Below are 115,066 nucleotides of genomic sequence, written 5' to 3'. Positions count from 1 at the left end.
AGATAGATGATAGGTGTCTTACATCTCCAGCAATGGCCATAACGATGTGAGATGGTATCATCGGCAAGTAGGAGGCCTTTTGCATCAAGGTCTTCCATCACAACGTTGTTGGCATCCCGGATATTCATACCTTCATATTTGCCGGCCTCTTTGGTGTAGTGGCCGTTTGAACCAACAGGGCAGAAAGCAGGAATATCATTTGCCTTTCCTACATCAAAGTCGTCCACACCATGCCCGGGTGCAATGTGGACACAACCTGTATTTTCAGCAGTTACAAAATCGGCAAGATAAACCCGATGATCGAATTTGGATTGTTCCGGTATGTTTTCCACAAGTGGATGCTCATAGTCCATGCCAGCAACACCTTCACCTGGCATTGTTTCAAGGATTTCATAATCTGTGTACCTTCCTTTTTTAAGTACACTTTCCACAAGATCGGAGGCCATTATCAATATTTCTTCCTTATCCTCTTTCACGGCCCTGACCTTTGCATATTCAAAATCAGGATTTACAGCCACAGCCATATTTGCAGGGATGGTCCAGGGTGTGGTAGTCCATATGACAATATATGTGTCATTTTCATCTTTTACTGCAAATTTGATGAAAATGGAAGGGTCGGTACGATCCTCATATTCAACTTCAGAATCTGCAATTGCTGTTTCACAGCGGGGACACCAGTTCACTACCCTTTTACCCACTTCAAGCAGATCTTTTTCGTAAGCCTGTTTGAGGGTCCACCAGGCAGCTTCTATGTATTCATCCTTGAGAGTCATGTAAGGGTCTTCCCAGTCCAGCCATGTCCCAAGGGTGCGGAACTGGTCTGTCATGGCATCCTTTTGTTTCAGGGCAAATTCCTTACATTTATCAACGAATTTTTCGACACCATAACTTTCAATGTCTTTCTTTGATTCAAAACCCAGGACTCCTTCAACTTTTACTTCTATGGGGAGGCCGTGCATGTCCCAACCGGCCCGGTCTACAATATCATGCCCATTCATGGATTTGTAACGAAGTATGGAGTCTTTGATAATTTTGTTCCAGGCGGTACCCAGATGTATATGTCCGGTAGTATATGGTGGGCCGTCCACAAAGAAAAATCGCTTTTCTCCACGGCGATGTTCTCTTACTTTCATGTAGGCATGGTTATCCTCCCAGAAATTGTGGACTTTTTCCTCGATTTTTTGTGCATTATATTGATCGGTAACTTCCTTGATCATAATAAGTAATCTCCATGAACAGCTGATATTCTGGTTATCCTAATACTACAATGGGTTTAAATAATTTAGCTTTAAATAATTCGTGAATCTTTTATGCTGAATGCCAAAATGGTTGCTGGAATCCAACTTTTAAGAAACATAATACACGTGCCTCAATGCAGATTTGAATCTTCGTTTAATATTCTTAACATTTCAATTATGGAATATGCTGCACGAGTGACTCCCATACTGCGGCTATCGGTATCTGTACCCGCCACATAAAGATTCCTTACGGGTGTTCTTATCCCTGCAAAATGGCCATTTATGGTAACTGCAGCTTTTTCAGGAATGGTTACCTGGTCATGTTGCATTTCCACATGATCCTGGATATCAGGAACAACTTTGTATATTGTCTCATGGGCTTTTTTTATTTCTTTCTTTTCAGGAGATGAGTCATCTATTGCAAAAGCAAAACCTACAAGCTGTTTCCCCGGCGGGGCAAGGGTTGGATCATAGTTACTTATTGGCATTGCCCAATAGGCATTATCCTTAAACCAGATTTCAGAACCCCGGTAGTTGAATTCCTTCCTGGTCTCATCAAGACCCAGCCATACAGTCAGGCTCTTACTATTAACAATTCCGTCCAACTCCTCGATATAATTGTGGGGTAAATCTTGCACTAATTCGGGTAAATGCTTTACAAAACCGGTGTGTATGACTATGTCTGCAAGATAGATTTCATCGCTTTCCACTCCTGTAACCTGATTGTTTTCAACAAGTATCTTTTTAGCCTTACTCTCAGTCTTTATATCAACTGAGTCGGGTAAAGAATACAGTATTGCATTGAGCAGTGCTTTGAGACCTTTTCTTGGATATCCCTGCGAATCGTTTGCCCTGTTTGTTGCAAGTCTTCCAAGGGATGAAAACTGGCTTGATACACTGTTAAACCGAAGTTGTAATTGATTATGGTAATTTGCAGGGATGATGGATTGGAGAATAGACTCAACCGGTGGTCTGTCAGGCTTTGATACAATACTGGCAAATTGTGCCTGTGTAATACTGTCCCTGACAAAACTGCTCCCTGTTAATATTCTGTGTACCGAGGTTTCCTTCATTGACTTGCCGGAGAGAAAATGGGAGATAGCATCAACAAAATTGTATGAATCGGTGGATAGTGTCTTTGGCAGTGCATCATATACAGATTTTTTTGAAAGGTCTACCCCGAAGGTAGAAAGTGTCAATTCTTTGGTGAAGGTCTGTGCGATAAGTAATCTGTCTTTGCGGGGCAGTGCATCGAATACGGCAAATTCCTTGAGATTAGAAGGTACTTTTAGAAAATTGCGTTCAGTTCTGACAAAATAATTTCCGTAATCTTCGAAAACAGGAAGATAGTCAAAGTAATTTTCCATCAATCTTTTCAAAGGACCTGCTTTCAGGTGGGTTATCGCATGGGGTCCAGTATCGACCTGGAAACCATCAACATCATAACTGTTACAGTTCCCTCCAACCTGGTTATTTTTTTCAAGTACCAGTACTTTCTTTCCGTGTTTTGAAAGTGTAAGTGCGGCAAGCAGGCCTGTTGCTCCTGCACCAATTACAATGGCATCATATTTATTCATAATATTCTCCTTTAAAGACCCTGAAATTCAGATTATTCTGTAGGTTCATATGTGTAATAGATAATCAAGATTGTCAGATGTATTTTTCACTAAATACGACAATGGGTTATAAATAATTTAGGCAAAGTGAACAAACCGGTTTAGGCATAAAGGTTTAAATCCTTATGGCAACTTTTATTCTAATACGATCAGATCTATCCGTCCGGGTGATATTTTGAAGGTTAAATCAAGGGTACAATTGAGAAAATCCGATAGGAAGAAACTTTTTGAAGGAATGGAAGAAAAGTTTGGCAAAATTAGCCGTCTTGAAGATAGCAAAATAGAAAGTGCCCGGGCAGATGACATGGAAGTCCTCATCGTAGAGGGTAAAATCTTATTCTTCAAATATGAGGAAGACTGGCACCCTACAGTTAGGGGTGTGCTTGAATATGGTATAAATGAATACGTGGTAGTTGTGGACCAGGGCGCCGTTAAATTTGTAATTAATGGCGCGGATATAATGAGTCCGGGTATTGTTTCGGCAGACCCTGTTATAAAGGAAGGGGATATTGTCGTTATAAAAGAGGAAACTCATAAAAAACCACTGGCTATCGGAAAGGCCCTTGTGCCTGGACCTCAGATGGTTGCGGATTCAGGCAAAGCAGTAGAATCCCTGCATTATGTGGGTGATGAATTCTGGAATCTGGAACTTTAAGACAAAGATATCTTTAAAATATAATGAACGTTATAAGGACATTATCGTTCTTTAATTCAAAATAAAAGGTGCGGACTATGGCATTCATGGACAAATTGTTCGGAAGTGGAACTAAAACTACGTCTTCTGCAGAGGAGTACACTGAACTTGATCTTGGTAAATATGAAGAGGTAATGGATGAGGAACCTGCTGAAACTTACGTAAGGGTTGCTGAACTTACCAATCTCAATGAATTACCATCCCTTAAAAAAGAAATATATGACGGTAATATCCTCATGATTGATATTTCCAATATTAAGGCTGATAAACTGATGTTGGACCGTGCTTTGAAAGATCTCAAGGAAGTTATAATCGATGTCCACGGTGATATTGCGGGGATTAAAGAAGATCAGGTATTGGTAACACCAACCGGCGTAAAAATAGACAGGTCCAAGGTAATTGGTGGGAGATATTGAACCCAGAAAGCGAAAGGAAAGAGGGATTTGATACCCAAACCACCTGTCCTCTTTGCCACAATGAAATGATCATGCACTGGCAGAGTGACGATATACCTTTTTTTGGTGAAGTTATGTATGTAACGAGTCGTTGTGGCTGTGGTTTTCGTTTTACAGACACTATGATCCTGGCTCAGAAAGAGCCGATACGTTGTGAATTGAAAATAGAAAAGGAAGAAGACCTTAACTGCAGGGTTATCCGGTCAATATCTGGAACTGTAAGGATTCCTGAACTTGGTATTGTTATCGAACCAGGTAATGTTTCTGATTCCTATGTAACAAATATTGAAGGATTGCTCTACAGAGTCAGGGATGTAGTGAAAACTGCAATAAAATGGTCGCAAGATGATCCGGAAAAAGAGGCTGCAGGGAAAAATATTCTGAAAAGGTTAAATGATACACTTTCCAGCAAGGCTAATCTTACCGTCATAATGGAAGATCCACTGGGTAACAGCACTATTATATCTGAGAGGGCATCATGCAGCAATCTTACTCCGGAGGAGGCATCAGCACTTAAAACAGGGATGGTAATTCTGGATGCTGATTCCGCTAATCTCAAGGTTGACTCTTCTGAAAATATCCAACCTCTTGGAAATGACTAAAAATAATGGGTTTATTTATCTTCGCAGGATTTTAAAAACAATTTCTGGTGACTTTATGGGCGAACAGGAAAAAGAAGCATCATTGCCATCAAAAGACAATTTCAGTGAATGGTATAATGAATTACTCCAAATTGCAAAGATAATGGATGTACGTTACCCTGTAAAGGGTCTCTATGTATGGCATCCCTTCGGTTTTACTATCAGAAAAAAAACATATTCTATTATGAGGGAACTTCTTGACAGGGACCATGAAGAAACAATGTTTCCTCTGCTTGTCCCTGAATCCGAGTTTATGAAAGAGGCACAGCACATAAAGGGATTTGAGGATGAGGTCTACTGGGTGACCCATGGGGGGACATCTCCTCTTGAAGTAAAGCTTGCATTGCGTCCCACAAGTGAAACAGCCATATATCCGATGTATAAGCTCTGGGTGCGCTCTCATGCAGACCTCCCCTTGCGCCTGTATCAGATTGTCAACACATTCCGTTATGAGACAAAACACACGCGTCCCCTTATCCGCCTCAGGGAGATCACTTCTTTCAAGGAAGCGCATACGGTTCATGCTACATGGGATGAAGCAGCCGGCCAGGTAGATGAGGCAATAAGGATATATACTGAATTCTACCACAGGCTTGCGATACCGATACTGTCTTCCAGAAGACCCGACTGGGATAAGTTTCCGGGTGCGGATTATACGATTGCTGTTGATTCACTGATGCCTGACGGGAGAACGCTTCAGGTGGGTACTGCCCATCATTTGGGCGATAATTTTGCAAAGACTTTTGAAATAACCTATGAAGATTCTGAAGGGGAGCAGGTATATGCTCACCAGGCCTGTTATGGTGTTTCTGAACGCTGTCTTGCAGCACTAATTTCTACTCATGGTGATGACAAGGGACTTGTACTTCCACCTGAGGTCGCCCCTGTGCAGGTTGTTATTATTCCCATCATATTCAAAAATCCCGAAGAAGTTCTTGCAGCCTGTGAAAAGGTCTCAGAAGAGCTCAAGGATGCCGGTATTAAGGTCAAGACTGATGATAGCGATAAGCGCCCGGGTGCCAAATACTACAAATGGGAGATGCAGGGTGTACCGATCAGGCTGGAAATTGGTCCCCGTGACCTGAAAAATAAGGCAGCAATGATGGCAAGAAGGGACACCGGTGAAAAAGAACAGATTCCACTTGAAGATATAGCTTCAACCATAAAGGACACCTTCGCAGATATACATGAAAACCTGTATTCACAGGCTGAGGCCCAATTACGGGAACATATTTTCCTTTGTGAAGGTCTGGAAGGGATCAAAGATAAACTGGTTCATGGAATTGTTCAGACTTACTGGTGTGGAAAGAAAGATTGCGGTAAAGAGATGGAAGATGTCATTGGAGCCGGAATACTTGGAATACCGAATGAACAACCTGGCTGTAAGGGTAAAAAATGCCCTCTGTGTGGTGAAGAGGCAGTCAATTCCATTTATATTTCAAGAACCTATTGAATTTAATAAAATAAAACAGTGGTTATCATGGATTCATTCCTACCTGGACATAAAGATGTACCCGAAAAGCCTCTTTTCGTATGTGTGCTTTCCAACACCGAAACTGCATATATAGAGGGTCTTTCAGCCGCAGGAAAGAGTGCCAAACTGACAGATTATACTCCTGCAGGAGATGCTGAAGTGCTGGAAACGGGAAATATCATAAGTGTTCCCGTACTGCCTATGACTCCTCCTTTTAACACTCCTACGCCAGGGATTACTACCCGGGCCGTTCTGGTTACTACGGGAGTGCCTCATGTGTTTGTGCGTGCGGGTATGAAACTCACTCCTAAAGTACCTATGATAGACCTTGAAGTCCCTGCAGGGGCGGATATACGTAATAAAATCGCAGTAGAAGATCCGCACACCGTTTTCAAACGTGCAGAAGAAACAGGTAAAAACCTTAAAGATAAATCAGATTTTATAGTTATCGGAGAGAGTATTCCGGGCGGAACGACAACTGCTCAGGCGGTTCTAAACGCTCTGGGATATGATGGAAAAGTGAGCAGTAGTGCTTCAGCAAATCCTATAGGACTGAAAGCACAGGTTGTAAAGCAAGCTCTTGAATCTTCAGATATCACTCACGGAAAACTCAGGCAGGATCCTCTTGAAGCTGTACGTTGTGTGGGTGATCCCATGATGCCTGCAGTTGCCGGACTTGTTTCCGGTATAGGTAATGGTACACGTGTAATTCTTGCAGGTGGAACACAGATGGCTGCCGTATTCAGCATTATAAAACATATGGGAATGGATACGAGTAATCTTTCCATTGTTACTACTAGCTATGTGGCAAATGATGAAACTGCAAATTTCCGTGATTTGGCAAAACAAATTGGAGTAGAAATGTTTGCTGAAGATCTCGGATTTGGCAAATCAAAATTTTTGGGCCTCCAGCAATATGAGAAGGGCTATGTGAAAGAAGGAGTCGGTGCAGGAGGGGCTTTTTATATAGGACGTTTGTTGGGACACTCCCGTCAGGAAATGACGGCACAGGTGGAGAAGATTTGCATTGAGCTGGCAGATCTGCTGGAAGATTATGAGTAAATTCATTACATATTTGCCGGGTTATCCGCCTCTGCACCGGTAAATATATTATATATGAGGTGTATTGGGTGGATGCTTACACGTTTCATGCAACGTGTTTTGCGGGGCTGTGGCCTAGCCAGGAATGGCGACGGGCTCCAGCGGATAAATGATGAACAACGGGTCTACTGAGGCTTGCCCGACGGGGTTTGCCAGTGAGGAACCGTTGGAGCACTGATATGTGTTCATAAGAACAGTCAAAGCTGCTAAGTGCAGTTGTTCGGAGAGACCCGTCGATCGTGAGTTCGAATCTCACCAGCCCCACGTTTTCCTTTTCTTTTGTAACACAAACCTTTAAATCATATTGCCGTCGTATTAGCGGCGTGTTTCATCTACGGGAAAAAATCCCGTTGGAGTGTGGCCTTTATGGCTGAACCGTCAATGAATGAAACAAGGTGAAATAATGTCAAAATCATTTTACAGTTATGTAAGAGACGCATGGAAAAGACCTGATGATTCTTATGTAAAGGATCTCAGATGGGAAAGACTTCAGGAATGGAGACGTGAAGGCTCAGTAACCCGTGTAAAAAGGCCTACCCGTATAGACCGCGCACGTTCCCTTGGATATAAGGCAAAACAGGGAATCACAGTCGTACGTGTAAAGGTGCACCGTGGGAGCAGGCGTAATTCCCGTTATATGCGTGGAAGAAGGACCCAGCATATGGGTAAAAACAAGATCACAGGAGAAAAGAGTCTCCAGAGAATTGCCGAGGAAAGGGCTTCGCGCCGCCATCCTAACATGGAAGTACTCAACTCTTACTGGATAGGAGAAGATGGAAAGAATAAATGGTTTGAAGCAATTCTTGTGGATCCATTCCATCCTGCCATTGTTAAAGACAAGGACCTTAAATGGATATGTGACAGTTCCAGCCGGGGACGTACTTTCCGTGGAAAAACAAGCGCAGGAAGAAAGAGTAGAGGTATGCGCCGTAAAGGAACCGGTACGGAGAAAACCAGGCCGAGTGTCCGGTCCAACAATAACCAGGGCAAGTGATTCACTATATAACATTGCGCGTAACTGCGCATGCAACCGAAGACAGGGACAGAGTAATCTCTGCCCTGAAATTTCTTTTACCGGATGTTATCCGCAACTCTTCGGATATCGATGAGCAGATAAATTCTATGGTTGTGGAGGGACATTACGGTAACCTGATGGCTTTGTATAGTCTGGATTTTAAGCGCAAGGCTGAAACTTCTGCGTTAATGAACCGTCTGGTTTCGGAATTGTCCAAATCCCAAAGAGATGAACTTTTTCGCCAACTTGATGAGCGTCTTGATGATCAGCTGATGCTACATCTACGATTTAGCAAGCAGGAAGCATATTCTGGAAAACTTGTTACGGAATCATCTTCTGATGCGATTGCTGTCAAAATAAAAATCGCCACTTATCCTAAAGATAGGAATAAAGCCCTTGAAATGCTGGAGGATTTTTTTGAGCAGATTTGATTATTATGACTTGAATGTCCATGTGCTTCCGGATGGTTCAGGTTCTGTAAACCAGATGCTTTCAATTGCAAACCATCTTGGATATTCAGGAATTGGTATAACGAATCATATTGATAGGGAACCACCATCTGATGGTTCGCATGAAGGTATAGAACTGATTCATGGAGTGGAGATAGAAGTCCGTAATTCTTCAAGACTTCATGGTTTTGTTGGGAAGTTTCGTAAGAAAGTAGATGTTCTTGTGGTTCATGGGGGCAGTGAATCCATAAATCGCAGTGCAGTAGAAAATCCCAATGTAGATGTCCTGACTAATCTTCCCACCGGCAGAGACAATGGTTTTAATCATGTCCTTGCAAAATCAGCCCACGATAATGAAGTGGCAATCGCATTCAACCTTGATGTCATAATCAAACAGAGGGGTGGAAGGCGGGTACATGCTCTGGGACATTTCAGGAAAAATTTACAGCTTGCAAGAAAATACAATGTTCCCACAATACTTACGAGCAATGCAATGTCCTGCTATGACATGCGGGCTCCCAGGGAAATGATTGCGCTTGCCGGGTTGTTCGGTATGGAAGAGGATGAAGCAAATGCAGCTTTGAGTACTATTCCGGAAGGAATCATCAAACGCAACAGAAGAAATACCTCAACTCCGCAAGGTGTTCGCATTATTCAATACAATAGTCAGGAGTTTTGTTAATGAAAGTACTCCCTCCTACTCTTCGGGACCCGAAAAGGTATCTTGCACTGGAATTAATATGCGAGATACGGGTTTCACGGGAGGATTTCCTCAATGAGATATTTTCCAATTCCGCTGCATTAATTGGCGATTTTGGTTCAAGTCAGGCCGGTATCAGGCTGCTTGATTTTAATGATAATATGGGTATACTTCGCTGCAAGCGAGGTTCAGGAGACCTGACCCGGGCTATACTTGCTACAATTACAAGAGTAGGTGGTTATCCTGCAATTGTAAATGTGCTTGGAATTGCAGGTACTGTGCGATCGGCAACCGAAAAGTACATTGAAAAAAGGGATTCATATAACGTCCCTGACGACAAACACATATAAATGGATAGAAACTATATTATACGTTGTTATCGATACCACGTGCATAAGAATTAATAGGAGATAGATACGAAATGCAGATGGCACCACAAATGGGTTATGATAGAGCGATCACGGTTTTTAGTCCTGATGGCAGGTTATTTCAGGTAGAATACGCCCGTGAGGCAGTAAAGAGAGGAACCACAGCTGCTGGAATCAAAGCCCGGGACGGTGTAGTCCTCCTGGTGGACAAAAGAATTACCAGTCATTTGATTGAAGCTGAATCCATTGAAAAAATATTCCAGATTGATGAACATATCGGGGTAGCTACTTCAGGACTTGTAGCTGATGCACGTGCTCTTGTAGATCGTGCCAGAGTAGAAGCACAGGTTAATGTTGTCTCCTATGATGAGCCTATAAGTGTTGATGTGCTCTCAAAGAAGATTTGTGATCACAAGCAGACCTACACTCAGTACGGAGGCGTACGTCCTTATGGAACAGCTCTTTTAATAGCAGGTGTTGATGGCTCCACACCAAAACTCTTTGAAACAGATCCAAGCGGAGCACTACTTGAATATAAGGCAACAGCAATCGGTGCAGGTAGAAACGCCTTCATGGAAGTTTTCGAAGAAAAATACAAGGACGGAATGGATCTGGATGAAGCTATTATGCTTGGTATGGAAGCCCTTTACAATGCTTCAGACATGAAACTGGATGCATCCACTCTGGAAGTCGGTGTGGTGAAAGTGGAAGATAAGATGTTCTCCAAATATTCCAGTCAGCAGGTTGAATCCTATGTGGAGCGGATACTTGAAAACCACAAAGATGAAACCGAAGAAGCAGAAGATGAAGAAGCAGAACAGTAAATCCAGTACAGGTGTGAAAAATTATGGTATCTCTTGATGAAGCTTTAATTGCCCGTCTTAAGAAAGGTAGTAACCATTTTGAAGTGTTGGTTGACCCGGATGGTGCTCTTGAGTACAGGCAAGGAAATGATGTAAAGCTGGAGACAATTCTTGCTGTTGAAGATATTTTCTCCGATGCAAAGAAAGGAGATCATGCAGCAGAATCCGATATCATTAACAGTTTTGGTACGGATGATGTTTATGAAGTTGCAGGCAACATCATAATGCATGGGGAACTACAGCTTACCCAGGAGCAGAGAAAGCATTTCCTTGAAGAAAAGACAAAGCAGGTTGTAAGCATTATTGCTCATAATGCGCTTAATCCGCAAACGCGTGCACCTCATCCACCAGCCCGTATTAAAACTGCAATGGAAGAAGCAAAAGTACATATTGATCCTCTTAAAAGTGTTGATGAGCAGGTAAAAATTGTGATGAAAGCAATTCGTCCAATAATCCCTATCAGGTTTGAAGAGGTCGATATTAAGGTACAGGTTCCTCCTTCATATGCAGCTAAATCTTACGGTGAAATAGCAAATTTCGGAACCCTTGTAAAAGATAAATGGGAAAATGATGGTTCCTGGACAGCTGTAGTCAGGATGCCCGCAGGATTGCAGAATGATTTTTATGGTCTTATTAACAGGCTCACAAAAGGTGATGCTGAGACTGAGCTCTTATAAGGGGATTTCAGGATGAAACGCAAAATCGTTTATCCCGGTCTGATGCTTTCCGAAAATGAAAAGCAAGCTGGAACAGGTACGTATGTGCAGGACGGCAAAGTATATTCACTGTTCTACGGGGTAGCCAATGATAAGAATCGTGTAACAGTTGTTCCTTTTTCAGGTAAGTACATACCGTCCCCCAGGGATTATGTGATTGGGTATGTAATAGAAGTAACTTCATCAAACTGGATATTTGATATCGGCTCCCCGTATGACGGACTTCTTCATGTATCTGAATATCCCAAAAGGGTGGATAGTTCAATGATGCGAAAAGAAATAGGCATCGGGGACTGTGCGATTTTGCGTATAAAAGATGTTAATACTTCCATGAAAGTAGAACTTTCAATGAAGGATCGAGGTCTTCGCCGTCTGGATGAAGGCAGGATTATAGATGTATCCACTACGAAGGTTCCACGTATCATCGGGCATAATGGATCCATGGTTTCAATGCTCAAAAAGGAATCCAATTGTGACATTTTCATAGGGCAAAACGGAAGGATATGGTTAAAGGGTAAAGATGAAGATATAAACAGGCTGACACAGGCCATAGAGATTATCGAAAATAAATCCCACACATCAGGATTGACCAACCATATTAGTGCTTTCCTGCGTTATGAAGAATCCGATGAAATCGAGGAAAAGGAAAAACCTGTACCATTTACCAGTAGTAAAAAGGACTACACAGAAGACGCTTGCCGAAAAGTAGATATGCTGCTTAGTGATGAAGATGAAAGTTGAGCAGCCCTTTTAATATTTAATATACTGAGCAGGATTTTGGAGAACTTGTAATGAGTGATAAACCGGAACGTTTTATTGATGATGAGGGTCTTCGCCTTGATGGAAGGCGTGTTGATGAGATCCGACCCATGAAAGTAGAGATGGGTGTGCTTTCAAGAGCCGATGGCTCATGTTACCTTGAATGGGGAAATAATAAGGTGCTTGCAGCAGTTTATGGCCCCCGGGAACTGCACCCGAGAAGGATGCAGAAACCCAATGAAGTACTTGTGCGCTACAAGTATAATATGGCCTCTTTTTCTGTGGAAGATAGGATAAGACCGGGCCCAAGCAGAAGAAGTACTGAGATATCCAAAGTCAGTGGAGAAGCTTTTGAACCTGTTGTGATGACACAATATTATCCCGGTGCTGTAATAGATGTATTCGCAGAAGTATTACAGGCCGATGCAGGGACCAGGACCGCTGCTATCAATGCAGCAACACTTGCTCTTGCAGATGCTGGCATACCCATGAAAGGGCTTGTTTCGGCCTGTGCAGTAGGCAAAGTTGATGGGCAGCTTGTTCTTGATCTCAACAAACCAGAAGATAATTATGGTCAGGCTGATCTTCCTGTCGCAATGACCCAGGATGGGGAAATAACTCTTCTCCAGATGGATGGTCACCTTACTCCTGAAGAACTTGAAGAAGGCCTGGAGATGGTTAAAAAAGGCTGCCAGCAAATTCTTGAAATTCAGCGTGAAGCCCTTGTTTCCAGATATGGGAATGAGGATGAAGAAGGCGAAGAAGCTGAAGAGGAAAGTCCAGAAGAAGTCCCTGAACCAGAAGAAGAGGAAGACGAAGAAAGGGATAACTCATTCGACAATGAAGAATCTGAAGCAGAAAACTCGGATGAAAATGATGTAACCGAAGAGGATGAGGGTGAAGAAGATGAGCGGCAGTGAGGTTATTTCCAGACTGAAACGGGATTATATTTACAACCTTATGCTCAAGGGTGAACGTGAAGACGGTCGCCAATTCAATGAGTTAAGGGATATTGCTCTTGAAACAGGTATTATTGATAAGGCAGAAGGCTCTGCAATGGTGCAGTATGGGGATACCCAGGTAATGGTGGGTGTCAAAATGCAGGTTGGTACTCCTTTCCCCGATAGTCCTACAGAAGGAGTTATCATTACCAATATGGAACTTAATCCAATTGCTTCACCTGACTTTGAAGCAGGTCCTCCAAGAGAGAAAGCTATCGAGATGGCCAGGATTGTAGATAGAGGCATAAGGGAATCTGGCGCAATAGATATAAACAAGCTCTGTATTACGGAAGGCGAAGAGGTATGGATGGTTTTCATTGATGTCCATGTTCTGAATAATTCCGGAAATATACTTGATGCCGCATCCCTGGGTGCAATCGCTGCCCTTATGACCACAACAGTACCTTCTGAAAGAGAAGGAAAAGGTGAAGATTACCCCATGCCTGTGCGTGAAATGCCTGTGGGTATATCACTGGTCAAGATTGGTGATGAAATGGTGTTAGATCCCACTTATGGTGAAGAATCAGTATGTGAAACAAGAATTACCATATCCTCTAATCAGGACGGTTCCATTTGTTCAATGCAAAAAAGTGGTTCAGGTAGTTTGACACCGGCACAAGTTGTTAAGGCAAGTAAGATCGCGAAGGAAAAAGGCGAGATTATACGAGAAAAGTATTTATTGGAAATATGAGTAACAGGGTTTTTAGATCATACCATCCAAGGAGACAATTATCATGGCAAAAAAGTATTCAAAAAAGGGAAGGGTTTCCCGTTCAGCAGGAAGGTACGGTACCAGGTACGGTCGTAAGGATCGTAAACTTGTTGGAGATATCGAAGAACGGACACATATGCCACATACCTGTGTGAAATGTGACAGACCTACTGTAAAAAGGGTCGGTACAGGTATCTGGGAATGCAGGAAATGTGGCCACACCTTTGCAGGTGGTACATACACCCCATCCACTTCTGTGGGCAAAACGATATCCAGAACCGTTAAGAAAGCAGTCGAACAGGTTGAGTAATAGATATGGATTATAAATGTACCCGGTGTAAAAGAGCAGTTGAAATTGACTACCAGTACACTGGAATACGCTGTCCTTATTGTGGGAATCGTATTCTTGTAAAAGGAAGACCTACCACTATAAAGACATTGAAAGCAGAGTGAGAGGATGTTAATTTCCTCATCACGCTCTCCTTCACCTCCAACCCGTACCCTTTGTAAATATCTTGCATCTTTTTTTAACTGCGAGTATGTCACACGGGGTAAAAGTGGTTTGGAGGATATACTGTATGGTATGGATGCTGAAACCCTGCTTATTGTAGGGCAATATCATGGCAATCCTGCCAGTATGACATTTTTGGATAGTGAAGGGCAACAGCAATTATCCATATGGATGAATGTTGTATTTTATGACAAGCCCAAAAAATCCTCTTCAAAGGACAGTATGCCGTCCATTAAAGGCAGTGGTAAACTGGCAGGATTCCTCGCTGATTTATTACCTGAGGGTAATAATAACTCCAGGTGTTCTATTCAGGTAGCTGATGACCTAATGAGCTTTTATTGTAATGGCAATAATCTATTCAATCTAAAGATAAAGGGGTTCAAGACAACGGATGATTAAGTATGGATTCATCTTCAGAAACAATCATTGAAACTCCGGATGCCCTTAAATTGTACCTGTCTGTAAAACCAGAATTGGATAGATTGGTTACAGATCGTTCATCAATAGAAATAGATGTCAAAGACTATCAGTTGATAATGAAAGTTACATCAGATGACCTAATATCGATGAGGTCCACATTGAATACCTGGTATAGGCTTATCAAAGTAGCATCTGAAATGGTCACTCTGACATCACTAAATTAATTTCCACCCTGTTTTATGCATACTTTTAATATCCATATCCAGTGAAAAACTTTAAATCTAGTCTTGTTCAAATTTAATCTGGAGGTATTTTATGGCTCTTAAAACATGTAAGAAAAACAGTGAGAGACCTCTTTGTTTATGGGTTCGTGCCTGCAAAAAATTCAATAAAATAGCAAAGCAGCAGGATTATTACGAGGGAAGTCGCCTATCAAATGAAGAAGACAAAGTTTAATTTAGATTGGCCCATGCGTTTAAAGGTAATGAAATTCGAATTTCATTCATATTTATCTCTGGCCTTTGTTTGGGCTTTTCTTATAATTTCCCTGACCGGAATTCCGCTAATTTTTGAGACTTCTTTACAATCATCATATTCTGCTGAGATATGTAATATGCCACTGTCTGGTGTAATCAAGTATTGATTCGAGAGTCTCTTTTACTTTGTTTCCATCGGCGCCGAGTGAAATCAATGAACCTATAATCATATCTCCGGCAGCACCGGAGAACGGATCGAACAGTAGAATTTTCATGATGATCGGCCTTGTTAATTCTCAATAACTACTGAATCAGTCTGTTCTCGTGCATCAGCAACCGTATTTGCGATCCTGCCTGCGAATGAGCCGGCAACAAAACCTGCATCGATGTTAACAACAGACAGAACCGAGCATGACTGTAGCATTGAATACAGGGCAGCTTCACCCTGCCCCTCTTCCATATCCGGTGGATACAGGCAGGCCTATTACAGGTACATCAAAAAGGCTCTATACCACGGTTGGTAATGTTACCCTCCCGGCCGGCGGCAACTCCCACATCATTTATCTTCACAGTCTCACATCCCATCTCCGCTGCCGTCATCCGTGCTTCTTCTGCAACATTGATATCAGCAGTACCGGCTGAAATTATAGCCACAACACCTCCGGTCTTTATGATGGGTGTCCCGTCATGCACAGCTGCAGTCCTGTGATGGATTCCCCAATCTATCCGTTCACTGCCAAATTCATTATTCATGCATGAGGTTTGATCTTCATTAAGGCGGGTTATAAGGACACGACCTGTAGCCTTAATCTGGGCTTTTGCAATTTCCAGAATATCTTCCGGTGTTTTTCCTTCTGCAAGTACTGCTTCCATGATGCCTGTCCTGTGTTTCCTGAAGGTATCGATGTTGGCGACATTACATACAGGAACATAACCCAGGGACCGGATACAGGCCTGGGTGTCATCAATTCCGACTTCACCGTTTTTGTATTTTTGAAGAAGATTTTTGAGATTCATTGCTGACCTCTCTATCCTGTAATGAATTATATATTACAATATAATTCATATATTTGGCTATCTATTATAGTTGTAATTATCCCTTATAGGGACAACAGGAGAAATAATCATGGAAAACCCGGCGGGAGACAAACCACAAATCGATGATACTGCCTGGATTGCTGACAGTGCCGTTGTAATGGGAAATGTGAGGATAGAAGCAGATGTCCTTGTAGCACCAAATGCTGTAATACGGGCAGATGAACCGGGTGCATCTATTGTTATCGGAAAAGGATGTAATATTCAGGACAATGTGGTTCTTCATGGCGTTGAAGGGTCTAAAGTTTTTATCGATGAAGATACCTCACTGGCTCATGGGTGTATCGTACATGGACCATGCCAGTTGGGCAAAAGATGTTTCATAGGTTTTGGTGCGGTAGTATTTGACAGTGTCCTTGAAGATGATGTGGTGGTACTCCATAATGCTACGGTACAGGGTGTCCATCTACCGGCATCCAAAAGTGTGCCTGTAGGTCGCACTGTGCTGAGCGAGAAAGATGTCACAGAATTGCCATTGGTCGATCAGGGTCTAATGGATTTTAAACACAAAGTTTCCAGTGTGAACCTGGAGCTTGTTGAAGGTTATCGTAAGATGGATAGTGACTGAGCAAAAAATATGGAAGGTTAATTCCCTTCTATAAAGTAATTTGGACTTTAAGAATTGATTTTTTCAAGGACTTCATTAACCTGTTCCTGTTTGAGATCCAGATCCTTGTTCTTCTTGATGCCAAGTTCGGTTATGATTACGTGTTCATTTACATCGATCCCGGCATTTTTCAGGGTTTTCTTCGCACAGTTTAGCGGGCATCCATCAATAGCCACGATCTCATCAACTCCTTCTGCTGATTTCATAAGGCCTGCAATACGGCCACCGATGCCTACTGTACACATCATGTTTCCCTTGCCATTTTTGGTCATTTCTATTGCTGCCTGATTTGCCAGCTGGCCTACGTTGGAACCTCCCGAACAGGGGAATATTCCTACTACTGAAGAACAACAACAGTTATTATCGGTCATATTTTCCCTCTGGTTATTGTATCCATTCCTTTACATCATCGACTGAAGGAATCTTGCCTGCAATCTTTACATCACCATCTACAACGACTGCGGGTGTTACCATTACACCATAATCCATAATACTGTTTATATCTTCAACTTTTGTGATCTCGGCTTCAATCCCAGCTTCACTTACTGCCTTTTCGACAACTTCAAAGGTCTTCTTGCACTTTGCACATCCGGTTCCAAGAATTTCTATTTTCATTTGATTTTCTCCTGTCATTTTCCTATCAGTTAGTTTTCTTATTTGTTTACGCCTGCATTTTCCAGTATTGCTATAAGTTCATCACAGTGGGGCATTCTTTCTCTTATTTTGTCCGTTACACTTTCCATATCGTATTCCAGCCTGTATACTTTGAAATCCATCGAATCGGTATCCAATACCGCACAGGATGCCCGGGGTATGCCATCCCGTGGTTGTCCTGCTGATCCGGGATTTACAATGGTAATATTTCCAACATTCCTTGTCATTGGAATGTGGGAATGGCCGACCACCAGCATATCCGCTTCAACTCCTTTCAGCATTTCCTGTACTTCTGCATCAGGTGTTTGTGGTTTTATATACTCATAAAAGGATCTGGGACTTCCATGTGTAAATAATACACTGCCTCCTCTGTATTCTTTTTTAATTTTCGCAGGAAGATTCTTCAGGAAATCCAGCTGGCTATCATCCAGCTGATCTTTTGTGTAATCCCTGGTGGCAATTGAAAGATGCTTGATTTCATAACTGCAGCCACAATCAATTCCTGTTGCAACTGCACTATCGTGGTTTCCCTTTATAACGGGAATATTGTTTTCCATCATGAAATCGATTACCTCTCTGGGTGATGGGCCATAATCAACCAGGTCCCCCAGACAGATAACCTCGTCATGGGGAATTTCCATTGCAGCTTCCAGGGCTTTCATATTCCCATGTATATCCGAAATCACAAGGAGTCTCATATTTTACCTCTTTATACAAAATAAAGGCCGAATATAAAGCCGGCGATTGATGCAACTGCTACTATCAAAGCTATGTAAAGGGAAGTTTTTTTTGCTCCCATTATCCTGCTGATTACGATCATATTCGGAAGACTCAGTGCCGGGCCTGCAAGCAACATTGCCAGGGCCGGCCCTCTTCCCATTCCAAGTTCTGTAAGGGCGCTGATTATAGGCACTTCTGTCAGGGTGGAGAAATACATCAATGCTGCGGCAACCGATGCTATGAAACTTGCACCGAATGATGCTCCTCCAACCACTGCAGCCACATATTCTGCCGGGAGCAGTTCCACCATAATACCTGCAAAGAAAACACCAAGCAAAAGGAGAGGTGCTATTTGTTTAACCAGGAACCATGTCTCTGCCATCCAGTCTTTCAATTCCTCTTTACGGAACCAGTTGAATGACAGGAATACTGTTATAATAACAAGCACAGTTTCCACGGCTAGCAGCAAAATCCATTCTGTAAGTATCTCCGGAACAATGAGGATTGCCAGAAGGAGGAGGAAAAGATATGCACTGTGAGCATGCCTTTCTTCACCAAAATTTTTTATTCCTTCCTTTTTTTCCCTGTGGCGCTCGAATACTGCCGCCATTGTAAGTCCAATAGCGATTGACAGAATGATTGCAATTACAGCTCTTGCCACTCCCAGGTCATATCCCAGGATTTTTGCGGTGTAGACAATTGCCAGGATATTTATTGCCGGTGCCGAGAACAGGAAGGTAGTTGCAGGCCCGATTCCTGCACCTCTGCGATAGATTCCTGCAAAAAGCGGAAGTACAGTACAGCTGCATACTGCAAGTAGGCAGCCTGAAACTGCAGCAACGGGGTAGGAAATGTATTTTGGGGTCTCATTGCCAAAGAATCTCAGTACAGATTCTTTGGAAAAAAGGGATGCTATAGCTCCGGCCAGGAAAAAGGCCGGCACCAGACATAGCAGTACATGTAGTGCCAGATACTCCTGTACAGATCCCAGTCCTACGATAGCAAGGTGATAAATTAATGATTGGTCAGGCATTGTGCAACCTCTATTTCAATATTAATTGAAACTATGGTATATATACCTGTCCATTTCAATTTGTGTTGAAACACTTCATATGCCTGTGTAATAGAGTCCTCTGGAATATACCTTTGAGTCCGGAATGTTTTTTTTACCTTTTCCATCCAGAATCTTCTTAAACTCAGAAACGACAATTGCTACTTTCCGATGACTTTCCTGTGGAAATTCTAAATGAAGAACATCTATACCGGTATTCTTCATGTCATCTATATTATTCAACATATTGATGACATGGGAATCATAGATCACAGTTCTATTTCTCCACCTTTTAACGGGGTACCTGTCTGTCTTTTTGTGCTGCAGGAAAGCATTGCTATCTTCATCATAGAAGCCTTTATCCACAATAGGTTTGAGCAGGTCATGTTCGGTAACAAGTAATTGTTGCCTGCCGTATGCTATAGCCTCAAATTGGATAGTATTATCTGACGCCTGCACAATATTCTGCATTTCTTCAAGGGTAAGTTCCGGGGAAAGGATTACACGGGATGCGCCATTTGCCTGTAACACATTTGTAGTTAGGGAATTAAAAATAGTGAAATTTTTCAGTGCAACACATTTAATTTTCATTTGGTGTACCAAACGGAGTGTTCCCGGCTCACCACAGCCGATAGTATATCCTCTTGTTTTTATTTTTCCAAGGATGCCTGTCCATTCTTCGAGTTCATTCTCATGAATAATAGCAGGCAAAGTGAATACTATTTCAATATTATTCATTTTAATTTTTTGAGCAAGGTCTTTGTTACTCTCGACTTTGTCGAATAGATCCGCAGGGATATATATGATGTCTGCTCCGCTGTAAGCAGCAGTTTTTGCTCCCTCTATATCTGCTACTTCTACAGATAGGAGTAATTTACGTGGAATTTTGTTTTCGGGTTTGTGTCTGGATGCTGGTAATTCTGGGTTTTTGGGCTGGCGGTGGAATTTTTCCAGTTGTTTCTCCTGAAGTTTCTCCACCACGCTGCGACGGGCCCGGGTAAGTTCCCCGAGGGGGATAAAGATATCTTCCTGGCCTTTCAACTCAATTTCATCTGCGATATAGGGAGTGTCTCCCAGTCTTTTTATTATGTCAGTAATCTGTTCTACAGAAGTAGGGGCGTTTTTTGGCTTCTGTACTAGATAATCGGACACATGAAGCACCTCCATATCTCCTGCAGAAGCAGTAATTTCCAGTTGCCTGTCGATATTTGCACGTATCTGGAAATTCACAGGTACCTTTTTAACATCCCTTTCACTCATTTCTTCCAGAAGGGAAACGTCTGTATTCAGGTAAACATCGTCTCCGGTTTTTACAGATTTTACCGTTTTAGGACTGATATGTATGTAGGGAATACTCCCCTTTTCTGCTATCTCAACGTCCCCGCCGTCAACTGTGAGTTTCTCAACCTTTGACCCAAGCATCCGTTGTCTGGTATGGATACTGATCCCATCATTGACTTCAAGTGTCTGGTTTAATTTCACTTTAATGGATGCAGCGTTTTTACTTCTCTTTACCCGGCGTATATTACCCAAAAATGCCCCATAACTGGAGCTGTATTCGGGGTGGGTCACGTTCCTGTCACCCAGTACAAAACCACGGGTAAAACCTCTGTAAAATAGCTTTGCCAGGTCATTCTCCCTTTCCTGCAACCAGCTGGAATCGGGTCTTTTATCCTGGCAGATTATCTCTGCAGCTTCTTTGTATATTTCAGAACTGGCGGTCACATATTCAGCTCTTTTCATACGTCCTTCAATCTTGAGACTTTTAATACCTGTGTTGATAAGTTCATCCAAACCTGGCAGAGTGCAGAGTTCAGCACAACTTATAGGGGATACACCGCCAATATGATGGTTCATGTTCCTGCCATTGATGAACAGCTCGAATTCCCATCTGCAAGGCTGGGCACATGCACCCCGGTTTGCACTCCGGTTGGCAGCAAAGCTGCTAAAGAGACACTGTCCGGAGTAAGAATAACAAAGAGCACCATGTGCAAAAATTTCGATATCCATATCGGTGCTATCAATGATGTGTTTCAATTCTGCAGTGTCAAGTTCCCTTGCTACGATTATTCTTGATAGGCCAAGTTTTTCCAGAAATTTGACAGTTTCAGTGTTATTGGTATTGAGCTGGGTGCTCCCATGTATGGGTAGGTCAGGATAGTTATTCCTGATCAGGTCTATAAATCCGAAATCCCTCATAATAACCGCGTCAATTCCAGCTGCATAGGCGCGGTCTATGACATCAATCGCATCCTGGAGTTCCGTTTCTTTCACCGGCACATTGAATGCCAGATATACTGAAATTCCATGCAGATGTGCAAGGTCGATGGCATTTTCCATCTCTTCGGGTGTAAAGTTGGATGCACCCTGGCGGGCATTGAATTCTCCAACCCCCAGATATATAGCATCAGCTCCTCCCTTGATAGCACCCAGCAGTGCATCATAATTTCCGACAGGCGATAGTATTTCCGGAGGATTAATTTTTTCAGGATATTTGGCCATAGTTTTAGAGTTTCCGTTGCAGTTTGTCTTTTTATGCAACAGAACAGTACAAGTTATATGAATGCTTCGAGCGATTTACTTTCTTTTTTGAGCCATCCACCCGACAACAGGAGGCAGCCAGCAGAGATTTGCTACAATTGTTTCAAAGGCGGTGAAAGTCTGTGTTGTCGGGCTGAATCCGAGGATACGGGCTGAAAGCAATCCCAATGGTACCAGCAGGATTACAGCAATACTGGTAAGCATCACAGGATGGTGTATGTATCGATATATTCCTGCAGACCATGAACCTTCGATTCGTTTGAGATACACCAGTCCGGAAATATTGGCACCGATCTGATCACTAAGAGCATAAAAATAAGGAATGTAGAATCCCTGTATTCCATATACATCAACTCCTGCCATTCGGCTTGCAGCATCTATTATCCAGGGGATTGTGATACCAAAAAATTTACCCCAACCGTATGCCTGAGCCATTGATCCAGCTGCACCTTCCAGATGTTGCCTGATGGAATACAAACCTTCGAGTATTGATTCTCCCTCGCCTGCAAGAGTCCTTACAATCCACTGGCCAAAGGGATTGGTCTGGTAGCCCTGAATATCAAGAAATATACCGGCAATCAAACCTAAAATATAACCAGGAAAAGTATAACGAAGTAATTCATCGAAACCTTCACCCTCAAGTTCTTCCTCTTTCTTTTCCATACTTTATCTTCCTCGGGCGATTACAAATGTAATACATCGAAGGCATTTATATTAAATAGTTGTAATGCAATACAGAAGGGCTGTTATTCCTCTAATAAATGTTACAATTATCTGAAGGCAATAAGGTGATTCGGTCAATACTTGATAATGATATGTACAAGCTGACCATGCAGATGGCAGTACTTGAGCTTTTTCCTGAAGCACAGGCAGAATATCGCTTCATAAACCGTGGAGACCAACGTTTCAACCCCCGGTTCAAGGAAGAACTTGAATATATAGTCCGAGAAGAAATTCCCAAATTACGCCTTCTGGATGAAGAAAGGTACTGGCTGGGAAAGAATTGTCCTTTTTTCAAGCATACCTATCTTGACCACCTACAAAATTACCGCTTTAATCCCGATGAGGTTGAAATATTCCTGACGGATGACAATAATCTTGATATAAGTATCAAAGGCCCCTGGCATAGTACCATTCTCTGGGAAATCGTGCTCATGGCTACGGTTTCCGAACTTTATTTTGAGACAATTGAAAATAACTGGGCTGATGACTTTCTTTCAAAGGCTGATCTCCTGGACAAATATGGAGATATGATAAAAGAAGTATCCGACAAACTTGATAATGCCGGATGTGTACTCAGTGAATTCGGAACTCGCCGTCGTCGCAGTTTTGAACTTCATGATAGGGTCGTGGAAACCTTAAGTCGATCCCGCAGTTTTGCAGGTACAAGTAATGTATATCTTGCAATGAAACATGGAACCCGGCCGATAGGTACTATAGGCCATGAATGGATTATGGGTAATTCTGCCCTTGTGGGTTTGCGCAATGCAAACAAATTTGCCTTCGAGAACTGGGTCAAAGTTTATGATGGCAGGCTCGGCATTGCCCTTGCGGATACCTATGGGTATGACGCTTTCTTCAACAACTTTGATGGTCGCCTGTCACGTCTTTATGATGGTATCAGGCATGATAGTGGTGACCCCTATACTTTCATTGACCAGGCAGTTCAACATTACAAAGCTCTTGGGATTGATCCGTCCCAGAAGATGGTGGTATTCAGTAATTCCCTTCAGGCCGAAGATGCAATCAGGATACAGGAATATTGTAAGGATAAAATCAAATGCAGTTTCGGCATAGGTACAAGCCTGACCAATAATTCAGGGTTTTTCCGGGAGAATCCTCCCTTGAATATTGTGATCAAGTTGCATAAAATCAATGGTATTCCTGTTGTCAAACTCAGCGATTCAGAGGAAAAAGTAACAGGCGACAGGGATGCTGTAAGGGTGGCCAACTATATATTCGGCACTAAAGGACTTGATGAGGAATAAAGATCAATTCTTTTTTGTGATTGTCTCGGTCTCAAAAATGTTTTTAAGGTCCTTAACGTCCAATTCTATATCAAATTCCTTTAACTTAAAGAATTTCTTGGCACGCATATCATCTTCTTCCAGACGAAGATCGCTTTCAACAATATCGGCCTTCTCAAGGCGTTTCAGGTGAAGATACAGTACCTGTCTGGAAACATCGAGTTCTTTGGCAAGCTCATATACATACCATTCCCTGTCTGCAAGCATACATATAAGTTTCAGTCGCAGAGGATGCGATAGAGCTTCGCCAAGGCTGACAATCCCCTGGAGTTTTTTTTGCATGGGTTGTACCCTTTATACTAATGTTTTAAACAAATTAGATTTCGTCAAGTTTGTCCTTGATTTCTTCAACTATCTTTTTTGTGTCCCTTACTTCATTTTCCAGCCTGTTCAAACGTTCTATGTCTGCTGTTTTCTGGCTTTCACAATTTATGGCACCACTGCGTGTTAAAAGCACGACAACAGCACCAACTACAAGCAGGATAAGAAGTAAGTTTAGTATCATTCCCCATACCGAAAACCCTGTGCCATACATCATATTTCCATACATCATGTTATCATGTCACCCATGTAAAAGATTCATTTGTCCAATTTTTGTAATGCTTATATGCTTATTAAATAAGGACTGAAGGTAAATAAATATGAGCTTTTAATCCCAAAGGACTGCGGTAGGGATTGTATTCTTTATACTCTTTTGATGAATAAGGTCAGACTTCATCAAATTTATCTTTTAATCCTTCAATCATCCTTTTTGTATCTTTGACTTCGGTTTCCAGCCTGTTTAAACGCTCCTTGTCTGCTTTATTCTGGTTCTCAGAATTTATATTTTCATTGCGTGGCATATTATGGCTACCACAACACATTGTGCCACCTCGGTTCAAGAGTGAAACAACGAAGCCTATGACTAGTAAGATCAGGAGGAAATTTAGTATCATTCCCCATATGGAAAAACCTGTGCCATACATCATATTACTGTGTCACCTCTGTAAAAAAGGAGGATTAACGGTAGCCCATGCAGCCACCGGCTCCTCTCTGGTACCTGTAGTTGTCCCGATATTCATAGGATTCCTGCGGTGCATAGGCCGAAAAATCCTCGATTACATCTTCTGTTATTGAATCTACGCGTCCCTGTTTAATAGTATTTTCATCAATGTAGTTGATTTCCCACCAGCGTCCCATCTGATAGACGTTTTCATCGTTTACATCGATGCCAGTAGTTTCTTCAAAAAGTGAGATTGCTTTATCTTCGGTAATCACTGATGTTGCATCCTCAGCTGAATAACTTCCGTTGGCATTATATCCCTGTCCATAGCCATAGTTGCAGTAATAACCTGCTCCACTGCCATCTACATAACCGCTGTTTCGGGAGTCTCCCAGTACATATTCGCCACTAGCCCAGTGAGCTGAAACGGTCCCTATCAGCATTATGCCGATAAGAATGGTGCCTGCAAGCACTATAATTGTTTTATTTTCCATTTCCATCACCTTTTCTGTTGTATACATGTGTAATGTATTTATTACACATATAGATGTGTACTTACATATATTTATAGTTAACGATTGTGAATGGTCTTGCCACAATAGACTGAGAGGCAAAAAGCAAAATTTGCTATTCATTCAAATTAAAATGAGGTGATCTAATGTATAGATGCCACTTCGATTCAAGAGATAAATAAGGTATAAAGATTTCAGCCAAACATCTCATGAGATGCTTCTATCATATCATGCAACCTTTCTACAGGGATACCCATTATCATTTCATCTTCTGCAACATTGGCATACTTTCGACTTCCGCCACATCCCAGGGATGCACTTATGTGTCCATCCTTATAAGGCTGGACTACCCCGTCAGCACAAAGACTCTGGATTCCTGCAAAACTTGCATTAACACGACCACCGAAACGGTGCAAAAGGGCCTGTGAGAGTTGCATTGCCTTTTTAGGTGTATCGATAACAAGTACCACATCCGGAATGAAGCTCACCCTGTCCAGAGGGCCATATAGTACTGCTTTCGTAGAACCCTCTTTTAAGGTTGGAACCTGTTGCATAGTACGTCTTGCGGAGTTGATTGTTTTATACCGGTTCAGATTGTAATAGACATCCCCGTTGGCAAGTTTGGGTGCCATTTCCTGTAGTCCCATGACAGCTGCACCGCCTTTGCATTTCTGGTCATCCACCAGGGCATAGAATTCGCTTTCCTCTTTGCGAACTTTGTCTACCATCTGGCAGTGTCTCATTTTTTCTTCAATTTTATTGATACCTTCAGGTACTTCATGAGTGTCTGGCACAAGCGCAACAGCTACTGGTGGATATTTGAGTTTTAATAGGTCTTTCAATTCTTTTCCCATCTGGTTTATTTCTTCAATTTTCATTTTTTGTATTCCTTGTTTGTTAAATGTGAAGATATTATGTTCATGGCACATTACTGCTTAATATATAAGTTTTGCATTTTTATTGGACAACTGTTCCTTGCCTAATAAGAGACATGAATATGAAAATAATTAATGTCAGTACTTAGCTAATTTTGAGCACCTGAACTTAACAACACCTCCCGATAGCTTTATATGTGGCGAGAACGCCGCCATATGTCATTTCCACCATCCAATTCAAGGACATGTGAGAAGGTTGAATTAAGACCAAAACAGTGTATTGATGCTGCTCTTAAACCACTTCTAGAAAATATCGACATCAGGATAAACGGTTCACTTAGCTCTAAAGATCTATTTTACACTGCCATGTGTATGGCAGTGGATAAGAGTTCGGTTCATTCTGCGTCAAAACACTATCAAGAGATTCCATGTGAGACATCTTTGAGATATCATCTCAGGAAACTAAGTCTTGAAGAACTTATCCAGGCAAATGAGAATATTCTTCTTCACAGTTCTGTCGGTACTCTGAAACCAGAAAAAAAGTATGAGTTTGCTATCGATTTTACAAATGATCCATATTATGGAAAAGTTGATTCATTCAATCAAGACTACGTGATACGTAGTCAGGCCAAGAAATCAACAAACTCTTTTTATTCATATGTAGCACTGTCCATTATAAACAAGAACGAGAGATTTACTTTTGCAGTTCTTCCTGTTGAAAGGAATAAAACAAAAGTTGATTACCTCACTTATTTCATAGATCTTATCGAAGAACTGGATTTCAATATCAAGGTACTTTGCCTGGATCGAGAGTTCTATTCAGTTGATGTGTTTGAGTTCTTACAGGACAAGGAGATTTCTCACATTACACCAGTAGTAAAAAGGGGAAACGCAATCAAGCAACTGCTTAACGGGAGAAAAGCAAGGTCTGCAGAGTATGTAATGAAGAATGCTCAAAGACAAGAAGTTCAGCTGGATATTGTAATTGATGTGAAGTATATGAAAGGTAAAAGAGGCAAATACGGATGTGAAAACCTTGGGTTTGTTGTTTATGGAGTTAAGTGGCCTCCAAGGAAGGTTAGTAACGTCTACAGAAGACGGAATGCTTACGAATCATCTTACAGGATGAGAAATGTTGTTAAACCAAGGACATCAACAAAAGATGTAACTTTCAGATATTTCTTTACTATAATATCGTTCCTGCTCAGAAATGTATGGATATACCTCCAGAAAAAGCATTTTACAATCGTAAAACCAGGTCCAATAACCATTGATGAAGACAAGTTCAGGTTTGCCAGATTTATTCTGTTTGTTGAAGAATGGCTTAGGAGAAAGTTAAGGATTCAGCTAGTAGTGCAGTGTTTAAGGTAATTCAATAGGGGTAGGAACAAGATGGAAAGAAAATTAGAGAACTACTGACATTGAATATCAGACATTATATACCATACACTCAAAGTTACCTGATATTTTGATTCAAGCGTTAGATTGTAAGTCAAAACTTGCAGAGAGCAATATCTAATATATAGGACGCAAGAGAAACAGTCACATTCAAGGAAAAGAATAATTTATTCACCAGTAAAATGGTGAATAATCGAATAGCCAAGACAGCAGTTATTTATCGCCTTTCCTCAGGCTTTTCATTTTTTCAAGTTCCCCCTCAAGTTCCCGAATCTTCATTTCATCTATCGAATCCGCATAATCTGCAAGTTCCTTATCGGCTGTCTGAAGCGTGTTGTGCAGCTTTTCCACTACATTCTTCTCCAGATTCAACCTCTGTTTTCTGGTCTCGCTAACAAGCTCCTCGACAAGTACCTTGCCTTCTTCCTTGCTTATGGCACCTTCCTTGACCCTTGCCTTTACAAATTCCCTTATTCGCTCTTCGGACATAGCTGCCAATCCTGCACCAATCAATGCAGTTGCGCCTAAAAGACCCATCTTCTTTATCTTTTCCATGTATAATACCCCATTACTGATCAGATAGGATTCACAATCGGCATGAGTTAAAGTCAACCAGTAAGTCAATCTACTATATTTGAAACCAGGGACAAAACCACCACCTGTCTTAAGATGACCGAATGCCGATTCAGAAATTCACAACTCCCCGATTTATGTTTCCCTTCCAGATAATAATAGGTACAACTAAATATATATTTGTTTGGTCTTAAAGAAGAGGCTACAGTCTAATTTTATAAATGTCCATTGTATTTATTTCAGGAAGAAGATTCTTCCTGATTATTGAATACCTGATTGCCCAGTTCAGTTACATCATAGGTATCCGTTTCAGGATTGTATTTTAACAAACCATCCTTTGCCATTTTGTCCAACATGGACTTCATTATATCGTCTGTCATTGTTTTAACCTTTCACTCATTTTTAGATAATATCCACAAAACCCGCATCTATCATAGACATTAAGGCAAAATTAATACATGTTGTCAGAGTATATTTAATATATTATTGCAGGGGAAACTAAATGAACGAATTTGGGTACTATGGTTATGGTTACCATACTGTGGTGGGTATGTTTGTATTTGTCCTGATTATAATAGGTATCGGTTTATTGATCAAATGGCACATCGGGAAAAATAAATAAAAATACAGAGATAAGTTTGCAATTGCCTAAAATATAAATTGTGATAATAAGAGGTGAAACAATGGACAAAGGATTTTCAAAAGATTTGAATGAATTGATGCAATTTCCCACAGAGGGAATCTTCAGTACAGTACTGACAAAATCAGACACCTATAATTACACACTTATGTGTCTTGCAGGTGGAACTGATATTGATGAACATACATCCACAAAAACAGGAGTGGTCCAGGTCCTGAAAGGAAAGGGTGTCTTCCGTTTATATGGAAATGAAATCGAAATGGAAGAAGGTACATTCATTTTCATGCCTGCAAATGCACCTCACTCCCTTCAAGCCCAAGAAGACCTCGCAGTACTTCTGTGCCTGACTAAGTAAATAAATTACATGAATTAAAGGTGTGGTTGTATGAAGATAATTATCATAAATGGTTTTCCAGGAAGCGGGAAAACGACCACAATAAAGGAAATGGCTAAGAGTTTTGCGGATAAGGGGAAAAAGGTTGTTATAATATTTACCGAGGAAGGAAGAGTCAGTTATAATGATATCAAAAACACAAATATAATCACAAAAGAAGTGCTAAACGCCTGCGTTCCCTGCAGTCTCAGGTTCAATCTGGAAAGCACTTTAAAAAATGCAACCCGTGAATCAAATCCTGATTTTGTGATAATCGAACTTCTATCAACTGCATCCTCGTCCCAGATAAAAGCAAGCCTGGAACCGATGAATATTCCGGATATGTCTTTTGCTCCTGTTGTAAATATTGTAGATCCTAAAACTTTCATCACTGATATTAGTAAATTGCCCAAATTTGCCATCGACAGGATTAAAGAGGCTGACATAATCTGTTTGAACAAAACAGAATCTGCAAAAGATGAAAATATCAGAAATGTAAAAGATTTTCTCCGTAATGCTAACCCTGATTCAACCATACTGGGAATTTCTGCACATAAACCTGATGAAGAATTTAGATCTTTCACGGATCAATTGCTAAATAACGATGGAAGAATGCGGGATATGAAATCGTGAAATGACTGTATTATGATTACATGGAAGAGAGACAGCACCGGTATCTGAAAATGGTTAAATAATTGAATTGGTTAACAGGTAACAATGAAATTCATAAAATCAATTGTTGCTATTTTCGTCCTTTCTGCAATACTACTTACCAGTGGATGTGCAGACGACACAAATCGATCAATAGTCCAATCCGGTGTTGTAGAAATCAAAGGGGACAATATCAAGGAAACCGTACAGTATGACGAGGAAAATATCGATCTGTACATAAATGGTGATTCAATCAATGTTGTGGTGGAATGGGGCACCAGGGTTGATAATGCCACTATTACCGGCAACAATATAGAAGTTCTATTCAAAGATGGAGCAAGTATTGAGGAAATTTATCTGAGCGGGTCACGCATAACCGTCATGGTACCAAAAGCCCAGTATCCGGTTGTACACAGGGAAGGCAATGATGTGGCAGTGGTATACTATTAATCCACTTTTCCACCCTCAAGACAGAAGTGCAAATAATCTTTTTATCAGCACTTTTGTCTCTTTACATTAGGCCCTTCACAGGTATCCTGCACAACAAATCCCGCTTGCACAATTTTATCCCTTAAAGCATCTGCTGTTTCCCAATCCCTCTCATTTCGGGCCTGCTCACGTATCTTTACAAGCTCCATAATCTTTTCTGGAACTTCCTCACCTTCTTGTGCAAAAAGGCCAAGGGTATCTGCAAACTTCCTGTAGAGGGAAAGAAGTTTTTCAAGTACATCCTTATTCCTGCCGGCTTCAAGATACTGGTTGGAAACACGGGATAATTCATGATAAACTGCAATTGCTTTCGGGATGTTCATATCATCTTCCAGAGCGTTCCTGAAATCATCTTCAAGATTGTCAGGCAGGTCTATCACTTCCTGATCAGAAGGATATTCATTATCATCTGCGCTCTTTATAGCGAACTTCAGATTTTCCAGTGTTTCCCTGAGTTTGAAATAGCTGTTTTGTGCATGCCGGGCAAAGGAGTCGGAAAAATCCAGTTTCTTTCTGTAATGCACGGACATAAACATGAAGCGCACAACTTCTCCCCCATATTTGTCAACCAGTTTTGGGAGAGTGAAAACATTACCCTTTGACTTACTCATTTTCTCGCTGTCAACTATCAGGTGTTCCCCGTGTATCCAGTACCTTACAAAGGGTTTATCTGTAGCCCCTTCAGACTGGGCAATTTCATTCTCATGATGGGGAAATATCAGGTCCACTCCACCTGTATGAATATCAAGGGAAGGTCCAAAATGATTCATTGACATTACCGAGCATTCAGTATGCCATCCGGGCCTGATCTTACCCCAGGGACTTTCATAGTAAATACCCCTTTCAATCTCTTCCTGTGTGGATGCTTTCAGCAAAACAAAATCCCGGGGATTATCCTTATCGTATTCATCGACATCAACCGATGCTCCCATCTTAATTGAATTGAAATTCAGTTTTGAAAGCTTACCATAATCCGGAAAAGCCGAAATCCTGTAATACACCGAACCCTCCTTTTCATAGGCAAGCCCTTTTTCCATCAGTATTTGTGCCAGCTCTATCATTCCATCCACATTTTCAGTGGCCCTGGGATAAGCAGAGGCTCGTTTTATGTTTAGCATATCAAGTCCGCAGAAAAATTCTTCAGTATATTTTTCTGTAAATTCCTTCAGGGACATTCCCGCTTTCTTTGAATCCCGGATAGTCTTATCATCGATATCTGTTATATTCATTACAAGATTCACAGAGTAGCCCAAATACTTCAGGATACGTACCAGATTGTCGGTCATTAAAAAGGTTCGGTAATTACCTATATGCGGAATATTATACACCGTAGGACCACATGCATATATTGTAACTTCATCTTCCTTTAAAGGTTTGAAAACTTCCTTTTTCCTTGTTAAAGTATTATACAATTGTAACATTCAAACAACCACCTGTTACACTAATTTACGCCTTCCTATTTTAATCAATACATTTAACTTTCAGCTATTTGATGACTGCACCCACACTACCCATAAATTTTGCTCTCTTAATACCGAAAATTTGACATTCAGGAATCTGTTCACAATATCCATATTTGTTCTGGCATGACTGGTTACAGATGTTGCTTTAAAGCGCGATTGACCATTGGCCAGTGCCATATAGGGGATCACTTGATCGCACATAAATTCATCAACTGTTGCACCTGCTCTAATGCATCGTGAAAGATTTTTTGCAGCATCGATTCCTACTTTCTCAGCTTTGACACCACGCTCCCCGAGACTATCCATCCCGATAGTAGAATTTTCAAAAACAGCCCAGAGGGTTACTCCTGATCCGGTGGAATAAGAGGGTGAATATTGGGCATCAATATTTATTGGTACCTCATATCTCTGCGCAAGATAATCCTGTATGGCATCAACTTCCCTTGCAGATACATCTGCCCTTTCGAGGTCCGAGGACGAATGGGCAACTCCTTTTATATCCAGCAGTTTTCCTCTTTCATAAAGATCAATGGCTTTAATGCAATCTTTCGGTGGTACTACCTTGACCAAAACCTGAGCTCCTCCACGAGGATAGTAACCCTCCCTGAGAATCCGGATAGTCACATGAAAACCCATCATTGAAAGAATGGGACAGAGAGCATGCTGTATATAAGCAAGAGACGGACTCCATTTTCCATAGGTGGCACCTCCATGAATAGAGACCTGTACATCTTGATCTGCTATGGTTATCGGAATCAGAAGGGCCTGCAGGACAAGGCCGATTGAACCTGCTGTAGGAATTTCTATTTTTATGTGATTGGATATTATAGGACCGGGCACAAACTCAATCTCCGTTGAACTTACCGATACTCCCCTCACTTCTGCATTACACAACTGTGCAACCGCCATAATTGCGGCCACATGCTGGGCTCGCAAACCCGGGACATACCTTTGTGCACGAATATTGATGATTTTCACAGGTAACCCTGTAACCGCAGAAAGAGCTACAGAGGTCCTTATGATCTGTCCACCACCTTCTCCAGTGGAACCATCTACTAAGATAGGATCAGACATAGAAATTAATTATACTTCTTTATTTAATATTTTACCTGACGCTCCTCTTCTGTATAACCAAAAATGGTTTATAGGATAATTAATGTTTTTTTTAAATAGAGGAGGGCACAGGAATGAAAATAGTCAAATGCAGGGACTTGGGTTTCAAATGTAATTTAATGGCTACAGGAACCAAACAGGAAGATGTAGAAAAAAAGATGCTTGACCACATCAAGCAAGTCCATGGAGAAGAACTGGAAAAGATGTCTGAAGATGAGATTAAGGAGATAAAGTACCGGATATCAACCCTCACCGGACGAGGGTGTGGATGTGGTGCACTATAAATTAATTATCTGAATTAATCAATCCGTATTACAATACTTATATTCAAAATAACTGGAGCAATCAAAATGACAGGTAATCCCCTCAATACTATAAAGAAAGCAGATCCAGATCTGTTTGGTTTAATCGAGCAAGGCGGTGAATTGACATTCTCCGAAGAAGGCATACCCTTACAATATAAATTCCTGATTGCAATGGCACTTGATGCATCGAAAGGAGCTGAGAACGGAGTCAGAAACCTAGCAACACAGGCAATCAATGCCGGAGCTACAAAGGAAGAAGTGATGCAGGCAGTACGAATAGCCAATTATGTTTCAGGAGTAGGAAGTGTACATATTGCTGCAAATGCATTGAAGGATATTGTCTGAGATTGCAGGCAATAATCCTTCAATATATTTTTTGGTCAATTACAGGGCCTTTAAATATTCAATCAGGTCGTTGAGACCCTTTTCGGACATGTCTCAGCGCGGCATCGTATAATCCAGTCATTCCCCCGACGGATCAATTCCTTGTTTAATAGCCGTCTTGATGGTTTCATCAGTATAAACGGAATGAACTTCATGTTCATCCTCATTGTGCGCATCAGCAGTCAATGCTTCATAGGTGATATCAGGAGGCACTGCAGTACCCATCATTATCGGCACACCACCTTTTCCATCAACACCATGGCAACTTACACAGCTGCCACCATGTACGCTTAACCAGCGAGGACCAGCCTGAAATGATATTCTTTGTCCATCTTCATTAAAACCGTATTAAGGTCCAGGCCTGATTCAAGAAGATCGTTTTGGATGTCTTCAAGTTTTAATCGCATTATAAGGTAACTTTTCCTTGCCTTAAAACTTACAAAAATATCTGCCAAACCGTCTTTTGTCAAACCAATATAGTATTTGTTATATTTGAGTTCAAAAGTGGGATCGATCTCTTTGATTAAGTGAAGTAAACGATCTGCCAGTTCCACTGTTTCTTTAGATCCTTTATTTTCCCAATAATATCTATCTACAACTTCAGTTACTTCTTCATCTTCATCGATAAGGTCAAGTTCAAATTCATCCAGTATCTTTGTGAAAGTCAGAGCAATGCCGGCAGTGTTTTCCACTTCATAAGCATTCATCTGGATGGCAATAATAGGTATGTTGCCGTTAAAGAGCTGGATTACATTAAAAAAGCGACTTGTAATATCCTCGGCTATAATCACAGCACAATGGTCATATTGTGGATATTTCTTTCTTTCATTATCCCAGTATTCGATAGTCCTGATTATGTGAGATTCATCTGTTTTACCTAATTGAATTTCAACTTCATATCTTTTTAAAGAATCAGGGTCCTGAAGCAATAGATCAAGCCTGCCAGCACCTCGATGATTGCGTTCTATATCTTTTAGAATCAAATCTCCAAGGCCCAGTATTGAAGGATCGGAAGATATTTGCTCCTGTATCCATTTTTCATTTATACGAGGATTTCGTTTTAATGATGTTTTTTTAAGGTTTATTAACCGCACACCGACCACACCCCAATAAATTACTATGGTATAGATATGTGGAAGGCAAGATATAAAAATTATTTTTAATCAAAATTCTGAACATGTCCAACAAAAACAGCATAAAATCATTAAACTTTTAATTAACAAACATATTATAGATAAATACAATGATCCAGACCAATTCACAATTAATTTCCATATCCTAAAGAAATAAGTTTACTTCAGCGAGATCAAACGCATGAGCCACAACCAAAAACCCGAACAGGTAGCTAGAGATCTTATAGATAAGAAGTTGAATGATTCTGGTTGGGCTGTACAGGCTAAGAATCAGCTTGATTGGAACGCTTCAACCGGTGTTGCGATAAAGGAATACCAGACCGAGGTGGGCCCTGCAGATTATGTACTTTTTGTGGATCAAAAACCTGTTGGAGTTATCGAGGCCAAAAAGGAAGAGGAGGGGCACCACCTCACTGTTGTTGAAGAGCAGTCAGCTGAATATGCTACGAGCAAGTTGAAGTACCTCAATAATGAACCACTCCCTTTTGTGTATGAAAGTACGGGGAAAGTTACAAGATATACTGATTACCGGGACCCAAAACCAAGGTCCAGGCCTGCTTTCTCATTCCATCGCCCGGAAACATTTCTACATTATCTCAAACAGGAGAAGAGTTTAAAGGAAAGACTCCTTGAAATGCCCGATTTTAAAACAGATGGATTACGTGATTGCCAGATTCGGGCCATTTACAATCTTGAAGAATCTTTTAAAAAAAACCGTCCCCGTGCTCTGGTGCAGATGGCTACAGGATCGGGAAAAACCTATACTGCCATTACGTTCATTTACAGATTGTTGAAGTTTGCCGATGCTAAAAAAATACTTTTCCTTGTGGATACACGTAATCTGGGAGAACAGGCTGAACAGGAATTCATGGCCTATGTACCCAATGATGATAACCGCAAATTTACCGAACTTTACAATGTGCAGCGCTTGACTTCCAATTATATTTCCTCGGATAGCCAGGTTTGCATCTCCACTATACAGCGACTTTATTCTATACTGAAGGATGAAGAACTGGACGAGGAATCAGAAGAGGAAAATCCGGCTGAAAAAGAGTGGAAATCGAAAGAGCCCCTGCCGGTTGTATATAATGAGAATGTCCCCATAGAAGAATTTGATTTCGTGGTTATCGATGAGTGCCATCGCTCCATATACAATCTGTGGCAGCAGGTTCTCGATTACTTTGATGCATTCCTGATCGGCCTGACGGCTACACCGGATAAACGTACCTTTGCTTTTTTCAATGAGAATGTGGTGAGCGAGTACAGCCATGAGGAAGCCGTGGCAGATGGAGTGAATGTGGGTTATGAGGTTTATACGATTGAGACCGAGATCACTAAAAACGGAGCAGAGATCAAGGCCGAGGAGTTTGTCGATAAACGGGAGAAATTGTCCCGCAAAAAACGCTGGGAGCAGCTTGATGAGGATTTCACATATACTTCAAATAAGCTGGACCGGGATGTGGTTAATCCCAGCCAGATACGAAATGTAATTCGCACTTTCAAGAATAAACTTCCCGAGATTTTCCCGGGCAGAAAAGAGGTACCCAAGACCCTGATATTTGCAAAGACGGACAGTCATGCGGATGATATTATTCAGGTCGTCCGGGAAGAGTTCGGAGAGGGGAATGCTTTCTGCAAGAAGGTGACGTACAAGGTGGATGAGGACCCAAAATCCGTCCTGTCCCAGTTCAGGAATGATTACAATCCCAGAATAGCGGTTACGGTGGATATGATTGCTACCGGCACGGATGTCAAACCGCTGGAATGTCTTATGTTCATGAGGGATGTGAAGAGCCGTAATTATTTCGAGCAGATGAAGGGACGCGGTACACGCACCCTGGATTTTGATGATTTGCAGAAGGTGACTCCCTCGTCAATCTCGGCCAAGACACATTTTGTGATCGTGGATGCTGTGGGTGTTACCAGGTCCATGAAGACCGACAGCAGGTCTCTGGAGCGCAAGAAGGGCACACCTATGAAGGATCTGCTTGGAGCGGTCACCTTCGGAGCAGAGGATGAGGATGTGTATGTTTCCCTGGCCAACCGGCTGGCCAGATTGGAAAAACAGATTACACCACAGGAGCGGGAAACCTTTGCCGAGAAGACCGGCGGGAAAGAAATCAATGAGGCCATTAAGGATTTGCTCAATGCCCACAACCCGGATGTAATCGAGGCAAAGACGCAAACGATTCAGACAGAAGAGCCGGAAATTTCTGAAGATGAAGCCAGAAAGAAGGCCCGGGGGAATTTATTCAGCACTGCAAGAGCTACCTTTACCGGCCAGTTGAATGAGTATCTGGAAAATGTGCGCAAAGTACATGAGCAGATCATCGATACTGTAAATACGGATACGGTCCTGAGAGCGGAGTGGGATGAGGATGCTGTGATCAGGGCTGATGAAGTGGTGAGTGATTTCAAGGCCTATCTGGAGGCAAACCGGGAGGAGATCACTGCCCTGCAGATTTTCTATAACCAGCCCTATCAGCGCAGGGATGTCACTTTCAGGATGATCAAGGAAGTGCTGGAAAAACTAAAAGCTGAGAAGCCCTACCTGGCTCCGTTGAGAGTCTGGCAGGCCTACGAACAGCTGGAAGAGGTCAACGGGAATTCCCCGAAGAACGAACTCACAGCCCTGATCTCCCTGATCCGCAGGGTTACCGAGATCGACCCGGTACTGACTTCCTATGACTTAACCGTAAGCAGGAATTTCCAGAACTGGGTATTCGATAAGCAGGCCGGTACCCTGAAATTCAATGAGGACCAGATGGGCTGGCTGCGAATGATCAGGGATTACGTGGCCACCAGTTTCCATCTGGAAATAGACGACTTGGACTATGCCCCGTTTGATGCACTGGGAGGACGTGGCCGGATGTACCAGCTCTTCGGGAATGAGATGAACACGATGATAGATGAATTGAATGAGGCACTGGCGATTTGAGCTCTTATAATCTTTCAATAAATGAATTTGTGTGATGGCATGAAAATTCTATATGACACTAATATTTTGATTCCCATACAGGACCCGAAAATTCTTTCTCCAGATCTACAAGAGTTACTTGCACTAATCAGAGAACATAGTCATCAAGAAGTAATTCATCCTGCTTCTCTCAAGGATATAGAAAATGATAATGACGCTGAAAGAAGAGAGATGATTCTATCAAAACTTCGTGGTTATCCAATACTACCATCACCACCTCTGCCAGATGATTCATTTGTATCTTTAGTAGGAACACCTTCAAATTCACATGACATAAATGATAACGAAATACTGTATTCACTTTATAAAAATCTCGTAGATTTTATTATTACAGAAGACAAAGGAATAAGGAGGAAAGCATTCCGACTGGATGTTGACCATCGCGTTTTTTCGATCTCTTCAGCACTTGACTATTTCAAAAGATTATATAAAAGACATGAACCCAAACATACATTATTAAAACAATTATATGCTCATGAAATAGACATTAATCAACCCTTTTTTAATTCCCTAAAAAGAGATTATACCGATTTTCAGCAGTGGTGGACGGAAAAATGTGTGAAACAAAGTCGTAAATGTTGGATATATGAAGAGGAAGGAGAAATAAAGGGATTTCTGATGCTCAAAGAGGAAACTGAAGCAATAGACACCTCTCCTCCTCAACCTATAAAACCTCGGGTCAAAATAACAACTTTAAAGGTAGATTTGTCCGGTTCTAAAATGGGAGAACTGTTCCTAAAATTAGCATTTCAATACTGTATAAATAACAATTTCTTTGAGATATACCTCACCCATTTTGAAACAAACGATGATCCTCTAGTATATGTAATTGGAAATTATGGTTTTGAGAACATTGGAAAGAGAACCTGCAATGGTGAAGATGTATATTTGAAAAAATTTAAAGTGGAAGACACAAGCTTAGAGCCTCTTACGATTGCTAATAGATATTATCCATGTTTTAAAGATGATGAAAGCATCAAAAAATTTATCGTTCCAATCAAACCAGAATATCATGACACTCTTTTTCCTGATTATTCCAGAAGACAGTTGACTTTTGATGACTATACAGAAATAAACGTTCCTGGAAATGCAATTAAAAAAGCCTATTTATCGTCCTCAAGAATAACAAAAATAACTCCGGGAAGTATAGTTCTGTTCTATCGCTCTAAAGATCAAAAAGCAATTACGGCTATAGGTGTGGTCGACCAAGATCCAATTAGAACAACAGATCCCACAGAACTGAAAAGAATTGTGGGCAAAAGAAGCGTTTATTCCGATGAGGAACTCATGGGATGGGCAAAGGAAAACGTTTTTGTGATTCCATTTAAACACCATTTTTACTTGCCAAATCCCTTAAGCTTAAGCTATTTGAAGGAAAAAGATATTCTTAAGAGCCACCCTCAATCAATAACAGAAATAAACCATGAACAATATGTAGCCCTAAAAAGTGGTGGCAAACTCGATGAACGTTTTACTGTCAATTAAACCAGAATATGTTGATGAAATTCTAAAAGGAAAAAAGAAATTCGAGTTTCGAAAGTCCATTTTTAAAAGAAGAGACATCACCAAAGTCTTCATATATTCCAGTTCACCGATTAAAAAAATTGTTGCATCATTTGAAATTGCCGGCATTATCGAAGATTATCCAAAAAATATATGGGATCAATGTCATGAATATGGAGGTATTGCCAAAAATGATTTTTTTGACTATTTTAAGAATTCAGAAATTGGTTATGCAATCAAGATTAGCCATCTCCATGAATTCTCCGAACCAATCAATCCCTATCTGCTAAAAAAGGACTTTAGACCACCTCAATCTTATTATTATCTGCCTTTAGACTATTTCAGAGATTACGAGCCGGTGTTAATGGAATCTGGTAAGGAGTATCGCACTGATATGGACATTAAATTGGATACGCAAAAAAACATGCTGAATAAGAATATTTTAAAATCTGAGGAGAAGTACGGATGGAAAACAGTTCGTTTAGGCGATTTTGCCATATATCAAAAAGGGAAAAAACCAAAAAACCAACAATCAGAAGCGTCTGATGTATTCAAATATCCATATATCGATATCAGGGCTTTTGATAAAGGGGAAATAAAATATTATACTGATGGCGAGAATTGTGTAATATGTGAAGAAGATGACCTCTTAATGGTTTGGGATGGATCCCGTAGTGGCTATGTTGGAAAGGCAATAAAAGGTGCATTGGGTAGCACCTTAATGCGTCTCAAGTTCCATGCTACAGAAAATAAGTTTGCTTATTATTTTTTGAAATCTAAATATCTTGAAATAAATACAAAACCAAAGGGAACAGGAACGCCTCATGTTGATCCTACGATTCTTTGGAATTATCAATATCCCCTACCACCCCTACCCGAACAGCGCACCATCGTCTCCAAAATAGAGCAACTCTTCAGCGAACTGGACAACGGCATCGCCAACCTCAAAAAGGCACAGGAGCAGCTCAAAGTGTACCGGCAGGCGGTGCTGAAGAAGGCATTTGAGGGAGAACTTACGAAGCAGTGGCGACAGCAGCAGACCGACCTGCCGGATGCGGAAGAATTGCTGGAGCAGATTCAGAAGGAGAGGGAAGAAAGCTACAACCGGAAACTGGATGAATGGAAAACGGCTGTTAAAGAGTGGGAAAATAAAGGGAAAAAAGGGAAAAAACCTTCCAAACCAAAAAAAGTCAAAGGAGGTAACTTTCTTTCAGATAATGAATTAGAGAAATTGCCAATAATTCCTAAAGAATGGAAATGGATAAAAGTGGGTGAAATTACTGAATCGATGAAAAATGGAATTTATAAACAAAAGTCGTTCTATTCTGAAGAAGGAACTGCATGTCTTAGGATGTACAATATCGAAAATGGAATAATTGAGTGGTTTGATATTAAAAGAATTATACTCACAGAAAATGAAAAAAATGAGTATGGGTTAAATGCTGGCGATTTATTGGTAAATCGAGTGAATAGTAGAGAGTTAGTAGGGAAGACTGCAGTAATTCCAGAAAACATGGAATTTTCAGTCTATGAAAGTAAAAATATTAGATTGAGATTAAATTCAAAAATCAATTCAAAACTCGTAAATTATTGGTTTTTCCTTTCAGCAAATCATTACTTCAATAGAAATGCTCAACAAACAGTTGGTATGGCATCAATAAATCAAAGTCAATTAAGCAATTTTGAATATCCACTTTGTCCTTTTTTAGAACAACAAGCCATCGTCAGCGAAATCGAAACCCGCCTATCGGTATGCGATAAAGTCGAACAGGACATCGAAGAGAATCTGGAAAAGGCAGAAGCATTGCGCCAGAGCATCCTGAAAAAGGCCTTTGAGGGGAAACTGCTCAACCAGCAGGAACTGGAAGAAGTGCACAATGCACCAGACTGGGAGCCTGCCGAAGTGCTGCTGGAGAAGGTGCAGGCGGAGAAAGCCGGTGCGAAATAAAGCAATAAAACCAAGTGAGAGATTAATATGAAGAATGTAGAGAAAGCAGAAAAAGTCCATTTAGGAAGCCTCATAGACCAACTTAAAAAGGGACATTATATTATTCCTGATTTTCAACGTGATTTCGAGTGGGAACCATGGGATGTTCTTTCACTTGTTCGCTCAATATTCATGGATTATTATATTGGAACCTTATTGTTGTGGAAAGGAAGCAAAGAAAATTACGAGATATTGAGCTGTGAACCGATTTATGGATTTGAAGGAAGTAATGACCCACAACACATAATTTTGGATGGACAACAACGTTTGACAGCTATCTACTATGCTTTCTTTAATCCGGGAAAACCCTTCCCTAGAAGAAAAAACCCAATCGTTTATTTCCTTAACATAAACAAATTACTAAATGAAGAATACGAAGAAGCTTTTTTCTATGACACATCATCAAAAAAATATACTAATATTCTTCAAAATAAGGAAGAACAATATAAACATCATTTATTCCCTCTTTCTGAAATGAAAGAAGGTACATGGGGAACAGGTGACTGGATAAAAGGTTATCGTGATTATTGGACCAACCAGCTCGAAAATGTAGATGCCGAAAATGAATTAAAACGGGATCAATATGCAGTTTATGTTAAAAATGCACGAGAATTTAAAGATATAATAGAGGAATTATTCAACCAGTATTTTATCAGTTACATTGAACTTGATCGTGATATTGATATTGCCAAAGTTTGCGATATATTTACTCAGATAAACAGTAAAGGTGTAAAACTCGATATTTTTGATCTATTGAATGCCATCCTTAGACCCAAAGAGATCTATTTAAAGCAAATGTGGAAACAGGCAGAAGAAGAATTACAATTCACCAAACCTAAAAAAATGAAAATTTACATTTTGCAGGTAATGTCTATATTGGAACAATATTATTGCTCGGCAAAATATCTCTATTACATGGTACCTGGAGCAACTAAAACAATTAAGAAACCAGATCGTACAAAAGATGAAATCGTACTCATACCAGATGAAGAAACTTTCAAGCAAAAATGGTCCCGTTCGGTTGATGCGATAAAGAAGACTATAACTATTTTAAAAAATCCACGTGAATATGGGGCAATCAATCCTTATTTTGTTCCTTATCCATCTATAATTCCGGCTTTTGCAGCCATTAAAGCTTTTGTCGAGGAAAGTGATGGAAAAAATAAACTTGATATGCAAGCAAAAATCAGGAAATGGTATTGGGCTTCAATCTTCACAAACCGTTATTCAAGTAGCGTTGAATCAATATCTGCAAAAGATTTTCAAGATCTCAAAAAGTGGTTTAACAATGAAGACGATAAACCCGAAGTAATAAAGGAGTTTTTTAGCACATATAAAAATATAGACTTATTAAACGATAATCCTAAAGGATCTGCTATATATAATGCAATTTTTAATCTTTTTATCATCAATGGAGCAAGAGATTGGTCTACTTTTGAATTACCAGAATATGAATCCCTTGATGATCATCACATTGTTCCAGCTTCGGTTTTCAAGGATGAAAATGTTCCAACCATAAACCGTATTCTAAACCGTACTCCGCTATCACCTACAACAAATAGGCATATTATAAACAACAGGATGCCTAATGAATATTTAAAAGAAATGTTTGATAACAATGATAATGAAAAAGTCTATGATGTTCTCGCTTCCCATTTGATAAGTAAAAAGGCTGTAAGTATTTTATTGAGAAAGCCATTCACAAAAAGTGATTTGGATGATTTTTTGAGAGAAAGACAAAACACTATTATTAATGCAATAGAAAATCAATTGATAAAAGAAAAAATTAATGTCCCCATATCTTTGAAAGAATTGGATAATGAGATAGAGAGCATCGAGAATTCTTTAAGAAGTTTTATCGTTAATTCTTTTGAAGATTCACATAAAGCATATCAGAAGAATACACCCGGGCATATACAAGAAAAAGTTGAGAAAAGGATTGAAAGTGAGAAAAGGAAAAACCCTCATTTATCAGATAATGATTTTAATCTATTTTCTAAACGAATAATGTATTTTGACCTCTTTGAATATTACGATATAATGGCATCTAAATTAAACTGGCCACATTTTGAACCTTACTTCAAGAATAAAAATCAATTGCAAACCAGATTCAAGCAACTATCAACACTTAGAAATGCGATAAGGCATAGCAGAGAGGTAAGTCCAATAGAAAGACATGATGGCGAAGCTGCAATTGCATGGTTTAAAGGAATTTTAAAGTAAATCTGTAAATGCATCATCAAAGGTCCAACAATGTCAGAAAACACATCATCCATCGTATCCAAGGTATGGAGCTTCTGCAACGTCCTGCGTGACGGCGGAGTCAGTTACGGAGATTATCTCGAGCAATTGACCTATCTTATTTTCCTGAAGATGGCCAGCGAGTATAACAAGCCGCCCTACAACCGGGATATCGGGATTCCGGAAGAATACTCGTGGGAAGAATTGAAACAGAAACGCGGGGCAGAACTGGACACCCATTACAGGAAGCTGCTTGAGGAAATGGGGAAAAAGCCCGGCATGCTCGGCCAGATATTCCTCAAAGCCCAGAACAAAATCAGTGACCCGGCAATGCTGTACAAGGTCATTGACATGATCGATAAGGAAAGCTGGGTCATGATGGGTGTGGATACCAAGGGTGAGATATACGAAGGGCTCTTGCAGAAAAATGCAGAAGATACCAAAAGCGGTGCAGGCCAGTATTTCACACCCCGTCCTCTCATCAAGGTCATGGTGGAATGCCTGCAACCCGAACCCCTCAAAACCATAGGTGATCCCTGCTGTGGTACCGGTGGGTTCTTCCTGGCAGCCTATGACTTCCTCAAGAACCGGGAAGGAGGATTGAATCAGGAACAGAATCGTTTCCTGAAAGATCAGACCTTCTCAGGCAACGAAATTGTGGCCGGAACACGCAGGCTTGCACTGATGAACCTCTTCCTTCACAACATCGGTGAGATCGACGGTGAACCGATGATCGACAACACCGATGCACTGATTGCCGACGCAGGGAAACGCTACGACTACGTTCTCACCAATCCTCCCTTCGGTAAGAAGAGCAGCATGACTTTCACAAACGAAGTAGGGGAAATTGAAAAGCAGGACCTCACCTATAACAGGCAGGACTTCTGGGTCACCACAAGTAACAAGCAGCTCAACTTCTTGCAACATATCCGCACCATGTTGAAAGCCGGAGGTAAGGCAGCAGTGGTCCTTCCGGACAACGTTTTGTTCGAAGGCGGGGTTGGTGAAACCGTACGCAAGAAACTTCTTGAAACCACCGACCTGCACACCATACTGCGACTGCCTACAGGCATTTTCTATGCAAACGGTGTAAAAGCAAACGTGCTTTTCTTTGAAGCAAAAAAGGCTGCTAAAGATCCCTGGACAAAAGAAGTATGGATTTACGATTATCGTACCAATGTACATCATACGCTGAAAAAGAACCCGATGAAATACTCCGATCTTGAAGATTTCATCAGGTGCTACAACCCGGAGAACCGTTTCAACCGGGAAGAAACGTGGAGTGAAGACAATCCAGAGGGACGTTTCCGTAGATTCACCTACGATGAAATTATAGCACGCGACAAAACCAACCTGGATATATTCTGGCTCAAGGATGAAAGTCTGGCCGACCTTGACAATTTGCCTGAACCGGATATTCTGGCAAATGAAATTGTTGAGAATCTGGAATCTGCCCTTGAAAGTTTTCAGGAGATTATGACTACGGTTAATGTGCAGAATGAAAAATCAGATGAATGGGAACCTGCGGGAGATTTGAAGATAGAATAAGACGAATGTGATTTGAGTTCAATTATAAGAACTGTATTTAGCCTTTGTAGAAATCCTCGATATTCACACGATTATCAAGATTTGTTGGCTGTTAATTTAGACATAATTTCTACAGAATTGGTATTTTATCATGCTACAATTATCCTATTGAATACCCAGCATTTTGGAAATTGTATTTGGTTACACTAACCAAACAACTCAACACTGAAAGGAAAATATATATCCACAGCGAGGACAACATTATTTGGTAAAGGGGGTATTTTATGGTCGAAAATGAGCAGGAAATTCTAGACAGGGCTTACGATAAAGGTTTTGAGTACGAAAGAAAATATGGTTACTGCTCTCAAACAGTTCTTTCCGCAATTCAGGATATTTTTGGTGGAATCGATGATGAAGTGATCCAGGCGTCCCACTCCCTTGCTGGCGGAGGCTCACTGGATGGATTCATCTAAATTATCAAGGATAGTTAGAGAAGAATTCATTGATGAATATGGTAGTATCATCTGTAATGATATCCAAAAAGAAGTATTTGGGAAGTCCTACAATCTGTGGGATCCCCAAGAATTTGAAGCTTTTGAAGAAGCTGGAGGGCATGATGATAAATGCCCAAGTGTAACGGGAAATGCAGCGAAATGGACGGCAAAAGTCTTGCTGGATGAAGGCATTGAACCAACCCTGTGAAAGGATACCAATCATAGAATTCATTTTGGATTATACACATTATTGTCATCCGGTGTATAGAAAAAACTCATTTATAACTATAAAGAAAATATAAAATATACTATATTAATATTTAATTTATATTAACAGTTCTATCAGTGTTTTGACCATAAACTATATAAGTCTATTTCTCTGTATAATAAACGGGGGTATTATAATGAGTGAGAAAATTGAAAACATATTAATCGCCACTGATGGATCTGAGAATGTAAAGAATGCGGTAGATTGGGGTATAGATCTTGCAAAATCAACCGATGCAAAGGTCAAGGCCCTATTTGTCATACCGCCAGTAGGTGTTTCTGCTGCAGTTCGCGGAGAAAGCTGGGCTGAAGGAACGCGTACCCATTTAGAAAAAGAAGGCAGGGATGCCACTGACTATGTTGTTGAAGTGGGTAAAGCAGCTGGAGTCGAAGTAGAACCAGTTACCATTGAAGATTACCCTTCTGAGGGGATTGTAAACTTTGCTAAGGAAAACAATACAGATCTCATCGTAATGGGGACACTGGGTGCAACAGGTCTAACCCAGCTCTTATTGGGAAGTGTAGCAGAAAATGTCGTACGTCATGCGAAAACGTCTGTGATGGTCGTCCCATAAGACAACCAAACTATAAATAATTCAAAGATGGAACATTTCCATCTTACTATTTTTTTCATGATCAACTAAATAGACTCACCTTTTAAAGCAATATTAAAGCAAAAAACCTTAAACTATACCGGGAATAAATAAGAAAGTCCAAAACTCCTCGTTCCGCTACTTATATCCCAAAAAATCACATAGATATAGGGATGGGTAGGGTATAATGCAGGATGAAAATTGTTTTATTCACCATCAGATCACAATGAAAGGAATTTATAGCATCTGATGTAGTTTATTTCCTTGTTCATCAATATACAATAATATTATATGTAATCTTTTCAAAGTACTATTATCTTTTTATTTTTCCATTTTATTTCTATTTCAATATCTTTTTGGCCTTTTTCAATTTTGAAACCGTATTCTACGTCCATGTTGCCATCGGGTATCTCAACATATTCTTGTCCGATCTCTATTTTTCCAGCCTCAATTTGGTTCTTAAACTCATCCAAAAATCCAATAAGTTCCTGTTTATTGTATGAATAATTCTTTTCAATTTCCTTTTCTGGTTCTGTCATATTCCCACTCCAAGTTTGAAGAATCAGTATATGATATTTAACATAACCTGATATATAGTATAGTTGATAAGAAGAGTCGGGAAATTAATCCTCGCTGTTGCACTTAAAAGATAAAACCTGATATATTGAAAAATATGAGTGTTATTGGGGATGGGTGTACAAGAAAAAGGAATTACCGTCACAAGCCTCGTTAACCCCCCATCGAAGACATATATTGTATATGCATTTATCTATTGTCGATTTTAATTAAAGTCTAAACATACATAAAAATCAATTAAAATGTTATTGAAAATTTCTAATTGCATACAATATTTCTGGCCATTTTGTATATATATAAAGACCACATTTATCAATTTGGAGTGAGAGGAAAGGCAATTCTCACCACAACCAGTCGTAATAGGGATTGCGACTGAAAAGAGGAGTGGGGTATGAGTTGAGAGCATTGGGAAAAGGCCCCTTTGCTCTCAAATCCTCTTTACACTTTGACTGATAGAAGGACTTGAAATGTATTTTTATCATTGCCTTCTTTAACAATAATCCTAACATCCCTGCCCGTAAAATGGCATTTGGAAAAGTTTTGGAACTTTCAGCCAATTAATCGTTTCAGTTTTTTCAGTGAATAGGTGTTCGCAATATCATCCTTTGTAAGCCATCCTCGGCATGCTTGTCCGATACCGTATTTCATGAAATCCAGTTGTGCAGAGGAATGACTGTCGCTGCTTATGCAAAACTTGAGGTCATATTCTTTGGCCTGTAAAATCAGGTTGTCGTTAAGGTCAAGCCTTTCGGGCTGGCTGTTTATTTCCATAAGTTTACCGTTTTCTGCCGCGGTTTCGAAGATTTGGTCAAGGTCAACATCATATGCTTCCCGAATACCGATCTTGCGGCTTGTAGGATGTCCCAGCACATGCAGGAATTCATTTTGCAGGGCCGTAGTTATCCTTTCAGTCATTTTCTTTTTGGAAGACTTATAACCGGAATGAATAGATCCCACGACAATATCCATTTCCTCAAGAATGTCATCCGGACAATCCAAACTTCCATCAGAAAGGATATCCACTTCAATACCTTTCAGGATATCTATATCAAAATCCTCGCGGAGGCTATCTATTTCCTTCCACTGATCTTTTACCTTATCGGTCCCTAAACCACCGGCAATCTTGCGGGATCTGGAATGATCAGTGATACCAATATACTCATATCCCAATTTATCGGCCTGTGTGATCATAGAATTGAGGCTATCCGTACCGTCACTGTAAGAGGTATGGACATGCAGATCACCCCTGATATCTTCTAATTTCACCAGTGAAGGAAGTGTATTTTTTGCACATTCCAGCTCTCCCCTGTTTTCCCGCAGTTGTGGCGGAATGAAATTTAGACCTAATTTTCCGTAGATCCTATCTTCTTTTTTTCCTTCAATCTTTTTTTTGGAATCCTCTTTAAACAATCCATATTCAGAAAGCTTATAGCCTTTCGAGAGGGCAAGATTTCTCAGTTCGATGTTATGATCCTTTGAACCTGTAAAATACTGTAATGCTGCTCCATAACTACTTTCAGGAACCACTCTCAAATCTACATGACCGCCGTTTTGCAATATTATTGTACTGCGTGTCTTACCCCGGGATTCAACCTCGTCCACATTTTCAAAATTAACAAAGGCATCCATGACTTCTTCAGGATCCGAAGCAACAACCAGTATATCAATATCCCCGATCGTTTCCTTCATCCGCCGCAGAGATCCAGCGTAATCTATTTTTTTCAGGGTAGTGTTTTCTTCCATATAAGCTATAATTTCTTCAGCCAAATCCATTGCTTTTGGTAAAAGCATGCGTTCATGGCTTTTTTCGTATTGGGAAATTGCTTTATCCAGATTTTCTTCAGTCTTTTTTCCAAACCCTTCAAGTTTGCGGATCTCCTGATTTTTAATTGCCTCTTTCAGATCGGGTATTGATTGTATGTCAAGTTCATCCATGAGTTTTTTTGCCTTTTTAGGACCAAGCCCTCTAATCTTTATTATATTACTAGCACCCCTGGGAGTTTGCTTTTTTATCTTTCTAAATTCTTCCACAGACCCGGTCTCAATATATTCAACAATGTGGTCTGCAATACGGCTCCCAACACCGGGAATATTTTCCAATCCTTCCCTGCCCTTTTTTGAGTAGAGCCCTGAGATGTCTTCCCTCATATCCCCTATTTTTCTGGCTGCTTTGCGGTATGCACGAGGTTTCCACTCTACTTCTTTATATTCAAATATATCCGCAATCTCATAGAGCAGTTTGGCTATTTCCCGATTGATCATTTCAGATGTTTCACCTCTTCAACTGTAGTTGCATTCTCTGGGCCTTTGTCATACCTTATTCTAAGGAAACGTGGAAACCTCATGCATATCCATTCCCTGAATTTTCCTGACCTGATGTATGGGAGGGACTAGAAGTAATCTCCGAACCAATTACTTCGATGACAACAGCTGGTTCAATATATTTATCTGGTTGCATATTACTGTCTACCAAAATGTTGACAGGTTGTTTTTCAACGGCATATTTTTCTAGAAGATCGTTGATTTCCGCAAAGTCTTCATCTTTGAAACCCGTACCCACTTTAGCCAGAGTTTCATACCTTTTTTCGCTTTTATTGAGCACAGCACATAACAATGCTCCAAATGAACCTTTGCGCCTCCCTTTACCATGATAACTTCCAACAATCACCAGGTCAAAGGTTTCTCTTACGTCTTCAATATATTCCTTTTTCCACTTAACCCACAACCAACCTCTTTTTCCCGGCCTGTAAGTGGATTTAGCCTTTACTGACTTAATAATTATGCCTTCCATCCCCTTCTCCACACAAGCATCGAAAAAACGCTGTATCCGGGAGAAATCTGCACTCACAACCCGACCTGCAAGTTTTACTTTTTCTGTCTCTACGAGATTTTCTTCCAAAACTTGTCTTCTTTCAGGATAAGACCTATTCATCAGGGATTTACCATCGAGATATATAACATCAAAGAAAAAAACGGCAACAGGGATTTTTTCCACATATTCCTTGACATGATACTTTCGCCTGCGCTGCATAAGCTCCTGGAAAGGAAGGAACTCCCCTTGCCTATAGGCAACTATTTCTCCATCTAAGACAACTTTTTCAGCTTTTACACTTTCGCGAACAGCCTCAATGACATCAGGAAACTGTGCAGAAATATCAGTTAGCCGCCTTGAGAACGCCTTTATATTATCTCTGTCCACATGTACCTGAACCCTTTCTCCATCATATTTTTCCTCGGCTGCCATGGTTGCAGAGAATTTCTCATTCAGCCCCTCCATAGTATCTACCCTGCTGGCTAGCATCATTTGGACAGGCCTGCCAATCTTAATGGAAAACTTACCCAGTGAACTCATCCCGTGCTTTGCCAGAGACTCGCCAAGCTGACCGATATCAGTACATATATTGTATGTATCTTCCACTTTGGCTGTATTATTCCGGCTACCTGTAAAGGCCAGAGCCAGAGCTTCCAGAAGAAATTTCTCACCAAAACCCAGCCTCAGATTTCCCCGTGCAATACGCATAATATATCTGGATTCCAAAGGCCTGGCCTGTGACAGGACTTCTGCGAGTAGATTTATCTTTCTTTTTTGGCTACCCTTTCCCGAAACGTCCCTTATCTGCACAAAATGCTGAAAAACATACTTGAGTGTAAGTGAACTTCGCTGTCTATCATTAAGATCAGAAGCCACATCCCCCAGATCTCCTTGATTCTCAAATGCAATCTCTACTTTTTCCATATCCACATCATAGGCCTGGGAGATGGCTTGTATACCATATTTATCTCCAATTCCCAAATCAATTTTTTCAAAACGGGGACCTATTGTACCCAGTGCAAGATATGCGGTTATTTTCACCTCTGCCGGCTCAAGTCTTTGAAAATGCTCTGCCAGCAATTCAATTATTTTCTTATGAGATGTAGAATTATCTAATTTTTCATAAAGTTTCACAAGTTTCCGAAATGACTACATGCCCTCCCCACCTTAAAAGATCCTGTATAAATTTGTGTTTACTACCAGAAATAGCTTTAGATGGCCCATATAGGCGATACTTTTAACAACCATCAAAAAAGAAGAATGTATGGAAGGTATGGGGGCTGATTTGTAGCTGTGGTGAAAGAATTTGTTTCATTCTGGTTTAACCGCAGGTATAAGAAATCAGAATATCCTGTTCGCATGCCTTTCATTTAATAGGAGTGGGAAAAATGAATGGAAGTGCACCTAAATTTTTGTCAGCAAGTACAATCGAAAAAGACAAAGTAGAAGATTTAAACGGTGAAGACATTGGCCATATAGAAGAACTGATGATTGACCTTGACTTTGGTACGGTTGCCTATGCAGCCCTTTCCTTCAAAGACAAGTTATTTGCAGTTCCCTGGGAAGCATTATCTCTGAAAGAAGGAAAGCACAGGTTTGTATTTCATCACGACAGGTCTCTGCTTGAAGAATCGGAAGGATTTGATAAAGATAATTGGCCTTTGTCCAATGAGCGCAAATGGCTGACGGATGTCTATGCAAAATATGGATTTGCTCCTTACTGGGAGAAATAATCTCCCAGTTAAGTTTTATATTGGATAGTGCTTCTCACACTACACTTTGTTTTCCTATCAAAAATCCAGTGTACCAATAATACGTGCAATACTGTAATTTTGTATATCTGCATAATCTACCCTCAACTCCCATATTGATGTGGGTGGCACAGCTATTTAGGAATTTTGTGGCATAGAGGACCTGCAATAATTACAACTACAAACGTGTTGAAATAAGGATCGTACCATATGGCTAGCCTAAATTATTATTAATGATTCTCATTGACACACTCTCTATTTATGGAATGAAAAGCAATAATTTTTTAGCCTTATGATTTGCAATGTAGTTTATGATATGATAAAATAGGGAACAGTACAATCAATCCAAATAACTAGCACTTTAATTTATATCTGTACTGTGAACTTCAGATAATAGTAGAACAAATATCCATGATTATACATGTAATAGAAATTAACTTAAATTTTAATAGTAATTCGATTTGAACTGATAAATAACAGCAATAACAAAATATATGTTGTTAGTTTGCTAAATTGTTCATGAATAATATTGTTCATAATTAATAAATCCGGATTTTTTTATATAGATGCGAATCCTAGTGTATAATTAGGAAGTATCCGTGGAAAATCATGATCCAAAAAAGCAAAACCTCTGGAAAGGGCACGTTTAAAAGCCACCCAGCATGTTATCTTACAGCAAAAGCAGGAATGTTACTGGTAGCATCTATATTTTTCTGGCACATATTTACAAATACAGGTCTAAAAATGGTTCAGACCTTGGGATCTGCTGGTATCATAATCGAGCCGACCATGTTCGGTGAAATGTTCCAGTATCCGATATACGCAGCAATAGGACTCTGTGCATGGGCATTGATAATAATTGCACTGGCATCCACCCCAATAATATTCAATAGTCGGTTTTTCTCATACAGGAAAAATATTCCTACAATTCATCCAGGGAATTAAACCAATCCCGGCAATAAATATTTCTCTATTTTAATTTCAGTATTAGTTTTACCATTTTCCATTTAGAAAAACAGCTATCTCATCCTTATTCCTTCTGCTACACAGACATTGGATTTATACTATACAAACTGCCAACATAACAATTCATACACTTTCTAAATTTTGAAAGTTATAAATTGATTTTCTAAAAAATATTCATCAAGAGGTACTGTGAACGTAAATGTACCTACCCTTATCAACTTCACTGTCCAGCCAGATACTCCCACCATGCATTTCTACATATTTTTTAACAAGGGCAGGCCCAGACCGGCCTCTCTCAATGATGAACATACCATTAAAACGGTAATCAATACCTGATAAAAAAGAAAATAGACTTTTTTAGATCCAAACAATCATGCCAGAGAATTGTTCTTATCTGCTATTTCATCGTTAAGAGGATCAATTTCATCATGATATGATTCTATGTAATTAGAAACCTCTTCAGCTTCTGGATATCTGGCGATATGATATATAGCATCCCCTTCATGAACCAGCGGCAGATTTGTCTTTCCGATCACAATCCCAAAAATTGAACACATAACTTTTGTTTCAACCTCACCCAGTGGGTCACCTACATAGGCCAGTAAATCTCCTTTTTTGACCAATGTCCCCAGAGGAGATATTGAACGTAATATTCCGCTTTTAGGAGACCTGACCCATTGGGTCGATTTAGAAATCACAGTCTTGTAACCTTTCTTTTTTCTGGCCCTTGTTCTCATACCTAAATGATGCATAACTCCAAGTATACCCCTTACACCTGCTCGAATTGCGACCTCATCAAAACGAAGTGCTTCACCTGCTTCATATAATAGAAATGGTATATTTTTCTCACGAGCAGCTTCACGCAGAGAGCCGTCACGCAATTCAGTATTGATTATGACCGGTACGCCAAAAGCACGGGCTAAAGCTTCTGTTTCTGTATCATCTAACAGACATGCACGTATCTGAGGTAAATTTTCCCGGGCAACAGCTCCTGTATGAAGATCAATTATATGACTGCAATGTTCTACTACTTCGGCCATCAAGATATTTGCCAGTCTGGATGCCATTGAACCTTTTTTAGAACCCGGAAAAGAGCGGTTCAGATCTCGCCTATCAGGTAAATAACGAGACTGGGAGACAAAACCAAAAACATTTACAATTGGTATGGTTATAAGAGTGCCCTTGAGATTATTGATTGTTTTATGTGCAAGGACACGACGAATAATTTCTACACCGTTGATCTCATCCCCGTGAATAGCAGCACATACGAGTAGGCAGGGGCCAGGTTTGCGTCCATGTATAACATGAACTGGCATTGAAGCCGATGTGTGAGTATAAAAGCTGGGAATCGGTAATTCAATGGATTTCCTTGTTCCTGGCTGGATCGTATTTCCTGCTATTGTTATCGGTGGTTGCATCGATTAACCTTTCCCTTTGGTTCGTGTCTTACCAAATTTACTGTTTTTCTCAATATAATCAATTATCATACCTGCAATATCTTTGCCAGTACTGGATTCTATACCTTCCAAACCTGGACTAGAATTTACTTCCATCACCACAGGTCCATGATTGGAACGTAAAAGATCAACACCTGCAACATTAAGTCCCATTATTTTTGCAGCACGTACAGCCGTTGAACGCTCTTCAGGTGTGATTCTGATAGTAGTTGCTGTTCCTCCCCTATGTATATTTGAACGGAATTCACCTTCTGGCCCCTGTCTTTTCATGGATGCCACAACTTTACCCCCAACAACAAAACAGCGTATATCGGCTCCCTTGGATTCCTTTATGTATTCCTGCACCAGGATATTTGCATTTACACCCATAAATCCTTCAATAATACTTTCTGCAGCTTTTTGTGTTTCTGCAAGCACTACACCTATACCCTGAGTACCTTCAAGAATTTTAACAACAAGTGGAGCACCACCAACCATTTTTACCATGTCTTTTACATCATCGGGTTTGCTTGCATACACAGTCACAGGCAAACCTATACCCCTGCGGGAGAGTAACTGTAAGGAGCGTAGTTTGTCCCTGGAACGGGTAAGTGCAACTGATTCATTCAAAGGAAAAACACCCATCATCTCAAATTGTCGCAAAACTGCAGCACCATAGAATGTAACAGATGCACCTATACGGGGAATTACCGCATCAAAATCGTTCAATTCCTCGCCTTTATAGTGAATGGAAGGTTTGTGAGAAGTAATATTCATGTAAGCGCGCAGTACATCTATAACCTGAATTGTATGCCCTTTCTTTTCTGCTGCTTCAATTAAACGACGAGTTGAGTAAAGTTTCTTATTCCTTGACAATAAAGCAATCTTCATTCGTTTACCTCAGGTTTTATCCCATATAGTTCGTATAATGTTTTTGTATCCAGTTTCCCACACATAAATGATGCAGTCGGATTTACCATTGCTCTTTTCTTAAGTGCATTACGCCCCAGTAACATCTTGAAACGCATAGTATCCCGGCCCGTAAGCGTTAGTTCAATGGGATATATATAAGTGTCAAAAACAACAGGTGTTTCGATGACGTAACGCATCTCCCTATGACCTCCAGAATCGGTCACCTGACGTCTATCCTTAAGAGGTGCGTTACATTCAATATAGAAATTTAAGTTTTTTTGAATGGGATGAACCAGAAATCGAACCATATCAATATTATTCTCTCTGTAAATCTCGATATCAAACGCATGAAGTGAAGATGTTCTGGCGCCTGTATCTACTTTCGCTTTTATGGCATGCAGTCCTAATTCGGGTAGTGCAACCCACTCCCTCCATCCAAGCATCAAGCCCTGTTCTTTTTTAGTCATAAGACATCTTCACTGTGAACTTTTTTGACATATCATTCTAAGTAAAAAGGACCTATTCCTTAGCAAAGTGGTGTTTACGCAAATGATACATCTATTTTCATAACTTTAAGAAGCAAATCCAACTTAGAGTATATATATGTTTTTGCAAGATTTTTATTGACTTCAAAATATACTTAACTTAACATGGTGCCTAAATTATGCTTTATCCACAGAAATGTTCATGAATAATATTGTTCATAATTAATGGGTCCGGATTTTTTTATATAGATGCGAATCCTGATGTGTGCTATAGTAAGTACCTATGGAAAATCATGATTCGAAAAAACAAACTCTCCAAAACGGGCATTTTCAGAAGCCATCCAGCATTTTATCTTACATCAAAAGCGGGAATATTGTCAGCAGCATCTATATTCTTCTGGCAAATGTTCACACACACAGGTATCAAAATGATCCATACCCTGGAAACTGTGGATATCATAATAGATCCGGCTATGTTCGGGGACCTGTTCCAGTATCCAGTATATGCAGCAATCGGACTCTGCACATGGGCATTGATAATAATTGCACTGGCAGCCACGCCTATAATTCTTAACAGTCGGCTTTTCTCATACAGGAAAAATATTCCTGCCATTCATCCCGGAAATTAAATTAATCTCCGGGAAAATTTTGAAAATCAGATTTTTGATAAAATTTTCCATATAGCAGTGAATTCTAAACATAGATAATTTCTCGTCCTATTTCCTGCTTTTTGAAGAATACATTGTTATAATAAATTGAATGTTAACTAAACCCAACCAAAGTCCCACTAACTTCACGAGGAAGCCTATAGAACATAATTAAAATTAACTTAAGCGGTATTCAAATACCAAACTACAGAATTGGAATTGAAATAAAAATAGGGATTTGGGAAATACCCAAATCTTTTTTTTGCAAAATCAGAAGATTTAAACTACTTCACCGAATGCGAATTTACGCATTACTTTGGTGACTTTAACAGTGACTTCATCGCCGACTTCGGTGTTTGGAACAAAGATGACAAAGCCGCTAACTCTTGCAATGCCGTCTCCTTCTCTTGCGATATCTTCGATGGTCACTTCATAACTTTCGCCAGCTTCTACTGGTGCACTTGAATCCATGTTGTTAAACAAATATTACACGTCCTTTCTAATGAAGCTTAAAACAGATAATTAACTAGTTGGAAAACATAGGAAAATAGTAAATACGGTAAAAGTAAAAACGTATAAACCTAATATTTATCGCAGTAGCCTTAATCTCTTGAAAGCAATCACAATACGATGTTATGGTATATATACCTTTTGAATAGGGAGGTGTGAAAAATAAAATCTCCCTGTGGCTGGATTACTTCTTCTCTTCCGATAACAGAATTTTCACAAGGGCAGCTGCAACATCCACTGAAGCATAATCTTCTTCCAGTAAATTTTCGACCCAGTGCTCATATTTGCCAATGTGCCCATCATCGATTATCTTCTTGACGTTTTGTGACAGCATTTCAGCCCTGATATCTTCAACATCACTCTGGGAAGGAACATTTTTCCTTGTGATCTTTGCCTTTGTGTGTTTTTGTATATTTTTGATCTTACGGATGTCCTTACCGGAAGCAAAGGTTATTGCAACTCCTTCTTTGCCTGCCCTACCGGTTCTGCCTATCCTGTGGACATATGATTCCTCATCCTGAGGAATGTCATAATTGAAAACAGCCTCAATGTTCTCCACATCGATACCACGGGCAGCAACATCGGTTGCAACGAGTGTCTCAATTTCCCCTTTCCTGAAATTGGACATGACACGTTCCCTTTGTGCTTGTCTCATATCACCATGCAGTCCATCTACAAGATAACCTCGTGCTTTGAGAGTTTCAACCTGTTTATCGACATTTTTCTTGGTATTACAGAAAACAAGAGATGACTTGAAATTGTAAATATCTATCAAACGACACAAAACTTCGGTCTTTGCATTGTTTTTGACTTCGAAATAGAATTGTTCAATCTGGGGAACCGTTAATTCCTTATGAACAGTCTTTACCATCTGGGGATTTTGCTGGTATTTCTTTGTGAGTTTAATAATTGGCTGTGGCATCGTAGCAGAAAATAGAACTGTCTGCTTTTGGCTAGGCACGCGACTGAGAATAAATTCAATATCCTCCCTGAAACCCATATCAAGCATTTCATCAGCTTCATCAAGAACCAGCATTTTAACACCATCAAGTTTCAGTGTCTTCCTCTGGATATGGTCCAGAACTCTCCCGGGAGTACCAATTACAATGTGTACGCCTCTTCTCAGGGCCTTTATCTGCCTGTCTATTGGTTGACCACCGTAAACCGGTAACATTTTGGTATTCTGGTACTTGGCAAGGTTGCTCATCTCCTCAGCAACCTGATTTGCCAGTTCTCTGGTTGGACAGAGGACCACTACCTGGACCTTCTTACTTTTGACATCCAGCATTTCAAGAGCAGGTATCCCAAAGGCAGCAGTTTTACCGGTACCGGTCTGCGCCTGTCCTATTACATCCTTACCTTCCATAAGATAGGGAATAGATTGAGACTGAATAGGAGTGGGTTCCTCAAAACCCATGTCTTCAACTGCACGTTCAATATTTTTCGATAGATTCAAATCTTTAAAAGTTAATGATTCCATGGTAAAATTCCTTTTATATTCTGCTATCACAGTATCCTGAAAAATTGCCTGACACAGAATAGGTGCCTGTATAGGCATCTTTGGGGATAATGATGATTAATTAAATGTACTTGTTCTAAATGTTTCTTTAAACAAAAAGAGGCATGATCCATAACAACGGCAAGTATATAAAGGTTGTCGGTAAGCAAAGGATTTCATAAAATGGTTTTAATGAAACTGTATATATTTAGTGGTTCTTTACAACGAGCCTATACTGAAATTGCCAAATAAGCCCAATCTAAAAGCAAAAAATAGAAAAGTATATCAAAGAAAAATAATCAAATATCCGCAGACTCACTTTGCTTACTGCCTGTTTCCTGTTCTTCCACCACGTCCCTCTGCTGTGCCACTGCTTCGGCGTGTGCAACCGCGCCGCGAAGTCCTTTACGTCTTCTGTCCAGGGAGCGCAAAGATTCGCCTCTGCCGTATAGCAGGAGTACATCATTAACTTCAATACGTGTGGATGCTACAGGGGCTCCAATGTATTTACCGCCGGGTTTTTGGATACCAAGAATCAGTACTCCCTCATCCACAAGGTTCAACTCATTCAGGACTTTGCCGGCCAGCCAATCTTCAGAGCCAACTTCCAGTTCTGAAACCTGATAATCCCCACCCAGGTAAATTAGGCTTGCAGAATCCGATGTCTGGATATCAGTCCATCTGGTAAGAGAAAAAGTGATAACACGGCTGAGAAATCGATCGGCTTTTTTGCTACGGGTAATGATTAAAATCACTAGCATACCAAGTGTAATGACAACGATATAACTTAGCAGTGTATCAGACGAGGGACTCAGGAAAACAAGGACTACAGAGGCCATCAGGGTTATTATTCCGGCATTTCCCACAAGCATAAGCAACATCAGTATCCTGCGCCTTACAGGATGATTCATCATTTTTTCAGATTCCGTGGTAGTAAATCCCGCACCTGTAAGTGCAGACCTTGCCTGAAAGCGTGCGACTTCACGGGAAAGACCGGTTAGGGTTAATGCAATCGTGGCTATACGATTGATAAAAAGAGATAAAATAATTACTGCAAAAACCGTAATAAATGCCGCTATCATTTAGAAGTTTGCTCCTAGTGTCCTATTGGACCTGAAACCATTTATCATTTTCTGAGTTAATGGAATGACAAAATAAACAAAAACAATAGGAGAGGAGGAAAATTAGGCAATTCGGTGAATTGCCCTTTAATGATCAGCTGATAAGGTTGGCATAAGCGGCCAATCTGTACAGAGAAAACAATCCGAATGCCAGAATAACCATCATGAAAACCATTTCATAAATGGTCATGCTACGGTTTGCTTGTCTGGTAAGATCACTTTTCTCATGTATAGATTCATTTTGGTAAATTTCCATTTACTAACCTCCGTTTATCTATTATTCACATATATTGTGATGTTTAATCATTACAAATATCTATAATGATTTATCATTAATAAACCTTTCTGCCCACTATAAACCACACCCAAAATTTGCCGGCATCCGCAAATAAATATTGTGAAAAACTCGCATCTATGCCATTTTAATATAATCTAATCCTTCTGTACTCCATAATAGGCAATATATTATGTACAAAGCCCCATCAATTCGACAAAGGCTTAAGAAAAGACAGCAGCAAGCAAATCTTTGTGTCGAGTATGTATATCTGCAATAAATTAAAACAGTTATTCATGAAAAAATGTGGAAAATATCGGATCAATGATGCACATTGCCATTATGGAACAAATTCAATCTTTATGACAATGGCGCTACGGCCCACCACCAGAATCAGCAATAACATACAAAGGCTGCAGGAGAACATGGATCGGAACAATGTTGAAAACTGTGTTCTTTTTGCACAACCCGAACCGTCAAACACTTTCGGGCATTTCTGGAAAGGCCTGTTCTACCATCTCAAAAATAAATCCCCAGACCCTGATGAACCATACTCTGGTTGGAAGATAGATTATACCAGAGCAAACGAAGAAATATGGTCAATTGATGATGACCGGGTCGCTTTTATACCGTTTATAGCTGCAAATGATAGTGCCGAAAATATTGCAAAATATGAAGATGAAAACGAAAAACCTCCTGCAGGGATAAAGTATTATGGAATCTATGGAAATATGCCTGATGATTCAATTCTGAGTTATATGAATGAAAACTGTATGAACCTCCTTTTACACATCCCGATGGCGTGTAGTAAAGACCCTTGTAGATTACTGGATAAAGTGGAACAATACCCGGATATTAATTTTCAGCTTGCACATCTGGGGGATGGGATCCCTGAAATTATAAAAGCAGTTGATGATCTTGACAATATCTATCTGGATACTGCAATGTCAAGCCATGAAGCATACAGGTACATGTATAAAGAACATGGCACGACTACTGAGGATATAATAACCAGCCAGCCTGAAGGAAAAGTCCTTTTTGGTTCAGATGAACCCTGGGGAAACCTCCAGGAACAACTCCAAACCATACTTAAACTACAGGAAGAGGGAACTCTTTCAACAAAGGATGTTGACAGGGTACTGTACCAAAATGCAGCACATTTATGGGATTTCTGAACTGCAGGATAACTTCAAATAATAGCAATCCCAAACTGTTATCGCATTGTTTGATTTGATTATGATCTTTTTAAGGAGGATAAATATGTCAAAAAAGATGTGCTCCTGGAAAAAAGATGATATAAAGAAAATACAAAGGAATTTAAAAAAACTTATTAATAATCCTTCATATTACTGCAATAAATATGGCAGGGTTGTAAAGGATGACAAAAACCTCTGCAAGGCCAAAAAACTATAAACTGGCCTTGAAATGGTAGCATTAATCTCCCGCATTATTCTTCTCTGTACCGTTTTCTCCTACAAAAACTTCTCCAAACAGCGAATTATCATATATTCAGATATTCGATGCTTCCCTTTATGCTTGCTGAAGATTCCTTTAGTGCCTGTTTCTGCTCTTCTGTCAGTTCCAGCTCTATTATCCCTTCAATGCCATCACAACCAATTTTGGCAGGTACACCGAAATATATTCCTTTCTGGCCGTATTCCCCCTCCAGATAAGCAGAAACAGGTAAGATTCTCTTTTCATCCCTCAGGATTGATTCAACCATCTGGACTATGGCAGCAGAGGGTGCATAAAAGGCACTACCCTGTTTGAGAAGAGCAACGATTTCAGCACCACCATGAATAGTACGTTCTACAAGTCCTGCAATGACATTTTCTCCAAGCAATTCTGGCAGAGGTGTCCCGAATACTGAAGAATGTTGGGGAAGGGGAAGCATCTGGTCCCCATGACCACCTATCACCATTGCTTCAACATCTCTTTTGGAGCAGGCAAGCTCATCGGCAATAAAACTGGCAAAACGTCCTGTATCAAGTATTCCACTCATTCCAAACACACGATTTGGTTCAAAACCGGTGACTTCCAGGGCTACATAAGTCATTACATCAAGAGGATTGGTAACAGCAATAACAATAGAATTAGGTGCATATTCTTTGATGTTCTCACAAACATCTTTCATGATTTTAGTATTGATATTTATCAGATCAGCCCGGCTCATACCGGGTTTCCTTGCAGCACCGGCAGTTATGATCACTATGTTCGAACCGACGATATCCGCATAGTCATTACTACCCTTGATTTTAGTATCATATCCTACTATGGCTCCTGCCTGCATCAGGTCCAGGGCTTTTCCCTGTGGTAAACCTTCAACTATATCCACAAGGACAATGCTACCGAACTCCATTTCGGCAAGTCTCTGCACAGTAGTTGCACCAACATTCCCTGCTCCTATTACTGAGATTTTAGTCATGGCAAAAGCACCTTTGATGCGATTGTTTTAAGAGGATATCAAATTAGAATTTTTTATAATTAAACCTATTCTTTTGCTACTTAAATTGCTGTTCCATATTAGAGGCATTATTGAAAACATTGGTTTAAAATATACAGAAAATATAACTGGAGTTGATATATAGAATGTAAATTAACCAAAAACGGTGAAAAATGTGCAAGACATCCTGATTTTCACGATAACCATAGTATTAATTACAATTCTTCTCTGGAAGATTAGATTGCCACCTTTCCTTGTACTAACAGGTGCAGCCCTTTTTTATGGCATATTCAGCGGAATGCAGCAAAACGCAATCGCAATGGCAACACAGGGTGCAGGCAGGGTATTTGCACTCCTTGCAATTCCTATATTTTCAGGGTCATTAATTGCCTTGGTAATAAGACAGGAAAATTTTGCGCAGCGGATTGTCTCGGATATGCAAAAAATATCCGCACGACCCACCCTTACATCAGGAATTGCAGGTTACCTGTTATCCATCCCCCTCATGTGTTGCCTGACAGCTTATGTAGTAATGGTCCCTCTTGTTGAAAACCTGAAAGTAAACTCCGAGATCAGGAAGAAATGTTATTACGCTACTGCAATTGGAAGTACACTTTCTTTTGTCCTTCTGTACCCACTTCCTGTAATATACAGTATTACAAGAAGTCTCAATTTTAATGTTGATGCTGGCTTCAACCTGGCTGCAATCACTATATCTGTAATTCTCTTTATCTTTGGATACCTGCTTATATCAAAAAGAGGAGAACACAAAGATACATGGAAAGAAAGAGAATTGTCAGCAAATGAGTCACCTATTGGATGGGTCCCCTTAATACTGCCCATTGTTTTCCTGGCAATTGGGCATTTTTTACCGGGAGCTTCCCTGCTGGCGGATATCAATCTTGCCATTATTCTTGCAGCCAGTTTTTCCCTTTTACTGGTAAAAAAAGAAAATCTGGATATCGTTTTTGAAAAGGGCACCCGCAATGCCGGTATGATATTACTGGACCTCTGCGGTGCCGGGGCGCTTGGAGGAGTAATTGCTGCAAGTTCATTTGCAGAAAATGTCTATAATCTTATCGGACACATAATACCTGCTCTTTTCATCCCGTTTATTTTCGCCGCGATAATACAGACTGCGCAGGGCTCCAGGGCTGTCACTGCAATAATAACATCATCCATACTCGCCTACAGCCCCTATGTTTCAGATGTGGCAACCATTCCCCTGATATTGATGATTTCAGCTGGCACCATGGTGTTTTCCTACGTTACAGATCCGTTTTTCTGGCTGATCCAGAGAACCACGGGCGATGATGTGAAAACCGTAGTATCGAACTATACCATTCCACTTGCCATACTGGGGATATTACTACTCACTTCAGTCTTACTGATTGATTATTTCCTGTTCTGAAGTGACAACAAATATTAACCAATAAACAAAGACCAAAGATTATGGGTCAGAGAATAATCAGGATAATTAAAGGTGACATCACAGAACAGGAAGTTGATGCCATTGTGAATGCGGCCAACAATTCCCTGCTTGGCGGAGGAGGGGTTGATGGAGCAATACACAAAGCTGCAGGACCTAAACTGCTGGATGAATGCAGGACACTGAATGGTTGTGCAACAGGTGAAGCAAAAATCACGCATGGCTATAATCTGCCGGCAAAATGGGTCATACACACAGTGGGACCTGTATGGCACGGCGGAAACAATGAGGAGGACAGAATGCTGGCCAAATGTTACAGTAATTGCCTTAAGCTGGCGGCAGAGGAAGGGATTAAAACTATTGCTTTTCCCGCAATAAGTACAGGAGTCTACCATTTTCCTATACCCAGGGCAGCTGAAATAGCGATAAATGAAGTAATCGATTTTCTGCAAGAAACCCCGGTTTTTGATAGGATTCTATTTGTATGTTTTAATGATGAAACTTTCAGTAACTTCAACAGGCTACTTAATGAGGATAAAAAATGAGTAGAAGATAAAAATAATAGGACTTATGGCAGATTTACCTTCAATATAACTGGGGATAATGTCAGCTACAATTGAAACATCTTTAACCTCTAGGGGATTTGGAGACATTGATGATTGGATTTTCAGATAGAACAGTGGATTGGACTTTCAGATCGGAAAGTCAACATAAAGCATTATATAAAGGAAAGTTGTACAAATGACAGGGACAAGGAGCCTAACACAAGTAGCCTATTATCAAACAGAAATCCGCCAATGCCAGTCAAAATGCAATCAATAAGGAAGAAATACTCACACTCAAAGCAAATGAATCATTATTAATTGCATCTGATAGTGGCTTAAATATCCTCAGAAGGAATACTTATTATAGCTGCAAAGATGGCACATACTGCTAGACATACTATAATTACAATGAAATTGTCTTGAGACAAATATTCAGTTAGAAAGTAAACTATTATAAAAGTAAATGTACTTACAAAAATAATTGTATTCAGAGCTATTTTTCTCATATGCTTTATCACTGTTTGCCAATTCTGTAATTTCCTCTGAGAATTTACTGTCAACTTCAGCTAAAGATATGTCATCACCTTGTGCCTTGTTCAATATATCTTCCCCTTATTTTAAAAATAGTTAGAGAACGAGCAGCCAATCAAGCCACCCATAACCTTTTCCACGAAGCGTAATTTCCAGAACATACACATTCAGTATTTAGCTAATTATCTTGCGTTTATTGTGCAGTTTCAGTTCCTCTGTAATTCGATGATGGTTGCTTGTTGTGATGTTTCTCTGTCCGTTTTGTACATTTTCACTCAGAGATGCTTGTGTGACTATCATATCTGGTTCGACATTAGGTGCGAGTGGGAGAGATTTATCTGGGTTTCAGATGCAACATAGAAAGAGTGAATCTAGAGGCACATGTGTGGATCGAATCCATGATAGGTTAACATTGAGTGCATCAAGAGCAGACTCTGGTTTTAATTAAGCACCTGCTGGTATACCTCTCCAGTCTTCTTTGCTATATTTTGCCAGTCAAAGTATGATATAACCTTCTCACGCCCTCTTTTCCCCATCAGGCACCTCTTTTCTGGATCATGATATAATCTATCAATCGCTTCTGCGATACTTGCACAGCTTTCCGGCTCTACCAGAACCCCGGTCCGGTTGTGGTCAATGATGTCTGGTATCCCTCCGACTCGTGTCCCAATGCACGCGGTTTCACATGCCATGGCTTCAATGAGCACAATACCGAAAGGCTCGTAGATGCTTGGCAGCACGAACACATCGGAGAGAGAGTATAATTTAATGAGTTCATGCTTGTCCACATGCGGAAGGCAGAGGATATGCTTGTCATGATATATATCCGGCTGGCCGACCATTACCAGCATTATTTCTGGAATATCTTTCTGGAGCCTTCGCACGGCATCAACCAAATACATCACGCCCTTTTGTGAGTCATTCCTTCCAACAAACAGCACAACGAATCGGTTATCAAGTTTGTATTTTCTTTTGATGTCATCCGCATTCTGGTGTTTGAATGTCTCACTATCCACCCCGTTTGGAATAATTGTAATCTTATCATGTTCGATTCCAAATGTTTGCTCCAGTTCTTCTTGTATGGACTTTGATACTGCAATGAACCTGTCCACCATGCCCACCACATTTGACTCCATCATAACACTCAGCCCGTCTGGCTTCGTTCTGTTGATATCTATACTGTGAGCTGTCATCACCAGTGGCAGCTGGGTGCTCTCCTTTGATAATGTAGTAGCTAACTGGATCAACCCACCATGCGAATGTAACAGATCCAGACTGCCACCTGAAAACTGTTTCTTCACCATCGCAGCCACATTGATGTTGGTCTGTATCTTTTTATATGCTGCACTGAAATTATTAGATGCCTGATAATGAAGTTCTGTTGGTCCGTGTACCCATAAATTTCTGATCAACTGTTCGTTCGATTCCTGTACATTGGATGTAAACACATGTACCTGATTATTTCCGATTGCAAGACTTCTGGTTACCTCACCTACATGGATACCCACTCCACCATAAAAATTTGGTGGATATTCATAAGAAAGGATACCTATGTTGACACCAGAGTCGGGTTTCCTTAGACTGAAAACCGTAATTATGCCCCCACACTTCATTCCGTTATAATATCACAGCCAATTGGATATTGTTGACCCTTTAAATTAGAATCCCGATAATTTAATGGCGCCATTTCTCGTTTCCCATCAAGCAGGAAACTACTTTAGCTCATGATGTACATTTATACGTGAGAATATGTATTAAAGGTGATGCTAAAATGCCTAAACCACTCGTTGTTGGAAACGGATCACTGCTGGTGAACCTGGATATAAATGCAAGCATCCGGGACATGTACTTTCCCCATATAGGATATGAGAACCATGTGAATGGTCGACATTGTAGAGTAGGGGTAGAAGTGGATGGGAAAAATCTTGGTATGGTTTCTCTGATAGGGGATGATTGGAGCCACAAACTTGGTTACCAGAAAGATCGGTTGGTAACTGATACCTACTATCGCAATGATCGTCTTGAAGTTGAGTTGAGGTTCAACGAATGTGTACACCCTCATGAGAATATATTTATTCGAAATATAGCAATAACCAATACAGACGCCATAGATGTAGACATGAAGCTACTTTTCAGCCATGATATTTCCCTTTACGAGAATCCGAATGGTGATACGGCTATCTTTGACCCTGCATTGCAATCCATAATACATTATAAGGACTCGCGCTACTTCCTTATTAGTGGTTCACCATACTTTGACCAGTATGAAGTACGTCCAAAAGGGACAGATGAATCTGGTGCTATCAAGTCTGGAGAGCTTAACATGAACTCCATTCAGGTAGGGGCAGTGAAGAGTTTCATCCGTTTTTCCCGGCATCTGGCCGCGGGGGAAACAAAAATAATATATTACTGGATTGCAGCAGGAAAAACTTTCTTTGAAGTCAAGCGGCTCAATGAACTTGTCCTGAATACAACGCCTGAAAAGATGATAAGTGAAGCAGGGCAGTACTATTATTCATGGGTGAACAAAGAAAAGTACGATATGTTTGATCTTCCACCAAAAGTAGTAGATTTATTCAAACACAGTCTGCTTATTATAAAGTCGCAAATTGATTACGATGGCGCGATCATAGCTGCCAATGACAGTGATATTCTTGAAAGGTTCAACATGGATTCATACAGTTACATGTGGCCGCGAGACAGTGCATTTGTCGCTATGGCGCTGGACATAACGCGCTACTCCGGGACTGTGCAAAAATTCTTTAAATACTGCCGGGGACTGCTCCATGATCACGGATATTTCCTGCAAAAATACAATCCTACGGGTACTCTTGCAAGTGGTTGGATGCCTTGGATAACACCTGATGGGCATATCCAACTTCCGATACAGGAAGATAGCACAGCACTTATTATCGTGGCTTTGTGGAATCATTATAAAATGACAAGATCTATCGAGAATATCGATTCGGTCTATCACTCAATGATAATACCAGCTGCCGAGTTCATGACCAAGTACAGGTATTCTTCTACAGGACTCCCAAAACCCAGTTATAATCTGTGGGAGGAGAAAAGAGCGGTCCACAGTTATACATGTTCGACAGTTTATGCGGGACTCATATGTGCTGCCAAGTTTGCAGCAATGTATGGAGACAATAACCTCGCAGAGAGCTACAACACGGCTGCCATGGAAATAAAACGGGGGATCGAGAATCACCTGTATGATAAGGAACTGGGAAGGTTCCTGCGAAGCATCAACCCTAGGGATGTGACCGTAGATGCCAGTCTCTACGCCGTATCCCAGTTTGGGGTGCTCCCCCCGGACGATGCCAGGGTGGTTAGCACTATGAAAAGTATAGAAAGCATACTCTCGGTGAAGACTGAGGTAGGAGGCATCGCTCGCTTCTATAAGGATAAATATCAGGAAGTTGCGCAATACGATCCAGAGATAATACCAGGTAATCCTTGGTTCATATGTACCTTATGGGTAGCACAATGGCATATACAGGTGGCAAAGAGCATCAACGACCTGCAAAACACAAGGGAGATAATACTGTGGGTCACAGATAGAGCCACAGATACCGGTCTGCTGGCAGAGCAGCTGAATCCGTTTGATGGGAGTCCTTTAAGTGTGAGTCCTCTAACCTGGGCACATGCCACATTTGTACTAACTGTCATGGCCTTTGTCAAAAAAGCAAGATCACTGGAGTAACGATAGAGTTAAGCATCGATTTCCGATTAAAATAACTAACTTATCATTACTTTTGGCTGTCAAAGTTGGGTTCAATTCGTGCCCTTCCACTCAATTGAAAACTAATTAATCTTACTTTTTCAAAGAACAAAAATAACATTATTCCAATGACCAATTACTTTCAAAAACATAGAAGATGCATACATATAAAATATTCAAAAGTTATTTGTCCTAGGAATTCGTATGGTAATATTGCAGATAAAGATTGCCTGCTCTATATTTTGGGATATATGAGCGGTTGGGGAGTGGGGTACTAAAAACGATTTTATGCCCGCTCATTAATGAGCCAAACAGGAGTATAGCCATATATATAGATTGTGATTTTATTTCATCGGTTATAAGGCTGATATATTAAAGAGATAGGACCCATTCATAGACTACGCACACGGCACGATAAGTAATGTCATGCTGTAGTTGTAATTTCATGAAATCAGGCAAAATATTGTAGGAGTTGATGATCTTAACACGAAAATATTTGGGAATTATGGCTGATTCCCACGATAATCTGGAAATGATACGTAAAGCAGTGAAGTTCTTCAACGAAAAACAGGTCTCAGCTGTGCTCTATGCGGGGGATCTCGTATCACCCATCAACGTAAAAGGATTCACTGAACTGGAGGCACCTCTTCACCTTGTATTTGGAAATAATGAGGGAGACAGAATCACTATAAAAGAATGGTTTGTAAAACAGGGAGCAAACGTGTGTGGTGATTTTGGCACATTGGATATAGAGGATCTGCATATTGCCCTGCTACATGGCATAAACGAAGAAGAAATTGAGGCTCTTGCTGCATCCGGTAATTTTGATCTCATTGTCAGGGGACATACCCATCAGGCAGGCAGCCACATGATAGGCAACACACGAGTGATAAATCCTGGGGAGACTGCCGGAGTACTTACGGGAAAAGCTACTGTTGCACTTGTAGATCCTCTTACAAAGGAAACCGAGATAATTGAACTCTAAAAGAAGGGAGGAGGCGTGGTCTGACAACAACGCCCTTTAGGGTCTGCAAAACAGACATAGTATTACAAAAAACATCTATTGTAATACTTAATTTTACTTTTTTGCTATTTTTCAATAAATAACTTTTGGTCCGTTAGTTAAATCCCTGTTTACTCTGTTCATTTCGAAAAGTTCAAGTATGTTACTTGCTAACACCCCTCAGTATAAAAGAGGTGTAAAATTGTTGGGCATAGAGGACCCCTACATATGGAGTGCATATGTTCTGTGCATAATAAGTGCCATCGCCTGCATGGCATATGGAATTGCAAAATGGAATGAAGAGGAGGAAGAGGATTGCCTGTAAGTCCGGTCGTTCTTGGTGTAATCGTTCTGGTCTATCTGATGATAGTCTTCTATTGCGGATGGATTGCATACAAGCGCACAAAAGAAGTTGACGATTACATGCTGGCGGGGCGGAAAGTGCATCCGTACATACTGGCCCTATCCTATGGAGCGGCATTTGTCAGTACCTCGGCAATCGTTGGTTTTGGAGGAGTTTCCGCAACTTTAGGAATGGGAACACTGTGGCTTGTCTTCATGAACATCGTGGTGGGAATCTTTGTGGCCTTTGTCCTTTTCGGATCACGCACACGGCGTATAGGTGTGAACCTGGGAGCTGTCACATTCCCTGAACTGCTGGGCAAACGTTTCAACTCAAAATTCATACAGGGTTTTTCAGGTGCTTTGATAGGAGTGTTCATGCCCCTTTATGCAGGGATTGTACTAATCGGAGGAGCCCGGTTCATGGAAACATCCCTGGGAATCAATTATGACGTGGCAGTATTTATCCTCACTATTATTGTTGCAGCCTATGTGATCACAGGAGGTTTACTGGCAGTGATGTACACAGACGCCATGCAGGGAACCCTGATGCTTGGGGGCATGACAATACTGCTTATACTAACCTATGCTAACCTCGGTGGAATCACGGAAGCTCACCAGGCCCTCACCGACATGTCATCCATGGTGCCGGCAGGTTTAGTCGCAGGTGGACATACTGGATGGACATCAATGCCTGCATTTGGCACACCGATATGGTGGACTATGGTATCTACAATTATACTCGGCGTGGGAATCGGTGTACTGGCACAACCACAGCTGGCCGTGCGATTCATGACAGTAGATAGCAAAAAATCCCTCAACAGGGCAGTATTTGCCGGCGGGCCTTTTATCCTCATGATGGCAGGAGTTGCCTATATAGTCGGTGCCCTTTCCAATGTGTATTTCCTCGATACACAAGGCCAGCTTGCATTGGATGTAGCAGGCGGTAATATGGACCGCATTATCCCAGAGTACATAAACAGTGCCACACCGGACCTTTTCGTTGCAATATTCATGGTAACCCTGCTGGCGGCTGCTATGTCAACCCTCAGTTCCCAATATCACACAATGGGAACTGCTATTGGTCATGACTTCTACAAAGAGTTCCTCAAAGGTGGTAAATCCGGAAAGACCATATCCGTAACCAGACTGGGAATCGCTGTTACAATCATATTGAGTGTTATCCTTGCCTACATGCTGCCAATCAGCATTATTGCCCGTGGTACAGCTATTTTCTTTGGTCTGTGCGCGGCTGCCTTCCTGCCCGCCTATGCAGGAGCACTGTTCTGGCCGCGTATGACCAGGGAAGGAGCGATTGCAAGTCTTCTCGCAGGGACATTCAGCAGCCTTTTCTGGCTGGCTTTTGTCCATGCAAAGGAAGCGGCTCCCCTGGGAATATCACAGGCTATTTTTGGAATGGAAACCCTGCTCACCGGCACCTGGACCGTTGTGGACCCGATCCTTGTTGCCACACCGATTGCAGCCATTACCGCCGTAGTAGTAAGCCTTGCTACCAAACCAATGCCAGAAGAACACCTCGACAGATGTTACAGGGGATACATCAAAAGATAAGACCAAAAGGCGCAATCTTTAAATCCTTTCCCTTTTCTATTTTATACAGGTGATTTAACCTGTCAACTCTAACAATAATAGCCTGCAGAATGTTCGAAAATGAGATAGCATATCTCATAGAAGAGGATAATTCGGTAGACAATGTGATCATAGTCGAAAATGATGAATCTTATGGTATCAGGGACAAACTCAACAAAGCAGGAGTGGATGTTGAAACAAAAACCATGGTGAATTTGCTGAATAACCCATTGCCTGATAACCAATTCAATATAGTTATCCAGATACTTGAATTTGCCCTGCATGCAATCCCAAAAAATCTCAAGGACGAGGTGTACACAAATACCAAGAGATTGACACCCATCTCCGATGGTATCTTACTTTTTTACGGATTGTGTGGCAATGTACTGTCAGACATAGAGCAGGATTTTGCCGATCATCCCTGTCCGGTGGGAATACTAAGAGAAAATAACGGGGAAACAATCGATGACTGTATTGGTGCCGTGCTTGGCGGCAGACAGAAATATCTTGACACCCTCAAGAGTTTCAAAGGAGAGGGGACTTTTTTCCTGACCCCCATGTGGGCAGCTAACTGGAGGGATATGCTCGTTTCTTCAGGATTTAGCAAAGATAAAAACGACATTGAAACATCGAGATATGTCTTTAATGAAATAGGTTACAAGCATGTAGCAAAGGTTGACACAGGAATTAATTACGAAGAGGATTTCCATCAAAAGGTCGATGAGTTCGCGGATTTATTTGACTTTGATATACTGCATGTGCCGGCAAACCTGAACACATTAAAGCAGTGCTACAGCAATTTCAAAAAGGAGTTATATTGACCGAAAAGTATACGGGCCATTTCCATAAAGTTATTAAAGGTAATTCCATTCTTTAGTGGACAATTATTCAGGTGATGAATTGACACGCATACTTGCAACAGGAACCTTTGATATACTTCACCCGGGGCATCTCTACTATTTGGAACAGGCCCGGAAGTATGGCAGTGAACTATATGTCCTTGTTGCACGGGACTCAACAATTGAACATAAGCCTAAACCCATAGTTCCTGAAAAACAGCGGCTTGAAATGGTTAAAGCTTTAAAGGTTGTGGACCATGCCCTGCTGGGAAGCGAAGAAGATATGTTCAAACCCCTCGAAGAGGTACAACCGGATATTATCGTACTGGGCCACGACCAGGTATTCGATGAAAACGAACTCGAAGATAAACTTCAAAAAAGAGGATTCAAGACAAAGGTAGTTCGCCTCGGAAAGCCCCGGCAATGTCCCTTTTGCAGCAGTGGCAGAATTATAAAAAGAATCCTGGAAAGAAAGAGAACAGAATTATAAAAGGCAATTCTCAATCCTTTCAAGAGCTTCTCTTATCCTTTCCTGTGAAATGGCATATGAAAGCCTCATGAAATTGTTACCACTTGGGCCAAAAGCCGAACCGGGAGTAGCAGCAACGTGGGCATCTGAAAGTAATTTCTCAGCAATCTCTTCACCATCCCCATACTCGCTTACATCCGCAAATGCATAGAATGCACCCCTGGGACGGCTGCAATGTATACCGATATCATTCAACCCATCTACAAGGATATCGCGACGTTGCCTGAATTCGGCTACCATGTCCTCAACAGGTTGCTGGTCACCTTCCAGTGCCTCAATGGCACCATATTGAGCAAACGTTGTAGCACTGCTGACAGAATGTGACTGGATTTTCTGGAAATCATGGAGGAAAGCTTCATTGGCAGCGACATAACCTAGCCTCCAGCCTGTCATCGCATATGATTTGGAAAAGCCATTTACAGTAATAGTGCGGTCCTGCATCCCTTCCATAGCACCGATACTGTAGTGTTTTTCATCATAAAGTATCTTCTCATAAATCTCATCGGAGAGAACCAGCAGATTATGATCAATGGCAAGGTCTGCTATTTCCTTTAATTTGTCCTTGCCAAATACACCACCTGAGGGATTGCAAGGGGAATTGACAACTATCAGGCGAGTTTTATCTGTAATGTGATCTCCAATATCATAAGGAAGAAAGCCATTTTCCGGATCTGTAGACACCCATTTAGGATTTGCTCCTGCAAATTTGATACATGGTTCATAGGAAACCCAGGCAGGGTCGAACAGGACAGCCTCATCGCCATCATCAAGTACAGACATCATAACTTCGAAGATTGCCTGTTTGGCTCCCGGTGTAACCATCACATTGGATGCATCCAAATTCAGATTGTTCTCTGTTTGTAATTTTTTGGCTATAGCTTCGCGCAGCGGTTTGATACCCGCAGAGGGAGAATAATGAGTTTCTCCGCTATAAAGCGCCTTGCATGCAGCATCACTGATGTGGCCGGGAGTATCAAAATCAGGTTCACCCAGACTGAAACTAATTACATCAATGCCGTCATGCTTGAGCTTATTTGCTATATTGGCTATACGGATTGTCGGGGATTCAGCCACTCGGGCCAATCTTGAAGATGCCATTAATAGCCCCTATGAATAGATTTAGAGACGCCTGATAAGTTTTACCGCAGCCTCTACAGCCCTCTTGGCATAATCGACCCTCTGGTGAGCCTCCATGCGACTCATACCGGGACCTGCAATGCCCAGAGTGACAGGCTTGTTGTATTCCAGAGAAAGGTCGGTAATCTTTCTTGAGGCATGCTGGACCACTATCTCATCGTGACCTGTGGCACCTTCTATCACCGAACCAATGGTTACAACTGCATCGATATCATCCTTTTCACAAAGTTTCTTGATTGCAAGCGGCATATCGTAAACACCGGGCACAAGAACGGTATCTGTCACTTCCGCGCCCAGGAATTTCGCATGTTCTATACCAAGCAATTCCATCTGGTAGGTCAGATCCCTGTTAAACTCCGCTACCACAAATCCCAGTCTGATTGTCATTATATTGTTCTCCAATGCAGATTTTGCTTCCTAATCATACTTATAAATTATAAAATCAAACCCTCATCCACGCAGGCTTCCTACATCCTCAAAACCCTGCCTCTGGCCCGTACCTGCCTGTTTTACAAGTTTCTCAGGCTTAAAGAGAAGGTCCACGACATTACGGGAATGCTCACGAGCACGGTTCTCCATAAGAAAAGCAAGCTCCTTCTCATCCTTGCCTTCATCTTCGTGAACAAAGACTTCTATTATATGTGTATTTGTCATAAGCTGGGCCTGGATGATACCCGTGGAAGCCTCATGTGCACACATTTTATCTTTTTCCGCAGCACCGGGCATTCCCAGAGCCATGACTATTTCACAGCCCTGCTCCTCGATAAGCTTTTTGGAAGCCACCGGCAGGTCCTTTATACCCGGAACTGTGATCCGAATTATACGGGCTGAAACATACTGCTTGATCTCATCCACAGCAGCACTGCCCATATCAAAACGTGCAAACGTCGTGTCTACAATACCTATGATTTTCATAATATCTCATTTACACAATACTTCAATTGCAGCTTCTGTTGCAGGACCCAGGTCTGAAACCACTCCCCTCTTCTTGAATACTACCTCAATCTGCTGGAGAGTACTGAGAATATCCCTGTAACTTACATTGCCCATATTTCCAATACGGAAAATCTTGCCCTTAAGATGGGCCTGTCCGCCTGCAATTGTAATTCCGGATTTCATCATTTCTTTTTTAAGGGTTTCGCTGTCCATACCCGCCGGGGCCTTCATTGCCGAGACAGTGTTGGAATATGCACTGTATTCATTGAGCTGCGGGAACATCTCGATACCCATTGCATCCATCGCCGCACGCACAGCAGCTGCACCCTTATGGTGCCTTTCTATCCTGGCATCCATTCCCTCTTCTTCAATTATATGAAGGGATTCCTGCAGGGCGTAGAAAAGAGGAATGGCAGGTGTGTAAGGAGTTTGTGTTTTTTCCTTGTCAGCACTCTTTTTACAGGCTTTGAGATCAAGATAATAAGGAAGGCTTTCTTTTTCCATTGCGTCAAATGCAGCTTCACTTACAGAAAGCATGGAAAGACCTGGTGGTGCACCAATACATTTCTGGGAACCAACCACTGCTACATCAACTCCCCAATCATCTACAAATACATTATCTCCACCCAGGGAGGTTACGCCATCCATTACAAACAGGGACCCATATTTCTTTGCCAGCTTGCCGACCTGTTCTGCAGGATTCAGTATACCTGTGGAGGTTTCGTTGTGAACCATGGTAACGGCCTTTGCTCCTTCCTGAAGTTGTGCTTCAAGCATATCCAGGTCCACGGAAGAACCCCATTCAAATTCCAGAGGAACGACAGAACCGTATCTGGATGCAATATCCTTGAAACGCTCCCCGAATTTACCATTCTCAATGGAGATTATCCTGTCATCTTTGTCTGCGATACAACCTACAGCAGCTTCCATAGAAGCGGTACCTGAACTACTTAACACAAAAATATCATTTTCTGTCTCGAATACGTCAGCAAGAATACGACGACAGTCATCATATATTCCAGAAAATTGTGCTCCACGATGATTGATCATCGGTTTGGACATTGCCCTGAGAACCCTGGGGGGTACTGGTACCGGGCCCGGCATCATTAATAAATTATCTTCAAGGTCCATAGACTTTCCTCTAATAGTTTTTTAACTAATCCACACCTAATGTAGCGCTAATATTTAACTGTAGTTAAACAGTCAGAATTAACAAAATTATCCATGTAGCAACTTAATTATGTCGTGCTTGGTGATAAATCCGATAGCAACTCCCTTTTCAAGCACCAGAACTGCAGGATAGCGCTCCAGCAGTGTAGATACAATACCAATATCAGCCTCAGGAGAAACTGCCGGAAAAGATTCACCCATCATATCCCCTACTTTCATTTTGGATATCACGGCGGTTTTTTTCTCAGCCATTGACTTGACAAACGTGTCCTCTGAAATACTGCCTACAGGCACACCATTATCAATCACAGGAACCTGAGAATAACCATGCTCCTGCATGATACTGACTGCATGGTCCACCGACTCATCGGAAGATACAAAAACCACAAGGGTATGCATGATGTTCCTGACACATATCTTTTCTTTTTCAGATTGGTCAAAAGCATCAAATATTTTTCTCAAGGTCGATAGCCTCGGATCAACATCACCCGCCTCTATTCTTGCTATAAGGGGCTGGCTGACACCGGCTCTTTTTGCCAGGCCGCTCTGTGTAAGTCCTAGCTCTATTCTTTGCTGCTTAATGGATTGGGCAGTTGGCAGTATCATTTAGTACTATTGATGTGAATTTTATTATTTAAGCAATTGCTTATTTATTGCATATAGAAAAAGAAAAGACCTCCCACGTATGCAATATAAGTGGCTAAGATAACAGCCCCCTCCCAGCGCGCAAGCTTGCGACCTGTCAATCCAAAAAATACAATCATTCCCATAATTAACAACATTGCAGGAAAATCATAGTACAGGGATTGATTCTGTATCGGAAGTTCACTGATAAGGGAAGAAGCACCCAATATAAGTGCTATGTCCATCGTATTTGCCCCAAGTATGTTACCGACGGCCAGGTCATTATGTCCCTTACGAGTAGCTGAAATAGCAGTTATCAGTTCAGGAAGGGATGTCCCAAATGCTACAAGGGTCAATCCGATTATCATTTCGGGAACACCAAGCCACATAGCAATGTCAGTACCGGAATCAATCAGGATACGACTGCCACCCACCACAAGAGCAGCACCAAGAACAAAAAAAACCACATCTTTTGAAATCGAATTGGATATTTCGCCAAGTTCTTCATTAACTTCTTCATTTGTCCCAAAGAGCAGCGATTGAAGTCTGTAATTGTAATAGAGAAAAACAACAAAAACTACCAGTAAAAGTATACCATCAACAGGTGTGAGCATGCCGTCAATGGATACTACAATCAGCAGCAAAGCCGATACAATCATAAATGCACCCCTTTTTAAAAAAGAGGAATCCTCTACAGGAATCGAGCGTAAGACTATTACCCCTCCGAGGATCAGGCCAGCATTGCATATAGCAGAGCCTACAGCGTTACCAACTGTCAGACCTGTATGGCCCAGATAGGCAGCATATGCAGAAACAGCAAATTCCGGTGCAGTCGTTGCGAAACTAACAATAGTCGCTCCTATAATCATTTTAGGAATGCCACTTTTTTGGGATATTGAGACTGCAGACTCGGTAAACCAGTCAGCACCTTTTGTAATAAAGATCAGACCTACTATAAAAAGAGGTAAAGTATATTGCTGCATTTTTGGGATCAGCGCAATATGGTTAATAGAGAATATAAAACTTAACCGATTAAAATTTTTCAGTCACCCGCAGTAATAACAAGTACAGGCCCTATATCGGCAGCAATCAACCATCGTGTGAGACTTCCAAAAGGATCGCTACGCAATGATTCTGTCCCCATTACAGTAAGATCAACCTTGTTTTCCTTTGCAATATTGATAATTTCACGACCCGGATTCCTGCCTCTAACAACCCGGATATGGAACTCTATGCCATGTATTTCAGATTGCTTTGCCGCATATTCCAGATTGGCTTCTATATTCTTAGTAATCAGATCGACAAGTTTTTCTTGAAACTCATCCGGGAATGATTTTAAGTTGTCTGGCTCTTCCACATATATTACAATAATGCGTCCATTTTCCATAGAAGCAATATGCAATGCATTGTCTATCACTTTTTGGGAAAGTTTCGTTTCATCAATTGGCACCAGAATGTTACGATACGTTATGTCTTTCATTTTACCATCATCCATCTCATGTAAGTCCAAAAGCAGTTACAACAATTACGACAAGTATCCCAAGCCCGACCATTCGGACAGAATGTAGTATCAGGTTCTGCCGGGCTATTTTGCCGGAAAACATTCCAAGAGCAGCCAAGACAATTATACTTAATCCAACTGAGACCTCCAGTGCATAATTTTCCAGAAATACAAACGGCAATATCGGCACAAGAGAACCAATGAGACTGGAACCGCCATGTGCTAGAGTATCATACAATATTTTGTTGCGGGTTTCTTTTTCAAGACTTGTAGATTCGAGATTGCGTAAGAGAGGTTTTTCAAGATCAGCAAGATGGCCATACTCTACCGCACTTTCTGCAAGGTAAGAACCAAGCCCATTGGTCATTGCAAGAGCAAGCGCACCTCCCAGAGCAGCATTTATTATGAGGTCAGGGTTAGAAGAAACATTCGAAGCACCAATGACAACACCAAGTACTGCCAGTACTCCATCAATACTGCCAAGGATAATATATCTACTCTGATCGAATTTTGGTTTCATTTAAGACACTCAACATTTTATGAGCACGTATCAGGACATAGGTATATGATTACAAAAAATATAACAATTTTGCATACAGGGTTCGATTTGTTCTTTCATCCTGACAAAACACAGGAATCAGAAAAATCCAAAGCCTCAGAAGAGGATTGATTCTCAGACAAAGCCGCTTCTATCATATTACGCAGATGTGAGTCATCAAAGGGTTTCATTATAGTTCCCACTGGTTTTAGTTCATGGACACGCTGCAAAATGGCTTTGTCAGAGATACCGGTAAGGAAAATAAAATGAGGAGCCAATTTCTGTTTGATTACTTTGGCAGCTTCAATTCCGTCTATATTGCCTTTGAGAACAATATCCATCAAAATCAAATCAGGTTTCAAATGTGATGCCATATTTATAGCAGTTTGCCCATCTGCCACAATTCCACAAACAGTATAGCCCATCTCTTCCAGTTTGAGTTTTATGCCCATTGCAACGATCATTTCATCCTCAACTACCAATATGCCCCCGGATTTCATGATTATTCCTCGGTTTGCTAATTTATAAAAAAATATATGAAGTAAATTTTTAGATAGCCATTTGTTTTTTGTTGCAATAAAATAAAAAAAGTACCGGCAAGACCGGTATCTTAATCCCAAATATAGATTATCAAGCTTTCCAGCTGCATTTTTTGCCTGGTTTTTGTTTTGAGGACATAACTTCCACTTCCATGGAAGATTCCCAGAGGCCATGGACATTACAACTTTCAATTGCTTTAAAATCCGTAATCACAGAAGTCAGACCACAATCTCCACAAACATTTACACCCCTTATGTGACAGACCTCAAATTCTTTTTCACCAATTAGCTCCTCATGAGGAGTTACGTTAAATGTAGCTTCTGCTTTTTCTGCAGATGGCCCCAGCTCCACCCTGCCTATCTTCTGATCTGCAAGATAGAGGTCTATCCATTCGATGTAGTGGTTCTCTTCCATTACATGTGGTTCAATTCCTACAGAAACCGTTACTTCATAGGTACCACCTGCTGTCATCATTGACGGTCCTTCGATTACCGGTATATGTTTCTTTTCAGTTTCCGTTGGATTATCCTTATCTTTTAAACGGTTAATATTATCAGTCATCGTATCACCTACCCATTAATTAAAAAATAAGTTGCCAGCACTGCTGACAACTTCAGAACCTGTAATTCTTAACCGAGTGGAAAAGTACCACGGCAAAGAACACCAGAATTACAGCGACCAGGCTGAAATAAGACACCGGATCCCAGATAAATTTCATGCCTCCTGACTCCCCCCAGCCTACAAGGACGGTACCTTGCAGGACAACAGGCAGTACAACACAGATACCTGCCACTATAAAAATAAACAAGATGTCAAATATCTGCATGAATACGCTTCTTTCCTTTCCCCTGCTAGTAACTGCCATATTTAATCCTCCTCAGTCATAATACCTGAATGTATACATATGCTCCTTTATAGAACTATACACCCTTAGACATGCAGCGGTTCCTATACCCAGTACCAGCAGTAAGAACAGCGCATAAACCGGGAATATACTTGAAAGTTCAGGCGTGCTGTCCCATACAGTGGTAATTATAGTATAGAAGATGAATGACTCTGAGAAGAACAAAATACCCATCAAAACCACCACAACAAGAGCGTCCTGCCGCAGTTTGCTCATGTATCTTACAGAATCAACATTTTCCTTTTTTTGTTTATCTTCCAAGATCATTACCTCCTTATGTCCTCACAGGCTCGGGCCAACCCATCTCTTCGCCCCAGTCATGGCTAACTTCTAAACTCCGATATCTCCGGTTGAAATAGAAATATGCAATCGCATAGAACAGCAGGGCAAATATCAGATTATACCTGTATCCCCACTGCAGGGTTGACATGATCACAAGTGCCAGGAATATTGTGAAGTATGCAAGCCAGGGTTGCAACGGGCCAACGAATGGACGCACCTTGTTGTTGTGTTGTGGGAACATCTTTCTGAAACGAATCAGGGAGAATGGAATCATCACATAGCACACTAGTCCGGATACTATCGAGAATGTGATAACCTGATCCAGGAAACCACTGAATGCAAATGCGATCGCAATTGGCATAGTGAAAATAACAGCCCTGTAAGGCGTGTTATATTTTGGATGTACAGCAGAGAACCATGGAGTCAGGAATTGGTCCCTTGATAGGGCATACCATGATCTGGATGAGTCACAGATAGTACCGTTGGCACTTGCAAGACATGTAAAGAGAGTACCTATTGCAAGAAGTACTACGAGCAATTGTACACCGCTGTTAGTGGCTGCCTCATAAAGTGGATAGACAGATACACCAAGCTGGTCTGTGGGTATAAGGCCAGAACATACATACAGTGTCATACCGGCTGCAAGCAAAAGAGTGATCATCCCTGCCTGTTGACCCAGAGGCACTGCCCTGGAAGGATGTTTACATTCTTCAGCACTCATAGCCGCTCCTTCTATACCCAGATAGAACCAGGGACCAAATTGCAATGCAGCGAAAATTCCTATCAAGCCATTTGGAATAGCACCGGATATTAAGTTACCCGGATTCCAGACTCCTCCAACACCTGTAATACTCATGGCAAAGAACACAAGAATTGCAATGAATGCAGTAAAACTCAATGCGAAATTAAGGTTGAGCGCTGCCACAACCCCCCTGTAATTCATAAATGTCAAGAATGTGATCACTAAAAGCGTGATCGGGAATACTTGTATCTCCGGCAATATTGATTCTGCAATTGATGCCACAACAATGGAATCTGCGGCTTCCAGAGCGATGTATTCCATATAAACAGCAAGTCCCACCAGTGCCGCTGCACCGGGACCTACAAATAATCTTGCCCAGTCATAAGGTCCTCCCGCAAGTTTGGTAGACGCACCTAGCTCACTTGCACAAAGAGAAACCATCAGATACATTGTACCGGCAACAAGTAATGCCAAAAGGGAACCCAATATACCACCTTTGGCAACCGTAAAGTTCCATCCCATATATTCACCCACCAGCACAATCCCGACACCAAGTGCCCATACATGGTATGGTCTTAGTGTCTTCACAAGACTGGTAGATTCTTCCAAGGGATCATTAGTAATTTCATCGGTCATTCAATATTCCCCCATTATTTTTTCGCTACCTTCATTGCATCAAGCAACATCCAGCCGATCATGGCGAAACATACCAGGTAAATGACGCCGTTAATTATAGTCCAAGTACCCATTTGGATGCCTCCTATTTGTTGTTATAAACAATACATAAAAAAGAGCCATAAAAATGGCTCTTTCACATTCAGAACACCAGACCCAGGTCTTCGAGTTTTTTCTTTGCCCCGTCATAGACCTTGACGTATTCCTCGGTCGGTGTAACGGTTGCAACATCATAGCATTCCTGGAACGTCTTGCCTGCAGGTGCGTTGGCATAATCGCCTTCATAGCTTGCTACAAGTTTATCCAGAATCTGGTTGACAGTATCGATATCCATACCCGCGGTTGCACGTGCGACTTCTCCCATCATACGTGCTTCCATACCGGTAGTCTTGTCAGTGATAACACCCTTTGCAGATGCAACACCGGACAGGATCTCACGACCGGATGCAGTATCGGTCATGGACTGGGCAGCAGCCTCAAGCAGGCACATCTCGGTACATGGACCTGCACATGGATAGTACTGGTTACCGGACAGCAGATCTGTGAACTCGGAAATGGTGGCACATGTCCAACCTGCGATCATAAGGGTCTCACGGGTATTGGTGGAGCCCCAGCGAATGTGCACAGGACCATCAAGGTGCCAGCTGGCACTGCTCATTACCATGGAATTAATATGCGTGGCAACGTTGACAATGGCTGTTTCCTCGATACCACCGGCGTAGCCTCCGAAAATTGGCATCTGTTCATCCATGATGATGTCACTGTTACCCTTGTAGTGGGCAATGACAGCGATTGCGTCAAGATCGATCTTAAGTTCGTTCAGCTGGGAGACTTCGTGGCTGTCGTTGGAGTTCATACCACCGGCACAGTCTGCACCGATGTTACCCTGGGCAGACAGAGAAGTCTCAGGGCCCTAAACTGCCATACCGGGACGACCTGCCATGGAAGCGGCGGTCCTGATCTGCCGGGTTTCGGATTTGGATGCAAGAACTTCGTAAGGACTGCCGGGTACAGGAGATTTACCACGGGCAGAGGTCATTACACCGTTGACGATGGTGTCACATTCTTTCTCAAGAGCGTAACTCATGTGCACAGGCATGAAGACATCTTCAGATATTGGGGAACCGGTTGGACCACCCTGCACGATTGGTTTTCTCTTGTCACCTACACTACGCTTGCGGCAGTAGACTGCGTCACGACCGCTACCAAGCTGGAATTCCCTGTGCGGATTGTTGATTGCATCCCAGATCTCGTCTTCTGTGTATTTGACGATACGGTGGGTGTCGGTACACCAGATACCACAGTCCAGAAGCATCTCGAAACCGGCTTTGAACAGCCTTTCCATCTGGTCCTTGTCGGTTGGAACAAATTCCTTACCAAAGTCAAGATTGTATTTCTGCTTCAGTTCCATTGACTTCATCGGGATGGTCATTAAGTCCCAGTCATCCTGGGTGCATTTCTCACCGGTCTGGGCACGGTCATAAAAATCATAGCAAGTTACGGATTTGGTAAATGTCATAAATTAATCCTCCCTGTTTTATTTTTTCATTAAGTCAAGAGCCACGTTTGCGGCTTCTGCTGCGTTTTCTGCTGTTGCGTCAGCACCGATTTCCTTAATCCAGGAATCTGTGACCGGAGCTCCACCGAACATTACTTTTACAGAGTCACGCAGACCTTCTTCTTCGAGCAGACGCATGACGTCTTTCTGGCCGAGCATGGAAGTGGTCATAAGGGCAGAGCCGGAAAGCAGAAGTTTCTCGCCTTTGTGGGCTGCTACTTCTTCGATGACCTTGTCGTTGGGTACGTCAACACCCATGTCGACAACGGTGAAACCGTTTGCACCGAGCATGGTTCCAACAAGCCTGTGACCTATATCGTGGATGTCGCCTTCCTGGACGAACTTGATGCAGGTTCCAACGGATTCTGAGGTCTCATCCTCTGCAAGGAGTGGATCAAGAATTTCCATGGCGGCTTTCATGGCCTTGGCAGACATCATTATCTGGGGAAGGTAGACTTCGGCGGCTTCGAATTTGTCACCGATGATCTTCATACCCACAGACAGACCATCATTGATGATCTCGAAAGGAGTTAAACCTGCATCCAGGGCTTCCTGGACGAGGGGACCAGTACCATTGATGTCCTGGTTGACAATCGCATCTCTGAGTTTATCATACATTTCCTGTTTTCCCATTAAATCACCTATATCTAACTGTACAGCAGCTGTCATATCATAGGCTGCTGTTACAATGAACTTAAAAAGCAATTTTATATAACCTAGCCGACCACGTTTTTTCAATCCGCATAAAAATGGTAGATACCTCAAAAATTCAAAAAGCAATTCAAAAGGACAGACGTAAACAAAGCGATCATGGCATCAAAATCGACAACGTTTTTTGAAAACTAAGTTACAGCCATTTTACTAAAAAATAGGATTTTTAACCAACATTCCTAATATGAATTTCAGGAAATTAAGTATAAATTGGGATGAGTATAACTCATAATAGGCAATTACTCATCCATAAAACCGAAACGAATATGTATCGTTCTAACTGTACCATTTGTACTTGTTAGATTTACAGCAAAGTAATCTAAAAGTATAGGGTAAATTAATGAAAATATCTACTGGTGATAATGTGATTAGTGTTAATGAAAAGGGACTTGCAATAATTGATGAAATGCTGGACTGGGAAGATGAGATTAATGTTGAATCCAAACAGCTCGAAAATGGCGCCACAATATTTGATTGTGGAGTCAATGCCAAGGGTGGCTATGACGCAGGTATGTATCTCTCACGCCTCTGTCTTGCCGATCTTGCAGAAATTACCTACACCAAATTCGACCTTGACGGACTCCCGGTGCCTGCAATTCAGATCGTAACCGATTATCCCACAGTCGCTTGCATGGGTTCCCAGTATGCGGGTTGGAGAATTTCCGTTGGCAAGTATTTCGGAATGGGTTCAGGTCCTGCACGTGCCCTCGGACTCAAGCCAAAGGAACTTTACCAGGAAATCGATTACAAGGATGATGCCGAAGCTGCTGTGCTTGTAATGGAATCCGGCAAACTCCCGGACGAGGAAGTCGTAGAATATATCGCCAAACACTGCAGTGTTGACCCGGAAAATGTCTATATCGCAGTGGCACCTACTGCATCCATTGCAGGTTCTGTCCAGATCTCTGCCCGTATTGTGGAGACAGGTATCCACAAAATGGAATCCGTGGGTTTCGATATCAATACAATTAAGAGTGGTTTCGGTGTGGCACCAATAGCACCTATTGTTGGTGACGATACAAAATGCATGGGTTCAACCAATGACTGCGTAATCTACTGCGGGGAGACCTACTACACAGTAGACTACGGACAAGATGACCTTGAGGAATATGTCAAAAAGACACCATCCACAACTTCCAGAGACTTTGGTAAACCTTTCTATACAACATTCAAGGAAGCAGAATTCGACTTCTTCAAAGTAGATGCAGGCATGTTCGCCCCGGCAAGAATTACCGTAAACGATGTTGCATCTAAAAAATCATACACCGCAGGACGTATCAATCCTGGTATCCTGCTCGAATCCTTTGGGATCAAGGAGGTATAATCCTCCTTTTAATTTTGGTGATCTAAGTGGAAATACTTGAAAAATCTGAAGGAATCGGCGCATTACTGAAAAAATTTGCATCTCTGGCCAAAGAATCGGAAAAAATCATTTTTATTGGAACTCCGGGGTTTTGTACACCTTTTGCAGAAATTGCCGCTTATTCCCTGCGTAAAAGTTCCAGGCAGATGGGATTTGTAGCCAATACTGATATCGAAAAAGCAAAACAACTAATTCCCACGGATATGGGAATGCAACTCGGTGATACAATTGATTATCATGCTGATACGATCGTACTGCTTGGCGGGCTTGCCATGCCCAAAACCGGAGTGGAACCAGAGGAATTGAAAACGATTCTTGAATCGATATATGAGGGGTCTCAGAAGAAACTGCTTATAGGCATCTGTTTCCAGTCAATATTTGAAAAACAGGGATGGACCGATGCTCTGGATTTCGATTGCATAATTGATTCGGACATGTCAGTGTCCCTGAAGAAAACATGATAAATCTCCTTTACCATATACGTGCGTCCACGACAACATGCCAGACGCCCGGGGAATATTTTTTGATACTGCGACACTCCATAATCTCCACATTTCTCCCCTGCATTTTTGCTGCCTTTGTAATCTGCCCGATTGGCCTATCAAACATTAAATTTTCAGCCAGTGCTTCATGAAAATGCAATATGCCCCCTTTTTCACTTAATGCACCGATTGCAGCAGGCAAATAATCCGCTGTTCCTCCCACATATCCCATGATTACCCGATCAGCAACTTCTTTAGGTGTTACTTCAGCACAGTTGCCATGCAGGGGTTGTACAATATGTTGTACATTATTCAATCTTACGTTATCTCTGAGATAGCCAAATGAGACCGGATTCAGCTCAATCGAGTATATTTTTTCAGGTTGGGAATGCACTGCCATCGGGAGAGTGAAATAACCAATTCCAGCAAACATATCAACAACAATTTCCCCATTTCCAAGTTTACTCATCCTGTTTTTTTCCCTTAGGTTACCTTTGGAATACATAACCTCTGTCACATCAAGTTTGAAATAACAGCCATTCTCTTTGTGTATTGTTTCTGTGGTATTACCACTCACAAGCTGTCTTTTTGGTTGCCGTAAACTGCCATTGATACCCAAATCCCTTACAACAGTGTCACAGGAGGGATACATATTCAGTAATTCTTCAGCAATTTCTACTCCCCTATGCATTATTTTATCAGGAATTGTAACTACTATAATGTTTCCAAGAATTTGCCAGCCAGAAGGAATTGCTTCCAGTTCCTCCGGTTTCATTTTACCGGCAAGCCTCTCTTTCAGGTTCATCTGCTGACGGTAGAACTCCGGTTGTTCCTGACGTTTTATTTCATAGCCACTTACCAAATCTGTGACTGGAATTTCAACAAAACTTCCACCTTCAACAATGCGAGATACGAATTTTCGGCTCCGATCCAGCAACTCCCTGGATTGTAATTCAAATCTTACTTTTTCAGTATCCCTGGCAGGTACTATAATTGCAAAATTTTCTTCCATTCAGCTCATTGAGAGGTATGTTTTGTTATAAAATTCATTCGGAATGGAGCGAACATTTATATACTCCACTCCCTTTATAGCTCATCTGGATGAACACAACGAACCGCACGGCCCTTTTTGCTACCAGTAATGGTTTCATTGCAATTAACGGTGCCGTTAAATTGCATATAATGGATTTACTGAACAAAAGGCCATGTTCTTTCGATGAAATTGTCCAAAATACAGGGAAAGCCAAATCCACTGTATCAGTACATCTTAACGACCTTAAAAGAGCAAACCTATTGAGAGAATCAGTAGACGCGGTGGATAGGCGAAAAAAGAATTATAGTTTATCCTCAAAATACGTAGCTTGTTCACAAAAACCACTGGATACTCACTACTACCACAGCCTGGAAAATTTCTCAAACACATTTTCCAGTGAAACTGATTTTTTCCAGAACGTTTTCTGTGCTTTCAAAGCAGGCTTTGAAGCCCAGGGCATTGATCATAATCCTATAATCAAACACATAGGAAGTGACATCGGCACACAAATTGCAAATACTTTTGAGCAAGGAGATTTTATTGACAGCCTTGAAGAGATACGCTCTTTCTGGAAATGCTATAAACTGGGAAAAGTACAGATCGAAGATACAGAGCCTCTTACTATTAAAATAAAAGATTGTTTTGAATGTATGTCAATGCCTGTTCTTGGTCACCCAATATGCTCTTTTGATGAAGGAATGCTGGAAGGTATCCTTCATAAGATCACCGGTGAGAGGCCATCAATAAAAGAAATAGAGTGTTATGCAACAGGAGATAACCATTGCCTTTTCATCAAGGTATGATTACTTTTCTGAACGGATTACACCCATATCAGCATTGAGTTTTGGACCGATCTCTGCAACAATACCCGGCCCATCCGTAGTTTCCCTGCATATCACGCAATGTTCCATAATTCCCAACCTTTCAGTACCATAAATATCCCTGCTGTGGCCTGTTTTTTTCAGCACTGACTTGAGCTGGGAACGTGTAACTGAATTTACAATAATCCTGTCCGTGGAAGCTTTCTTCCATTCCCATAATTTATCAGCCTGTTGGCCGGTAAATCTCACCTGTTCACCCGCGTTTGTATTGAGAATTTCCACTTTAACAGGCATATATGGAATAAGACCAAAACGAGTTGCTACCTGATCCGGACTGCCTGTGCCCAGATTTTTCAGTCCGCTCGCAGTGATAGGGACTTTTTTACCAATGTCTACAACGATTTTATCTTCTTTTATGGATTGTATGTAACCACGGTATTTTTTCCCTGCTACAGGTTCATATACAGGTGTGCCATATTTTTCCTTCAGGAAATGAATCGCAAATTCCGCATCATCCCCATCCGCATCTACAGTAACCCACTTGTTTTTGGAAAAACCTATTTCCAATTTCATGTCAAGATCCTTGAGGTTATCTGCAAATTTTGCAGCAATTGCATCAAGGGTCTGTTCTGTATTTGAATACACTTTTATTGTCAATTCAGTTTGCATATAATCCCGCACAAAAGAAGAGAAATTTATTTTCTGCCCAGCAGTTTATCGAAGACATCTTTGGTGTTACCATAAGCAATGAGAACATCATCATGTATAGGTTCCTCTGAATTCTCAATTGTATCCCCTATCATATGTATTTCCCTGCTGAAAGGACCCAGTTTCAATTTAATCCGGTCTTCACTGGCATTTGCTTCTACCAGTTGTCCATAGATTTCCTCTATCTTATTTCTTAATGTTTTAATACGTTCCAATATTTCTTTGGACTCCCTGTTCAGTTGTGTTCCTTCACTCTCTTCCTCTTCAACTGTTGCTACCAATTCCCTGTACTTTTCAGGAAGATTCTCCCCGAGTGTTATGATAAAATCCCTGAGATTTGTTACTACATCTACACCATATTCTGTCAGTTCTACATATTTTATCCTACCTTCAGCTGTAAACTGTACAAGTCCCATATCAGCCATCTTGGAAAGGATTTTTGTAGTATGTGCAAAAGTCGAATTTATTTGTTTTGTAATAACAGAAGCATACGTCTTTCTAAGAGACCATATAGTAAGGAGTGCAAGGGTTGGTTTTTCCTGAAGAAACAGGTTTTCTACTTCTTCGCGGGACATTAGAAATCACCTGATAATACCATGAGAGGTATCTCAACGTCTATTCTTTATATATATCTTTTTGTTGTATATATATCAATACATATTGGAGAGAATCGACTTTATCACATTTAGAGGGGCATCGGTCTTAAAGGACATCCCGCTGAAATGTGTCCTGCTGGCCGCATATCCCTTATCTCTCAGGTCCTGAATGGTCTTTTCAATACGTGGAGCTGCCACAGAGAGCTGTTTGCATAGCCTGTGCTGATCATAAAAGAAAGGAATATCAAGTTCATCCAGACAGGTCTGGATTATTTTACAGGCTTTTTTCTTCTTGCCAAGGGGTCTTTTTTCAATTTCTTCCATGACCTTTGAACAAAAAATACTGTCATGTAATTTCCCAAGCCAGAGAAGACCTCCTGATTTCATTTCAGTCCCACATTCCGGGCAGGTTTGTTCCATGAAAACAGAGTAGCCTTTTTTCCATTCACGGTAACTGCAATTGTCACAATGTGTGACATAACCCAGCTCCTTAAGTGTCCGATCAGCGTTCTTAGCCCCGCTTTTAATCCCTACATAAGCCCTGACATAATGACGCGTGGCGTGAGAGAGCAATACTTCCATTCCTTTCTCATGACGTGCCAGATGACGGGCAATAGACCCCAGCAGTATCCTCAGTCCCATTTCACTGTGATATTCATTGTTAAGTGCAACTGCAGCGTACTTGCGAATACCGGAATTCAGGTGAGCTCCGCAAAGAGGAGCAGTGTCAGTAGCTGTAACCTCCAGCAAGTTTACAGCAGAGCGACTGGCCGCATCCAGATAGGGAGCAGGACTTCCAAAAGGGTCCAGGTCCACGATATTGAATCGTTTTTCATGCAGGAGAGTATTTGCATTTCTACAGGATGTTTCAGCAATATCGGACAGGTCATTGAGTTTAATGTTTTGCTTGATAAAATCACAGGCCCCTGCATCCCAGTCATTAAGTGTCGTCCTGAGACCTATCTCATTTGCTATGCGAAGCCCTCTGATGCCGGAGGCTGCCATTGCATCCACATAATCGATCTCTGAAGGTGGCCTTTCTTCAAAATCGAAATTTTCCTTAACAAAAACAGAAGTTGCTGCCACGGTAATATCCCGGTTAAGTTCCATATGAGAATTATAGAAAACCGGTGAATTCACAGGCAGTTTGTCTTCAATAGCAGCGGAAGGAACCTCCACTTCGGTGGTCCCTTCTGTTATTTTTCTTGTTTCCATGTCTTCCACATGACATGGTTTTTTTATTTAACCGTAATTGTCATATTCAATCCAGAATACGGAGGTATGTAAAATGAATAGTTTCCTGTTTCATTGAAAGTATACTTAAAAGTCCTCCCATAAGGAATTCTCTGATCTTCCCACAAACCATCTTCACTTTTCAGTGTAAATACACCAGGTTCTTTTTTCTGGTTTCTCCACACAACTGTGTCTGTTCTATTGATTTCTCGTACTTTAGAACCAATATAAAAACTGTTTATCAATATATAGTGAGTCTTTGGAGTATATTCCTCCAATTCCGTATCATTGGCTTCACTTACATTATCTTCTTCATCCACATCTTCAGCTGGCTGGATATCTTCAGCTGACTGATTATCTTCAGCTGACTGATTATCCTCACCATTTACTGGAACCTGCTCATCCTGATCCGTCGTATCCTGTGTTGTACAGCCCAATCCCAGCAGGGATATTACAATTAAAAGTATGATTATTTTTTTCATTCGACCACTCCTCTAATTATTTGTTAAATAATAATTATCTCTACATTTATCAAACTTTCCGGCATAAATAAACATCAAAGATATCTATTTAAATATATATGTCAATATGTGCCGCGGTCATTTTCATTAATGTATAAAAGGAGAATGCATCAATGTCTGTAAAAAACCCCCTCGGCGAAAAGATAAGCCAGCTCAGACAATCCAGGGAGATGTCACAGGAAGAACTGGCAAAAGGTTTGCTTGCCCTGAGACTTATAAATGAGACCACATAGACATATGGGCCCGCAATACTGAATCTCCATACTGTTTTGAATACTCCCTGAAATGAGGTTCAATAGCCCTGCAATGAGGACATGTGGGTAGGAATAACATGACAAGGGTCAGTTTATTCTCTGCTCAACAATCTCCCTCAATATACTGTCAGTGGCATAAACTATTGATTGGTTCATCTATTAATTATTATGTATGGGCAAAGATAAATTTTTCTCAAACTTAAAGCCTCGTCCCGGGATTATAATTTTCTCAGTTCCCTTTTTCTTTTCGGAATTTGTGAAGAGCGATCTCAATGGTAGTACTCAGGTCTTTTTCAGTAAAAGGTTTCAATATATATCCATCCGGATCTGTTTCTTTGGCTTTCTTAAAAGTTACATCATCCGAATGAGCCGTAAGATAAACCACCGGCAGAGAAAATCTATCTTTGATTGTTTTGGTTGCTTCAATACCATCCATATCCCCTTTAAGCCTGATATCCATAAGTACCAAATCCGGGAAAGTTCCTTCTACCTTGGTGATAGCATCCTTTCCCGTAGAAGCAACGCCTGAAACAATATAACCCAGGTCTTGCAAACGGCGTTTTATAACCATTGCCACTATAGCTTCATCTTCTACAACCAGTATTCTTGATTTTTTCAATATCACACCTCTTTATCCCTAAAAGTAATCCTGAAACAGGTCCTGTAATCTGTAGTATCAAGTTCAATATCCCCTTCTATCTGGCTTACGAGATTGGAAACAAGTTGTAATCCCAGTGATTCGGTATTTCTGAAGTCGATATCATCCGGGAAAGCACCCCCTGAATCTTCAACATTAAGTATTAATTGACCTGCAGACTTAAAAAAGTCAATGCTGATTTCCCCATTCTCACCCTTAATAAAAGCATGTTGCAGGGCATTTGAGGTCAATTCATTGATAATAATGCCCAGAGGTACGGCAGAATCCATATCCAAGTATAGATTCTCGATATTAAGATGAATTTTGATAATATCCTCATCAATATTATAGGAATTGATGAGGTGTTCAACAAGATCTTCAATATAATCCGATAAATTAAGACTGGTGAGATTTTCTGAATGATACAACTTTTCATGGATCAGGGCAATTGAACGTACCCTGTTCTCACTTTGCTTGAAGACCTCCATAACTTCATCCGATTTGAAATTGAGAGATTCAAGGTAAAGAAGACCGGAGACGACCTGTAAATTATTCTTTATCCTGTGATGAATCTCCTTAATTCGAATCTTTCCCATCTTTTTCAAAGCCTCTTCAGCCTTTTTACGTTCATTGATATCCAGAATGATTCCCTGTAATTTATTTGAGTGGTTTGCAGAGAAGTTACCGATGAAAGTTCTCTCTTCAACCCACTTGATCTCTCCATCCCTCGTAATTATACGATATTCATAATTAAATTCCCTGTCACTTCTATTAATTGCTTCAAGGAGATTCTGCTCAACATTTCCAAGATCTTCAGGCACTACTATATCCGCATAGGTAATGTTGCCCTTCGTAAACTCATCCTGGGTATAACCAAACTGGGAAATGTTCCTGGATACAAATTCTACCGGCCAGTTTTTCTGGGACTTCCACTTGAATACGATGACCGGGCTGCGGTTTACTATATCTTCCATTTCTGCACGCAACCGGTTTGCGTCCTGTAGGCTATCAAGCACCTCATTGAGTCCTTCCGGAATCTTCTTGAAATCAATGTCTACATCCGTATTTGCCCTGATGTCAAGGTCACCTTCCAGAGCTGAATCCGAAATTGTCCTGAACTCATCCACAATCCCGTTTATCCGATTGTTAAAGGAAGCTGCGATAAGATATGCCATCAGTCCCATAAAAACGATAGAAAATGTATAGATCGTAAACAGATCCGACCGCAGGGAAGCTACGCCTGCAAAAATCTCATCCTTCGGGACAGAAAGAAGAATTGAATAATTGCCTGTCGAAATGGGTTCATAAAAGAGTATCACATCCTTCCCGTTTGACGGGTCAACGATATCGACATAACCACTTTTGCCCTTTTCAATATCACTGGCAACCTCATGAAAGACGGGATTATCAAAGTCCCTGAGTTTTTTGGAACCAATCCAATCCTTATTTGTGGGATGGGAAATAATAATACCGGTATTGCTTACCATAAACAGATAACCGGTCTCAAACGCCTTTACACTACTAACCGTATTATCTACGTAATCCAGACCTACATCCACCCCGCCTATACCTATGAATTTATCGTTTTCAATTATCGGGGAGACATAACTCACAATCAAAGCACCCTGATAGAAATAGGGCTCGGTTAAAACATCCTGCTTTGTCCGTTTTGGTAACTGGTAATAATCTGATGTACTGTAATCAACAAGTGGCTCAACATCTATATCCCCCCCTATCCTGTTCCAGTAGGGAAGGAATCTGCCCGTCCCATCATGAGCTGTGGTATTTATGTAACGTTCATCCTCTCCATCAAAAGCATCGGGCTCAAAGCCACTATAAGTTCCTATCAGCTGAGGATTATCCTCAAGTATACTTCTTATTATATCGTTGGCTTCTTCTCTTGTAGAAGAATCATGAATAGCCCCCATTGTGGTGGCTATATCCCTTGCAATAGCCATATTGGACTTCATATCTGCATTGAATTGGTTGGCATAACTTTGTGCCATTTTAGCAGATTGGTCATAAGCGAGCTGTTCCTCCTGTGAAGTAACCGTTGATATGACTATTGAAGATGAAATAGACAGGATGAGAAAAACACTGACCACAATATAAAGAACAAGTTTAAACCTCAGTGACAGGTCTTTCCATGCCAAATCACTCACTTCCGTTTATGATTTCAGACAGCATCTCAGAGGAAACAGGAACAGAAAGGTCACGATAATAAACAAATAGCTGTGTCCCCCATTCAATTGATCCCTCAGTGAAACTTATTATGTCCCTGTGGTCATACATGTGTGATTTATTGAAAAAACAGAAGTAAGTAAAATCATCACCAATAATCAATGAAGGAATGTAGTCGTTTTCCCGGAAAAGCCTTATATCAACATTTTCCTGCTCGATCAGTTTTTGTATATCTGAAGGCGATTCGGCCAGTATTCTTTCCATTACTGAACCCGTAAAAATCAATTCCAGATTCTTGCCTGCAGAAGAAAGGGAATTAAAAAATTCAACATAATCAGGATGGAAAAAAGAAATCAGACATTTAATATAATTGGATTTGAGCATATTTGAATGTAACTGCAGTTGCAGATCATACATGTGGTCAAGATCGGGTTCAATAACTTCAACTTCACCCAGCTGACCTATATTTTCCACCAAATGGCGGGGAATTGCCTCCATATCGCGTGTGTCCCAGTAATACTCCTTTGAATCAAAAACATCAAGCATACATGCAAGTGGTGACAGGTTTTCAACTATCAAGCGCCCGGTAGTTGTAAGGTCATAGATCCCCTCATCATCTTTGAAGACAAGGCCTTTTTCCCGTAACTTTTTGATTTGAGGAAGAATGGAGGAAGAGGTTACATTTAGATGCTCTTTACTTTTTTTTATATCAGTGGGACCTTCAAGCAAAAGCAAAAGGAATCTTTCTCTCTTGTCGGAAAGAAAAATAGTGTCAATAAGTTCATGTGGAGTCATCTAATATCCTTCAAATTTCAATCTTTTCACAAAGAGAGCAATAATAGTCGAAAAGCTCATCTCCCCATTTAAGGGCACTCTCGTCAAAACTCATTATATCTTTATGATCATAACGGCCGTTTTTATCAAGAAAACTTATGTAAGTAAACCAATCTGAAGTGTCAAGGCCCGGAGGTCTGCTATTTTCCGGGAAAATATACACATGAATATGCGGAGCCCTTATAAGGCGGGTCATTTTAGAATTGCATGACTGCTTCATTCTTTCAAAAACCGGTGGTGTCATAATCAATGACATGCTCTCTGCATGTTCCATTAATTCACAATAAATATCAGGATATTCCGGTCGGTAAAAAGAGATTATCGATTTTATATTTTTGGACTTGAGCAGGTTTTCAGTGAATTCCCGGGGAATTTCAAATGTATGGTTCAGGTCTGGTTCAATCAAAAGGTAATTTCCAAGTTCATACAGCCTGCGAAATAATTTTGGTGGTAGTTCACTTAAGTCATGTTCTTCCAGATAGGCATTATCATTGTTCACCATCTCTATCGTGTTCAAGAGAGGAAGCATTTTCTCAACAATTAATTCCCCAATCGTGGAAAGACAGTATTGATCACCCTCTTCAACTATCAGGTACTTCTCTTTCAGTTTTTTTATCTGGGGCATCATCCCCCTGGAAGTCACATTCAGAGATGTCTTGATCTGATCGATGTTCCTGGGACCTTCCATTAAAAGAAGCAAGAGATTTAATCTCTTATCAGAAAGCCAAACCGTATCACTTAGCGAAGAACCCATTATATCGGATAGCTGATGGAAGTGTATATTATTAATAGTTTCTGTATAAAAAAGGGAAAAACAAGATCGGTATCATATACCGATCTTGACCAGTGGTCTCAGAACACCAGACCCAGGTCTTCGAGTTTCTTCTTTGCCCCGTCATAGACCTTGACGTATTCCTCGGTCGGTGTAACGGTTGCAACATCATAACATTCCTGGAACGTCTTGCCTGCAGGCGCATTGGCATAATCGCCTTCATAGCTTGCTACAAGTTTATCCAGAATCTGGTTGACAGTATCGATATCCATACCAGCGGTTGCACGTGCGACTTCTCCCATCATACGTGCTTCCATACCGGTAGTCTTGTCAGTTATGACCCCCTTTGCAGATGCAACACCGGACAGGATCTCACGACCGGATGCCGTATCGGTCATGGACTGGGCAGCAGCCTCAAGCAGGCACATCTCGGTACATGGACCTGCACATGGATAGTACTGGTTACCGGACAGCAGATCTGTGAACTCGGAAATGGTGGCACATGTCCAACCTGCGATCATAAGGGTCTCACGGGTATTGGTGGAGCCCCAGCGAATGTGCACAGGACCATCAAGGTGCCAGCTGGCACTGCTCATTACCATGGAGTTCAGGTGGGTTGCAACATCGACAATGGCTGTTTCCTCAACACCGCCGGCGTAGCCTCCAAAGATAGGCATCTGTTCATCCATGATGATGTCGCTGTTACCCTTGTAGTGGGCAATGACAGCGATTGCGTCAAGATCGATCTTAAGTTCGTTCAGCTGGGAGACTTCGTGGCTGTCGTTGGAGTTCATACCACCGGCACAGTCTGCACCGATGTTACCCTGGGCAGACAGAGAAGTCTCAGGGCCCTAAACTGCCATACCGGGACGACCTGCCATGGAAGCGGCGGTCCTGATCTGCCGGGTTTCGGATTTGGATGCAAGAACTTCGTAAGGACTGCCGGGTACAGGAGATTTACCACGGGCAGAGGTCATTACACCGTTGACGATGGTGTCACATTCTTTCTCAAGAGCGTAACTCATGTGCACAGGCATGAAGACATCTTCAGATATTGGGGAACCGGTTGGACCACCCTGCACGATTGGTTTTCTCTTGTCACCTACACTACGCTTGCGGCAGTAGACTGCGTCACGACCGCTACCAAGCTGGAATTCCCTGTGCGGATTGTTGATTGCATCCCAGATCTCGTCTTCTGTGTATTTGACGATACGGTGGGTGTCGGTACACCAGATACCACAGTCCAGAAGCATCTCGAAACCGGCTTTGAACAGCCTTTCCATCTGGTCCTTGTCGGTTGGAACAAATTCCTTACCAAAGTCAAGATTGTATTTCTGCTTCAGTTCCATTGACTTCATCGGGATGGTCATTAAGTCCCAGTCATCCTGGGTGCATTTCTCACCGGTCTGGGCACGGTCATAAAAATCATAGCAAGTTACGGATTTGGTAAATGTCATAAATTAATCCTCCCTGTTTTATTTTTTCATTAAGTCAAGAGCCACGTTTGCGGCTTCTGCTGCGTTTTCTGCTGTTGCGTCAGCACCGATTTCCTTAATCCAGGAATCTGTGACCGGAGCTCCACCGAACATTACTTTTACAGAGTCACGCAGACCTTCTTCTTCGAGCAGACGCATGACGTCTTTCTGGCCGAGCATGGAAGTGGTCATAAGGGCAGAGCCGGAAAGCAGAAGTTTCTCGCCTTTGTGGGCTGCTACTTCTTCGATGACCTTGTCGTTGGGTACGTCAACACCCATGTCGACAACGGTGAAACCGTTTGCACCGAGCATGGTTCCAACAAGCCTGTGACCTATATCGTGGATGTCGCCTTCCTGGACGAACTTGATGCAGGTTCCAACGGATTCTGAGGTCTCATCCTCTGCAAGGAGTGGATCAAGAATTTCCATGGCGGCTTTCATGGCCTTGGCAGACATCATTATCTGGGGAAGGTAGACTTCGGCGGCTTCGAATTTGTCACCGATGATCTTCATACCCACAGACAGACCATCATTGATGATCTCGAAAGGAGTTAAACCTGCATCCAGGGCTTCCTGGACGAGGGGACCAGTACCATTGATGTCCTGGTTGACAATCGCATCTCTGAGTTTATCATACATTTCCTGTTTTCCCATTAAATCACCTTATTTATATATTATAGATAACCGGCGTGTCCTTAAAGGAAACTATCTGCCGGCTAACAACTACTAAGAACCTGATTATTTATTTTATATAAATGTTTTTAGTATCGAACATAACTATTTATACTTAAAAACACAACCAAAGGGCATGCCAAAAAAAGAAATGTATCCTATTAAAGAAAAGATGAGCATGGAAAGCCTGGAAAAAAGGATAAGATACATAGAATACCTTACAAAAGTTTTGACTCGGTTGTACTTCATAAGATATCGATACAAAGGTTTTTCAGTGGAAGAATCTGCAAAAAAAACAGGCGTCACAAAAAGGGTTGGTTACATATGGCAGAGAAGATGGAATCGGGATGGATATCCCGGATTATTTCCCAGATATGGAGGTGGCAGACCTTCAAAGCTCAGTGAAGAACAGAAGTACGAACTGAAAAATATACTTCGGGAAAAAAGGAAATGGAAAACTTCTGATGTACAGGCAATTATAAAAGAAAAATTTAATGTGGATTATTCATCAAAACAAGTAAAAGTGATTATTGATTCTTTATCGTAATAGTATACGAAGTTACGTAATATACAGAACAACATTAATTAAAAAGTAGGATTACTGACTAAGTCAAATTAAATATATACTATAACAACCTAGTAAAATACTCTAAATTGTACTTTATTAAATATAATGGCACTAATGAGAAGAGAAGAGGAATTTTTTTAAAATAAGTTTTTATTATCCAAAAATTATATTCATAAAACATGGAAGATAGAGGCGACAGCGTTTTGAATAGAGGCTGTAATGCAATCGGAGTTGCTTTTGATGAGGCACCGCAAGAATTACTAGAGGCTTTTAACAAAACAAGTCTTATTATCAGCAAAGGTATGGCAAATTACGAAAACCTTACAGAAGGAATATGGCTCCATTGCTTATCTGCTGCAGACAAAATGCGAAAGTGTTGCGCTGGACATGGGCCTTGAGAAAGGTTATTCGGTTGCCAAACTCATGAGGTGAAGTTATGTGTGAACTAAAAGCGATTCTGGAAAGGGGAGAAGAAAATAGAGATATTATTATGGAGTCAACTACACGTGTAATTGTGGAAGGAGACGAAATTGAACTTACAGGCATATTCGGTGAAAGAGAAAATGTCCAGGGTTCGATAAAGGAAATCAATTTCTCAAAGGGAGAGCTTATAATACTCGGAAATGATTAATGATCAAAACCGGGGGAATAGGAGCAAATCCCTTTAACTATATATAGCCGACATTACAGGGAGGTACATAAAATGACAGTCAAAGTTGCAATAAACGGTTACGGAACCATCGGAAAGAGAGTTGCAGACGCTGTAAGCGTCCAGGAAGACATGGAAATTATTGGAGTGGCAAAGACCCGCCCTAATTTTGAAGCTTTTATGGCAAAGAAAAAGGGATATGATGTGTTTGCACCTGAAGATCGGATTAAGGGGATGGAAAAGGCAAACCTTGAAGTTGAAGGTTCCATTGATGATATGCTTGAAAGGGCAGATGTCATTGTAGACTGTACACCCGGTGGAATTGGTGAAAAGAACAAGCCAATTTACGAAAAAGCAGGTGTCAAAGCTATCTGGCAGGGTGGGGAAGACCACGAACTTGCAGGTTGTTCATTCAATGCACAGAGCAATTATGAAGAAGCACTAGGAAGGGATTTTGTACGGGTGGTATCCTGTAATACGACCGGCCTCTGCAGGGTCATCAAACCTCTTGATGACGAGTTTGGAGTAAACAAAGCAAGAGTGACCCTGATGAGAAGGGCTGCTGACCCGGCGGATATCAAGAAAGGACCGATCAATGCTATTGTCCCCAATCCCATAAAACTGCCGTCCCATCACGGGCCGGATGTCAAAACCGTCCTCCCCGACATCGATATCGCTACTACAGCTGTGAAACTTCCTACTACACTTATGCACCTGCACACTATCAACATGGAACTGAATAGCGAATGTACGGCGGAAGAAGTAGAAGCGTTACTGGCCAAACAATCCCGTGTGCGTTTTGTCGGACAGGGCATAACTTCCACGGCTGAGGTAATGGAAATGGCTCGTGATATGAACCGCCCAAGGTCTGACATGTGGGAAAACTGTGTATGGAACGAATCTATCACGATATATGAAGGAGAACTATACTTCTTCCAGGGAATCCACCAGGAATCAGATGTGATTCCCGAAAATGTCGATGCAATACGTGCTGTGATGGAAGTTGAAAAGGACGGAACAAAGTCCGTAGCAAAAACTAACAAAGCAATGGGTATCTAATACCCATCTTTTTTATGCAATCGATACAAAGTCTCCTTGAAGTTTGCAATCATGCTTCAAAAGAGGCTAACGAGTCTATAAAGGACCTTGTCGGAAAAAGAAAAGCATACAAATCCGTCTACATGGGAGCGGACGGAACTCGTACAAGGCTGATCGATGACAGGGCTGAAAAGGCAATTTTTGAAGTGTTGAAAAGTTATGGCAATTGCCGCATCCTCAGCGAAGAGTATGGGGAATACATTCCTGATAAAAAACCTGAAATCACTTTTGTAATCGACCCTCTTGACGGCACATATAATGCAGCCCACGGAATCCCGTTTTATTCAACTTCCATTGCTGTTGGCAATGCGGACCTTTCTTCAATCTACTTTGGATATGTTAAAAATCTCTGCACAGGTGATATCTACCATGCATATAAGGGTGAAGGAGCATATCTAAATGGCAATCCAATAAATACATCCAACAGAAAACTATTAAAAAATTTCAGTGTCAGTCTTTACGGTTACCGTAACAATGTAGAAAATACCCTGGAGCTTTCCAGAAAAGTAAGAAGGGTTCGAATACTGGGAAGTGTGGCTCTGGAACTCTGCTATGTTGCCTGCGGTAAACTTGATGCTTTTGTAGATATCAGGAATTCACTGAGACTGATTGATGTTGCTGCAGGAAAACTTATCCTTGAAGAAACAAATGGAAAGGTAACCAACGGAAAAGGTACAGAGTTACATCTTCAGGATAGTGTTGTAAACAGGCTTTCCATGATAGCATCAAACGGACATGCCCACAGGGACATACTCAATTTTGTGGGGAGAAAAGATGAAAGTAAATAAAATTGGTATAACCTCTAAATATGATAGTCCGCAAGCCCTGGAAATGGTTGAGACTATTGTGAAAAGGTTCACTTCACAAATTAAAATTTTTCTGGATGAGGGGTCCTTTGACATGCTTAATCTTCCTGAAACAGAACGAATGCCTGTGGAAAAAATGAAAGAAGCAGGTGCCAACCTGATGATTTCAATCGGAGGAGACGGAACTGTTCTGCGCAGCATATCCAGGATGGATGATCCACTGCCACTTCTGGGAATAAACATGGGTATGCTGGGTTTCCTTGTGGATGTGATGCCTGAAGAGGCAATTCCTACGATCGAGAAAGTGCTGGAAGGATTCGAATATACCGAACGTTGTCGTATTGCAGTCAATCTCAACGGTGAAGAGTTACCCTGTGCCACAAATGAAGTTGTACTAACCACAGCCAGACCTGCCAAGATACTAACATTCCGGGTAACGGTTGACGGATGTATGATAGAAGAGTTCAGATCTGACGGAGTAGTGATCGCAACCCCCACAGGATCCACAGCTTATGCTATGAGTGCCGGCGGACCTATTCTGGATCCCAGGGTCAATGCTACCCTCATAGTACCTCTTGCCCCATTCAAACTTTCAGCCCGCCCCTGGGTGGTACCTTCTGACAGACCCATAAAGGTCGAAATAACTATTCCGGAAAAGGAAGCTGCTGTTGTTATCGATGGACAGCATACTTACACAATGAAAAAAGATGATACCATTTGTCTTACAAAAGCAAAAAATCCTGCTCGTTTTGTAGTGACTGAACGTAGTGGATTCTATGAAAAAGTACAGTCAAAACTTCGATGATACAAACACATATCTTTAAATATAAAAGTAAAGATAGGACCGGATAGCGATAACATGGCTCCAAATAAAGAATATTCCAGAAATGAAATGATGGATTTTATTGATATCGAACCTCTGGATATAGAAATATGTGATGTGACCCTCAGGGACGGTGAACAAACTCCCGGTGTTGCATTTACCAAAGAAGAGAAAATGGACCTGGCAAGTGAACTGGATGCAATTGGTGTCGAGATTATTGAAGCCGGATTTCCTGTCGTTTCTTCTTCTGAAAAAGAAACCATGAAGGAAATTAGCAATATGGGGCTGAATGCAAAAACGTGTTGCCTGGCCCGGTCCATCATAGGGGATGTAGATGCTGCTATTGATTGTGATGCCGATATAGTGAGCATTTTCATAGCTCTTTCAGACCTTCACCTGAAACACAAATATCACCGCTCCTGCAGCGATGTACTGGGTTGCTCAATGGAAGCAGTAGAATATGCAAAAGACCATGGACTTAAAGTCAGGTTTGCCGCAGAGGATGCAACGCGTACACCCATACCCACCCTGCAACATGCATTCCAGGAAGCAGAAAAATACAATGTTGATTATGTGAGCATCGCTGATACCATAGGAATATTGAATCCTTCAACTACCAAATACATGGTTGAAAAGATAAAAGAAAAGGTACATACACCCATATGCATTCACTGTCACAATGATATCGGACTTGCCACTGCAAATACTTTAGCAGCAGCTGAGGCAGGAGCAAAGCAACTCCATACCACCGTAAATGGTATCGGAGAAAGAGCAGGAAACGCTCCTCTTGAAGAAGTACTTGTAGCCCTTCGTGTACAGTACGGAATCGAAAACTACGATACCACACATCTTAATGGTCTTGCAAGAAAAGTTGAAGATTATTCCGGTCTGACAACTCCCGTGAATAAGGCTATTGTGGGCAAACATGCCTTCACGCATGAATCAGGGATACACGTCATGGCAATTCTGGAAGAGCCGCGGACTTACGAACTCTTTTCCCCGGAAATGGTGGGTGGGGTCCGAAACCTTGTAGTCGGTAAGCATACAGGACTGAAGGCCTTAAAAGGAATAATTAAGGACATGGGATATTCCCTTGAACACGAAGAATTATGTGCATTAATGGAGAAAATAAAGAATTGTACAGAAATCAAAGGTGGAATTACAAGGCCACATCTGGAAGAAATGATCGATGATATCAGATCCTGTAAAAGAGATGATGATATTTAAGACATCTCTTCTTCAGGTATCGAAACCCCTCCTGTATTCAAAATTACAACATAGTCAGAAGAATTCCTAAGGGCAGTTGAAAATCCAGGTTCTACACCAAAGATTATAGTTTCTTTGCCGTGTTCATTTGCTTTATTCAATAAGGGTTTAAAATCAGCATCTCTTGTCACAAGTGCAAGAGTATCGATATTGGGATTATGAACAAGATCCATTCCCTCAACAGCAAGCCTTACATCCACATCGCTTGAACAAATAACAGGTTCGAAACCATTGTTTTCCACGGCTTCTACAAGTTTATTAGAAGCATACTGATTAAGGAAAACACGTCCTATCTTGACATTACCGTACTCTTTCAATACATCCCTTATTTCTTCTAAGTTTACATCAAATTCCTTTCTCAGAACATTGGGACCATCTACAAGAAGTCCAATACTCCGTCGCCCTATTTCCTTTTTAGTACTCAGATATTTGACTATAGAATTAAATCCGGTTTTTACATTCTGCATATTGCCTCTTATTGCAGGTATAAACATTATAACAATAAATATGTGCAACCACAGTATCAACAACAATTAACCATAATTACTATTAATGATTATAATAACAACTAAGGACCTGCAAACCTTATAATCTTTCAGCAAGCAACCATTCGTTTACATTCTTTTTGGAATATGAATCATCCACAAGTACGAAATAGTTTTTGTACCTCCTTCCTTCTTTCTTTCTCCTGTACATAATTTCTCCCCTGTATAAGAGAAATTTATTGAAAATATCCTCAAATTGCATTCTTTCGTCATTTGTCAACTCAATGATAGATTGGCCATCACGGTACCAGTTATACACCCTTAAAACAAATACTTCTCTTATTCTTTTTAATCCTTCGGCCTGTTCAAAAGAGTCAAAGTATAAAGTCTTTCTAATTTCAGGTGACCAGGCTGCAATTTTTTTTTCCATGTCAATAAATTGCACGGGAATTTCTTCCCCTTCACGTGGCCTAGGATACAGTAAAGAAAGATGCCTTATAGAGCCCAATCTCACCACCGCCTGTATAAGGAACCCCGGGAAACCTTTAGGTTCTTCTTAAGTCTGCGCCCCACAATGATGCCGACAAAAACTCCGCTCAAGTGAGCTGCATGTGCTATCATATCGCCGGAAATATTCACGTACATGAAAGATAAGTCCACTATCACAAAGAGTATTAGAGCAGATTTGATAGTCATTGGGAAGAAAAAGACATATACGGGCAGATTTGGTTCAAGAATGGCAAGGGCTGCAAAAACACCCATTATTGCCCCACTGGCCCCGACCATCGGGTAACTGGTAGAGGTCGTTGCGATGAAACCTAAAGCTGCAACTATCCCGGAAATAAAATACAGGTAAATAAACATTGAATTGCCAATACGCCTCTCCAGTATCCTGCCAAAGAAATAGAGAACAAGCATATTGAAAAACAGATGAGCAAAACCTGCATGGAGAAACATATGAGAAATCAAAGTCCAGGGCCTGGATAGAATATTACCCGGTTCAAGCTGGAATAAAGTGTAATATGGCTGGCCCAGCAGGAGCTCCAGGAAAAATGAAAATATACATATAATTATTATGGCCATTGAAGGGCTAGAATAAAAGGAGCGTTTAGTCCTGTTAAATGCACTCCCGGCCGCACCTTTTGCAGCATTTTTGGTAGCTTCTTTAAAAAAATCCTTCACAATTTGATCTGTACCGGAAGTACTGCGTCCTCTGGTACCACTACTTCCAGCTGCACTTTGTGCAGAGCTGAAACGAGTCCCATCGCCCAGGCCTTCACAGCCATGTCTTTCAGGAAGACGATGACCAGAACAAAATGTTTTGCCACAGTAGCGGCATGTATACATCACTGGCTCCTTTTCACCGCATATCCAGCATTGATTATCCAAAATATCCTCCTACCTAAACACATATGCAAAAGTAAATAAATCTATTTCCATAATCAGAAAGCAGGTTGAATTAACGCCGCAAACAAATAAAAAGAATTATCTATTATAATCATGATAAATACCGGAAAGACTTATATACTGAACCTACATTAATAATGACACAGTCCACTACTGTATAAATTATTAACTTTTTATCAAACTATAACGCTCCCATCAAAGCTATACAGTTTATAGCAATGGGACACCCAGGAGGACAATATATAGATGAGTGAACTTAAAACAGGGACATTCTCTGTCAGTGACCTGGAAAACGTCCAGATCAACATCGGAAGCATTGTGGGTGCTATCGAAAAAACCGCCGCTGAAGAAGGAGAAGTCGGCCCTACTGTAAAACCCAACATCTCCGGACTGAGGGATTGGGACTATAAACTTCTTGAAAGATACAACCCGGTCTATACACCTATGTGTGACCAGTGTTGTTACTGTACATTCGGTACCTGTGACCTTACCGGGAACAAGGAAGGAGCATGTGGTATCAACATGGAAGGCCATAATGCCAGAGAATTCATGCTGCGTGTGATTACAGGAGCATCAGCTCACTCCGGTCACGGAAGACACCTACTCCACCACCTGATAGACAAGTATGGAGCAGATTATCCGCTTAAAGTTGGACAAACAAATATAATTGCTCCCAATGTCCAGATGGTTACAGGCAAAAAACCTGAAACTCTCGGTGATCTGGAAGGCGCCCTGAGTTATGTGGAGGAACAACTGGTCCAGCTTCTTGCATGTGTCCATGTAGGACAGGAAGGAGAGGCAATAGATTTTGAATCCAAGGCGATGCATGGTGGAATGCTCGATCATGTAGGAATGGAAGTTTCCGATATCGCACAGATTTCCTGTCTGGAAATGCCAAAAGCGGATGAAAACGCGCCCCTATCAGAAATTGGTATGGGAACTATTGACTCCGAAAAACCTGTCCTGCTGGTAATCGGTCATAACGTTGCCGGAGTAACCAACATTATAGACTATATGGAAGACCATGACCTGACCGACAAAATGGAGCTTTGTGGTCTGTGCTGTACCGCTCTGGACATGACAAGATACAGGACCGAGGGAGGAGACGTACCAAAGGCCAAGGTTGTCGGAACCCTTGCCAAAGAACTCAAGATGATACGTTCCGGTGTTCCTGACGTTATTGTTGTCGATGAACAGTGTGTACGCGCCGACGTGCTAAGGGAAGCACGGGAGCTTATGATGCCTGTCATCACAACCAATGATAAAATCATGTATGGACTGCCTGACAGGTCCGAAGATGATATAGAGGATATCATCGATGATCTCAAATCCGGCAGGGATGATGGTGCCCTGATACTTGACTTTGAAAAACTCGGTGAGGTTGCCCCCAGACTTACACAGGAAATGTCAAAAATTCGCAAGGAAAAAGGTGTCGTATCCCTACCTACCGAAGAGGAGTTCAACGAACTTACCTCCAGATGTGTACATTGCCTTACATGTGAACTCGAATGTCCGACAAACCTGCCAATCAGCGATGCCATGACCGCTGCTGAAGAAGGTGACCTCAGGCCTTTCGAAATACTTCATGACAAATGTGTAGCCTGTGGCAGATGTGAGCAGGCATGTCCAAAGGATATACCTGTCCTCAATGTAATTGAAAAGGCATCCCAGAGAGTAATCCGGGAAGAAAGGGGCAAAGTTCGTGTCGGACGTGGCCAGATAAGTGACCCTGAAATCCGTGAAGAAGGCGTCAATCTTGTTATGGGTACCACACCCGGTATCATTGCAATGGTTGGATGTTCAAACTATCCGGATGGAACAAAAGACCTGTATCGGATAGCCGATGAAATGTTGAGGCGTAACTATATTGTCCTGATGTCGGGATGTTCTGCAATGGACCTTGGCATGTATCAGAACGATGACGGGGAGACCCTTTACGAGAAATATCCGGCAAAGTTCCAGAAAGGAAATCTCATCAACGTGGGCTCATGTGTTTCCAATTCCCATATCACAGCTGCTACCATAAAAGTTGCCGCAATCTTTGCGCAACGTAACATTACAGGAAACTACGAAGAGATCGCCGATTATATCCTGAATCGTGTTGGAGCGGTTGGCGTAGCATGGGGAGCATATTCCCAGAAAGCATCTTCAATTGGAACCGGCTGCAACAGGCTTGGAATTCCTGTAATCCTTGGTCCTCACGGTTCAAAATACCGCAGAGCACTCATAGGCAAACCCTATGAAGAAGATAAATGGAAGGTCCTTGATGCAAGAAACGGGGAAACAATGGATATCCCGCCAGCTCCGGAGTTCCTGCTTACAACCGCAGAAACCATTGATGAAATGATGCCTATGCTTGCCAAGAACTGTATCCGTCCAAGTGACAACAACATGGGAAGAATGATCAAACTGACTCATTACATTGAGCTCAGTGAAAAATACCTGGGAATAATGCCTGATGACTGGTACAAGTATGTAAGGAATGAAACAGACTTGCCACTTGCAAGACGTGAAGAATTCCTCAAGAAACTTGAGCAGGAATACGGATGGGATATCGATTGGAATAAAAAGAAGATTGTATCCGGACCCACCAGTAAACTGGATGTATCGGCCCAACCCACCAATGTGGAAAGATTGTGCAAGGAGGCTTAAAAATGGCTGATGTTTCAAAAAACCTGAAGGTCTATACAACATATGGGCCTAAATCTGCCAGGGGTACAAAGCCAGCTATTGTAGCAAAAATGATCGAAAAAGCTAAAAGGCCTCTTTTCGTTGTTGGCTCGGAGGTCCTGGAGGAAAAACTCCTTGCCCGTGCACAAGCCATAGCAAAGAAGGGTATCCCTGTAGCTGCTACCGGGCATTCCATAAAAGGATTTATCGATGAAGAGGGAGTGGATGCAAAATATATCAACATCCATTTCCTTGGTTCTTTTCTTTGTGACCCAAAATGGGCCGGATTGGATGATAACGGATGTTATGATCTGATAATCCTGCTTGGACATAAAAAATATTATATTAATCAGGTCCTTTCAGGACTGAAGAATTTTTCAGACCTGAAAACAATTAACATAGGAAAACATTATACCCAAAATGCTACCTTGTCTTTTGGTAATGTTACACCTGAAGTACATCTGGAAGCACTGGACGAACTTATTGATAACCTTTGAATTTTAAAGAAGGAGGATATTAACAATGGCTGAAGATTTTCCTTTTGAAATTTCTCCAATGTTTGAAGGAGAAAGAATCAGAAAAAATGATATGTACGTGGAACTTTCAGGTCCCAAATCCATTGGTTTTGAACTTGTAAAGGCAGCTGAGATGGATGATGTGGTAGACGGCAAGTTTAACATGATCGGTCCGGACATCCAGGATATGGAAGAGGGAGGAAGATACCCTTTTGCCATGATATACAAGATTGCCGGGGAACTTGTTGAAGAAGACCTTGAATCCATTGTGGAAAGAAGAAACCACGATTTCCAGAATTATATACAGGGGCTTATGCACCTGAACCAGCGTTATGATGTGTGGGTTCGTTTAAGCAAAGAGGCTGTGGAAAAAGGTGTTACCTCCTTTGAATCTATTGCTCAGGCAATAATGATGCTTTTCAAGAACGAACTCCCGTTCATAGAGAAGGTGGAAGCTACCTATATCACGGACAAGGACGAGATTGAAAAACTCATGGACGAGGCAAAAGCCAAATACAAGGCCAGGGATGACAGGACCCGTAATCTTCACGATGAGGATGTTGATACGTTCTATGGATGTACTCTCTGTCAATCTTTTGCACCGTCCAATGTATGTGTAATAACCCCGGACAGGATATCCCTCTGTGGTGCTATCAACTGGTTTGACGGCAGGGCAGCCGCCAAGGTCGATCCTGAAGGGCCCCAATTCGCAATACCTAAAGGGGATGTAATAGATGAAGAATCCGGTGAGTATACCGGTGTAAACGAGACTGCAAAATCCCTGTCAAGCGGGGAATATGATCGTATAAAACTTCACTCATTCTTGGACCATCCACACACATCCTGCGGATGCTTTGAAGTTGTAGGTTTCTATATACCCGAGGTTGACGGTATCGGATGGGTAGACAGGGATTTTACAGGAGCTGCACCAAACGGACTCCCCTTCTCCACGATGGCCGGGCAGACAGGAGGAGGAAAACAGATCAGTGGATTTTTGGGAATTGGTATCAACTACTTCCGTTCTCCCAAGTTCATCCAAGCTGACGGTGGATGGGAACGTGTGGTCTGGATGCCAAAACATCTCAAAGACCGTGTATCTGACGATATACCGGATGACATTGCAGACAAGATTGCTACTGAAGAAGACGTATCAGATCTGGAAACACTCAGGAACTTCCTGGAAGAAAAGAACCATCCAATTGTCAATAGATGGGAAAAGGAAGAAGAGGAGGAGGCTACAGAGGAAGAAGAAACTCCACAACAAGCCGCTCCCGCCATGCAGATGCCTGCCTCAATGCCAATGAATATGCCAGCCATGCCAACTTCCGGAAGTGGTGGTGTAAAGATCATTCTCAAAAATGCAAAGGTATCTGTTGATAAGGTAATCATTAAGAAGAACGAGTAATAGAGAGGTTTCTCTGTGACAAAAATCATTGCGATTACAGGTAAAGGCGGCACCGGGAAGACGGCCATAACGACCCTTCTGCTGCGCCATCTGACAAAAAGTGATAAGGTTGTCCTGGCAATCGATGCTGATCCGGATACCAATCTCCCGGAAACCCTGGGATGTGAGGCAGACCGTACCATCGGTGACATCAAGGAATACATGATGAATGAACGAGACAACATGCCACCAGATATCAACAAGGAATCGATATTCGAATCCAGGATATACGAGACACTCAACGAGTTACCTGACTATGACCTGCTGGTTATGGGAAGGCCCGAAGGATCAGGTTGTTACTGCTATGTAAACAATCTGCTGCGGGGGATAATGGACCGCCTGACCGAAAACTATGACGTGGTTATCATGGATATGGAAGCAGGTCTTGAACACTTCAGCAGGAAGACTATCAGGAATATAGATGATCTCCTGGTGGTTACCGATGGTTCCCGCAGAGGAATGGGGACTGCCGAGAGAATCAGTGAACTTGTGCATGAGCTGGAAACAGATGTGCGCAATATCCATGTGGTCGCAAATAAAGTCACAGAAGACAATAAAGAACAGATCCAGAAAACTGCGAATGAACTTGGCCTGAAATTAATAGGCCTTGTTCCAACGGATGAAAGTATTGCAGAGAGAGATCTTGCAGGGGAAGCTCTCTATGACCTTCCCGAAGATTCGAAAGCCGTTATCGAAGTTGAAAGAATCGCAGTAAAACTTGGATTATAATAAATAATCAGATGGTGGAAGTGGAATGTCAGATAAACTCAAACTTTCAGACCTTAATAATATCTTAAAAGACCTCGATGTGGAATCCCTGGAAGGGGTTACTATTGAAGGTGACATAGAACTTGATATACAGGGAGGCGGGGGAATGAATCCGGCTATGGCTTATGCCCTTGGCCATGAAGCCGCCCAGATCTCCCTTCATGTGGCAAACATCGCCAGAATGCTGGGCTATCCTGTAGACCAACTCTTTGCACAGTGTCTTGGAGCCGGAGGAGAAGCTGCAGCATTACAGACAGAACCTGCAATAGAGGAACTGTTGCAGGCTAAATTCGATGTTGCCAGAAGTAGCGAATGGAATACACCTATCCAGGAAGTAACCCTCGGTGCAACTTCCGCAGACGGAGGAAGCCGTGACCACACAATAACCCTGGGTGGCGAAAAGGCAATGCCATTCTATTTTGATGCAGAAATGCCCAACCGTAATTATGTCACAATGGATGTCTTTGACATGCCTATCTCAATGGCAAAGGCTGTCAAATCCAATTACGAAGACGTTATGGGGGACCCTGCAGAATGGGCTAAAAAAGTTGTCAATGAGTATAATGCGGATATGGTTACAATTCACCTGATTTCTACAGATCCTTTAATCAATGATACTCCTGCAAAAGAAGCTGCAAAGGTAGTAGAGGATGTATTACAGGCAGTTGATGTGCCTATCGTAATCGGTGGTTCAGGAAATCCACAGAAAGACCCTGAAGTACTTGAAAAAGCCGCAGAGGTTGCCGAAGGAGAATGTGCCCTGCTTGCATCCGCAAGTCTAAACCTGGATTATGAAAGGGTTGCAAAGGCGGCAACGGATTACGGTCATGCAGTCCTTTCCTGGACCCAGCTTGAAATCAATGCTCAGAAAGAACTCAACCGTAAACTAATGAAGCAGTGTAATGTCCCACGTGAAAGCATTGTGATGGATCCAACAACAGCAGCCCTGGGATATGGTCTTGACTATGCTTACAGTAACATGGAAAGGGTACGATTATCCGCCCTTATGGGTGACGATGAACTTAACTTCCCGATATCCTCCGGTACCACAAATGCCTGGGGCGCACGTGAATCCTGGATGAAACAATCACCCCTTAAGGAAGATTCTGACTGGGGACCCAGGGAATACAGGGGACCCATCTGGGAGATCGTTACAGGACTGTCCCTTGCCCTTGCAGGCAATGACCTGTTCATGATGATGCACCCAACATCCGTACAGGTGCTCAAAGAGATTACACAGACTCTCTATGGCAATATTGAAGCAAAGAACCCGGACATCACCAACTGGATCACTGCGGAGGTATAATATGAAGATAAACAGCCCCCTTGATGCTTACAAATATCTGCCGGGAACAAACTGTGGCAGGTGTGGTGAAGATACATGTATGGCCTTTGCCTCACACCTTATCGACCGTTCCAAAAGTGGCGAAGACTGTCTGCCCATGGTAGAGGAAGACAAGTATGCAAAGAAACTCGAGGAACTGGAAAAACTGCTTGCCCCGGAAATCAGGGAAGTTACCATTGGCACTGGTGAAAAATCAGTCACCATCGGTGGAGATGATGTCCTTTTCCGTCATAAATTGACCTTTTTCAACAAGACAGCCTATGCATACGATGTCACCGACACCATGGATGATAAGGAACTTGAGGAAAGGATCAACACCATCCAGACTTTCAAGAAATTCTATGTGGGAGAATTCCTCAACCTTGATATGGTAGCGGTACGGTGTGTATCCGGCAAACCCGAAACTTTTGCAGATACTGTGAAAAAGGTAATCGGACTTACAGAATTACCACTTGTACTCTGTTCTTTTGATCCGGCAGTATTAAAAGCCGCCCTGGAAGTAGCAGCAGACAAAAAGCCACTAATGTATGCAGCCAACCAGGAGAACTGGAAAGAAGTTGCCGGCCTTGCAAAGGAATACGAGGTGCCTGTAACCCTGTTCGCACCGAATGATCTGGACTTGCTCAAGTCAATGGCAAAGACATTTGCAGAAATGGGACTAGAGAACCTTGTGCTTGACCCGGGAACCTTCCCCACAGGCAAGGAAATGAAGACAACGTTCGAAAATTTCCTGAAGATCAGAAGAGCAGGTATAGATGGGGATGGCGAAGTTGCCTATCCCATAATGGCCGTTCCCCTGACTGCCTGGATGGCCTACGATGATGATGTCAGTGCATCCTACTGGGAAACTGTGGTAGCCTCCGTACTCACTGTTAAGTACGGCGACATCATGATCATGCACAGCATAGAGCCTTATGCATTGCTGCCTGAAGTGCACCTGAGAGATACCATTTATACGGATCCAAGAAAGCCTGTAACTGTTGATCCGGGTGTATGGGAAGTAGGTTCACCTACTGCTGATTCACCAGTTATAGTTACCACAAACTTTGCCCTCACCTACTATACAGTTGAGAGTGATATTTCTTCCAACAAGATAGACTGCTACATTGTGGTGGCAGACACCGAGGGTATCGGTGTGGAAGCCGCTGTTGCCGGTGGACAGCTGACCGCAGACAAGATCAAGAAGACTCTGGAAAATGCCAAGTTTGATCTTAAGGAAAAGACAAACTACAACACCGTCATCCTGCCCGGCCTGTCCGCACGTCTGCAGGGAGATGTCGAGGACAAGGTGGGTTCAAGGGTACTCATTGGACCGGCAGACTCCGGCAGACTTCCTGGATGGCTGGAGAAAAACTGGCCACCACAGGATAAATAAACTAAAAAAGCATCCGTTAAATACGGGTGCTTCAATTCTTTTTTTGCACCAAATTTATTAGTGCTGAAGATAGATGTATCACCCATGAAAAGCAAAGTCTTTTTTGTAGACCTGAAAGTGCGCAGAGATTGTGAAAATACAATTCAGAAGATCAAAAGATTGTATGATACAGCAGGTTTTGACAGAATCATCGATGAAGGCGATTTCACTGCCATTAAAATGCATTTCGGGGAAAAGGGCAATGAAGGCTTCATAAGTCCGGTCAACGTCAGACAGGTTGTGGATAAGATCCATTCTTCGGGTGCAAAGGCCTATCTTACCGATACCAACACCCTGTACTCAGGATACCGCCACAATGCTGTAGACCACCTTACAACGGCAATTGAACATGGATTTGGCTATGAAGTCACCAGGGCACCACTGATAATTGCAGACGGGCTGTTGGGCAACGGGTTCCGACAGATACCAATAAAGGGGAGACATTTTGACAGTGTTAAAATCGCATCCGAACTGCTTGACTGCCAGAGTATGATCGTAATGTCCCATTTCAAGGGCCATGAGCTTGCAGGTTTTGGAGGGGCGATCAAAAACCTGGCAATGGGCGGAGGTTCAGTAGCCGGGAAAATGGAGCAGCATGGAGGGCTTCATCCGGAAATTGATGCAGAACGATGTAACGGATGCGCAACCTGTGTGGAAGTATGCCCCTGCGATGCAATGGAGATTAATAGCGACAATATATCCACTATCGATGACGACAAGTGTATAGGCTGTGGAGAATGTATGACAGTATGCCCGGTCGAGGCGATTGATTTCAATTATGCCGATATACCCGACTTCATGGAAATGATAACCGAATATGCCCTGGGCACCGTTGCCGGCAGGCAGGAAAAAATAGGCTACATGAATTTCCTTGTCCGCATCACACCCGACTGTGATTGCGTGCCCTGGAGCGATGTATCGCTGGTACCGGATATAGGCATCCTGGCATCCACAGATCCGGTGGCTATTGACCAGGCAAGCCTGGACCTCGTAAACGAACAACAGGGTTTTACTGCATCCAAACTTGAAGAAAATATTGAACCCGGCAAAGACAAGTTCAAAGGTGTCTGGAAAAACAGCGCAGGAGATATCCAGTTAAGTTACGGTGAAGAAATAGGCCTTGGAAACCGGGATTATGAGCTGATCAGGATTTGACTCAAAACTAATAGCAGAAGTTTGTAAGTCTTGATGATAATATTATTATTCTATGGATATCCTATAATGCAGCAAACAGCCTTATGAGTAAATTGCAGATTAATTGGTGAACATCACAGTTCCCAAAAACAAAATTCACTATCATTAAAAATATCAATAAAAATTCGGGACATATCTGATTGCCCGACAGATAACGGACGATACAAAATGAGTTACAAGATCGCAATAATGGGTGCTACCGGTGCGGTAGGCAGAGAAATTATCGAAGTATTGAGTAACAGGAAGTTCCCGGTAGAAGAATTGAAACTCTACGCATCACAGAGGAGCGCCGGCAAGGTAATGGAGACCCCTTTCGGAAAAATTACCATCGAAGATGCGGACACGGCAGATTACTCCGAACTTGACATTGCCTTTTTTGCAATAAGCGGCTCGTGGAGTAAGGCTAATGCCAAGAAAGCAACCGATGCAGGATGCTATGTGATTGATAACAGCAGTGCATACAGGTATGATGACAACGTGCCTCTTGTGGTTCCGGAAATCAATACTCATGCTATCGGGGATTCAAAGCTGATTGCAAACCCCAACTGTACAACCGCAATCGCAGCCATCCCCCTTTATGCCCTCCATAAAGAGTATGGTCTGGAGAAGGTCATTATCAGCACCTACCAGGCAACCAGCGGTGCAGGAGCCGCCGGGATGAATGAACTGATCAATGAGACAAGGAACTATCTTGAAGATAAAGAGGTATACCATCAGGCCTTTGTCCATCCTATTGTTTTCAACACTATCCCCCATATTGACAGTTTTCAGGAAAACGATTACACCCGTGAGGAGATGAAAGTCGTCTGGGAAACCCACAAGATATTTGAGGAACCCGATATCCCAATCAGCTGCACCTGTGTGAGAATCCCGACTCTCAGGGTTCACGGGGAAAGCATTGTTGTCGAAACTGAAAAACCAATTTCCCCGGATGAAGCCAAAAAACTGCTGGCATCGGTCGAAGGTGTTGAGTTGAAGGATGATATCGAGAACAATGTGTACCCAATGCCCCTGACAGCCACCCATAAATACGATGTGGAGGTCGGCAGGATAAGGCAGAACATCGTGTTCGGTGACCACGGTCTGGAATTTTTTGTCTGCGGTGACCAGATCCTCAAGGGCGCCGCACTGAATGCAGTGCAGATCGCCGAGCAACTTTAATTCTTACAGATAAAATTTACTCATCAACTGAAAGAATGTTTTGTATAGGTTCTATGTGGACCTACTTCTAAAAAAGATGATAGTAAAAAATCATTGAGCATATAGAAATTTCTAAAATATTTAAGTGGACCGGTCGGGATTCGAACCCGAGGCCTCTACCATGCCAAGGTAGCGATCTTCCGAGCTGATCTACCGGCCCACAT

At 41.5% G+C, this 115,066-nt stretch carries 131 protein-coding genes, 2 tRNA genes and 2 pseudogenes (1 of these 135 cut by a window edge); 68 read left to right on the top strand and 67 right to left on the bottom strand.

Annotated features, from left to right (window positions below):
* Positions 1-1,217, bottom strand: partial view of an isoleucine--tRNA ligase gene (gene ileS, locus CP947_RS00620; protein ID WP_096711343.1) — the 5' portion only. 1,954 nt of this gene lie to the left of the window's left edge; the window shows 1,217 of its 3,171 coding nt (coding positions 1-1,217); the start codon lies at positions 1,215-1,217; its stop codon lies off the left edge, out of view.
* 152 nt (positions 1,218-1,369) lie between these two features.
* Positions 1,370-2,815: a phytoene desaturase family protein gene (locus CP947_RS00615; protein ID WP_096711342.1), complete on the bottom strand. Its 1,446-nt coding sequence runs from the start codon at positions 2,813-2,815 to the stop codon at positions 1,370-1,372.
* Positions 2,816-3,029: 214 nt separating this feature from the next.
* Here CP947_RS00615 and CP947_RS00610 point away from each other — a divergent pair, with 214 nt between their 5' ends.
* From CP947_RS00610 to CP947_RS10435, 20 genes are all read left to right on the top strand, one after another.
* The gene (locus tag CP947_RS00610; RefSeq protein WP_096711341.1) at positions 3,030-3,509 is read left to right on the top strand and encodes a DUF1947 domain-containing protein; all 480 of its coding nucleotides are present in this window, start codon (positions 3,030-3,032) and stop codon (positions 3,507-3,509) included.
* Positions 3,510-3,586: 77 nt separating this feature from the next.
* A complete protein-coding gene (locus CP947_RS00605) occupies positions 3,587-3,964 on the top strand; it encodes a cell division protein SepF (protein ID WP_096711340.1) in 378 nt (125 codons plus the stop codon).
* Positions 3,961-4,605 (top strand): ZPR1 zinc finger domain-containing protein, encoded by a 645-nt coding sequence (locus CP947_RS00600; protein ID WP_096711339.1) that lies wholly within the window; start codon positions 3,961-3,963, stop codon positions 4,603-4,605. The genes CP947_RS00605 and CP947_RS00600 overlap by 4 nt, the downstream gene beginning before the upstream one ends.
* 55 nt (positions 4,606-4,660) lie before the next feature.
* Positions 4,661-6,097 carry a proline--tRNA ligase gene (gene proS / locus CP947_RS00595; protein WP_096711338.1) on the top strand — a complete coding sequence of 479 codons (1,437 nt, stop codon included), beginning with the start codon at positions 4,661-4,663 and terminating at the stop codon, positions 6,095-6,097.
* 27 nt (positions 6,098-6,124) lie between these two features.
* Positions 6,125-7,180: a nicotinate mononucleotide-dependent phosphoribosyltransferase CobT gene (gene cobT, locus CP947_RS00590; protein ID WP_096711337.1), complete on the top strand. Its 1,056-nt coding sequence runs from the start codon at positions 6,125-6,127 to the stop codon at positions 7,178-7,180.
* A 103-nt stretch (positions 7,181-7,283) separates the two neighbouring features.
* A tRNA-Trp gene (locus CP947_RS10440) sits at positions 7,284-7,483 on the top strand.
* A gap of 139 nt (positions 7,484-7,622) precedes the next feature.
* Complete coding sequence (locus CP947_RS00585) at positions 7,623-8,213, top strand: 50S ribosomal protein L15e (RefSeq protein ID WP_096711336.1); 591 nt, start codon at positions 7,623-7,625, stop codon at positions 8,211-8,213.
* Between the two features lie 14 nt (positions 8,214-8,227).
* A complete protein-coding gene (locus tag CP947_RS00580) occupies positions 8,228-8,665 on the top strand; it encodes an RNA-binding protein (RefSeq protein ID WP_164908997.1) in 438 nt (145 codons plus the stop codon).
* A complete protein-coding gene (gene rnp3 / locus CP947_RS00575) occupies positions 8,652-9,365 on the top strand; it encodes a ribonuclease P protein component 3 (protein WP_096711334.1) in 714 nt (237 codons plus the stop codon). Before CP947_RS00580 ends, rnp3 begins: the two co-directional genes overlap by 14 nt.
* On the top strand, positions 9,365-9,733 hold the full coding sequence (locus CP947_RS00570; protein WP_096711333.1) for an Rpp14/Pop5 family protein: 369 nt from the start codon (positions 9,365-9,367) through the stop codon (positions 9,731-9,733). Before rnp3 ends, CP947_RS00570 begins: the two co-directional genes overlap by 1 nt.
* Positions 9,734-9,804: 71 nt before the next feature.
* Positions 9,805-10,575 (top strand): archaeal proteasome endopeptidase complex subunit alpha, encoded by a 771-nt coding sequence (psmA, locus tag CP947_RS00565; RefSeq protein WP_072358139.1) that lies wholly within the window; start codon positions 9,805-9,807, stop codon positions 10,573-10,575.
* A gap of 23 nt (positions 10,576-10,598) precedes the next feature.
* The gene (locus tag CP947_RS00560; protein WP_096711332.1) at positions 10,599-11,291 is read left to right on the top strand and encodes a ribosome assembly factor SBDS; all 693 of its coding nucleotides are present in this window, start codon (positions 10,599-10,601) and stop codon (positions 11,289-11,291) included.
* Positions 11,292-11,303: 12 nt separating this feature from the next.
* Entirely contained in the window at positions 11,304-12,071 is a 768-nt protein-coding gene (gene rrp4 / locus CP947_RS00555; RefSeq protein WP_096711331.1) for an exosome complex RNA-binding protein Rrp4, read from the top strand.
* A 50-nt stretch (positions 12,072-12,121) separates the two neighbouring features.
* Entirely contained in the window at positions 12,122-13,009 is an 888-nt protein-coding gene (rrp41, locus tag CP947_RS00550) for an exosome complex exonuclease Rrp41 (RefSeq protein WP_096711330.1), read from the top strand.
* Positions 12,987-13,781, top strand: a complete 795-nt coding sequence (gene rrp42, locus CP947_RS00545; protein ID WP_096711608.1) for an exosome complex protein Rrp42 — start codon at positions 12,987-12,989, stop codon at positions 13,779-13,781. Before rrp41 ends, rrp42 begins: the two co-directional genes overlap by 23 nt.
* Before the next feature lie 43 nt (positions 13,782-13,824).
* Positions 13,825-14,112 (top strand): 50S ribosomal protein L37ae, encoded by a 288-nt coding sequence (locus CP947_RS00540; RefSeq protein ID WP_013037264.1) that lies wholly within the window; start codon positions 13,825-13,827, stop codon positions 14,110-14,112.
* A 5-nt stretch (positions 14,113-14,117) separates the two neighbouring features.
* Positions 14,118-14,255, top strand: a complete 138-nt coding sequence (locus tag CP947_RS00535; RefSeq protein WP_013037265.1) for a DNA-directed RNA polymerase subunit P — start codon at positions 14,118-14,120, stop codon at positions 14,253-14,255.
* A 4-nt stretch (positions 14,256-14,259) separates the two neighbouring features.
* Complete coding sequence (locus tag CP947_RS00530) at positions 14,260-14,712, top strand: rRNA maturation protein (protein WP_096711329.1); 453 nt, start codon at positions 14,260-14,262, stop codon at positions 14,710-14,712.
* 2 nt (positions 14,713-14,714) lie between these two features.
* Positions 14,715-14,957, top strand: coding sequence for a KEOPS complex subunit Pcc1 (locus CP947_RS00525; protein WP_096711328.1), 243 nt, complete (start codon positions 14,715-14,717; stop codon positions 14,955-14,957).
* Between the two features lie 91 nt (positions 14,958-15,048).
* Positions 15,049-15,189: a hypothetical protein gene (locus tag CP947_RS10435; protein ID WP_164908998.1), complete on the top strand. Its 141-nt coding sequence runs from the start codon at positions 15,049-15,051 to the stop codon at positions 15,187-15,189.
* Between the two features lie 133 nt (positions 15,190-15,322).
* Here the strand turns inward: CP947_RS10435 and larC are convergent, their stop codons facing one another.
* Genes larC through CP947_RS00515 form a run of 3 tightly spaced genes read right to left on the bottom strand, consistent with a single transcriptional unit; the run spans position 15,323 to position 16,226 of the window.
* Positions 15,323-15,484: a nickel insertion protein gene (gene larC, locus CP947_RS10325; protein ID WP_123151355.1), complete on the bottom strand. Its 162-nt coding sequence runs from the start codon at positions 15,482-15,484 to the stop codon at positions 15,323-15,325.
* Positions 15,485-15,498: 14 nt separating this feature from the next.
* A complete protein-coding gene (locus CP947_RS10990; protein WP_341539126.1) occupies positions 15,499-15,669 on the bottom strand; it encodes a hypothetical protein in 171 nt (56 codons plus the stop codon).
* A gap of 35 nt (positions 15,670-15,704) precedes the next feature.
* Complete coding sequence (locus CP947_RS00515) at positions 15,705-16,226, bottom strand: hypothetical protein (RefSeq protein WP_341539125.1); 522 nt, start codon at positions 16,224-16,226, stop codon at positions 15,705-15,707.
* Positions 16,227-16,335: 109 nt separating this feature from the next.
* Here CP947_RS00515 and CP947_RS00510 point away from each other — a divergent pair, with 109 nt between their 5' ends.
* Positions 16,336-16,872 (top strand): LbetaH domain-containing protein, encoded by a 537-nt coding sequence (locus CP947_RS00510; protein WP_096711327.1) that lies wholly within the window; start codon positions 16,336-16,338, stop codon positions 16,870-16,872.
* Between the two features lie 47 nt (positions 16,873-16,919).
* Here CP947_RS00510 and CP947_RS00505 read toward each other — a convergent pair whose 3' ends face one another.
* The 6 genes from CP947_RS00505 to CP947_RS00480 all read right to left on the bottom strand — a co-directional run bounded on the left by CP947_RS00505 (position 16,920) and on the right by CP947_RS00480 (position 22,540).
* Entirely contained in the window at positions 16,920-17,282 is a 363-nt protein-coding gene (locus CP947_RS00505) for a putative zinc-binding protein (RefSeq protein ID WP_096711326.1), read from the bottom strand.
* Positions 17,283-17,295: 13 nt separating this feature from the next.
* A complete protein-coding gene (locus CP947_RS00500) occupies positions 17,296-17,526 on the bottom strand; it encodes a thioredoxin family protein (protein ID WP_096711325.1) in 231 nt (76 codons plus the stop codon).
* A gap of 38 nt (positions 17,527-17,564) precedes the next feature.
* Positions 17,565-18,263 carry a metallophosphoesterase family protein gene (locus tag CP947_RS00495; protein WP_096711324.1) on the bottom strand — a complete coding sequence of 233 codons (699 nt, stop codon included), beginning with the start codon at positions 18,261-18,263 and terminating at the stop codon, positions 17,565-17,567.
* A gap of 11 nt (positions 18,264-18,274) precedes the next feature.
* Complete coding sequence (locus tag CP947_RS00490; protein WP_096711323.1) at positions 18,275-19,318, bottom strand: permease; 1,044 nt, start codon at positions 19,316-19,318, stop codon at positions 18,275-18,277.
* Between the two features lie 75 nt (positions 19,319-19,393).
* Entirely contained in the window at positions 19,394-21,838 is a 2,445-nt protein-coding gene (locus CP947_RS00485; RefSeq protein WP_096711322.1) for a DUF3656 domain-containing U32 family peptidase, read from the bottom strand.
* A gap of 75 nt (positions 21,839-21,913) precedes the next feature.
* Positions 21,914-22,540 carry a hypothetical protein gene (locus CP947_RS00480; protein ID WP_096711321.1) on the bottom strand — a complete coding sequence of 209 codons (627 nt, stop codon included), beginning with the start codon at positions 22,538-22,540 and terminating at the stop codon, positions 21,914-21,916.
* 125 nt (positions 22,541-22,665) lie between these two features.
* Between CP947_RS00480 and pncB the strand changes: the two genes are divergently transcribed.
* On the top strand, positions 22,666-23,865 hold the full coding sequence (gene pncB / locus CP947_RS00475) for a nicotinate phosphoribosyltransferase (protein ID WP_164908999.1): 1,200 nt from the start codon (positions 22,666-22,668) through the stop codon (positions 23,863-23,865).
* A gap of 3 nt (positions 23,866-23,868) precedes the next feature.
* On the opposite strand, the gene CP947_RS00470 is transcribed toward pncB, so the two are convergent.
* The 5 genes from CP947_RS00470 to CP947_RS00450 form a co-directional block, all read right to left on the bottom strand.
* Positions 23,869-24,186: an ArsR/SmtB family transcription factor gene (locus CP947_RS00470; RefSeq protein ID WP_096711319.1), complete on the bottom strand. Its 318-nt coding sequence runs from the start codon at positions 24,184-24,186 to the stop codon at positions 23,869-23,871.
* Between the two features lie 34 nt (positions 24,187-24,220).
* A complete protein-coding gene (locus CP947_RS00465) occupies positions 24,221-24,457 on the bottom strand; it encodes a hypothetical protein (RefSeq protein ID WP_233564800.1) in 237 nt (78 codons plus the stop codon).
* Between the two features lie 154 nt (positions 24,458-24,611).
* On the bottom strand, positions 24,612-24,746 hold the full coding sequence (locus tag CP947_RS10875) for a hypothetical protein (protein WP_277749677.1): 135 nt from the start codon (positions 24,744-24,746) through the stop codon (positions 24,612-24,614).
* Positions 24,747-24,903: 157 nt separating this feature from the next.
* On the bottom strand, positions 24,904-25,380 hold the full coding sequence (locus CP947_RS00455) for a hypothetical protein (RefSeq protein ID WP_096711317.1): 477 nt from the start codon (positions 25,378-25,380) through the stop codon (positions 24,904-24,906).
* Positions 25,381-25,592: 212 nt separating this feature from the next.
* Entirely contained in the window at positions 25,593-26,276 is a 684-nt protein-coding gene (locus CP947_RS00450; protein WP_096711316.1) for a DUF169 domain-containing protein, read from the bottom strand.
* 213 nt (positions 26,277-26,489) lie between these two features.
* Between CP947_RS00450 and CP947_RS00445 the strand changes: the two genes are divergently transcribed.
* On the top strand, positions 26,490-27,644 hold the full coding sequence (locus CP947_RS00445; RefSeq protein ID WP_096711315.1) for an ISH3 family transposase: 1,155 nt from the start codon (positions 26,490-26,492) through the stop codon (positions 27,642-27,644).
* 240 nt (positions 27,645-27,884) lie between these two features.
* Here CP947_RS00445 and CP947_RS00440 read toward each other — a convergent pair whose 3' ends face one another.
* Together CP947_RS00440 and CP947_RS10430 are read right to left on the bottom strand one after the other, a co-directional pair.
* Positions 27,885-28,226 (bottom strand): hypothetical protein, encoded by a 342-nt coding sequence (locus tag CP947_RS00440; RefSeq protein WP_096711314.1) that lies wholly within the window; start codon positions 28,224-28,226, stop codon positions 27,885-27,887.
* A gap of 257 nt (positions 28,227-28,483) precedes the next feature.
* Positions 28,484-28,624 carry a hypothetical protein gene (locus tag CP947_RS10430; RefSeq protein ID WP_013037521.1) on the bottom strand — a complete coding sequence of 47 codons (141 nt, stop codon included), beginning with the start codon at positions 28,622-28,624 and terminating at the stop codon, positions 28,484-28,486.
* 303 nt (positions 28,625-28,927) lie between these two features.
* Between CP947_RS10430 and CP947_RS00435 the strand changes: the two genes are divergently transcribed.
* The 3 genes from CP947_RS00435 to CP947_RS00425 all read left to right on the top strand — a co-directional run bounded on the left by CP947_RS00435 (position 28,928) and on the right by CP947_RS00425 (position 30,358).
* Positions 28,928-29,239 (top strand): cupin domain-containing protein, encoded by a 312-nt coding sequence (locus CP947_RS00435; RefSeq protein WP_096711313.1) that lies wholly within the window; start codon positions 28,928-28,930, stop codon positions 29,237-29,239.
* A 30-nt stretch (positions 29,240-29,269) separates the two neighbouring features.
* Positions 29,270-29,890 (top strand): GTP-binding protein, encoded by a 621-nt coding sequence (locus tag CP947_RS00430; RefSeq protein ID WP_096711312.1) that lies wholly within the window; start codon positions 29,270-29,272, stop codon positions 29,888-29,890.
* Between the two features lie 84 nt (positions 29,891-29,974).
* On the top strand, positions 29,975-30,358 hold the full coding sequence (locus CP947_RS00425) for a hypothetical protein (protein WP_096711311.1): 384 nt from the start codon (positions 29,975-29,977) through the stop codon (positions 30,356-30,358).
* A gap of 44 nt (positions 30,359-30,402) precedes the next feature.
* Here CP947_RS00425 and cysS read toward each other — a convergent pair whose 3' ends face one another.
* Entirely contained in the window at positions 30,403-31,818 is a 1,416-nt protein-coding gene (cysS, locus tag CP947_RS00420) for a cysteine--tRNA ligase (protein WP_096711310.1), read from the bottom strand.
* A gap of 60 nt (positions 31,819-31,878) precedes the next feature.
* Complete coding sequence (rtcA, locus tag CP947_RS00415; protein WP_096711309.1) at positions 31,879-32,934, bottom strand: RNA 3'-terminal phosphate cyclase; 1,056 nt, start codon at positions 32,932-32,934, stop codon at positions 31,879-31,881.
* Between the two features lie 113 nt (positions 32,935-33,047).
* Here rtcA and CP947_RS00410 point away from each other — a divergent pair, with 113 nt between their 5' ends.
* Together CP947_RS00410 and CP947_RS00405 are read left to right on the top strand one after the other, a co-directional pair.
* Positions 33,048-33,257 (top strand): DUF1059 domain-containing protein, encoded by a 210-nt coding sequence (locus CP947_RS00410; protein ID WP_096711308.1) that lies wholly within the window; start codon positions 33,048-33,050, stop codon positions 33,255-33,257.
* 66 nt (positions 33,258-33,323) lie between these two features.
* Entirely contained in the window at positions 33,324-33,623 is a 300-nt protein-coding gene (locus tag CP947_RS00405; RefSeq protein WP_096711307.1) for a carboxymuconolactone decarboxylase family protein, read from the top strand.
* A gap of 117 nt (positions 33,624-33,740) precedes the next feature.
* Here the strand turns inward: CP947_RS00405 and CP947_RS11095 are convergent, their stop codons facing one another.
* Together CP947_RS11095 and CP947_RS00395 are read right to left on the bottom strand one after the other, a co-directional pair.
* Positions 33,741-33,890 carry a hypothetical protein gene (locus tag CP947_RS11095; protein WP_241646002.1) on the bottom strand — a complete coding sequence of 50 codons (150 nt, stop codon included), beginning with the start codon at positions 33,888-33,890 and terminating at the stop codon, positions 33,741-33,743.
* 62 nt (positions 33,891-33,952) lie between these two features.
* Entirely contained in the window at positions 33,953-34,756 is an 804-nt protein-coding gene (locus CP947_RS00395; RefSeq protein ID WP_128754602.1) for a hypothetical protein, read from the bottom strand.
* A 220-nt stretch (positions 34,757-34,976) separates the two neighbouring features.
* Here CP947_RS00395 and CP947_RS00390 point away from each other — a divergent pair, with 220 nt between their 5' ends.
* The 8 genes from CP947_RS00390 to CP947_RS00360 all read left to right on the top strand — a co-directional run bounded on the left by CP947_RS00390 (position 34,977) and on the right by CP947_RS00360 (position 46,366).
* Positions 34,977-37,733, top strand: a complete 2,757-nt coding sequence (locus CP947_RS00390; RefSeq protein ID WP_096711305.1) for a type I restriction endonuclease subunit R — start codon at positions 34,977-34,979, stop codon at positions 37,731-37,733.
* Between the two features lie 39 nt (positions 37,734-37,772).
* Positions 37,773-39,257 carry a hypothetical protein gene (locus tag CP947_RS00385; RefSeq protein ID WP_132130882.1) on the top strand — a complete coding sequence of 495 codons (1,485 nt, stop codon included), beginning with the start codon at positions 37,773-37,775 and terminating at the stop codon, positions 39,255-39,257.
* Positions 39,235-41,223, top strand: a complete 1,989-nt coding sequence (locus CP947_RS00380; protein ID WP_096711303.1) for a restriction endonuclease subunit S — start codon at positions 39,235-39,237, stop codon at positions 41,221-41,223. The genes CP947_RS00385 and CP947_RS00380 overlap by 23 nt, the downstream gene beginning before the upstream one ends.
* Before the next feature lie 27 nt (positions 41,224-41,250).
* Entirely contained in the window at positions 41,251-43,485 is a 2,235-nt protein-coding gene (locus CP947_RS00375) for a GmrSD restriction endonuclease domain-containing protein (protein WP_096711302.1), read from the top strand.
* 30 nt (positions 43,486-43,515) lie between these two features.
* A complete protein-coding gene (locus CP947_RS00370) occupies positions 43,516-45,051 on the top strand; it encodes a type I restriction-modification system subunit M (RefSeq protein WP_096711301.1) in 1,536 nt (511 codons plus the stop codon).
* A 263-nt stretch (positions 45,052-45,314) separates the two neighbouring features.
* The gene (locus CP947_RS10615; RefSeq protein WP_206631055.1) at positions 45,315-45,503 is read left to right on the top strand and encodes a hypothetical protein; all 189 of its coding nucleotides are present in this window, start codon (positions 45,315-45,317) and stop codon (positions 45,501-45,503) included.
* Positions 45,490-45,732: a C-GCAxxG-C-C family protein gene (locus CP947_RS10610; RefSeq protein WP_206631056.1), complete on the top strand. Its 243-nt coding sequence runs from the start codon at positions 45,490-45,492 to the stop codon at positions 45,730-45,732. Before CP947_RS10615 ends, CP947_RS10610 begins: the two co-directional genes overlap by 14 nt.
* A 196-nt stretch (positions 45,733-45,928) precedes the next feature.
* Entirely contained in the window at positions 45,929-46,366 is a 438-nt protein-coding gene (locus CP947_RS00360) for a universal stress protein (protein WP_096711300.1), read from the top strand.
* A 320-nt stretch (positions 46,367-46,686) separates the two neighbouring features.
* Here CP947_RS00360 and CP947_RS00355 read toward each other — a convergent pair whose 3' ends face one another.
* The 3 genes from CP947_RS00355 to CP947_RS00345 all read right to left on the bottom strand — a co-directional run bounded on the left by CP947_RS00355 (position 46,687) and on the right by CP947_RS00345 (position 50,906).
* Complete coding sequence (locus CP947_RS00355) at positions 46,687-46,923, bottom strand: amphi-Trp domain-containing protein (RefSeq protein ID WP_096711299.1); 237 nt, start codon at positions 46,921-46,923, stop codon at positions 46,687-46,689.
* A 586-nt stretch (positions 46,924-47,509) separates the two neighbouring features.
* Positions 47,510-49,222 (bottom strand): DNA polymerase/3'-5' exonuclease PolX, encoded by a 1,713-nt coding sequence (gene polX / locus CP947_RS00350; protein ID WP_096711298.1) that lies wholly within the window; start codon positions 49,220-49,222, stop codon positions 47,510-47,512.
* Between the two features lie 79 nt (positions 49,223-49,301).
* The gene (locus tag CP947_RS00345) at positions 49,302-50,906 is read right to left on the bottom strand and encodes an ATP-dependent DNA ligase (protein ID WP_241646005.1); all 1,605 of its coding nucleotides are present in this window, start codon (positions 50,904-50,906) and stop codon (positions 49,302-49,304) included.
* Between the two features lie 254 nt (positions 50,907-51,160).
* Here CP947_RS00345 and CP947_RS00340 point away from each other — a divergent pair, with 254 nt between their 5' ends.
* The 3 genes from CP947_RS00340 (at position 51,161) to CP947_RS10425 (ending at position 52,825) form a co-directional block, all read left to right on the top strand.
* Positions 51,161-51,505, top strand: coding sequence for a PRC-barrel domain-containing protein (locus CP947_RS00340; protein WP_096711297.1), 345 nt, complete (start codon positions 51,161-51,163; stop codon positions 51,503-51,505).
* 627 nt (positions 51,506-52,132) lie between these two features.
* Complete coding sequence (locus CP947_RS00335) at positions 52,133-52,468, top strand: hypothetical protein (RefSeq protein WP_096711296.1); 336 nt, start codon at positions 52,133-52,135, stop codon at positions 52,466-52,468.
* Positions 52,469-52,678: 210 nt separating this feature from the next.
* Entirely contained in the window at positions 52,679-52,825 is a 147-nt protein-coding gene (locus tag CP947_RS10425; RefSeq protein WP_164909061.1) for a hypothetical protein, read from the top strand.
* A gap of 35 nt (positions 52,826-52,860) precedes the next feature.
* Here CP947_RS10425 and CP947_RS00330 read toward each other — a convergent pair whose 3' ends face one another.
* From CP947_RS00330 to CP947_RS00320, 3 genes are read right to left on the bottom strand one after another with little or no spacing between them, the layout of a single operon-like run.
* Positions 52,861-53,907 (bottom strand): succinylglutamate desuccinylase/aspartoacylase family protein, encoded by a 1,047-nt coding sequence (locus CP947_RS00330; RefSeq protein ID WP_096711295.1) that lies wholly within the window; start codon positions 53,905-53,907, stop codon positions 52,861-52,863.
* Positions 53,908-53,910: 3 nt separating this feature from the next.
* The gene (rimK, locus tag CP947_RS00325; protein ID WP_096711294.1) at positions 53,911-54,816 is read right to left on the bottom strand and encodes a 30S ribosomal protein S6--L-glutamate ligase; all 906 of its coding nucleotides are present in this window, start codon (positions 54,814-54,816) and stop codon (positions 53,911-53,913) included.
* Positions 54,813-55,304 carry an ATP-dependent zinc protease family protein gene (locus tag CP947_RS00320; RefSeq protein ID WP_096711293.1) on the bottom strand — a complete coding sequence of 164 codons (492 nt, stop codon included), beginning with the start codon at positions 55,302-55,304 and terminating at the stop codon, positions 54,813-54,815. Before CP947_RS00320 ends, rimK begins: the two co-directional genes overlap by 4 nt.
* 311 nt (positions 55,305-55,615) lie before the next feature.
* On the opposite strand from CP947_RS00320, the gene CP947_RS00315 reads away from it, so the two are divergent.
* Positions 55,616-55,951 (top strand): hypothetical protein, encoded by a 336-nt coding sequence (locus tag CP947_RS00315; RefSeq protein WP_096711292.1) that lies wholly within the window; start codon positions 55,616-55,618, stop codon positions 55,949-55,951.
* 297 nt (positions 55,952-56,248) lie between these two features.
* On the opposite strand, the gene CP947_RS00310 is transcribed toward CP947_RS00315, so the two are convergent.
* The 4 genes from CP947_RS00310 to CP947_RS10420 form a co-directional block, all read right to left on the bottom strand.
* A complete protein-coding gene (locus CP947_RS00310) occupies positions 56,249-56,440 on the bottom strand; it encodes a TRAM domain-containing protein (RefSeq protein WP_013037550.1) in 192 nt (63 codons plus the stop codon).
* A gap of 223 nt (positions 56,441-56,663) precedes the next feature.
* Positions 56,664-57,959, bottom strand: a complete 1,296-nt coding sequence (locus CP947_RS00305) for a DEAD/DEAH box helicase (protein ID WP_096711606.1) — start codon at positions 57,957-57,959, stop codon at positions 56,664-56,666.
* A gap of 317 nt (positions 57,960-58,276) precedes the next feature.
* The gene (locus CP947_RS00300) at positions 58,277-59,059 is read right to left on the bottom strand and encodes a TrkA C-terminal domain-containing protein (RefSeq protein WP_096711291.1); all 783 of its coding nucleotides are present in this window, start codon (positions 59,057-59,059) and stop codon (positions 58,277-58,279) included.
* Between the two features lie 133 nt (positions 59,060-59,192).
* Positions 59,193-59,354, bottom strand: coding sequence for a hypothetical protein (locus CP947_RS10420; protein ID WP_164909062.1), 162 nt, complete (start codon positions 59,352-59,354; stop codon positions 59,193-59,195).
* Between the two features lie 443 nt (positions 59,355-59,797).
* On the opposite strand from CP947_RS10420, the gene CP947_RS00295 reads away from it, so the two are divergent.
* Positions 59,798-60,547 carry an amidohydrolase family protein gene (locus CP947_RS00295; RefSeq protein ID WP_165868944.1) on the top strand — a complete coding sequence of 250 codons (750 nt, stop codon included), beginning with the start codon at positions 59,798-59,800 and terminating at the stop codon, positions 60,545-60,547.
* A gap of 85 nt (positions 60,548-60,632) precedes the next feature.
* Positions 60,633-60,785: a hypothetical protein gene (locus CP947_RS10415; protein WP_164909064.1), complete on the top strand. Its 153-nt coding sequence runs from the start codon at positions 60,633-60,635 to the stop codon at positions 60,783-60,785.
* Between the two features lie 88 nt (positions 60,786-60,873).
* Here the strand turns inward: CP947_RS10415 and mdh are convergent, their stop codons facing one another.
* Entirely contained in the window at positions 60,874-61,797 is a 924-nt protein-coding gene (mdh, locus tag CP947_RS00290; protein ID WP_096711289.1) for a malate dehydrogenase, read from the bottom strand.
* Between the two features lie 184 nt (positions 61,798-61,981).
* On the opposite strand from mdh, the gene CP947_RS00285 reads away from it, so the two are divergent.
* Positions 61,982-63,226 carry a GntP family permease gene (locus tag CP947_RS00285; RefSeq protein ID WP_096711288.1) on the top strand — a complete coding sequence of 415 codons (1,245 nt, stop codon included), beginning with the start codon at positions 61,982-61,984 and terminating at the stop codon, positions 63,224-63,226.
* Between the two features lie 41 nt (positions 63,227-63,267).
* Entirely contained in the window at positions 63,268-63,789 is a 522-nt protein-coding gene (locus tag CP947_RS00280; protein WP_096711287.1) for an O-acetyl-ADP-ribose deacetylase, read from the top strand.
* 335 nt (positions 63,790-64,124) lie between these two features.
* On the opposite strand, the gene CP947_RS10980 is transcribed toward CP947_RS00280, so the two are convergent.
* From CP947_RS10980 to CP947_RS00275, 3 genes are all read right to left on the bottom strand, one after another.
* The gene (locus CP947_RS10980) at positions 64,125-64,295 is read right to left on the bottom strand and encodes a hypothetical protein (protein WP_363093901.1); all 171 of its coding nucleotides are present in this window, start codon (positions 64,293-64,295) and stop codon (positions 64,125-64,127) included.
* Positions 64,222-64,389, bottom strand: a complete 168-nt coding sequence (locus CP947_RS10640) for a hypothetical protein (RefSeq protein ID WP_241646007.1) — start codon at positions 64,387-64,389, stop codon at positions 64,222-64,224. The genes CP947_RS10980 and CP947_RS10640 overlap by 74 nt, the downstream gene beginning before the upstream one ends.
* 371 nt (positions 64,390-64,760) lie before the next feature.
* Positions 64,761-65,933 (bottom strand): glycosyltransferase family 4 protein, encoded by a 1,173-nt coding sequence (locus CP947_RS00275; RefSeq protein ID WP_096711286.1) that lies wholly within the window; start codon positions 65,931-65,933, stop codon positions 64,761-64,763.
* A gap of 158 nt (positions 65,934-66,091) precedes the next feature.
* On the opposite strand from CP947_RS00275, the gene CP947_RS00270 reads away from it, so the two are divergent.
* The 6 genes from CP947_RS00270 (at position 66,092) to CP947_RS00250 (ending at position 72,311) form a co-directional block, all read left to right on the top strand.
* On the top strand, positions 66,092-68,029 hold the full coding sequence (locus tag CP947_RS00270; protein ID WP_096711285.1) for a glycoside hydrolase family 15 protein: 1,938 nt from the start codon (positions 66,092-66,094) through the stop codon (positions 68,027-68,029).
* 523 nt (positions 68,030-68,552) lie between these two features.
* Positions 68,553-69,032, top strand: coding sequence for a metallophosphoesterase (locus CP947_RS00265; RefSeq protein WP_243641474.1), 480 nt, complete (start codon positions 68,553-68,555; stop codon positions 69,030-69,032).
* 220 nt (positions 69,033-69,252) lie between these two features.
* Entirely contained in the window at positions 69,253-69,375 is a 123-nt protein-coding gene (locus tag CP947_RS10870) for a symporter small accessory protein (protein WP_013037568.1), read from the top strand.
* On the top strand, positions 69,366-70,964 hold the full coding sequence (locus CP947_RS00260; RefSeq protein ID WP_096711283.1) for a sodium:solute symporter family protein: 1,599 nt from the start codon (positions 69,366-69,368) through the stop codon (positions 70,962-70,964). The genes CP947_RS10870 and CP947_RS00260 overlap by 10 nt, the downstream gene beginning before the upstream one ends.
* A gap of 89 nt (positions 70,965-71,053) precedes the next feature.
* The gene (locus CP947_RS00255) at positions 71,054-71,803 is read left to right on the top strand and encodes a DUF1638 domain-containing protein (RefSeq protein WP_096711282.1); all 750 of its coding nucleotides are present in this window, start codon (positions 71,054-71,056) and stop codon (positions 71,801-71,803) included.
* A 55-nt stretch (positions 71,804-71,858) separates the two neighbouring features.
* Complete coding sequence (locus CP947_RS00250; protein WP_165868943.1) at positions 71,859-72,311, top strand: adenylyltransferase/cytidyltransferase family protein; 453 nt, start codon at positions 71,859-71,861, stop codon at positions 72,309-72,311.
* Here CP947_RS00250 and CP947_RS00245 read toward each other — a convergent pair.
* From CP947_RS00245 to CP947_RS00175, 15 genes and pseudogenes are all read right to left on the bottom strand, one after another.
* Entirely contained in the window at positions 72,306-73,448 is a 1,143-nt protein-coding gene (locus tag CP947_RS00245) for a pyridoxal phosphate-dependent aminotransferase (RefSeq protein ID WP_096711281.1), read from the bottom strand. The two genes, CP947_RS00250 and CP947_RS00245, sit on opposite strands and share 6 nt — an antisense overlap.
* A gap of 21 nt (positions 73,449-73,469) precedes the next feature.
* Positions 73,470-73,874, bottom strand: a complete 405-nt coding sequence (ribH, locus tag CP947_RS00240) for a 6,7-dimethyl-8-ribityllumazine synthase (RefSeq protein WP_096711280.1) — start codon at positions 73,872-73,874, stop codon at positions 73,470-73,472.
* A 63-nt stretch (positions 73,875-73,937) separates the two neighbouring features.
* Complete coding sequence (ribC, locus tag CP947_RS00235) at positions 73,938-74,402, bottom strand: riboflavin synthase (protein ID WP_096711279.1); 465 nt, start codon at positions 74,400-74,402, stop codon at positions 73,938-73,940.
* A 6-nt stretch (positions 74,403-74,408) separates the two neighbouring features.
* The gene (locus CP947_RS00230) at positions 74,409-75,554 is read right to left on the bottom strand and encodes a pyridoxal-phosphate-dependent aminotransferase family protein (RefSeq protein ID WP_096711278.1); all 1,146 of its coding nucleotides are present in this window, start codon (positions 75,552-75,554) and stop codon (positions 74,409-74,411) included.
* Between the two features lie 87 nt (positions 75,555-75,641).
* Positions 75,642-76,199, bottom strand: a complete 558-nt coding sequence (locus tag CP947_RS00225; RefSeq protein WP_096711277.1) for a CBS domain-containing protein — start codon at positions 76,197-76,199, stop codon at positions 75,642-75,644.
* A 44-nt stretch (positions 76,200-76,243) separates the two neighbouring features.
* Positions 76,244-77,200, bottom strand: coding sequence for a calcium/sodium antiporter (locus CP947_RS00220; protein ID WP_096711276.1), 957 nt, complete (start codon positions 77,198-77,200; stop codon positions 76,244-76,246).
* A gap of 59 nt (positions 77,201-77,259) precedes the next feature.
* Complete coding sequence (locus CP947_RS00215; protein ID WP_164909066.1) at positions 77,260-77,697, bottom strand: universal stress protein; 438 nt, start codon at positions 77,695-77,697, stop codon at positions 77,260-77,262.
* A gap of 16 nt (positions 77,698-77,713) precedes the next feature.
* Complete coding sequence (locus CP947_RS00210; protein ID WP_096711274.1) at positions 77,714-78,238, bottom strand: VIT1/CCC1 transporter family protein; 525 nt, start codon at positions 78,236-78,238, stop codon at positions 77,714-77,716.
* Between the two features lie 95 nt (positions 78,239-78,333).
* On the bottom strand, positions 78,334-78,756 hold the full coding sequence (locus tag CP947_RS10410) for a response regulator (RefSeq protein WP_164909067.1): 423 nt from the start codon (positions 78,754-78,756) through the stop codon (positions 78,334-78,336).
* Positions 78,757-78,886: 130 nt separating this feature from the next.
* On the bottom strand, positions 78,887-79,357 hold the full coding sequence (locus CP947_RS00200) for a class II SORL domain-containing protein (protein WP_096711272.1): 471 nt from the start codon (positions 79,355-79,357) through the stop codon (positions 78,887-78,889).
* Between the two features lie 52 nt (positions 79,358-79,409).
* Positions 79,410-79,661 (bottom strand): hypothetical protein, encoded by a 252-nt coding sequence (locus CP947_RS00195; RefSeq protein ID WP_096711271.1) that lies wholly within the window; start codon positions 79,659-79,661, stop codon positions 79,410-79,412.
* A gap of 12 nt (positions 79,662-79,673) precedes the next feature.
* Complete coding sequence (locus tag CP947_RS00190) at positions 79,674-79,967, bottom strand: monomethylamine transporter (protein WP_243641473.1); 294 nt, start codon at positions 79,965-79,967, stop codon at positions 79,674-79,676.
* A gap of 7 nt (positions 79,968-79,974) precedes the next feature.
* On the bottom strand, positions 79,975-81,360 hold the full coding sequence (locus tag CP947_RS00185; RefSeq protein WP_096711270.1) for an APC family permease: 1,386 nt from the start codon (positions 81,358-81,360) through the stop codon (positions 79,975-79,977).
* A gap of 181 nt (positions 81,361-81,541) precedes the next feature.
* Positions 81,542-82,918: pseudogene (locus tag CP947_RS00180) on the bottom strand (monomethylamine:corrinoid methyltransferase).
* 18 nt (positions 82,919-82,936) lie between these two features.
* On the bottom strand, positions 82,937-83,590 hold the full coding sequence (locus tag CP947_RS00175; protein ID WP_096711257.1) for a methyltransferase cognate corrinoid protein: 654 nt from the start codon (positions 83,588-83,590) through the stop codon (positions 82,937-82,939).
* 442 nt (positions 83,591-84,032) lie between these two features.
* Here CP947_RS00175 and mch point away from each other — a divergent pair, with 442 nt between their 5' ends.
* Both mch and CP947_RS00165 read left to right on the top strand, forming a co-directional pair.
* Positions 84,033-84,992, top strand: coding sequence for a methenyltetrahydromethanopterin cyclohydrolase (mch, locus tag CP947_RS00170; RefSeq protein ID WP_096711603.1), 960 nt, complete (start codon positions 84,033-84,035; stop codon positions 84,990-84,992).
* 26 nt (positions 84,993-85,018) lie between these two features.
* Positions 85,019-85,492 carry a DUF2124 domain-containing protein gene (locus CP947_RS00165; RefSeq protein ID WP_096711269.1) on the top strand — a complete coding sequence of 158 codons (474 nt, stop codon included), beginning with the start codon at positions 85,019-85,021 and terminating at the stop codon, positions 85,490-85,492.
* Positions 85,493-85,502: 10 nt separating this feature from the next.
* Here the strand turns inward: CP947_RS00165 and CP947_RS00160 are convergent, their stop codons facing one another.
* Complete coding sequence (locus CP947_RS00160) at positions 85,503-86,525, bottom strand: class I SAM-dependent methyltransferase (RefSeq protein ID WP_096711268.1); 1,023 nt, start codon at positions 86,523-86,525, stop codon at positions 85,503-85,505.
* An 89-nt stretch (positions 86,526-86,614) separates the two neighbouring features.
* Here CP947_RS00160 and CP947_RS00155 point away from each other — a divergent pair, with 89 nt between their 5' ends.
* Positions 86,615-87,349: a V4R domain-containing protein gene (locus CP947_RS00155; RefSeq protein WP_096711267.1), complete on the top strand. Its 735-nt coding sequence runs from the start codon at positions 86,615-86,617 to the stop codon at positions 87,347-87,349.
* Here the strand turns inward: CP947_RS00155 and CP947_RS00150 are convergent, their stop codons facing one another.
* From CP947_RS00150 to CP947_RS00100, 11 genes and pseudogenes are all read right to left on the bottom strand, one after another.
* Entirely contained in the window at positions 87,350-88,036 is a 687-nt protein-coding gene (locus tag CP947_RS00150) for a DUF2110 family protein (protein WP_096711266.1), read from the bottom strand.
* A gap of 26 nt (positions 88,037-88,062) precedes the next feature.
* Positions 88,063-88,650 carry a MarR family transcriptional regulator gene (locus CP947_RS00145; protein WP_096711265.1) on the bottom strand — a complete coding sequence of 196 codons (588 nt, stop codon included), beginning with the start codon at positions 88,648-88,650 and terminating at the stop codon, positions 88,063-88,065.
* A 75-nt stretch (positions 88,651-88,725) separates the two neighbouring features.
* Positions 88,726-89,886, bottom strand: a complete 1,161-nt coding sequence (locus CP947_RS00140) for a tRNA (guanine(10)-N(2))-dimethyltransferase (protein WP_096711264.1) — start codon at positions 89,884-89,886, stop codon at positions 88,726-88,728.
* A gap of 23 nt (positions 89,887-89,909) precedes the next feature.
* Positions 89,910-90,386: a cupredoxin domain-containing protein gene (locus CP947_RS00135; protein WP_096711263.1), complete on the bottom strand. Its 477-nt coding sequence runs from the start codon at positions 90,384-90,386 to the stop codon at positions 89,910-89,912.
* A 252-nt stretch (positions 90,387-90,638) separates the two neighbouring features.
* Complete coding sequence (locus CP947_RS10975) at positions 90,639-90,770, bottom strand: thioredoxin domain-containing protein (protein ID WP_363094043.1); 132 nt, start codon at positions 90,768-90,770, stop codon at positions 90,639-90,641.
* Between the two features lie 138 nt (positions 90,771-90,908).
* On the bottom strand, positions 90,909-91,298 hold the full coding sequence (locus CP947_RS00125; protein ID WP_096711261.1) for a response regulator: 390 nt from the start codon (positions 91,296-91,298) through the stop codon (positions 90,909-90,911).
* Between the two features lie 2 nt (positions 91,299-91,300).
* The gene (locus CP947_RS00120; RefSeq protein WP_243641472.1) at positions 91,301-93,478 is read right to left on the bottom strand and encodes a histidine kinase dimerization/phosphoacceptor domain -containing protein; all 2,178 of its coding nucleotides are present in this window, start codon (positions 93,476-93,478) and stop codon (positions 91,301-91,303) included.
* Complete coding sequence (locus CP947_RS00115; protein ID WP_096711259.1) at positions 93,471-94,292, bottom strand: helix-turn-helix transcriptional regulator; 822 nt, start codon at positions 94,290-94,292, stop codon at positions 93,471-93,473. Before CP947_RS00115 ends, CP947_RS00120 begins: the two co-directional genes overlap by 8 nt.
* A gap of 10 nt (positions 94,293-94,302) precedes the next feature.
* Entirely contained in the window at positions 94,303-95,085 is a 783-nt protein-coding gene (locus tag CP947_RS00110; protein ID WP_096711258.1) for a helix-turn-helix transcriptional regulator, read from the bottom strand.
* A gap of 98 nt (positions 95,086-95,183) precedes the next feature.
* A pseudogene (locus tag CP947_RS00105) lies at positions 95,184-96,560 on the bottom strand (monomethylamine:corrinoid methyltransferase).
* 18 nt (positions 96,561-96,578) lie between these two features.
* Positions 96,579-97,232 carry a methyltransferase cognate corrinoid protein gene (locus CP947_RS00100; RefSeq protein ID WP_096711257.1) on the bottom strand — a complete coding sequence of 218 codons (654 nt, stop codon included), beginning with the start codon at positions 97,230-97,232 and terminating at the stop codon, positions 96,579-96,581.
* A 154-nt stretch (positions 97,233-97,386) separates the two neighbouring features.
* On the opposite strand from CP947_RS00100, the gene CP947_RS00095 reads away from it, so the two are divergent.
* The 7 genes from CP947_RS00095 to CP947_RS00065 all read left to right on the top strand — a co-directional run bounded on the left by CP947_RS00095 (position 97,387) and on the right by CP947_RS00065 (position 102,421).
* Positions 97,387-97,797 (top strand): helix-turn-helix domain-containing protein, encoded by a 411-nt coding sequence (locus CP947_RS00095; RefSeq protein ID WP_096711256.1) that lies wholly within the window; start codon positions 97,387-97,389, stop codon positions 97,795-97,797.
* Between the two features lie 200 nt (positions 97,798-97,997).
* A complete protein-coding gene (locus tag CP947_RS00090) occupies positions 97,998-98,216 on the top strand; it encodes an ARMT1-like domain-containing protein (protein WP_243641470.1) in 219 nt (72 codons plus the stop codon).
* Positions 98,217-98,254: 38 nt separating this feature from the next.
* On the top strand, positions 98,255-98,449 hold the full coding sequence (locus tag CP947_RS00085; protein ID WP_096711255.1) for a CooT family nickel-binding protein: 195 nt from the start codon (positions 98,255-98,257) through the stop codon (positions 98,447-98,449).
* 72 nt (positions 98,450-98,521) lie between these two features.
* A complete protein-coding gene (locus CP947_RS00080) occupies positions 98,522-99,526 on the top strand; it encodes a type II glyceraldehyde-3-phosphate dehydrogenase (protein ID WP_096711254.1) in 1,005 nt (334 codons plus the stop codon).
* A 14-nt stretch (positions 99,527-99,540) separates the two neighbouring features.
* The gene (locus CP947_RS00075; RefSeq protein WP_096711253.1) at positions 99,541-100,353 is read left to right on the top strand and encodes a bifunctional fructose-bisphosphatase/inositol-phosphate phosphatase; all 813 of its coding nucleotides are present in this window, start codon (positions 99,541-99,543) and stop codon (positions 100,351-100,353) included.
* Complete coding sequence (locus tag CP947_RS00070; RefSeq protein WP_096711252.1) at positions 100,340-101,176, top strand: NAD(+)/NADH kinase; 837 nt, start codon at positions 100,340-100,342, stop codon at positions 101,174-101,176. The genes CP947_RS00075 and CP947_RS00070 overlap by 14 nt, the downstream gene beginning before the upstream one ends.
* 54 nt (positions 101,177-101,230) lie before the next feature.
* Positions 101,231-102,421: a homocitrate synthase family protein gene (locus CP947_RS00065; RefSeq protein ID WP_096711251.1), complete on the top strand. Its 1,191-nt coding sequence runs from the start codon at positions 101,231-101,233 to the stop codon at positions 102,419-102,421.
* On the opposite strand, the gene CP947_RS00060 is transcribed toward CP947_RS00065, so the two are convergent.
* The 3 genes from CP947_RS00060 to CP947_RS00050 form a co-directional block, all read right to left on the bottom strand.
* Positions 102,418-102,927 carry a TIGR00288 family NYN domain-containing protein gene (locus tag CP947_RS00060; protein WP_096711602.1) on the bottom strand — a complete coding sequence of 170 codons (510 nt, stop codon included), beginning with the start codon at positions 102,925-102,927 and terminating at the stop codon, positions 102,418-102,420. The genes CP947_RS00065 and CP947_RS00060 overlap by 4 nt on opposite strands.
* A 118-nt stretch (positions 102,928-103,045) precedes the next feature.
* On the bottom strand, positions 103,046-103,375 hold the full coding sequence (locus CP947_RS00055) for a hypothetical protein (protein WP_253247315.1): 330 nt from the start codon (positions 103,373-103,375) through the stop codon (positions 103,046-103,048).
* An 80-nt stretch (positions 103,376-103,455) separates the two neighbouring features.
* Entirely contained in the window at positions 103,456-104,334 is an 879-nt protein-coding gene (locus CP947_RS00050; protein ID WP_096711249.1) for a rhomboid family intramembrane serine protease, read from the bottom strand.
* A gap of 264 nt (positions 104,335-104,598) precedes the next feature.
* Here CP947_RS00050 and cdhA point away from each other — a divergent pair, with 264 nt between their 5' ends.
* The 8 genes from cdhA (at position 104,599) to CP947_RS00010 (ending at position 114,863) form a co-directional block, all read left to right on the top strand.
* The gene (gene cdhA, locus CP947_RS00045) at positions 104,599-107,004 is read left to right on the top strand and encodes a CO dehydrogenase/acetyl-CoA synthase complex subunit alpha (protein ID WP_096711248.1); all 2,406 of its coding nucleotides are present in this window, start codon (positions 104,599-104,601) and stop codon (positions 107,002-107,004) included.
* A 2-nt stretch (positions 107,005-107,006) separates the two neighbouring features.
* Positions 107,007-107,519: a CO dehydrogenase/acetyl-CoA synthase complex subunit epsilon gene (cdhB, locus tag CP947_RS00040; protein ID WP_096711247.1), complete on the top strand. Its 513-nt coding sequence runs from the start codon at positions 107,007-107,009 to the stop codon at positions 107,517-107,519.
* 25 nt (positions 107,520-107,544) lie between these two features.
* Complete coding sequence (cdhC, locus tag CP947_RS00035) at positions 107,545-108,942, top strand: CO dehydrogenase/CO-methylating acetyl-CoA synthase complex subunit beta (protein ID WP_096711246.1); 1,398 nt, start codon at positions 107,545-107,547, stop codon at positions 108,940-108,942.
* A gap of 15 nt (positions 108,943-108,957) precedes the next feature.
* A complete protein-coding gene (locus CP947_RS00030) occupies positions 108,958-109,710 on the top strand; it encodes an ATP-binding protein (RefSeq protein WP_096711245.1) in 753 nt (250 codons plus the stop codon).
* 25 nt (positions 109,711-109,735) lie between these two features.
* A complete protein-coding gene (gene cdhD / locus CP947_RS00025) occupies positions 109,736-111,055 on the top strand; it encodes a CO dehydrogenase/acetyl-CoA synthase subunit delta (protein ID WP_096711244.1) in 1,320 nt (439 codons plus the stop codon).
* A 1-nt stretch (position 111,056) separates the two neighbouring features.
* Positions 111,057-112,469 (top strand): acetyl-CoA decarbonylase/synthase complex subunit gamma, encoded by a 1,413-nt coding sequence (gene acsC, locus CP947_RS00020; protein ID WP_096711243.1) that lies wholly within the window; start codon positions 111,057-111,059, stop codon positions 112,467-112,469.
* A gap of 84 nt (positions 112,470-112,553) precedes the next feature.
* The gene (locus CP947_RS00015; protein ID WP_096711242.1) at positions 112,554-113,663 is read left to right on the top strand and encodes a DUF362 domain-containing protein; all 1,110 of its coding nucleotides are present in this window, start codon (positions 112,554-112,556) and stop codon (positions 113,661-113,663) included.
* A 207-nt stretch (positions 113,664-113,870) separates the two neighbouring features.
* Positions 113,871-114,863 (top strand): aspartate-semialdehyde dehydrogenase, encoded by a 993-nt coding sequence (locus CP947_RS00010; RefSeq protein WP_096711241.1) that lies wholly within the window; start codon positions 113,871-113,873, stop codon positions 114,861-114,863.
* Positions 114,864-114,988: 125 nt separating this feature from the next.
* Here CP947_RS00010 and CP947_RS00005 read toward each other — a convergent pair.
* Positions 114,989-115,062, bottom strand: a tRNA-Ala gene (locus tag CP947_RS00005).
* Positions 115,063-115,066 lie beyond the last annotated feature (4 nt).

Origin of the sequence: Methanohalophilus euhalobius (assembly GCF_900215215.1) — an archaeon.
In the GTDB taxonomy this organism is placed as follows: domain Archaea; phylum Halobacteriota; class Methanosarcinia; order Methanosarcinales; family Methanosarcinaceae; genus Methanohalophilus; species Methanohalophilus euhalobius.
The sequence above is the reverse complement of the archived record's forward strand: the minus strand, read 5'-3'. Positions and strand labels throughout refer to the sequence as shown.

Excerpts from the sequence above, each read along its gene's own strand:
- CP947_RS00615 (WP_096711342.1), bottom strand. The coding sequence starts at position 2,815 with ATGAATAAATATGATGCCATTGTAATTGGTGCAGGAGCAACAGGCCTG.
- CP947_RS00605 (WP_096711340.1), top strand. The coding sequence starts at position 3,587 with ATGGCATTCATGGACAAATTGTTCGGAAGTGGAACTAAAACTACGTCT.
- proS (WP_096711338.1), top strand. The coding sequence starts at position 4,661 with ATGGGCGAACAGGAAAAAGAAGCATCATTGCCATCAAAAGACAATTTC.
- cobT (WP_096711337.1), top strand. The coding sequence starts at position 6,125 with ATGGATTCATTCCTACCTGGACATAAAGATGTACCCGAAAAGCCTCTT.
- CP947_RS00585 (WP_096711336.1), top strand. The coding sequence starts at position 7,623 with ATGTCAAAATCATTTTACAGTTATGTAAGAGACGCATGGAAAAGACCT.
- CP947_RS00570 (WP_096711333.1), top strand. The coding sequence starts at position 9,365 with ATGAAAGTACTCCCTCCTACTCTTCGGGACCCGAAAAGGTATCTTGCA.
- psmA (WP_072358139.1), top strand. The coding sequence starts at position 9,805 with ATGCAGATGGCACCACAAATGGGTTATGATAGAGCGATCACGGTTTTT.
- CP947_RS00560 (WP_096711332.1), top strand. The coding sequence starts at position 10,599 with ATGGTATCTCTTGATGAAGCTTTAATTGCCCGTCTTAAGAAAGGTAGT.
- rrp4 (WP_096711331.1), top strand. The coding sequence starts at position 11,304 with ATGAAACGCAAAATCGTTTATCCCGGTCTGATGCTTTCCGAAAATGAA.
- rrp41 (WP_096711330.1), top strand. The coding sequence starts at position 12,122 with ATGAGTGATAAACCGGAACGTTTTATTGATGATGAGGGTCTTCGCCTT.
- CP947_RS00540 (WP_013037264.1), top strand. The coding sequence starts at position 13,825 with ATGGCAAAAAAGTATTCAAAAAAGGGAAGGGTTTCCCGTTCAGCAGGA.
- CP947_RS00535 (WP_013037265.1), top strand. The coding sequence starts at position 14,118 with ATGGATTATAAATGTACCCGGTGTAAAAGAGCAGTTGAAATTGACTAC.
- CP947_RS00530 (WP_096711329.1), top strand. The coding sequence starts at position 14,260 with ATGTTAATTTCCTCATCACGCTCTCCTTCACCTCCAACCCGTACCCTT.
- CP947_RS00525 (WP_096711328.1), top strand. The coding sequence starts at position 14,715 with ATGGATTCATCTTCAGAAACAATCATTGAAACTCCGGATGCCCTTAAA.
- CP947_RS10435 (WP_164908998.1), top strand. The coding sequence starts at position 15,049 with ATGGCTCTTAAAACATGTAAGAAAAACAGTGAGAGACCTCTTTGTTTA.
- larC (WP_123151355.1), bottom strand. The coding sequence starts at position 15,484 with ATGAAAATTCTACTGTTCGATCCGTTCTCCGGTGCTGCCGGAGATATG.
- CP947_RS10990 (WP_341539126.1), bottom strand. The coding sequence starts at position 15,669 with ATGGAAGAGGGGCAGGGTGAAGCTGCCCTGTATTCAATGCTACAGTCA.
- CP947_RS00515 (WP_341539125.1), bottom strand. The coding sequence starts at position 16,226 with ATGAATCTCAAAAATCTTCTTCAAAAATACAAAAACGGTGAAGTCGGA.
- CP947_RS00510 (WP_096711327.1), top strand. The coding sequence starts at position 16,336 with ATGGAAAACCCGGCGGGAGACAAACCACAAATCGATGATACTGCCTGG.
- CP947_RS00505 (WP_096711326.1), bottom strand. The coding sequence starts at position 17,282 with ATGACCGATAATAACTGTTGTTGTTCTTCAGTAGTAGGAATATTCCCC.
- CP947_RS00500 (WP_096711325.1), bottom strand. The coding sequence starts at position 17,526 with ATGAAAATAGAAATTCTTGGAACCGGATGTGCAAAGTGCAAGAAGACC.
- CP947_RS00495 (WP_096711324.1), bottom strand. The coding sequence starts at position 18,263 with ATGAGACTCCTTGTGATTTCGGATATACATGGGAATATGAAAGCCCTG.
- CP947_RS00490 (WP_096711323.1), bottom strand. The coding sequence starts at position 19,318 with ATGCCTGACCAATCATTAATTTATCACCTTGCTATCGTAGGACTGGGA.
- CP947_RS00485 (WP_096711322.1), bottom strand. The coding sequence starts at position 21,838 with ATGGCCAAATATCCTGAAAAAATTAATCCTCCGGAAATACTATCGCCT.
- CP947_RS00480 (WP_096711321.1), bottom strand. The coding sequence starts at position 22,540 with ATGGAAAAGAAAGAGGAAGAACTTGAGGGTGAAGGTTTCGATGAATTA.
- CP947_RS00470 (WP_096711319.1), bottom strand. The coding sequence starts at position 24,186 with ATGCAAAAAAAACTCCAGGGGATTGTCAGCCTTGGCGAAGCTCTATCG.
- CP947_RS00465 (WP_233564800.1), bottom strand. The coding sequence starts at position 24,457 with ATGATGTATGGAAATATGATGTATGGCACAGGGTTTTCGGTATGGGGA.
- CP947_RS10875 (WP_277749677.1), bottom strand. The coding sequence starts at position 24,746 with ATGCCACGCAATGAAAATATAAATTCTGAGAACCAGAATAAAGCAGAC.
- CP947_RS00455 (WP_096711317.1), bottom strand. The coding sequence starts at position 25,380 with ATGGAAAATAAAACAATTATAGTGCTTGCAGGCACCATTCTTATCGGC.
- CP947_RS00450 (WP_096711316.1), bottom strand. The coding sequence starts at position 26,276 with ATGAAAATTGAAGAAATAAACCAGATGGGAAAAGAATTGAAAGACCTA.
- CP947_RS00445 (WP_096711315.1), top strand. The coding sequence starts at position 26,490 with ATGTCATTTCCACCATCCAATTCAAGGACATGTGAGAAGGTTGAATTA.
- CP947_RS00440 (WP_096711314.1), bottom strand. The coding sequence starts at position 28,226 with ATGGAAAAGATAAAGAAGATGGGTCTTTTAGGCGCAACTGCATTGATT.
- CP947_RS10430 (WP_013037521.1), bottom strand. The coding sequence starts at position 28,624 with ATGACAGACGATATAATGAAGTCCATGTTGGACAAAATGGCAAAGGAT.
- CP947_RS00435 (WP_096711313.1), top strand. The coding sequence starts at position 28,928 with ATGGACAAAGGATTTTCAAAAGATTTGAATGAATTGATGCAATTTCCC.
- CP947_RS00430 (WP_096711312.1), top strand. The coding sequence starts at position 29,270 with ATGAAGATAATTATCATAAATGGTTTTCCAGGAAGCGGGAAAACGACC.
- CP947_RS00425 (WP_096711311.1), top strand. The coding sequence starts at position 29,975 with ATGAAATTCATAAAATCAATTGTTGCTATTTTCGTCCTTTCTGCAATA.
- cysS (WP_096711310.1), bottom strand. The coding sequence starts at position 31,818 with ATGTTACAATTGTATAATACTTTAACAAGGAAAAAGGAAGTTTTCAAA.
- rtcA (WP_096711309.1), bottom strand. The coding sequence starts at position 32,934 with ATGTCTGATCCTATCTTAGTAGATGGTTCCACTGGAGAAGGTGGTGGA.
- CP947_RS00410 (WP_096711308.1), top strand. The coding sequence starts at position 33,048 with ATGAAAATAGTCAAATGCAGGGACTTGGGTTTCAAATGTAATTTAATG.
- CP947_RS00405 (WP_096711307.1), top strand. The coding sequence starts at position 33,324 with ATGACAGGTAATCCCCTCAATACTATAAAGAAAGCAGATCCAGATCTG.
- CP947_RS11095 (WP_241646002.1), bottom strand. The coding sequence starts at position 33,890 with ATGATGGGTACTGCAGTGCCTCCTGATATCACCTATGAAGCATTGACT.
- CP947_RS00390 (WP_096711305.1), top strand. The coding sequence starts at position 34,977 with ATGAGCCACAACCAAAAACCCGAACAGGTAGCTAGAGATCTTATAGAT.
- CP947_RS00385 (WP_132130882.1), top strand. The coding sequence starts at position 37,773 with ATGAAAATTCTATATGACACTAATATTTTGATTCCCATACAGGACCCG.
- CP947_RS00380 (WP_096711303.1), top strand. The coding sequence starts at position 39,235 with ATGAACGTTTTACTGTCAATTAAACCAGAATATGTTGATGAAATTCTA.
- CP947_RS00375 (WP_096711302.1), top strand. The coding sequence starts at position 41,251 with ATGAAGAATGTAGAGAAAGCAGAAAAAGTCCATTTAGGAAGCCTCATA.
- CP947_RS00370 (WP_096711301.1), top strand. The coding sequence starts at position 43,516 with ATGTCAGAAAACACATCATCCATCGTATCCAAGGTATGGAGCTTCTGC.
- CP947_RS10615 (WP_206631055.1), top strand. The coding sequence starts at position 45,315 with ATGGTCGAAAATGAGCAGGAAATTCTAGACAGGGCTTACGATAAAGGT.
- CP947_RS10610 (WP_206631056.1), top strand. The coding sequence starts at position 45,490 with ATGGATTCATCTAAATTATCAAGGATAGTTAGAGAAGAATTCATTGAT.
- CP947_RS00360 (WP_096711300.1), top strand. The coding sequence starts at position 45,929 with ATGAGTGAGAAAATTGAAAACATATTAATCGCCACTGATGGATCTGAG.
- CP947_RS00355 (WP_096711299.1), bottom strand. The coding sequence starts at position 46,923 with ATGACAGAACCAGAAAAGGAAATTGAAAAGAATTATTCATACAATAAA.
- polX (WP_096711298.1), bottom strand. The coding sequence starts at position 49,222 with ATGATCAATCGGGAAATAGCCAAACTGCTCTATGAGATTGCGGATATA.
- CP947_RS00340 (WP_096711297.1), top strand. The coding sequence starts at position 51,161 with ATGAATGGAAGTGCACCTAAATTTTTGTCAGCAAGTACAATCGAAAAA.
- CP947_RS00335 (WP_096711296.1), top strand. The coding sequence starts at position 52,133 with ATGATCCAAAAAAGCAAAACCTCTGGAAAGGGCACGTTTAAAAGCCAC.
- CP947_RS00330 (WP_096711295.1), bottom strand. The coding sequence starts at position 53,907 with ATGCAACCACCGATAACAATAGCAGGAAATACGATCCAGCCAGGAACA.
- rimK (WP_096711294.1), bottom strand. The coding sequence starts at position 54,816 with ATGAAGATTGCTTTATTGTCAAGGAATAAGAAACTTTACTCAACTCGT.
- CP947_RS00320 (WP_096711293.1), bottom strand. The coding sequence starts at position 55,304 with ATGACTAAAAAAGAACAGGGCTTGATGCTTGGATGGAGGGAGTGGGTT.
- CP947_RS00315 (WP_096711292.1), top strand. The coding sequence starts at position 55,616 with ATGATTCGAAAAAACAAACTCTCCAAAACGGGCATTTTCAGAAGCCAT.
- CP947_RS00310 (WP_013037550.1), bottom strand. The coding sequence starts at position 56,440 with ATGGATTCAAGTGCACCAGTAGAAGCTGGCGAAAGTTATGAAGTGACC.
- CP947_RS00305 (WP_096711606.1), bottom strand. The coding sequence starts at position 57,959 with ATGGAATCATTAACTTTTAAAGATTTGAATCTATCGAAAAATATTGAA.
- CP947_RS00300 (WP_096711291.1), bottom strand. The coding sequence starts at position 59,059 with ATGATAGCGGCATTTATTACGGTTTTTGCAGTAATTATTTTATCTCTT.
- CP947_RS10420 (WP_164909062.1), bottom strand. The coding sequence starts at position 59,354 with ATGGAAATTTACCAAAATGAATCTATACATGAGAAAAGTGATCTTACC.
- CP947_RS00295 (WP_165868944.1), top strand. The coding sequence starts at position 59,798 with ATGGATCGGAACAATGTTGAAAACTGTGTTCTTTTTGCACAACCCGAA.
- CP947_RS10415 (WP_164909064.1), top strand. The coding sequence starts at position 60,633 with ATGTCAAAAAAGATGTGCTCCTGGAAAAAAGATGATATAAAGAAAATA.
- mdh (WP_096711289.1), bottom strand. The coding sequence starts at position 61,797 with ATGACTAAAATCTCAGTAATAGGAGCAGGGAATGTTGGTGCAACTACT.
- CP947_RS00280 (WP_096711287.1), top strand. The coding sequence starts at position 63,268 with ATGGGTCAGAGAATAATCAGGATAATTAAAGGTGACATCACAGAACAG.
- CP947_RS10980 (WP_363093901.1), bottom strand. The coding sequence starts at position 64,295 with ATGAGAAAAATAGCTCTGAATACAATTATTTTTGTAAGTACATTTACT.
- CP947_RS00275 (WP_096711286.1), bottom strand. The coding sequence starts at position 65,933 with ATGAAGTGTGGGGGCATAATTACGGTTTTCAGTCTAAGGAAACCCGAC.
- CP947_RS00270 (WP_096711285.1), top strand. The coding sequence starts at position 66,092 with ATGCCTAAACCACTCGTTGTTGGAAACGGATCACTGCTGGTGAACCTG.
- CP947_RS00265 (WP_243641474.1), top strand. The coding sequence starts at position 68,553 with ATGGCTGATTCCCACGATAATCTGGAAATGATACGTAAAGCAGTGAAG.
- CP947_RS00255 (WP_096711282.1), top strand. The coding sequence starts at position 71,054 with ATGTTCGAAAATGAGATAGCATATCTCATAGAAGAGGATAATTCGGTA.
- CP947_RS00245 (WP_096711281.1), bottom strand. The coding sequence starts at position 73,448 with ATGGCATCTTCAAGATTGGCCCGAGTGGCTGAATCCCCGACAATCCGT.
- ribH (WP_096711280.1), bottom strand. The coding sequence starts at position 73,874 with ATGACAATCAGACTGGGATTTGTGGTAGCGGAGTTTAACAGGGATCTG.
- ribC (WP_096711279.1), bottom strand. The coding sequence starts at position 74,402 with ATGAAAATCATAGGTATTGTAGACACGACGTTTGCACGTTTTGATATG.
- CP947_RS00230 (WP_096711278.1), bottom strand. The coding sequence starts at position 75,554 with ATGGACCTTGAAGATAATTTATTAATGATGCCGGGCCCGGTACCAGTA.
- CP947_RS00225 (WP_096711277.1), bottom strand. The coding sequence starts at position 76,199 with ATGATACTGCCAACTGCCCAATCCATTAAGCAGCAAAGAATAGAGCTA.
- CP947_RS00220 (WP_096711276.1), bottom strand. The coding sequence starts at position 77,200 with ATGCAGCAATATACTTTACCTCTTTTTATAGTAGGTCTGATCTTTATT.
- CP947_RS00215 (WP_164909066.1), bottom strand. The coding sequence starts at position 77,697 with ATGAAAGACATAACGTATCGTAACATTCTGGTGCCAATTGATGAAACG.
- CP947_RS00210 (WP_096711274.1), bottom strand. The coding sequence starts at position 78,238 with ATGAAACCAAAATTCGATCAGAGTAGATATATTATCCTTGGCAGTATT.
- CP947_RS10410 (WP_164909067.1), bottom strand. The coding sequence starts at position 78,756 with ATGAAATCCGGGGGCATATTGGTAGTTGAGGATGAAATGATCGTTGCA.
- CP947_RS00200 (WP_096711272.1), bottom strand. The coding sequence starts at position 79,357 with ATGACTGATAATATTAACCGTTTAAAAGATAAGGATAATCCAACGGAA.
- CP947_RS00195 (WP_096711271.1), bottom strand. The coding sequence starts at position 79,661 with ATGGCAGTTACTAGCAGGGGAAAGGAAAGAAGCGTATTCATGCAGATA.
- CP947_RS00190 (WP_243641473.1), bottom strand. The coding sequence starts at position 79,967 with ATGATCTTGGAAGATAAACAAAAAAAGGAAAATGTTGATTCTGTAAGA.
- CP947_RS00185 (WP_096711270.1), bottom strand. The coding sequence starts at position 81,360 with ATGACCGATGAAATTACTAATGATCCCTTGGAAGAATCTACCAGTCTT.
- CP947_RS00175 (WP_096711257.1), bottom strand. The coding sequence starts at position 83,590 with ATGGGAAAACAGGAAATGTATGATAAACTCAGAGATGCGATTGTCAAC.
- CP947_RS00160 (WP_096711268.1), bottom strand. The coding sequence starts at position 86,525 with ATGGAAGAAAATTTTGCAATTATAGTACCTGCCAGGGATACTGAAAAA.
- CP947_RS00155 (WP_096711267.1), top strand. The coding sequence starts at position 86,615 with ATGAACACAACGAACCGCACGGCCCTTTTTGCTACCAGTAATGGTTTC.
- CP947_RS00150 (WP_096711266.1), bottom strand. The coding sequence starts at position 88,036 with ATGCAAACTGAATTGACAATAAAAGTGTATTCAAATACAGAACAGACC.
- CP947_RS00145 (WP_096711265.1), bottom strand. The coding sequence starts at position 88,650 with ATGTCCCGCGAAGAAGTAGAAAACCTGTTTCTTCAGGAAAAACCAACC.
- CP947_RS00140 (WP_096711264.1), bottom strand. The coding sequence starts at position 89,886 with ATGGAAACAAGAAAAATAACAGAAGGGACCACCGAAGTGGAGGTTCCT.
- CP947_RS00135 (WP_096711263.1), bottom strand. The coding sequence starts at position 90,386 with ATGAAAAAAATAATCATACTTTTAATTGTAATATCCCTGCTGGGATTG.
- CP947_RS00115 (WP_096711259.1), bottom strand. The coding sequence starts at position 94,292 with ATGACTCCACATGAACTTATTGACACTATTTTTCTTTCCGACAAGAGA.
- CP947_RS00110 (WP_096711258.1), bottom strand. The coding sequence starts at position 95,085 with ATGGGTTCTTCGCTAAGTGATACGGTTTGGCTTTCTGATAAGAGATTA.
- CP947_RS00100 (WP_096711257.1), bottom strand. The coding sequence starts at position 97,232 with ATGGGAAAACAGGAAATGTATGATAAACTCAGAGATGCGATTGTCAAC.
- CP947_RS00095 (WP_096711256.1), top strand. The coding sequence starts at position 97,387 with ATGCCAAAAAAAGAAATGTATCCTATTAAAGAAAAGATGAGCATGGAA.
- CP947_RS00090 (WP_243641470.1), top strand. The coding sequence starts at position 97,998 with ATGGAAGATAGAGGCGACAGCGTTTTGAATAGAGGCTGTAATGCAATC.
- CP947_RS00085 (WP_096711255.1), top strand. The coding sequence starts at position 98,255 with ATGTGTGAACTAAAAGCGATTCTGGAAAGGGGAGAAGAAAATAGAGAT.
- CP947_RS00080 (WP_096711254.1), top strand. The coding sequence starts at position 98,522 with ATGACAGTCAAAGTTGCAATAAACGGTTACGGAACCATCGGAAAGAGA.
- CP947_RS00075 (WP_096711253.1), top strand. The coding sequence starts at position 99,541 with ATGCAATCGATACAAAGTCTCCTTGAAGTTTGCAATCATGCTTCAAAA.
- CP947_RS00070 (WP_096711252.1), top strand. The coding sequence starts at position 100,340 with ATGAAAGTAAATAAAATTGGTATAACCTCTAAATATGATAGTCCGCAA.
- CP947_RS00065 (WP_096711251.1), top strand. The coding sequence starts at position 101,231 with ATGGCTCCAAATAAAGAATATTCCAGAAATGAAATGATGGATTTTATT.
- CP947_RS00060 (WP_096711602.1), bottom strand. The coding sequence starts at position 102,927 with ATGCAGAATGTAAAAACCGGATTTAATTCTATAGTCAAATATCTGAGT.
- CP947_RS00055 (WP_253247315.1), bottom strand. The coding sequence starts at position 103,375 with ATGGAAAAAAAAATTGCAGCCTGGTCACCTGAAATTAGAAAGACTTTA.
- cdhA (WP_096711248.1), top strand. The coding sequence starts at position 104,599 with ATGAGTGAACTTAAAACAGGGACATTCTCTGTCAGTGACCTGGAAAAC.
- cdhB (WP_096711247.1), top strand. The coding sequence starts at position 107,007 with ATGGCTGATGTTTCAAAAAACCTGAAGGTCTATACAACATATGGGCCT.
- cdhC (WP_096711246.1), top strand. The coding sequence starts at position 107,545 with ATGGCTGAAGATTTTCCTTTTGAAATTTCTCCAATGTTTGAAGGAGAA.
- cdhD (WP_096711244.1), top strand. The coding sequence starts at position 109,736 with ATGTCAGATAAACTCAAACTTTCAGACCTTAATAATATCTTAAAAGAC.
- acsC (WP_096711243.1), top strand. The coding sequence starts at position 111,057 with ATGAAGATAAACAGCCCCCTTGATGCTTACAAATATCTGCCGGGAACA.
- CP947_RS00015 (WP_096711242.1), top strand. The coding sequence starts at position 112,554 with ATGAAAAGCAAAGTCTTTTTTGTAGACCTGAAAGTGCGCAGAGATTGT.
- CP947_RS00010 (WP_096711241.1), top strand. The coding sequence starts at position 113,871 with ATGAGTTACAAGATCGCAATAATGGGTGCTACCGGTGCGGTAGGCAGA.